This is a genomic window from Klebsiella sp. GG_Kp175, assembly GCF_040062325.1.
Lineage (GTDB): Bacteria > Pseudomonadota > Gammaproteobacteria > Enterobacterales > Enterobacteriaceae > Klebsiella > Klebsiella quasipneumoniae.
The window spans coordinates 1-114,871 of sequence record NZ_JBEAFX010000033.1 but is presented as its reverse complement, the minus strand read 5'-3'; the positions used below and the strand labels follow the sequence as shown (position 1 = coordinate 114,871).

Annotated in this window: 106 protein-coding genes (1 of these 106 cut by a window edge); 63 read left to right on the top strand and 43 right to left on the bottom strand. The window is 58.3% G+C overall.

Translation table 11 applies throughout. From position 1 onward, the window contains the following. Positions 1–433 carry the 5' portion of a molybdopterin guanine dinucleotide-containing S/N-oxide reductase gene (locus ABLU73_RS23385; RefSeq protein ID WP_048326017.1) on the bottom strand. The gene continues 1,898 nt to the left of window position 1, outside the view, so the window shows 433 of its 2,331 coding nt (coding positions 1–433); its start codon is at positions 431–433; the stop codon falls past the left edge of the window. 166 nt (positions 434–599) lie between these two features. Here ABLU73_RS23385 and ABLU73_RS23380 point away from each other — a divergent pair, with 166 nt between their 5' ends. The 6 genes from ABLU73_RS23380 (at position 600) to ghrB (ending at position 6,563) form a co-directional block, all read left to right on the top strand. Next, on the top strand, positions 600–1,262 hold the full coding sequence (locus ABLU73_RS23380) for an OmpA family lipoprotein (protein WP_002921917.1): 663 nt from the start codon (positions 600–602) through the stop codon (positions 1,260–1,262). Between the two features lie 103 nt (positions 1,263–1,365). Further along, entirely contained in the window at positions 1,366–2,382 is a 1,017-nt protein-coding gene (locus ABLU73_RS23375; RefSeq protein WP_004205002.1) for a LacI family DNA-binding transcriptional regulator, read from the top strand. Between the two features lie 111 nt (positions 2,383–2,493). Beyond that, positions 2,494–3,243 (top strand): sugar phosphate isomerase/epimerase, encoded by a 750-nt coding sequence (locus ABLU73_RS23370; protein WP_348850456.1) that lies wholly within the window; start codon positions 2,494–2,496, stop codon positions 3,241–3,243. 3 nt (positions 3,244–3,246) lie between these two features. Next, positions 3,247–4,182: a sugar kinase gene (locus ABLU73_RS23365; RefSeq protein WP_032456719.1), complete on the top strand. Its 936-nt coding sequence runs from the start codon at positions 3,247–3,249 to the stop codon at positions 4,180–4,182. A gap of 104 nt (positions 4,183–4,286) precedes the next feature. Next, positions 4,287–5,567: an MFS transporter gene (locus ABLU73_RS23360; RefSeq protein WP_004205006.1), complete on the top strand. Its 1,281-nt coding sequence runs from the start codon at positions 4,287–4,289 to the stop codon at positions 5,565–5,567. Between the two features lie 24 nt (positions 5,568–5,591). Next, positions 5,592–6,563: a glyoxylate/hydroxypyruvate reductase GhrB gene (gene ghrB, locus ABLU73_RS23355; protein WP_117130408.1), complete on the top strand. Its 972-nt coding sequence runs from the start codon at positions 5,592–5,594 to the stop codon at positions 6,561–6,563. 109 nt (positions 6,564–6,672) lie between these two features. Here ghrB and ABLU73_RS23350 read toward each other — a convergent pair whose 3' ends face one another. After that, positions 6,673–7,383, bottom strand: coding sequence for a DUF3053 domain-containing protein (locus ABLU73_RS23350; protein ID WP_002921929.1), 711 nt, complete (start codon positions 7,381–7,383; stop codon positions 6,673–6,675). A 440-nt stretch (positions 7,384–7,823) separates the two neighbouring features. Between ABLU73_RS23350 and ABLU73_RS23345 the strand changes: the two genes are divergently transcribed. The 3 genes from ABLU73_RS23345 to cspA all read left to right on the top strand — a co-directional run bounded on the left by ABLU73_RS23345 (position 7,824) and on the right by cspA (position 10,178). Beyond that, positions 7,824–9,179: an MFS transporter gene (locus tag ABLU73_RS23345; protein WP_017900021.1), complete on the top strand. Its 1,356-nt coding sequence runs from the start codon at positions 7,824–7,826 to the stop codon at positions 9,177–9,179. Between the two features lie 244 nt (positions 9,180–9,423). Further along, positions 9,424–9,714 (top strand): HTH-type transcriptional regulator, encoded by a 291-nt coding sequence (locus ABLU73_RS23340; protein ID WP_004205010.1) that lies wholly within the window; start codon positions 9,424–9,426, stop codon positions 9,712–9,714. A 251-nt stretch (positions 9,715–9,965) separates the two neighbouring features. Beyond that, positions 9,966–10,178 (top strand): RNA chaperone/antiterminator CspA, encoded by a 213-nt coding sequence (gene cspA, locus ABLU73_RS23335; RefSeq protein WP_000014594.1) that lies wholly within the window; start codon positions 9,966–9,968, stop codon positions 10,176–10,178. A gap of 98 nt (positions 10,179–10,276) precedes the next feature. Here cspA and ABLU73_RS23330 read toward each other — a convergent pair whose 3' ends face one another. The 5 genes from ABLU73_RS23330 to ABLU73_RS23310 form a co-directional block, all read right to left on the bottom strand. Further along, the gene (locus tag ABLU73_RS23330) at positions 10,277–11,896 is read right to left on the bottom strand and encodes an ATP-binding cassette domain-containing protein (RefSeq protein WP_264923673.1); all 1,620 of its coding nucleotides are present in this window, start codon (positions 11,894–11,896) and stop codon (positions 10,277–10,279) included. A 301-nt stretch (positions 11,897–12,197) separates the two neighbouring features. After that, entirely contained in the window at positions 12,198–12,350 is a 153-nt protein-coding gene (hokA, locus tag ABLU73_RS23325) for a type I toxin-antitoxin system toxin HokA (protein ID WP_004205012.1), read from the bottom strand. Positions 12,351–12,675: 325 nt separating this feature from the next. Continuing rightward, positions 12,676–14,745 (bottom strand): glycine--tRNA ligase subunit beta, encoded by a 2,070-nt coding sequence (gene glyS / locus ABLU73_RS23320; RefSeq protein ID WP_004205013.1) that lies wholly within the window; start codon positions 14,743–14,745, stop codon positions 12,676–12,678. Between the two features lie 9 nt (positions 14,746–14,754). Next, on the bottom strand, positions 14,755–15,666 hold the full coding sequence (gene glyQ, locus ABLU73_RS23315) for a glycine--tRNA ligase subunit alpha (RefSeq protein WP_180405303.1): 912 nt from the start codon (positions 15,664–15,666) through the stop codon (positions 14,755–14,757). A 127-nt stretch (positions 15,667–15,793) separates the two neighbouring features. Further along, positions 15,794–16,093 (bottom strand): YsaB family lipoprotein, encoded by a 300-nt coding sequence (locus tag ABLU73_RS23310; protein WP_025999219.1) that lies wholly within the window; start codon positions 16,091–16,093, stop codon positions 15,794–15,796. 179 nt (positions 16,094–16,272) lie between these two features. Here ABLU73_RS23310 and ABLU73_RS23305 point away from each other — a divergent pair, with 179 nt between their 5' ends. After that, positions 16,273–17,268 carry an acyltransferase gene (locus ABLU73_RS23305; RefSeq protein ID WP_106938595.1) on the top strand — a complete coding sequence of 332 codons (996 nt, stop codon included), beginning with the start codon at positions 16,273–16,275 and terminating at the stop codon, positions 17,266–17,268. A 28-nt stretch (positions 17,269–17,296) separates the two neighbouring features. Here the strand turns inward: ABLU73_RS23305 and yiaB are convergent, their stop codons facing one another. The 3 genes from yiaB to xylA all read right to left on the bottom strand — a co-directional run bounded on the left by yiaB (position 17,297) and on the right by xylA (position 20,704). After that, complete coding sequence (gene yiaB / locus ABLU73_RS23300) at positions 17,297–17,668, bottom strand: inner membrane protein YiaB (RefSeq protein WP_049115149.1); 372 nt, start codon at positions 17,666–17,668, stop codon at positions 17,297–17,299. A gap of 166 nt (positions 17,669–17,834) precedes the next feature. Further along, a complete protein-coding gene (xylB, locus tag ABLU73_RS23295) occupies positions 17,835–19,289 on the bottom strand; it encodes a xylulokinase (RefSeq protein WP_122542178.1) in 1,455 nt (484 codons plus the stop codon). Between the two features lie 92 nt (positions 19,290–19,381). Beyond that, positions 19,382–20,704, bottom strand: coding sequence for a xylose isomerase (gene xylA, locus ABLU73_RS23290; protein WP_004205019.1), 1,323 nt, complete (start codon positions 20,702–20,704; stop codon positions 19,382–19,384). Positions 20,705–21,199: 495 nt separating this feature from the next. Here xylA and xylF point away from each other — a divergent pair, with 495 nt between their 5' ends. The 4 genes from xylF to xylR all read left to right on the top strand — a co-directional run bounded on the left by xylF (position 21,200) and on the right by xylR (position 26,371). Continuing rightward, entirely contained in the window at positions 21,200–22,195 is a 996-nt protein-coding gene (gene xylF, locus ABLU73_RS23285; protein ID WP_017900027.1) for a D-xylose ABC transporter substrate-binding protein, read from the top strand. Positions 22,196–22,258: 63 nt separating this feature from the next. Next, positions 22,259–23,800 carry a xylose ABC transporter ATP-binding protein gene (locus ABLU73_RS23280; protein ID WP_017900028.1) on the top strand — a complete coding sequence of 514 codons (1,542 nt, stop codon included), beginning with the start codon at positions 22,259–22,261 and terminating at the stop codon, positions 23,798–23,800. Continuing rightward, positions 23,778–24,959, top strand: coding sequence for a xylose ABC transporter permease XylH (xylH, locus tag ABLU73_RS23275; protein WP_017900029.1), 1,182 nt, complete (start codon positions 23,778–23,780; stop codon positions 24,957–24,959). Before ABLU73_RS23280 ends, xylH begins: the two co-directional genes overlap by 23 nt. 233 nt (positions 24,960–25,192) lie before the next feature. After that, positions 25,193–26,371 (top strand): D-xylose utilization transcriptional activator XylR, encoded by a 1,179-nt coding sequence (gene xylR, locus ABLU73_RS23270; protein WP_004205023.1) that lies wholly within the window; start codon positions 25,193–25,195, stop codon positions 26,369–26,371. Positions 26,372–26,432: 61 nt separating this feature from the next. On the opposite strand, the gene ABLU73_RS23265 is transcribed toward xylR, so the two are convergent. Further along, positions 26,433–27,251: a protein bax gene (locus ABLU73_RS23265; protein ID WP_017900030.1), complete on the bottom strand. Its 819-nt coding sequence runs from the start codon at positions 27,249–27,251 to the stop codon at positions 26,433–26,435. 313 nt (positions 27,252–27,564) lie between these two features. Here ABLU73_RS23265 and ABLU73_RS23260 point away from each other — a divergent pair, with 313 nt between their 5' ends. Next, on the top strand, positions 27,565–29,598 hold the full coding sequence (locus tag ABLU73_RS23260) for an alpha-amylase (protein WP_004205025.1): 2,034 nt from the start codon (positions 27,565–27,567) through the stop codon (positions 29,596–29,598). A gap of 167 nt (positions 29,599–29,765) precedes the next feature. Beyond that, the gene (avtA, locus tag ABLU73_RS23255) at positions 29,766–31,022 is read left to right on the top strand and encodes a valine--pyruvate transaminase (RefSeq protein ID WP_004205026.1); all 1,257 of its coding nucleotides are present in this window, start codon (positions 29,766–29,768) and stop codon (positions 31,020–31,022) included. Between the two features lie 42 nt (positions 31,023–31,064). Here the strand turns inward: avtA and ABLU73_RS23250 are convergent, their stop codons facing one another. Beyond that, entirely contained in the window at positions 31,065–31,550 is a 486-nt protein-coding gene (locus ABLU73_RS23250) for a 4Fe-4S dicluster domain-containing protein (RefSeq protein WP_049093599.1), read from the bottom strand. Positions 31,551–31,660: 110 nt separating this feature from the next. Then, positions 31,661–32,476 carry an AraC family transcriptional regulator gene (locus ABLU73_RS23245; RefSeq protein ID WP_049093600.1) on the bottom strand — a complete coding sequence of 272 codons (816 nt, stop codon included), beginning with the start codon at positions 32,474–32,476 and terminating at the stop codon, positions 31,661–31,663. Between the two features lie 251 nt (positions 32,477–32,727). Here ABLU73_RS23245 and ABLU73_RS23240 point away from each other — a divergent pair, with 251 nt between their 5' ends. Together ABLU73_RS23240 and ABLU73_RS23235 are read left to right on the top strand one after the other, a co-directional pair. After that, a complete protein-coding gene (locus tag ABLU73_RS23240; RefSeq protein WP_004205029.1) occupies positions 32,728–34,128 on the top strand; it encodes an MFS transporter in 1,401 nt (466 codons plus the stop codon). A gap of 9 nt (positions 34,129–34,137) precedes the next feature. Continuing rightward, on the top strand, positions 34,138–36,087 hold the full coding sequence (locus ABLU73_RS23235) for a glycoside hydrolase family 127 protein (RefSeq protein WP_264923674.1): 1,950 nt from the start codon (positions 34,138–34,140) through the stop codon (positions 36,085–36,087). Positions 36,088–36,161: 74 nt separating this feature from the next. Here ABLU73_RS23235 and selB read toward each other — a convergent pair whose 3' ends face one another. The 5 genes from selB to ABLU73_RS23210 form a co-directional block, all read right to left on the bottom strand. After that, entirely contained in the window at positions 36,162–38,003 is a 1,842-nt protein-coding gene (gene selB, locus ABLU73_RS23230) for a selenocysteine-specific translation elongation factor (protein WP_264923675.1), read from the bottom strand. Continuing rightward, complete coding sequence (gene selA, locus ABLU73_RS23225; RefSeq protein WP_004205032.1) at positions 38,000–39,388, bottom strand: L-seryl-tRNA(Sec) selenium transferase; 1,389 nt, start codon at positions 39,386–39,388, stop codon at positions 38,000–38,002. Before selA ends, selB begins: the two co-directional genes overlap by 4 nt. Positions 39,389–39,493: 105 nt before the next feature. Further along, on the bottom strand, positions 39,494–40,102 hold the full coding sequence (locus ABLU73_RS23220; RefSeq protein WP_017900037.1) for a glutathione S-transferase: 609 nt from the start codon (positions 40,100–40,102) through the stop codon (positions 39,494–39,496). A gap of 92 nt (positions 40,103–40,194) precedes the next feature. Next, positions 40,195–41,331 (bottom strand): HlyD family secretion protein, encoded by a 1,137-nt coding sequence (locus ABLU73_RS23215; RefSeq protein WP_004205034.1) that lies wholly within the window; start codon positions 41,329–41,331, stop codon positions 40,195–40,197. Between the two features lie 3 nt (positions 41,332–41,334). Next, on the bottom strand, positions 41,335–41,703 hold the full coding sequence (locus ABLU73_RS23210) for a DUF3302 domain-containing protein (protein WP_064150997.1): 369 nt from the start codon (positions 41,701–41,703) through the stop codon (positions 41,335–41,337). A 538-nt stretch (positions 41,704–42,241) separates the two neighbouring features. Between ABLU73_RS23210 and mtlA the strand changes: the two genes are divergently transcribed. The 3 genes from mtlA to mtlR all read left to right on the top strand — a co-directional run bounded on the left by mtlA (position 42,242) and on the right by mtlR (position 45,996). Continuing rightward, on the top strand, positions 42,242–44,149 hold the full coding sequence (gene mtlA, locus ABLU73_RS23205) for a PTS mannitol transporter subunit IICBA (RefSeq protein ID WP_017900038.1): 1,908 nt from the start codon (positions 42,242–42,244) through the stop codon (positions 44,147–44,149). A 102-nt stretch (positions 44,150–44,251) separates the two neighbouring features. Beyond that, a complete protein-coding gene (gene mtlD / locus ABLU73_RS23200) occupies positions 44,252–45,400 on the top strand; it encodes a mannitol-1-phosphate 5-dehydrogenase (protein ID WP_004205038.1) in 1,149 nt (382 codons plus the stop codon). Continuing rightward, entirely contained in the window at positions 45,400–45,996 is a 597-nt protein-coding gene (gene mtlR, locus ABLU73_RS23195) for a mannitol operon repressor MtlR (protein ID WP_002922401.1), read from the top strand. The genes mtlD and mtlR overlap by 1 nt, the downstream gene beginning before the upstream one ends. On the opposite strand, the gene ABLU73_RS23190 is transcribed toward mtlR, so the two are convergent. Then, on the bottom strand, positions 45,985–46,209 hold the full coding sequence (locus ABLU73_RS23190) for a hypothetical protein (RefSeq protein WP_002922402.1): 225 nt from the start codon (positions 46,207–46,209) through the stop codon (positions 45,985–45,987). The genes mtlR and ABLU73_RS23190 overlap by 12 nt on opposite strands. Positions 46,210–46,481: 272 nt before the next feature. Here ABLU73_RS23190 and ABLU73_RS23185 point away from each other — a divergent pair, with 272 nt between their 5' ends. The 5 genes from ABLU73_RS23185 to trmL all read left to right on the top strand — a co-directional run bounded on the left by ABLU73_RS23185 (position 46,482) and on the right by trmL (position 51,453). Beyond that, positions 46,482–46,844: a YibL family ribosome-associated protein gene (locus tag ABLU73_RS23185; protein WP_002922410.1), complete on the top strand. Its 363-nt coding sequence runs from the start codon at positions 46,482–46,484 to the stop codon at positions 46,842–46,844. A 283-nt stretch (positions 46,845–47,127) separates the two neighbouring features. Next, positions 47,128–48,783, top strand: coding sequence for an L-lactate permease (gene lldP / locus ABLU73_RS23180; RefSeq protein WP_004205040.1), 1,656 nt, complete (start codon positions 47,128–47,130; stop codon positions 48,781–48,783). Further along, positions 48,780–49,553, top strand: a complete 774-nt coding sequence (gene lldR / locus ABLU73_RS23175) for a transcriptional regulator LldR (RefSeq protein ID WP_004205041.1) — start codon at positions 48,780–48,782, stop codon at positions 49,551–49,553. Before lldP ends, lldR begins: the two co-directional genes overlap by 4 nt. After that, a complete protein-coding gene (lldD, locus tag ABLU73_RS23170; RefSeq protein WP_219714033.1) occupies positions 49,553–50,737 on the top strand; it encodes an FMN-dependent L-lactate dehydrogenase LldD in 1,185 nt (394 codons plus the stop codon). The genes lldR and lldD overlap by 1 nt, the downstream gene beginning before the upstream one ends. A 242-nt stretch (positions 50,738–50,979) precedes the next feature. Further along, the gene (trmL, locus tag ABLU73_RS23165; protein WP_004205043.1) at positions 50,980–51,453 is read left to right on the top strand and encodes a tRNA (uridine(34)/cytosine(34)/5-carboxymethylaminomethyluridine(34)-2'-O)-methyltransferase TrmL; all 474 of its coding nucleotides are present in this window, start codon (positions 50,980–50,982) and stop codon (positions 51,451–51,453) included. A 102-nt stretch (positions 51,454–51,555) separates the two neighbouring features. On the opposite strand, the gene cysE is transcribed toward trmL, so the two are convergent. The 5 genes from cysE to ABLU73_RS23140 form a co-directional block, all read right to left on the bottom strand. Further along, entirely contained in the window at positions 51,556–52,377 is an 822-nt protein-coding gene (gene cysE / locus ABLU73_RS23160; RefSeq protein ID WP_002922426.1) for a serine O-acetyltransferase, read from the bottom strand. Positions 52,378–52,450: 73 nt separating this feature from the next. Next, positions 52,451–53,470 carry an NAD(P)H-dependent glycerol-3-phosphate dehydrogenase gene (gene gpsA, locus ABLU73_RS23155; RefSeq protein ID WP_004205045.1) on the bottom strand — a complete coding sequence of 340 codons (1,020 nt, stop codon included), beginning with the start codon at positions 53,468–53,470 and terminating at the stop codon, positions 52,451–52,453. Further along, positions 53,470–53,937, bottom strand: coding sequence for a protein-export chaperone SecB (secB, locus tag ABLU73_RS23150; RefSeq protein ID WP_002922428.1), 468 nt, complete (start codon positions 53,935–53,937; stop codon positions 53,470–53,472). The genes gpsA and secB overlap by 1 nt, the downstream gene beginning before the upstream one ends. Positions 53,938–53,997: 60 nt before the next feature. After that, a complete protein-coding gene (gene grxC / locus ABLU73_RS23145) occupies positions 53,998–54,249 on the bottom strand; it encodes a glutaredoxin 3 (protein WP_002922429.1) in 252 nt (83 codons plus the stop codon). A gap of 104 nt (positions 54,250–54,353) precedes the next feature. Continuing rightward, a complete protein-coding gene (locus ABLU73_RS23140) occupies positions 54,354–54,785 on the bottom strand; it encodes a rhodanese-like domain-containing protein (protein WP_004205046.1) in 432 nt (143 codons plus the stop codon). A gap of 245 nt (positions 54,786–55,030) precedes the next feature. On the opposite strand from ABLU73_RS23140, the gene gpmM reads away from it, so the two are divergent. Genes gpmM through ABLU73_RS23125 form a run of 3 tightly spaced genes read left to right on the top strand, consistent with a single transcriptional unit; the run spans position 55,031 to position 58,816 of the window. After that, entirely contained in the window at positions 55,031–56,575 is a 1,545-nt protein-coding gene (gene gpmM, locus ABLU73_RS23135; RefSeq protein ID WP_023319322.1) for a 2,3-bisphosphoglycerate-independent phosphoglycerate mutase, read from the top strand. Positions 56,576–56,584: 9 nt separating this feature from the next. Next, positions 56,585–57,856, top strand: a complete 1,272-nt coding sequence (envC, locus tag ABLU73_RS23130) for a murein hydrolase activator EnvC (RefSeq protein WP_004205048.1) — start codon at positions 56,585–56,587, stop codon at positions 57,854–57,856. Positions 57,857–57,859: 3 nt separating this feature from the next. Beyond that, a complete protein-coding gene (locus ABLU73_RS23125; RefSeq protein ID WP_017900042.1) occupies positions 57,860–58,816 on the top strand; it encodes a divergent polysaccharide deacetylase family protein in 957 nt (318 codons plus the stop codon). Positions 58,817–58,821: 5 nt separating this feature from the next. Here ABLU73_RS23125 and ABLU73_RS23120 read toward each other — a convergent pair whose 3' ends face one another. From ABLU73_RS23120 to kbl, 3 genes are all read right to left on the bottom strand, one after another. Beyond that, positions 58,822–59,610, bottom strand: coding sequence for a glycosyltransferase family 2 protein (locus ABLU73_RS23120; RefSeq protein ID WP_017900043.1), 789 nt, complete (start codon positions 59,608–59,610; stop codon positions 58,822–58,824). A 169-nt stretch (positions 59,611–59,779) separates the two neighbouring features. Then, positions 59,780–60,805: an L-threonine 3-dehydrogenase gene (gene tdh / locus ABLU73_RS23115; RefSeq protein WP_004205051.1), complete on the bottom strand. Its 1,026-nt coding sequence runs from the start codon at positions 60,803–60,805 to the stop codon at positions 59,780–59,782. 12 nt (positions 60,806–60,817) lie between these two features. After that, a complete protein-coding gene (gene kbl / locus ABLU73_RS23110; RefSeq protein WP_017900044.1) occupies positions 60,818–62,011 on the bottom strand; it encodes a glycine C-acetyltransferase in 1,194 nt (397 codons plus the stop codon). Positions 62,012–62,224: 213 nt separating this feature from the next. Between kbl and rfaD the strand changes: the two genes are divergently transcribed. From rfaD to ABLU73_RS23085, 5 genes are read left to right on the top strand one after another with little or no spacing between them, the layout of a single operon-like run. After that, positions 62,225–63,157 (top strand): ADP-glyceromanno-heptose 6-epimerase, encoded by a 933-nt coding sequence (gene rfaD, locus ABLU73_RS23105; protein ID WP_004205054.1) that lies wholly within the window; start codon positions 62,225–62,227, stop codon positions 63,155–63,157. Between the two features lie 8 nt (positions 63,158–63,165). Beyond that, positions 63,166–64,224 (top strand): ADP-heptose--LPS heptosyltransferase RfaF, encoded by a 1,059-nt coding sequence (rfaF, locus tag ABLU73_RS23100; RefSeq protein WP_004205055.1) that lies wholly within the window; start codon positions 63,166–63,168, stop codon positions 64,222–64,224. Between the two features lie 3 nt (positions 64,225–64,227). After that, a complete protein-coding gene (gene rfaC, locus ABLU73_RS23095) occupies positions 64,228–65,199 on the top strand; it encodes a lipopolysaccharide heptosyltransferase RfaC (RefSeq protein WP_004205056.1) in 972 nt (323 codons plus the stop codon). After that, entirely contained in the window at positions 65,199–66,107 is a 909-nt protein-coding gene (locus tag ABLU73_RS23090) for a sugar glycosyltransferase (protein ID WP_049003215.1), read from the top strand. The genes rfaC and ABLU73_RS23090 overlap by 1 nt, the downstream gene beginning before the upstream one ends. Further along, on the top strand, positions 66,085–67,254 hold the full coding sequence (locus tag ABLU73_RS23085; protein WP_017900046.1) for an O-antigen ligase family protein: 1,170 nt from the start codon (positions 66,085–66,087) through the stop codon (positions 67,252–67,254). Before ABLU73_RS23090 ends, ABLU73_RS23085 begins: the two co-directional genes overlap by 23 nt. A 44-nt stretch (positions 67,255–67,298) precedes the next feature. Here the strand turns inward: ABLU73_RS23085 and ABLU73_RS23080 are convergent, their stop codons facing one another. Next, positions 67,299–68,378: a glycosyltransferase family 9 protein gene (locus tag ABLU73_RS23080; RefSeq protein WP_049003211.1), complete on the bottom strand. Its 1,080-nt coding sequence runs from the start codon at positions 68,376–68,378 to the stop codon at positions 67,299–67,301. An 18-nt stretch (positions 68,379–68,396) separates the two neighbouring features. Beyond that, positions 68,397–69,359, bottom strand: a complete 963-nt coding sequence (locus ABLU73_RS23075; RefSeq protein WP_012540311.1) for a polysaccharide deacetylase family protein — start codon at positions 69,357–69,359, stop codon at positions 68,397–68,399. Positions 69,360–69,470: 111 nt separating this feature from the next. On the opposite strand from ABLU73_RS23075, the gene rfaQ reads away from it, so the two are divergent. The 7 genes from rfaQ (at position 69,471) to coaD (ending at position 76,405) form a co-directional block, all read left to right on the top strand. Continuing rightward, positions 69,471–70,547 (top strand): putative lipopolysaccharide heptosyltransferase III, encoded by a 1,077-nt coding sequence (gene rfaQ, locus ABLU73_RS23070; protein WP_264923676.1) that lies wholly within the window; start codon positions 69,471–69,473, stop codon positions 70,545–70,547. Next, entirely contained in the window at positions 70,544–71,671 is a 1,128-nt protein-coding gene (locus tag ABLU73_RS23065) for a glycosyltransferase family 4 protein (RefSeq protein WP_064183517.1), read from the top strand. The genes rfaQ and ABLU73_RS23065 overlap by 4 nt, the downstream gene beginning before the upstream one ends. Positions 71,672–71,673: 2 nt before the next feature. After that, positions 71,674–72,768: a glycosyltransferase gene (locus ABLU73_RS23060; RefSeq protein WP_200982068.1), complete on the top strand. Its 1,095-nt coding sequence runs from the start codon at positions 71,674–71,676 to the stop codon at positions 72,766–72,768. A 29-nt stretch (positions 72,769–72,797) separates the two neighbouring features. Next, positions 72,798–73,787: a glycosyltransferase gene (locus ABLU73_RS23055; protein ID WP_004205064.1), complete on the top strand. Its 990-nt coding sequence runs from the start codon at positions 72,798–72,800 to the stop codon at positions 73,785–73,787. Between the two features lie 91 nt (positions 73,788–73,878). Beyond that, positions 73,879–75,153: a lipid IV(A) 3-deoxy-D-manno-octulosonic acid transferase gene (gene waaA / locus ABLU73_RS23050; RefSeq protein WP_004205065.1), complete on the top strand. Its 1,275-nt coding sequence runs from the start codon at positions 73,879–73,881 to the stop codon at positions 75,151–75,153. After that, on the top strand, positions 75,153–75,929 hold the full coding sequence (locus ABLU73_RS23045) for a glycosyltransferase family 2 protein (protein ID WP_023319330.1): 777 nt from the start codon (positions 75,153–75,155) through the stop codon (positions 75,927–75,929). Before waaA ends, ABLU73_RS23045 begins: the two co-directional genes overlap by 1 nt. After that, a complete protein-coding gene (coaD, locus tag ABLU73_RS23040) occupies positions 75,926–76,405 on the top strand; it encodes a pantetheine-phosphate adenylyltransferase (RefSeq protein WP_004205067.1) in 480 nt (159 codons plus the stop codon). Before ABLU73_RS23045 ends, coaD begins: the two co-directional genes overlap by 4 nt. A gap of 150 nt (positions 76,406–76,555) precedes the next feature. On the opposite strand, the gene mutM is transcribed toward coaD, so the two are convergent. The 4 genes from mutM to radC all read right to left on the bottom strand — a co-directional run bounded on the left by mutM (position 76,556) and on the right by radC (position 78,807). Continuing rightward, on the bottom strand, positions 76,556–77,365 hold the full coding sequence (gene mutM / locus ABLU73_RS23035) for a bifunctional DNA-formamidopyrimidine glycosylase/DNA-(apurinic or apyrimidinic site) lyase (protein WP_048293898.1): 810 nt from the start codon (positions 77,363–77,365) through the stop codon (positions 76,556–76,558). 135 nt (positions 77,366–77,500) lie between these two features. After that, entirely contained in the window at positions 77,501–77,668 is a 168-nt protein-coding gene (gene rpmG / locus ABLU73_RS23030; RefSeq protein WP_002922510.1) for a 50S ribosomal protein L33, read from the bottom strand. Positions 77,669–77,688: 20 nt separating this feature from the next. Continuing rightward, positions 77,689–77,925, bottom strand: a complete 237-nt coding sequence (gene rpmB / locus ABLU73_RS23025; RefSeq protein ID WP_000091955.1) for a 50S ribosomal protein L28 — start codon at positions 77,923–77,925, stop codon at positions 77,689–77,691. 216 nt (positions 77,926–78,141) lie between these two features. After that, entirely contained in the window at positions 78,142–78,807 is a 666-nt protein-coding gene (radC, locus tag ABLU73_RS23020) for a DNA repair protein RadC (RefSeq protein ID WP_023319336.1), read from the bottom strand. Between the two features lie 172 nt (positions 78,808–78,979). Here radC and coaBC point away from each other — a divergent pair, with 172 nt between their 5' ends. The 3 genes from coaBC (at position 78,980) to slmA (ending at position 81,351) form a co-directional block, all read left to right on the top strand. Further along, complete coding sequence (coaBC, locus tag ABLU73_RS23015) at positions 78,980–80,194, top strand: bifunctional phosphopantothenoylcysteine decarboxylase/phosphopantothenate--cysteine ligase CoaBC (protein WP_032431274.1); 1,215 nt, start codon at positions 78,980–78,982, stop codon at positions 80,192–80,194. Continuing rightward, the gene (gene dut, locus ABLU73_RS23010; RefSeq protein ID WP_017900056.1) at positions 80,172–80,630 is read left to right on the top strand and encodes a dUTP diphosphatase; all 459 of its coding nucleotides are present in this window, start codon (positions 80,172–80,174) and stop codon (positions 80,628–80,630) included. The genes coaBC and dut overlap by 23 nt, the downstream gene beginning before the upstream one ends. A 124-nt stretch (positions 80,631–80,754) precedes the next feature. Further along, a complete protein-coding gene (gene slmA, locus ABLU73_RS23005; protein ID WP_004205072.1) occupies positions 80,755–81,351 on the top strand; it encodes a nucleoid occlusion factor SlmA in 597 nt (198 codons plus the stop codon). A gap of 46 nt (positions 81,352–81,397) precedes the next feature. On the opposite strand, the gene pyrE is transcribed toward slmA, so the two are convergent. Together pyrE and rph are read right to left on the bottom strand one after the other, a co-directional pair. Continuing rightward, positions 81,398–82,039 carry an orotate phosphoribosyltransferase gene (pyrE, locus tag ABLU73_RS23000; RefSeq protein ID WP_004205073.1) on the bottom strand — a complete coding sequence of 214 codons (642 nt, stop codon included), beginning with the start codon at positions 82,037–82,039 and terminating at the stop codon, positions 81,398–81,400. A 65-nt stretch (positions 82,040–82,104) separates the two neighbouring features. Next, entirely contained in the window at positions 82,105–82,821 is a 717-nt protein-coding gene (rph, locus tag ABLU73_RS22995) for a ribonuclease PH (protein WP_004205074.1), read from the bottom strand. 126 nt (positions 82,822–82,947) lie between these two features. Here rph and ABLU73_RS22990 point away from each other — a divergent pair, with 126 nt between their 5' ends. The 3 genes from ABLU73_RS22990 to ABLU73_RS22980 all read left to right on the top strand — a co-directional run bounded on the left by ABLU73_RS22990 (position 82,948) and on the right by ABLU73_RS22980 (position 85,798). Continuing rightward, positions 82,948–83,811 (top strand): YicC/YloC family endoribonuclease, encoded by an 864-nt coding sequence (locus tag ABLU73_RS22990; protein ID WP_004205076.1) that lies wholly within the window; start codon positions 82,948–82,950, stop codon positions 83,809–83,811. A 179-nt stretch (positions 83,812–83,990) separates the two neighbouring features. Next, on the top strand, positions 83,991–84,743 hold the full coding sequence (locus ABLU73_RS22985) for an isocitrate lyase/phosphoenolpyruvate mutase family protein (protein ID WP_264923678.1): 753 nt from the start codon (positions 83,991–83,993) through the stop codon (positions 84,741–84,743). Continuing rightward, positions 84,740–85,798 (top strand): methylated-DNA--[protein]-cysteine S-methyltransferase, encoded by a 1,059-nt coding sequence (locus tag ABLU73_RS22980; RefSeq protein ID WP_043522736.1) that lies wholly within the window; start codon positions 84,740–84,742, stop codon positions 85,796–85,798. Before ABLU73_RS22985 ends, ABLU73_RS22980 begins: the two co-directional genes overlap by 4 nt. Before the next feature lie 33 nt (positions 85,799–85,831). Here the strand turns inward: ABLU73_RS22980 and ABLU73_RS22975 are convergent, their stop codons facing one another. Beyond that, on the bottom strand, positions 85,832–87,106 hold the full coding sequence (locus tag ABLU73_RS22975) for a chloride channel protein (RefSeq protein ID WP_122542188.1): 1,275 nt from the start codon (positions 87,104–87,106) through the stop codon (positions 85,832–85,834). Positions 87,107–87,381: 275 nt separating this feature from the next. Between ABLU73_RS22975 and ABLU73_RS22970 the strand changes: the two genes are divergently transcribed. Continuing rightward, positions 87,382–87,999: a trimeric intracellular cation channel family protein gene (locus ABLU73_RS22970; RefSeq protein ID WP_122542190.1), complete on the top strand. Its 618-nt coding sequence runs from the start codon at positions 87,382–87,384 to the stop codon at positions 87,997–87,999. A gap of 5 nt (positions 88,000–88,004) precedes the next feature. Here the strand turns inward: ABLU73_RS22970 and ligB are convergent, their stop codons facing one another. Next, entirely contained in the window at positions 88,005–89,681 is a 1,677-nt protein-coding gene (gene ligB / locus ABLU73_RS22965; RefSeq protein WP_126065120.1) for an NAD-dependent DNA ligase LigB, read from the bottom strand. Positions 89,682–89,939: 258 nt separating this feature from the next. On the opposite strand from ligB, the gene gmk reads away from it, so the two are divergent. The 7 genes from gmk to fpr all read left to right on the top strand — a co-directional run bounded on the left by gmk (position 89,940) and on the right by fpr (position 97,871). Next, a complete protein-coding gene (gene gmk, locus ABLU73_RS22960) occupies positions 89,940–90,563 on the top strand; it encodes a guanylate kinase (RefSeq protein ID WP_002922664.1) in 624 nt (207 codons plus the stop codon). Between the two features lie 54 nt (positions 90,564–90,617). Then, positions 90,618–90,893, top strand: coding sequence for a DNA-directed RNA polymerase subunit omega (gene rpoZ / locus ABLU73_RS22955; RefSeq protein ID WP_000135058.1), 276 nt, complete (start codon positions 90,618–90,620; stop codon positions 90,891–90,893). 18 nt (positions 90,894–90,911) lie between these two features. Next, positions 90,912–93,032, top strand: coding sequence for a bifunctional GTP diphosphokinase/guanosine-3',5'-bis pyrophosphate 3'-pyrophosphohydrolase (gene spoT / locus ABLU73_RS22950; RefSeq protein WP_004205080.1), 2,121 nt, complete (start codon positions 90,912–90,914; stop codon positions 93,030–93,032). A gap of 161 nt (positions 93,033–93,193) precedes the next feature. Beyond that, positions 93,194–93,883 (top strand): tRNA (guanosine(18)-2'-O)-methyltransferase TrmH, encoded by a 690-nt coding sequence (gene trmH / locus ABLU73_RS22945; RefSeq protein WP_023319341.1) that lies wholly within the window; start codon positions 93,194–93,196, stop codon positions 93,881–93,883. Between the two features lie 5 nt (positions 93,884–93,888). After that, the gene (gene recG / locus ABLU73_RS22940; RefSeq protein ID WP_023319342.1) at positions 93,889–95,970 is read left to right on the top strand and encodes an ATP-dependent DNA helicase RecG; all 2,082 of its coding nucleotides are present in this window, start codon (positions 93,889–93,891) and stop codon (positions 95,968–95,970) included. 48 nt (positions 95,971–96,018) lie between these two features. Beyond that, positions 96,019–97,029, top strand: a complete 1,011-nt coding sequence (gene glpX / locus ABLU73_RS22935; RefSeq protein WP_015703815.1) for a class II fructose-bisphosphatase — start codon at positions 96,019–96,021, stop codon at positions 97,027–97,029. A gap of 95 nt (positions 97,030–97,124) precedes the next feature. Continuing rightward, the gene (fpr, locus tag ABLU73_RS22930) at positions 97,125–97,871 is read left to right on the top strand and encodes a ferredoxin--NADP(+) reductase (protein WP_154041486.1); all 747 of its coding nucleotides are present in this window, start codon (positions 97,125–97,127) and stop codon (positions 97,869–97,871) included. On the opposite strand, the gene ABLU73_RS22925 is transcribed toward fpr, so the two are convergent. Further along, on the bottom strand, positions 97,872–98,300 hold the full coding sequence (locus ABLU73_RS22925) for a DUF805 domain-containing protein (RefSeq protein ID WP_004173894.1): 429 nt from the start codon (positions 98,298–98,300) through the stop codon (positions 97,872–97,874). 112 nt (positions 98,301–98,412) lie between these two features. Here ABLU73_RS22925 and ABLU73_RS22920 point away from each other — a divergent pair, with 112 nt between their 5' ends. Continuing rightward, positions 98,413–99,012, top strand: coding sequence for a YiiQ family protein (locus ABLU73_RS22920; protein ID WP_043522751.1), 600 nt, complete (start codon positions 98,413–98,415; stop codon positions 99,010–99,012). Positions 99,013–99,121: 109 nt separating this feature from the next. Beyond that, positions 99,122–99,889, top strand: coding sequence for a triose-phosphate isomerase (gene tpiA / locus ABLU73_RS22915; RefSeq protein ID WP_002922909.1), 768 nt, complete (start codon positions 99,122–99,124; stop codon positions 99,887–99,889). Between the two features lie 92 nt (positions 99,890–99,981). Here tpiA and ABLU73_RS22910 read toward each other — a convergent pair whose 3' ends face one another. The 4 genes from ABLU73_RS22910 to zapB form a co-directional block, all read right to left on the bottom strand. Further along, positions 99,982–101,286: an SLC13 family permease gene (locus ABLU73_RS22910; protein WP_043522754.1), complete on the bottom strand. Its 1,305-nt coding sequence runs from the start codon at positions 101,284–101,286 to the stop codon at positions 99,982–99,984. A gap of 64 nt (positions 101,287–101,350) precedes the next feature. Beyond that, positions 101,351–102,121, bottom strand: coding sequence for a CDP-diacylglycerol diphosphatase (locus ABLU73_RS22905; RefSeq protein ID WP_074377634.1), 771 nt, complete (start codon positions 102,119–102,121; stop codon positions 101,351–101,353). 242 nt (positions 102,122–102,363) lie between these two features. After that, a complete protein-coding gene (locus tag ABLU73_RS22900) occupies positions 102,364–103,353 on the bottom strand; it encodes a sulfate ABC transporter substrate-binding protein (protein ID WP_004205090.1) in 990 nt (329 codons plus the stop codon). Positions 103,354–103,505: 152 nt separating this feature from the next. Further along, positions 103,506–103,751: a septal ring assembly protein ZapB gene (zapB, locus tag ABLU73_RS22895; RefSeq protein ID WP_004150222.1), complete on the bottom strand. Its 246-nt coding sequence runs from the start codon at positions 103,749–103,751 to the stop codon at positions 103,506–103,508. 442 nt (positions 103,752–104,193) lie between these two features. Here zapB and ABLU73_RS22890 point away from each other — a divergent pair, with 442 nt between their 5' ends. Together ABLU73_RS22890 and glpK are read left to right on the top strand one after the other, a co-directional pair. Continuing rightward, positions 104,194–105,045, top strand: a complete 852-nt coding sequence (locus ABLU73_RS22890) for an MIP/aquaporin family protein (RefSeq protein WP_004205091.1) — start codon at positions 104,194–104,196, stop codon at positions 105,043–105,045. Between the two features lie 21 nt (positions 105,046–105,066). Beyond that, positions 105,067–106,578, top strand: a complete 1,512-nt coding sequence (glpK, locus tag ABLU73_RS22885) for a glycerol kinase GlpK (RefSeq protein WP_004873089.1) — start codon at positions 105,067–105,069, stop codon at positions 106,576–106,578. A gap of 114 nt (positions 106,579–106,692) precedes the next feature. Here glpK and gltS read toward each other — a convergent pair whose 3' ends face one another. Continuing rightward, positions 106,693–107,895, bottom strand: a complete 1,203-nt coding sequence (gene gltS, locus ABLU73_RS22880; RefSeq protein ID WP_004901437.1) for a sodium/glutamate symporter — start codon at positions 107,893–107,895, stop codon at positions 106,693–106,695. A 284-nt stretch (positions 107,896–108,179) separates the two neighbouring features. On the opposite strand from gltS, the gene ABLU73_RS22875 reads away from it, so the two are divergent. The 4 genes from ABLU73_RS22875 (at position 108,180) to ABLU73_RS22860 (ending at position 114,640) form a co-directional block, all read left to right on the top strand. Further along, positions 108,180–109,571, top strand: coding sequence for a uracil-xanthine permease family protein (locus tag ABLU73_RS22875; RefSeq protein WP_004150226.1), 1,392 nt, complete (start codon positions 108,180–108,182; stop codon positions 109,569–109,571). 150 nt (positions 109,572–109,721) lie between these two features. Next, complete coding sequence (locus ABLU73_RS22870; RefSeq protein ID WP_064794966.1) at positions 109,722–111,437, top strand: AsmA family protein; 1,716 nt, start codon at positions 109,722–109,724, stop codon at positions 111,435–111,437. A 251-nt stretch (positions 111,438–111,688) separates the two neighbouring features. After that, complete coding sequence (locus ABLU73_RS22865; protein ID WP_032456737.1) at positions 111,689–113,248, top strand: PTS transporter subunit EIIC; 1,560 nt, start codon at positions 111,689–111,691, stop codon at positions 113,246–113,248. A gap of 12 nt (positions 113,249–113,260) precedes the next feature. Then, a complete protein-coding gene (locus ABLU73_RS22860) occupies positions 113,261–114,640 on the top strand; it encodes a 6-phospho-beta-glucosidase (protein WP_023319347.1) in 1,380 nt (459 codons plus the stop codon). Positions 114,641–114,871 lie beyond the last annotated feature (231 nt).

Here is a 114,871-nt window from a genome sequence, read left to right as displayed (position 1 = left end):
CGAGATGGCCGGTGTAGCCGCCCGCCAGGCTCATATAGCGCTGCAGCAGGGTGGCCGCCTTATGCAGGACGCCGTTAGAACGCCAGCCGTAGGAGCCGGCAAAAATAGAGGCCGGTCCGTAGCTTTCGCGGATCCGACGATGCTGGGCATCGATCAGATCCAGCGCCTGCTCCCAGCTCACCCGCACAAATTCATCCTGACCGCGGACCCCCTGGGGCTTGTCCGGAGAGGCAAGGAAACCTTTGCGCACCATCGGGTAGCGCACGCGGGTTTTACTGTGCACCTGGTCGCGCACCGCCGTTTGCAGCGAGTTGGCAAACGGTGTCGCCAGCGCGCCGCGGGAGGAGAGGACGTTTTCCCCGTCCGTTTCCACCAGCATCGGTCCCCAATGGGCGGCGGTTAAAATGGTTTTGGTTGCAGATGAGGTTGGCAAGGGCAGCTCCTGGTCAGCGAAAGCAGGTGTGGTGACGGTGCGATCGGCGCCGTTCAATGTTATTTACAAAATGAGATGGTGTTTGGGGAATTTTCTACGTATTCGCGCGTCATAATCAACCGTCACGTTCGCTGTGACAAAGAATAAAAAGGATTAAGGACATTAAATGAAAAAACGCGTACTTATGATTGCGGCGCTGGTCAGCGGCACCCTGGCGATTTCTGGCTGCACCACCAACCCCTATACCGGTGAGCGTGAAGCAGGTAAATCCGGTATTGGCGCAGGTATTGGCTCCTTAGTGGGCGCTGGCGTCGGCGCGCTCTCCTCTTCCAAACATGACCGCGGCAAAGGCGCGCTGATTGGCGCAGCGGCAGGCGCGGCGCTGGGCGGCGGCATAGGCTACTACATGGACGTGCAGGAAGCGAAGCTGCGCGACAAAATGCAGGGAACCGGGGTCAGCGTGACGCGAAATGGTGACAATATCGTGCTGAACATGCCGAATAATGTCACTTTCGACAGCAACAGCGCCAACCTGAAACCGGCCGGCGCCAACACCCTGACCGGCGTGGCCATGGTGCTGAAAGAGTATGAGAAAACCGCCGTTAACGTGGTCGGCTACACCGACAGCACCGGCAGTAAGGATCTGAATATGCGTCTGTCGCAGCAGCGTGCTGACAGCGTCGCCAGCGCGCTGATCACCCAGGGCGTGGCGGCCAACCGCATTCGCACCACCGGCATGGGGCCGGCGAACCCGATCGCCAGCAACAGCACGGCGGAAGGTAAGGCGCAGAACCGTCGCGTGGAAATCACCCTCAGCCCGCTGCAATAAGCGCATCCTCATGTTGCCCGGCCGCGCCTCTGCCGGGCAAAATGCTTGATATCGCTATTTTTCGCGCTAAGGTGTTGGCAGATTTTCAGCAAAGGAAGCCATCATGGCGAAAGCGGCGCGTGCAACCATTAGCGATGTGGCGAAAGCCGCAAAGACCGGCAAAACCAGCATTTCACGGTATCTTAACGGCGAGAAGCACCTGCTTTCCGACGATCTGTTATCACGTATTGAAAAAGCCATTGCCGAACTCGACTACCGCCCCAGCCTGATGGCCCGCGGCCTCAAGCACGGCCGCACCCGCCTCATCGGCCTGATCATCGCCGATATCACCAACCCCTATTCGGTCAATGTCATGAGCGGCATTGAAGCGGCCTGCCGGGAAAAGGGCTTTACCCTGCTGGTGTGTAACACCAATAACGAGCTTGACCAGGAGCTGCACTATCTCGACCTGCTGCGCAGCTATCAGGTGGAAGGCATCGTCGTCAACGCGGTCGGCATGCGGGAGGATGGCCTGAACCGCCTGCAGCAGTCGGCCCTGCCGATGGTGCTGATTGACCGTAAAATCCCCGATTTCGCCTGCGATGTGGTCGGACTTGATAACGCTCAGGCCGCCACCACCGCCACCGAACACCTGGTGGAGAAAGGCTTTGAGGCCATCCTGTTTCTCAGCGAACCGCTGGGCTCGGTCAATACCCGCCGCGAGCGCCTGAGCGCCTTTCGCGCCACGCTCGCCCGCCACCACGGCGTGGTGGCCGAAAACGCCGAAGTACAGCTCAACGACGGCGCGATGATGGACAACGTCCTGCGCCAGTTCCACGCCCGCCACCGCGGGATGCGCAAAGCGGTGATCTCCGCCAACGGCGCGCTGACGCTGCAGGTGGCCCGCGCCCTGAAGCGCGTCGGCCTGATCTGGGGCAGCGATATCGGCCTGCTGGGCTTCGACGAACTGGAGTGGGCGGAGCTGGCCGGCGTCGGCATCACCACCCTCAAACAACCGACGTGGCAGATCGGCTACGCGGCGGTGGAACAGGTGATTCGACGCATTGCCGGCACTAACGACCCCATCTGCGAGCGGGTCTTTTCCGGCGAGCTTATCGTCCGCGGATCAACCTCCCGTTAACGATCCTTCGTGATGCCGATCATAAATTAAACATCTCGCCCTTTCTTATGGAACCGATACCATCTAGCGTAATAAGGAGATTAAGCAACAAACGCCGGGAGTAAGAGCGCGATGGCCAGAAAAATTATTGTCGTTACCGCTGCCTATGGTAATGACCATGTTAAATCCTTAGGCGGCCAGGCCGCCGTCCTGCCGTTTATCGCCGACGCCGGCGCGGACGGCGTCGAAATCCGCCGCGAGCTGTTCAGCGCCGAAGAGCTCAACGCCCTGCTGGCGCTGGCAGCCGCCATCGAGCGCCACGGCCTGCTGGCTTGCTACTCCGCGCCCCAGGCGCTGTTCGCCGACAACGGCGAGCTTAACCCGCATCTCCCGACGCTGCTCGCGGAAGCGCAGACCCTTAACGCCCTGTGGCTGAAGCTCTCCCTTGGCCATTTCCGCCACAACCAGCAGCTCGACGAGCTGCGCCATATCCTCAGCGACAGCGGCATGGCGCTGGTGGTGGAGAATGATCAGACCGACTGCGGCCAGCTGGCGCCGATGCAGCGCTTCAAAGCCGCCTGCCGGGTCCATCAGCTGCCGATCACCTTAACGTTTGATATGGGCAACTGGCTGTGGGTCGGCGATTCGCCGGAAGAGGCAGCCCGCCATCTTGCGCCGGCGGTCAGCTATATTCATGTGAAAGCGGCGGAGCCACATCAGGAGAAATTCCGCGCTGTGCCGCCGGATCAGGCCGCCGACCGCTGGCTGGCCCTGCTCGATAATCTTCCCGCCGACGCGCCGCGTGGAATCGAGTTTCCGCTGACTGGCCATGACCTGACGGCCGTGACCCGCCGCTACGTCAACCTGTTACGCGAGGAATAAGCCGTGGAAAATTTAGATGTCATCACCATCGGCGAAGCTATGGCCATGTTTGTCGCCACCGAAACCGGCGATCTGGCTGAGGTGGAGCATTTTATGAAACGTGTCGCCGGCGCCGAGCTGAACGTCGCCACCGGTCTGGCGCGCCTGGGTCTGAAGGTCGGCTGGGTCAGCCGCGTCGGTAACGATAGCTTTGGCCGCTTCGTACTGCAATCGCTGGCGAAAGAGGGGATCGATAGTCATGCTGTCGCCATTGATAACCGCTTCGCTACCGGTTTCCAGATGAAATCGAAAGTCGAAAATGGAACCGATCCCATTGTGGAGTATTTCCGCAAAGGTTCTGCCGCCAGCCATCTGTCGCCTGACGATTTTCGCGCCGACTACTTCACCAGCGCCCGTCATTTGCACCTGAGCGGCGTGGCCGCCGCGCTCTCTGAAAGCTCATATGCGCTGCTGGAGCATGCGGCGAAGGTCATGAAAGCCGAGGGCAAAACCCTCTCTTTCGATCCCAATCTGCGTCCGGTGCTGTGGAAAAGCGAAGCCGAGATGGTGGAGAAACTCAACCGTCTCGCCTTCCAGGCTGACTGGGTTTTGCCAGGCTTAAAAGAGGGCGTCATCCTCACCGGCCAGCAGACTCCGGAGGGGATCGCCGATTTCTATCTCTCGCGCGGCGTCAAGGCGGTGGTCATTAAAACTGGCTGCGACGGCGCCTGGTTCAAGAGCGCCAACGGCGAACAGGGAACGGTTGATGCCATTAAAGTCGAAAACGTCGTCGATACCGTCGGCGCCGGCGACGGCTTTGCCGTCGGGGTGATTAGCGCCCTGCTGGAAGGCAAAACCCTGCGTCAGGCGGTGAACCGCGGCAATAAAATCGGTTCGCTGGCGATTCAGGTCCAGGGCGACAGCGAGGGGCTGCCCACCCGCGACGCGCTGGGCGAATAACATTTATACGCAACAATAACAACCGCCCTGTACCCTACCTGCAGCGCGGCACAGCAGCGCCCGTTTCGACGGACGTATGTCACCTCATTGACAGAGGCAAGCCTATGAATAGCTCAACAAATGCAACGAAACGCTGGTGGTACATCATGCCTATCGTGTTTATCACGTATAGCCTGGCGTACCTCGACCGCGCCAACTTCAGCTTCGCCTCCGCGGCAGGCATTACCGAAGACCTGGGCATCACCAAAGGGATCTCTTCCCTGCTGGGGGCGCTGTTCTTCCTTGGCTACTTCTTCTTTCAGATCCCCGGCGCTATTTATGCAGAGCGCCGCAGCGTTCGCAAACTGATCTTTATCTGCCTGATCCTGTGGGGCGGCTGCGCCTCCCTGACCGGGATTGTGCATAATATCCCGGCGCTGGCGGCCATTCGCTTTATTCTCGGCGTCGTCGAAGCGGCGGTGATGCCGGCGATGCTGATCTATATCAGCAACTGGTTCACCAAATCCGAGCGCTCGCGGGCCAATACCTTCCTGATCCTCGGCAACCCGGTGACGGTCCTGTGGATGTCGGTGGTCTCCGGCTACCTGATTCAGGCCTTCGGCTGGCGGGAAATGTTTATCATCGAAGGGGTGCCGGCGGTGATCTGGGCCTTCTGTTGGTGGGTGCTGGTGAAAGATAAACCATCGCAGGTATCCTGGCTGGCGGAGAGTGAAAAAGCCGCGCTGCAGGAACAATTGGATCGTGAGCAGCAGGGCATCAAAGCGGTGCGTAACTATGGCGAGGCCTTCCGCTCCCGCAACGTGATCCTGCTCTGCGCCCAGTACTTTGCCTGGAGCATCGGCGTGTACGGCTTTGTACTGTGGCTGCCGTCGATTATCCGCAGCGGCGGCGAAAATATGGGGATGGTGGAAGTGGGCTGGCTCTCCTCGGTCCCATACCTGGCGGCGACTATCGCCATGATCGTGGTCTCCTGGGCCTCCGATAAAATGCAGAACCGTAAGCTGTTCGTCTGGCCGCTGCTGCTGATTGGCGGACTGGCCTTCATCGGCTCCTGGGCGGTCGGCGCCAACCACTTCTGGGTCTCTTACACCTTGCTGGTGGTGGCTGGTGCGGCAATGTATGCGCCTTACGGCCCCTTCTTCGCCATTATTCCGGAAATGCTGCCACGCAACGTCGCCGGTGGCGCCATGGCGCTGATCAACAGCATGGGCGCCCTGGGCTCCTTCTGCGGCTCGTGGTTTGTCGGCTACCTGAACGGTGCCACCGGCAGCCCAGCAGCTTCCTATATTTTTATGGGGGTGGCGCTTTTCGCCTCAGTATGGCTGACTTTGATTGTTAAGCCTGCTAATAACCAAAACCTTCCACTTGGCGCTCATCACGCCTGAACGACTCACACTACGGAGATTCGCATGAAGCCGTCTGTCATTCTCTATAAAACGCTTCCCGACGACCTGCTAAAGCGTCTGGAGGAGCACTTTTCCGTCACTCAGGTGAAAAACCTGCGGCCGGAGACCGTTTCGCAGCACGCTGAGGCCTTTGCCCAGGCTGAAGGCCTGCTGGGCTCCAGCGAAAAGGTTGACGCCGCGCTGCTGGAGAAGATGCCGAAGCTGCGTGCGACCTCCACCGTGTCCGTTGGTTATGACAACTTCGACGTCGAGGCGCTGAACGCCCGCCGGGTGCTGCTGATGCATACCCCGACCGTGCTGACCGAAACCGTCGCCGACACGATCATGGCGCTGGTGCTGAGCACCGCCCGCCGGGTGGTGGAAGTGGCGGAGCGCGTTAAAGCGGGCGAATGGACGAAGAGCATTGGGCCAGACTGGTTCGGTACCGACGTACACCATAAAACCTTAGGTATCGTCGGCATGGGCCGCATCGGCATGGCGCTGGCGCAGCGCGCCCACTTCGGGTTCGGCATGCCGATCCTGTATAACGCGCGCCGCCAGCATCCGCAGGCGGAGGAACGTTTCAACGCACGCTATTGCGATCTTGATACCCTGCTGCAGGAAGCCGATTTTGTCTGCCTGATCCTGCCCCTGAGCGAAGAGACCCATCATCTGTTCGGCCAGGCGCAGTTCGCCAAAATGAAATCTTCCGCCATCTTTATTAACGCCGGGCGCGGCCCGGTGGTCGACGAGCAGGCGCTGATCGCCGCCCTGCAGGCGGGTGACATTCACGCTGCCGGCCTTGATGTCTTCGAGCACGAGCCGCTGGCTAAAGATTCGCCGCTGCTGAGCCTGCCGAACGTCGTCGCGCTGCCGCATATCGGCTCCGCCACCCATGAGACGCGCTACAACATGGCGGCCTGCGCGGTGGATAACCTGATCGACGCCCTGAACGGCAAGGTCGAAAAAAACTGCGTCAATCCGCAGGTAAAATAAGCCATAAAAAAACCCGGGTAGCGGCGGCAATCGCCCTCCCCGGGTTCTTTTTTGCATTCTGTCCGTTATCCAGCCCGTTCGCCGCAGCTCACGTCAGCCAGACAGGGCATTAGCGGGTCGCGTTCACCGCCGCCGTCCATGCCTGATTAAACGCCTGATGCTGCGCCGCCAGCGGCCCAATCAGCGCATTGTACTGACTAGCCTGCTGGGAAGTCGGGAATTGAATGCCGTTGGCCACAAAGCTCACCTGGGTTCCCTGCTGGGCGACAAAATCCCCCACCTGAACCAGCTGCTGGGTAAAGATCTGCGCGGCCGGGATCAGCGGCTGCAGCGCGTCGGCTGGCGCCGTCACCACCTTGGCGTAAACCTGATCGAAGACCGGCTTGAGATCGTCCGCCTGCTTCAGCGCGCCATGCGCGGCATCGGCCTGCATTTTGGCATTCTGCAGCTGCTGGCTGAGCACGCCCAGCGCGCCGTTCGCCTGACGCAGCGGCTCGCGCTGGGTCATATAATCCTGCGGAACGCGGATCGCATTGACGCTGTCCACTACCGGGCGCAGACCAGCGTCCATCGCCTGGCTCACCTGCTGCGAGTAGCCGTAGATCACCGCGTAGTCAGAGACAAACGGCCCAAACTGTTTTTTCTGATCGGCGGTCAGCGTCGGCAGTCGTTCACCGCTACGCATCGCCGTATTCTGCAGGAAGTCGATAAACGCTTTGCGCTGATCGCCTTCTTTATCAAAACACCCACTCAGGCTAACCACCATTAATAAGGCCGCCATAGCCGCAAACCAGCGAGAGCAGGACTTTCCTGTCGCCATTTTTTTACTCCTTTCAGCCAAAAAAAGCGCACAAAGACACACACGTGCCAGACGCTGACAAGGATAGTCCAGCTCGGCCTCGCAGGATACCCTTTACTGCTAATCTTACGCAGGAAAAACGCCATTTCGCACGCCGCTGCCGTCGCCCGGCGCGTCTGTTATGCGCATCACAAATATGCGCTTCAAATTAGACCGATGAATATCAATTAACTGATTGATATTTTTGAAATTTATAATCCACTGCCCAACGCCGCGCCCTGAAGCGGACGATAATCGCACGCTTTGGCGCCCACCCGGATTGCCTGGTCAGCGCTTCAATGATTTGATGAATGAGCGATTAACGGCGATGCGTTCGATTATCGCACAAATCAATCTCAACGACGCGAAGGCGACGATAATAACAAACCTCTGTCCCTCGCTCAGTCTGCCAGGAAAGCCGTATGACTAAGACAACCATCGACATTCAGGCCTTTATCAACGAGCACCCCTTCACCCGCTACCAGTGGATGATCCTCGCGCTCTGCTTCATCACCGTCGCGATGGACGGGTTCGACACCGCGATCATCGGATTCATCGCCTCCGACCTGGTCCAGGAATGGGGCGTGGAAAAATCAGCCCTCGGCCCGGTGATGAGCGCCGCGCTGGTTGGCCTGGCGGTCGGCGCGTTAACCGCGGGACCACTGGCTGACCGTATCGGCCGCAAGAAAGTGCTGATTATGTCGATCGTGGTGTTCGGAGGATTCAGCCTGCTCACCGCCTTTGCCACCAGCCTTAACCAGCTGACGCTGCTGCGCTTCCTGACCGGCCTGGGCCTCGGCGCGGCGATGCCCAATGCCGCGACGCTAATGAGCGAATATGCGCCGGAGCGCCGTCGGGCACTGCTGGTGAACCTGATGTTTGTCGGCTTTCCGATGGGCTCGTCGCTGGGCGGCTTTTTATCCGCCTGGATGATCCCGCACTATGGCTGGCAGAGCGTGCTGGTATTGGGCGGCGTGATGCCTCTCCTGCTGGCGGTAGCATTAATTTTCCTGCTGCCGGAGTCCGCCCGCTATCTGGTGGTGAAGCGTCAGCCGGCGCAGCGCATTGCCGCCATCCTGCGGCGTATCGCGCCGCTGCCGGAGACGGTGGAGTTTGAGCTGCACGAAGCAGGCCAGGTGAAAGAGAAGTCGGCCATAGGCGTCATTTTCTCCCCACGCTACGCGGTGGGCACCGTGATGCTGTGCCTGACCTACTTTATGGGCCTGCTGATTTTCTATCTCCTGACCAGCTGGCTGCCGCTGCTAATCCGCGAGACCGGCGCATCGATGAGTCAGGCCTCTATTATCACCGCCTTGTTCCCACTCGGCGGTGGAATTGGCGTGCTGATCCTCGGCGCTCTGATGGACAAGATCAATCCCAATAAGGTGGTGGCCGTCGGCTGGCTGCTGACCGGCGTTTTCGTCTGTCTGGTGGGCTTCTCTACCAGCAGCCTGGCGCTGATGGGGGTGATGGTGTTTATCGCCGGCAGTATTATGAACGGCGCGCAGTCGTCGATGCCGGCGCTGGCGGCAGGCTTCTACCCGACACAAGGGCGCGCCACCGGCGTGGCCTGGATGCTGGGCATTGGCCGCTTCGGCGGGATCCTTGGCGCGTTCAGCGGCGCCTTCCTGATGCAAGCCCAGCTCTCGTTTGAGACCATTTTCACCCTGCTGGCTATCCCGGCATTCCTGTCAGCCATCGCGCTGCTGATTAAATATCGGGTCAGTAAATCAGCGCCGGCGGCGACAGAGGACGCGAGAGGTCTGCAGAAAGCCTGATCGACAAGCCGGCGTCCCGCGCCGGCTTTGCCGCTTTTTTCTTATCCGTTTACAAAAATTTTCGAAGCCACTCCATCGTATTAGTAATCATGCTCTTAGGCACCGCTGCCGTTCGGCTATTGGGGCTGATTCGATAACCTGCTGGCAAATAATCACGGGCGTTACCATCCTTGATGCTTTTTTCTGACTATTCTTAAAGAGCTTTAGAAAAATCTCTTCCGCTGTGTGATAAAAGGAGTTCTCAATGGAATATAAAGATCCCGTGTTTGAACTGCTGAGCAGCCTGGAACACATCGTTTTTAAGGACGATAATCAGACACTTACCTCAAACCGTAAGTCCACTGTGTTTAGTGAATTTGAACAGCTGCGTAAAGGCACTGGACTTAAGATTGACGACTTCGCCAACGCCATGGGCGTGAGCGTCGCTATGGTAAGAGAGTGGGAATCGAGACGGGTAAGACCGTCCCCCACTGAGCTAAAATTAATGCGCCTGATTCAGGCCAACCCGCAGCTTTCAAGGCAGTTACTCGATTAATCCCGAGCGCAGCGGTAAGGGCCAGCAAGGGAGCTTTTACCGCTGCACCGTAAAAAAAGTTTGCTATCAGGTGCTGAACGTGCGTTAATGCTCGCAGGTTTGATGTACAGACCACAGAGCAGTCGAATAGAGCAGTCCTTCTAAGGTTATCCAAAGATACCCCCGTAGTGAACTTTCCCTTTATCGCTTTAAATCTGTAGTCCAGACCGCTACGCCGCAAGGCTCACTTATTTTTTTAAAGGTAATTCACTATGTCCGGTAAAATGACTGGTATCGTAAAATGGTTCAACGCTGACAAAGGCTTCGGCTTCATCACTCCTGACGATGGCTCTAAAGACGTGTTCGTACACTTCTCTGCTATCCAGAACGATGGCTACAAATCCCTGGATGAAGGTCAGAAAGTCTCCTTCACCATCGAAAGCGGCGCTAAAGGCCCGGCAGCTGGCAACGTAACTTCTCTGTAAGTTCAAGCCGCTAAGAATCAAGAATCCCTGCCTGATGGCGGGGATTTTTTTTATCTGTCGCCAACAGCCGCCAGCTTACGATGGCGGCTGTTGGGCATTCAGAGCCGGGTATAGCGCCAGCCCGTTTCCTCCCATGCCAGACTATGGGTCAGCCTCAGACCTTGTAAAAACGCCTCATCATGCGACACCACCAGCATCGCGCCGGGAAACGCCGCCAGCGCGCTTTCAATAGCCTGCGTCGATGCTAAATCGAGATGGTTGGTCGGCTCATCCAACAACAGCAGCTGGGCCGGATCGCGTCGCCAGAGCACGCACGCCAGGGCCGCTTTCAGGCGTTCGCCGCCGCTGAGCGCCGACAGCGGCAGAGTGACCTTATCCGCGCCCAGCTGCAGCTGCGCCAGGCGGGTGCGCAGGAGGCCCTCATCCAGCGGGGTATCGTCCAGGCTCAGGTGCGCCATGACCGATAACGACAGATCCAGCTGCGTCAGATGTTGATCGAGGTAAGCGGCGCTCACCGACAGCCGGACATCGCCTGAGGCGGCCTGCTCCAGCCCCAGCAGCGTTTTCAGCAAAGTGGTTTTGCCACAGCCGTTCGGCCCCTTTAGCGCGATGCGCATCGGACCATCCACGCGCCAGTCCAGCGGCGCAGCCGGTGCATGGTCGAGCTGCAATGCTTCCACCACCAGCACCTGCTTGCCGGCGGCCACTTCGCTGCCTGGCAGGGTGAACATCACCGGCGTATCCTCTTCCACCCGCTCTCGCGCCTGCTGCACGGCGCCATTCAGACTGCTGTTCTGTTCACGATGCTGACGGCGCAGCGTTCCCGGACGCTCTTTTGCCGCGCCTTTGTACTTCACACGTTCAAAAGAGGCGATATTCAGGGTATCAATAGTACGCAATGTCTGCGCCGAGCGCCGCTGGGCGGCGTCATGCTCCTTTTGCATTCGCGCGCGGGTGCGTCGCCGCTCGGTCGTCGCATGGTCCAGCGCCGCGCGTGCGGCCTGCTGCTCCGCCTCACGCTGCCGCTGATATTCAGCATAGTTGCCGCCGTAGCTGCGCAGCGCCGTCGGCGTCAGCTCAATAATCCTCGGCATCCGCGTCAGCAGCTCGCGGTCGTGGCTGGCGATCAGAGCCCCGCCCTGCCAGCTTTCCAGCTGGTGATAGAGCCACTCCCGCCCCTGGCGGTCCAGATGGTTGGTAGGCTCATCCAGCAGCAGATAATCGGCGCCGGAGACAAAGGCGCCGCACAGCAGAGCCTTCATCCGCTCGCCGCCGCTGAGTGAAAAAGCGGGGCGATCGGCAGAGAACGGCGGGAGATCGGCTTCACGGAAAGCTAAACTCAGGCGATCGGTGAGATCCCAGTGGCCATCCAATAGCTCGAAATCGTCGGCCAGTCCATTACCCTGTTCCAGGCGGAACAAGGCGTCAAATACTGGCACATAGCCGAGAAGCGCGGCGAGGGTGGTCTCCGGCGTGAGCGTCGGCTGCTGCGCCACCCAGGCCACGGCGGCGGCGCGCTCGATATGGCCGCCGGCAGGAGAATCAAGGCCCGCCAGCAGGCGCAGCAGGCGCGTCTTACCGACGCCGTTCCGGCCGACCAGACCGCAAAGGGTCGGTTCCAGCGATAAATTTAGCGGACCAAACAGGGTCTGTCCCGTCGCAAACTGACAGGTGACCTGATGTAAAACAAAAGCGGGGATGTGGGCGCAATGAGCCATAAGCACTCCTGAATGAAATCAATACTCCCCTACCCGCAACATCTGCGAGGTAAGGCGTGAAATTCATCAGTCGTGTTTGTTCATTTGTGGGGCGCGCTCCAGTGAGACGAGGGATTCGTCGGGGCATAGGATAGCCACACTCCGCTATGAATTTCAAGCCCGTTTAATTCAACGGCCGTGTAAAAATAAAAAGGCCTCCTGATATCAGGAGGCAAAGGATTTATTTGGTGAACAATGAAAGGGTGCATTGAGAATACCTGACACCGCAAGCATGGTGGGGATAGATCCCCACCAGATGCTCTTACTGTTTAATATCACAGGCTAAGAATGCCACCAGCTCAATATTTCCCTGCCTGATCTGTAATTCACATAGCGAATCACGAACCATCCAGGTCAATAATAAAATAGTGAAGCAAATCACTACTAAGCCAAACAACAGATACTTTTGCGGCATTCCTCGCCTCCCGTGTTGATTTTCAACAAGTAAGAGGCTACTCTTATGGTGTTCATGCATAGGGGAGCCTCACTTTGATTACTATCAGGTGGGGCTTTTCTCTGTCTGCCTCCCGCTGAATACCTGAGACACACAGTCTCAAGCACCCGCCGCCATTCTAGCGTAAATACCTCGCGGAATTATGTTTATATATTCCTAAACATTTCTTATCGATGAATGAAAATAATGAAGATATCAATGACAGAATTATTAGCGGTTCACCTATTTATATTTCACGTATAAAAAAACCTGCCCTGAGGCAGGTCTTTTATTATTTCCGATACGCTTACTGCAGCAGAGAAATATCCGCTACCTGCAGGAACAGCTCGCGCAGTTTGGACAGCAGCGTCAGACGGTTGATGCGAACATCTTTGTCTTCAGCGTTAACCATCACGTTCTCGAAGAACTCATCCACCGGCTCGCGCAGGGCGGCCAGCTCAATCAGCGCATCCTGATAGCGGCCTGCGGCGAAGTACGGCTGCAGCTTGTCGCGCAGCACCACCAGATTGCCCGCCAGCTTAATTTCCGCCGCTTCTTTCAGCACCGAAGCGTGAACGATGTCGTTCAGCGTTTCGTCGGATTTCGCCAGGATGTTGGAGACACGCTTGTTCGCCGCCGCCAGCGCGGAGGACTCTTCCAGAGTACGGAAGTGCGATACCGCCTTCATACGCGCATCGAAATCCGCCGGGCGGGTTGGACGACGCGCCAGTACCGCCTGGATAGTGTCGACACCGTAGCCTTCGTCCTGATACCAGGCGCGGAAACGGCCCAGCATAAAGTCGATCACGTCATCGACCACGTTGGCGTTGGTCAGCTTCTCACCGTACAGACGCACCGCCTCTTCAGTCAGCGTTTGCAGATCGAGATTCAGGTTCTTCTCGACGATAATACGCAGGACGCCCAGCGCGGCGCGGCGCAGCGCAAACGGGTCTTTATCGCCTTTCGGGTGCTGGCCGATACCGAAGATACCCGCCAGGGTATCCATCTTATCGGCAATCGCCACCGCGCAGGCCACCGGGTTAGACGGCAGCGCGTCGCCGGCAAAGCGCGGCTGATACTGTTCGTTCAGCGCCACGGCCACATCTTCCGCTTCGCCATCATGGCGCGCGTAGTGCATCCCCATCACGCCCTGGGTGTCGGTGAACTCGAAGACCATGTTGGTCATCAGGTCGCACTTGGACAGCAGGCCCGCGCGGGTCGCGTGGTTCACGTCAGCGCCAATCTGCTCGGCAATCCAGCCCGCCAGCGCCTGAATGCGATCGGTCTTGTCGCGCAACGTCCCCAGCTGCTGCTGGAACAGCACGGTTTCCAGACGCGGCAGGTTGTCTTCCAGACGTTTTTTACGGTCGGTGTTGAAGAAGAACTCGGCATCGGCCAGACGCGGACGGACTACCTTCTCGTTACCGGAGATGATCTGCTGCGGATCTTTCGACTCGATGTTAGCGACGAAGATAAAGTTCGGCAGCAGCTTACCGGCGTTGTCGTAGACAGGGAAGTACTTCTGGTCGCCCTTCATGGTGTAAACCAGCGCTTCAGACGGCACCGCGAGGAATTTTTCTTCGAACTTCGCCGTCAGTACCACCGGCCATTCCACCAGCGAGGTGACTTCTTCCAACAGGCTTTCGCTCAGATCGGCTTTACCGCCAATCTTACGCGCCGCCTCTTCCGCATCGGCTTTGATTTTGGCTTTACGCTGTTCGTAATCGGCGATGACTTTACCGCGCTCCAGCAGGATCTGCGGATACTGGTCGGCATGGTCGATGGTGAATTCCGGCTCGCCCATAAAGCGATGGCCGCGGATCACGCGATCGGACGGAATACCGAGGATAGTAGCCGGGATCACTTTGTCACCCAGCAGCAGCGTGACGGTGTGAACCGGGCGCACGAAGTGGACGTCAGACGCGCCCCAGCGCATCAGTTTCGGGATCGGCAGCTTCGCCAGCGAGCTGGCAATCATGTTCGGCAGCAGGGCTTCAGTGCTTTCGCCCTTCACATGGGCGCGATACAGCAGCCACTCGCCTTTGTCCGTGGTCAGACGTTCGGCCTGATCGACGGTGATACCGCAGCCGCGCGCCCAGCCTTCGGCCGCTTTGCTTGGCTTGCCTTCGGCATCGAACGCCTGGGCAACGGCCGGGCCGCGTTTTTCCACTTCGCGATCGGCCTGCGCCGCCGCCAGGTTGGCTACCTTCAGCGCCAGACGTCGCGGAGCGGCAAACCATTCCACTTTACCGTGCGCGAGGCCGGCGTTATCCAGCTCTGCGGTCACGTTCGCAGCAAAAGATTCCGCCAGGCTGCGCAGCGCTTTTGGTGGCAGCTCTTCAGTGCCGATTTCCACCAGAAAAGTATTCTCAGACATGGCCGCCTCTTATTTATTCTTGTTGCACATCGGGAAGCCGAGCGCTTCACGGGAAGCGTAGTACGCTTCCGCCACTGCTTTCGTCAGGGTGCGAATGCGCAGAATATAGCGCTGACGCTCGGTGACGGAGATGGCTTTACGCGCATCCAGCAGGTTGAAGCTGTGAGCCGCTTTCAGAATACGCTCGTAGGCCGGCAGCGGCAGCGGGGTCTCCAGCACCAGCAGCTGCTGGGCCTCTTTCTCATACTGCTCGAAGCAGGAGAAGAGGAAATCGACGTCGGCGTATTCGAAGTTATAGGTGGACTGCTCCACTTCGTTCTGGTGGAACACGTCGCCGTAGGTGGTTTTCCCCAGCGGGCCGTCGCTCCAGACCAGGTCGTAGACGCTGTCGACGCCCTGGATGTACATCGCCAGACGCTCCAGACCGTAGGTGATCTCGCCGGTAACCGGCTTACACTCCAGGCCGCCCACCTGCTGGAAGTAGGTGAACTGCGTCACTTCCATGCCGTTGAGCCACACTTCCCAACCCAGACCCCAGGCTCCCAGCGTCGGGTTTTCCCAGTTGTCTTCGACGAAGCGAATGTCGTGAATGGTCGGGTCCATACCCAGCTCTTTCAGCGACCCGAGGTACAGCTCCTGGATGTTGTCCGGAGAAGGCTTAATCACCACCTGGAACTGATAGTAATGCTGTAAACGGTTCGGGTTTTCGCCATAGCGGCCATCGGTTGGACGACGGGAAGGCTGTACGTAGGCGGTCGCCATCGGCTCCGGCCCTAACGCGCGCAGGCAGGTCATCGGGTGAGAGGTGCCGGCGCCGACTTCCATGTCCAGTGGTTGAACAATGGTGCAGCCCTGACGAGCCCAGTAATCCTGTAAGGTCAGGATCAGGCCCTGGAAGGTCCTGGTATCAAACTTTTGCATATGATTTCGTGCTGGATACGTGTGGATTTAAAGGAAGGAGTCAGTATACCCGCTGGCTGCGAGATATACAGTACGAAACGGCGTAGTTTCAGGAAAACGGACGAAATTTACGCCAGGCGGGGTCGATTCAGCGCATCGAAAGATGCATAAACTGGCCGTCCGGGTCAAAGGAACAGATGAAACGTTCATTCTTGCCGGTACGGCCCGAAAGCTCATAGCTTGCCTGGAATTGTTCAAAATGGTTCACGTCAACGAGCTGCGTTTGCGTGTTATAGCGGATAGCGGCCTGGTCCTTGCAAAGCTGCGCCATATTGAGCGTGGTTTGCGGGGTAATACGCGCGCGCTGCGCTTTTTGCGCCGGCGGGGAAACGGTCTCGCTGCAGCCCGCAAGGAGCAGCACCAGCATTATGGAAACGACACCTTTCACCACGTTCTCCTCCACCGCCTTGTTAGCAAGTTGTTATCGTAAATATTCAGTATTACAGGTATTTTGCGAATATCATGAAACATCGACAAGCCTGTGACCAAAAACTCAGACTAATCTCGTGCGACACCGGGGCATAAGGCGGGTCAGACCTTATTTCGCCAGTAGACTTTGAGGGACGGATGCAAGAAAAGATTCACTGGATCACCAACCTGCGCGGCATTGCCTGCATGATGGTGGTGATGATCCACAGTACCAGCTGGTATATCACTCATCCGCATGCGATTACACTGCTGCAATGGGATATCGCCAATCTGCTCAATTCCGCCTCCCGCGTCAGCGTGCCGCTGTTTTTTATGATCTCGGGCTACCTCTTTTTTGGGGAACGCAGCGCCCAGCCGCGCCACTTCTGGCGGATTGGCCTGTGCATTGCGTTCTATAGCGCGCTTTCTCTGCTGTATATCGCGCTGTTTACCCATATCAACGTCGAGCTGTCGTTAAAGAATGTGCTGCAGAAGCCTGTCTTCTACCACCTGTGGTTTTTCTTTGCTATCACCGTTATCTATCTGCTCTCGCCGCTTATTCAGGTTAAGTCCGTCAGCGGCAAAATGCTGCTGACGCTGATGGCGATCCTCGGCATTCTGGCCAACCCCAATATGGTCGGCGTCAAAGCCGCCGGGATTGAGTGGTTGCCGGTCAACCTCTATATCAATGGCGACACCTTTTATTACGTGCTCTACGGCGTGCTGGGCAGGGCCATTGGCACCCTGAACACGGATAAAAAATGGCTGACCCCGCTCTGCGCCGCGCTGTTCCTCGCCGCCGTGTGGGTCATCTCCCGCGGCACGCTGCATGAGCTGCGCTGGCGCGGGGACTTCGGCGACACCTGGTATCTCTACTGCGGACCGGCGGTGTTCGTTTGCGCGGTCACCCTGCTGACGCTCGCCAAAAACTGGCTTAACGCGCGTCCCCTGCCCGGTATCGAATGTATTGCGCGTCATTCTCTGGGGATTTACGGCTTCCATGCCCTGATTGTGCATGCGCTGCGCGCCAGCCATCTGGAACTGAGCCGCTGGCCGCTGCTGGATATTGTGTGGATTTTCAGCGCCGCCCTGCTCGGCAGTCTGCTGCTGTCCGGCCTGGTGCAGCGGATTGATCGCCGCCGGCTGGTCAGCTAACGGCCCGGCGCACCGGACAACCGGGCGCTTATTCCGTTTTTTGCACCGCGCGGGCGACGCGGGCCCGTTCGGGGGTCGCAGATGCGCCGTATAAGCAGACAAACCACGCCGCGATATAGACGGCTTTTTCATACCAGTCTGTCGGCACATGCCAGGCGCCCACCAGCAGCAGGCCCGCCGACAGCAGCAACACCAGCCGGCATAACGCGATAAATCCGTCGTCCTGCCCCTGCCACCGTCTGGCGCGCTGATGGGCGAGGACGGCGAACATCCCCATCACCAGTACGCCAAGAAAATAACCTTTACCGCTAAACAGCGGGCAGGTCCGCCAGATACCCAGCAGATAAACCAGCGACCCTGCTGCCATCATCCCTCTGGCAATACTGCGTTTTATATTCATCGCTCCTCCCTGTCGACACGCGCTGATTATGACCGAACCGCCCGGCGATGGCGCAGGCCAGGTGCAGCAAAGCTGACATTTCGGAATTAATAAATACGTGTTTTGGATGAATGCAGCCTAGACATTCAGGGGAGTAATCCGCCCGGCGCTGCCGGACGGACTGAGGCTATGACATCAGCGGTTTCAGCTGCTGATAAATCTGGCGGAAGGTTTCCCGCTGCGGCGCATAGTGGGCCACTCGGCGATCGTCCGGGCGATGCGCTTGCTCAAGCGGCAGCGGCGTCAACAGCCCGGCGCGGTCGGTTTCGCCGTGCACCGCCAGCTGCGCCAGCCTGGCCGCCCCCAGCGCCGGGCCGACGTCGCCCCCGGTACGGTAATCGAGCTGCTGGCCGCTGATATCCGCCAGCATTTGTCGCCAGTAAGCGCTACGCGCCCCGCCGCCGATAAGGGTGATGCTCTGCGGCTTGATGCCGCAGGCGTGTACCACGTCCATACCGTCCGCCAGCGCATAGCCCACCCCCTCCAGCACCGCCCGCGCCAGCTCTGCCGGCCCATGCTGATGCGTCAGGCCGAAGAAGACGCCCTTGGCCTGCGGGTTGTTGTGCGGCGTGCGTTCGCCCGACAGATAGGGCAGGAACCACACCGGACCGGCGCTCTCGTCGGCTGACTGCGCCGCCGCAATCAGCGCCGGCACGCTGGCGAGACCGGTTAATTTCGCCGCCCAGTCCAGACAGGAGGCCGCGCTGAGCATCACCGACATCAAATGCCAGCGGCCCGGCAGCGCATGGCAAAAGCTATGCACCGCGCTTTCAGGCTTGCTGAGGAATCCTTCGCTGACCGCGAAATACACACCTGAAGTGCCCAGCGACAGCATCGCCTGACCGGCATCGGCCATGCCAACCCCGACTGCGCCGGCGGCGTTGTCGCCGCCGCCCCCCACCACCAGCGCCTTTGGCATATTCCACGCCTGCGCCACCTCCGGGCGCAGCTGCCCGGTGACGTCGCTGCCTTCAAACAGGGCCGGCATCGCGTCCCGGCTGAGATCGCAGGCGGCGAGCATCTCATCGCTCCAGTCGCGTCGGGCGACGTCCATCCACAGGGTACCGGCGGCGTCAGACATATCGCTGGCAAGCTCGCCGGTCATCCGCAGACGCAGATAATCCTTCGGCAGCAGCACTTTATCGACCTGGCTGAACACCGCCGCCTCGTGGCGCTGCACCCACAAGAGCTTCGGCGCCGTAAAGCCCGGCATCATCAGGTTGCCGGTGATCTGCCGGGAAGCGCTGACTTTTTCCTCCAGCAGCTGGCACTCTTCGCCGCAGCGGCCGTCATTCCATAAAATGGCAGGACGCAGCACCTGTAACGATTTATCCAGCAGGGTGGCGCCGTGCATCTGCCCGGCGATCCCCAGCGCCTTCACGTCGCGCAGACTATGCTGCGCGCCCAGGGCTTTCATCGCCGTGTCCGTCGCCTGCCACCACTGCTCGGGATCTTGTTCCGACCACAGCGGATGCGGACGCGAGACGGTAAGCTTTTCGGTATGCGATGCCACCACATCACCCTGCTCATTGAGCAGAATGGCTTTGACGCCCGATGTCCCCAGATCGATGCCGATATACATACTCCCTCTCCTTAAACGCGCGCCACGGCTGAGCGTGGCGCGAACAGAGCATCCTGGTGGCGACCCCGGTCACGCCGGGCGCCGCCGCATGATTACTTGTCAAACAGATAATGGTTGACCAGGTTTTCCAGTTGTTCCTGCTGGCCGCTGCGATGCTGCGGCGCCAGCTGATGCTGAACGGCATACTGGGCAATGTCGCTGAGGGTCATCTGCCCGTTCAGGATCTGCTGCCCCAGCTCGCCGTTCCAGCCGGCGTAGCGTTTGGCCACGCGTTTATCCAGTTCACCGTCCTCGATCATCCGCGCCGCGACCTTCAGCGACAGCGCCATGGTATCCATCGCGCCGATATGGCCATAGAACAGATCGTATTTGTCGGTGCTCTGACGGCGCACTTTCGCATCAAAATTGAGGCCGCCGGTGGTGAAGCCGCCCGCTTTGAGAATTTCATACATCACCAGCGCGTTCTCTTCGACGCTGTTCGGGAACTGGTCGGTATCCCAGCCCAGCTGCGGATCGCCGCGGTTGGCGTCGACGGAACCGAACAGCCCCAGCGCGATGGCCGTCGCGATCTCATGATGGAACGAGTGGCCGGCGAGGGTCGCATGGTTGGCTTCAATGTTCAGTTTAATCTCTTTTTCCAGGCCAAACTGCTTGAGGAAGCCGTAAACGGTAGAGGCATCATAATCATACTGATGCTTGGTAGGCTCCTGCGGTTTGGGCTCGATCAGCAGCGTGCCTTTAAAGCCGATTTTGTGCTTATGCTCCACCACCAGCTGCATAAAGCGGCCAATCTGTTCACGCTCCTGGCGCAGGTCGGTATTCAGCAGGGTTTCATAGCCCTCGCGACCGCCCCACAGAACATAGTTTTCGCCGCCCAGCTGATGGGTGGCATTCATGGCGGTGACCACCTGGGTGGCCGCCCAGCTGAACACTTCCGGGTCCGGGTTGGTGGCCGCGCCAGCGCCGTAGCGCGGGTTGGTGAAGCAGTTTGCGGTCCCCCACAGAAGCTTGACGCCGCTCTGCTGCTGCTTCTCCGCCAGTACCTCGACCATCCGGGCGAAGTTATTGCTGTACTCCTTGAGCGAACTCCCTTCCGGCGAGACGTCAACGTCGTGGAAGCAGTAGTAAGGCACGTTGAGTTTATGGAAAAATTCGAACGCCACATCGGCTTTGCGTTTGGCCATCTCCAGGGCGTCGCCAGGCTGCTGCCATGGGCGATCGAAGGAGCCCACGCCAAACATATCGGCGCCATTCCAGCAGAAAGTGTGCCAGTAACAGGCCGCAAAACGCAGATGATCTTCCATCCGTTTGCCCAGCACCAGTTCATCCGGGTTGTAATGACGGAAAGCCAGCGGGTTAGTGGATTTCGGGCCTTCGTAACGAACGCGATCGAGTTGATCGAAATAGGTCTGCATAGAGAACTCCATATTCAGAGATGCGGCGAATAACCAATCAGGTACCCTAAATAATTCGAGTTGCAGGAAGGCGGCAGGAGCGCGAGTCCCCGATAACCAGGGGGCGAAGCAACGAATGTCACCAACACACCTACAACTTGAAGTATGACGGGTTTAAGCCAATATAGAATTTCGCTTTCATTTTCCTCAATTACGTTATTTCACACCGCCATTGAGAGAATCCACAAACGTGCGCTAGCTCGCAAAAAATAATATCTGCTCGTTCTTCTGCCGTCCTGTCAGAGAAGTCCAGTGCAATAATAAGAGTGTGCATGAATAAAATACGATCGCCGTCATAATTTACGCATTAAACGAAATTTCATAACCGCAAAATAAAAACCGGTAATTGCCAGCCCTGCTTTCCGCGTTAAGAATCTGTAACGTATCCGCAACCTCATGTATCAAACATTATTTTCCGTTCGTCTTACCTACCCTTACAAAAAAGGTATCGTTATTATGAAGATAAAGAACCTTTGCCTTACGCTTTGCGCCAGCTCCCTCCTGCTCGCCAGCATGGCGGGGATGGCGAAAGAAGTGAAGATTGGCATGGCCATCGACGATCTGCGTCTGGAGCGCTGGCAGAAAGACCGCGATATTTTCGTCAATAAAGCGGAATCCTTAGGCGCCAAAGTTTTTGTTCAGTCCGCCAATGGCAATGAAGAAACGCAAATGTCGCAAATTGAAAACATGATCAACCGCGGCGTCGATGTCTTAGTCATTATTCCTTATAACGGTCAGGTGCTCAGCAACGTTATTAAAGAGGCCAAACAGGAAGGTATTAAAGTCCTGGCCTATGATCGCATGATTAATAATGCTGATATTGATTTTTATATTTCTTTCGACAATGAAAAAGTCGGCGAAATGCAGGCGCAAAGCCTGGTCGACAAAGTGCCGCAGGGTAATTATTTCCTGATGGGCGGTTCGCCGGTGGATAATAATGCCAAACTGTTCCGCGCCGGGCAGATGAAGGTCCTCAAGCCGTATGTCGATGAGGGCAAAATTAAGATTGTCGGCGATCAGTGGGTTGACGGCTGGCTGCCGGAAAACGCGCTGAAAATAATGGAAAACGCGTTGACGGCGAATAATAACAAAATCGACGCCGTGGTTGCCTCCAATGACGCCACCGCCGGCGGCGCCATCCAGGCCTTAACCGCCCAGGGGCTGGCCGGCAAAGTGGCGATCTCCGGTCAGGATGCTGACCTGGCGGGCGTGAAGCGCATTATTTCCGGTACCCAGACGATGACCGTCTATAAACCGATTACCACCCTGGCCACCAACGCCGCCGAAATCGCCGTTGAGCTGGGCAACGATAAGCAGCCGAAGTCTGACACTACGCTGAATAACGGTTTAAAAGATGTCCCTTCGCGCCTGTTAACGCCAATTGAAGTGAATAAAGAGAATATCGACGCCACGGTGATTAAAGACGGTTTCCATAAAAAGAGTGAACTGTAATGGCTGACGCCCCGCTGCGGGGCGTCATTTTCATCCCGCCGGATATCACTTTTCGGAGTCTTTATGGCCTGGCTACTCGAAATGAAGAACATCACCAAAACCTTCGGCGCCGTTAAGGCCGTGGATAATGTCAGCCTGCGCCTGAACGCTGGCGAGGTGGTCTCGTTATGCGGTGAAAATGGTTCGGGAAAATCGACGCTGATGAAAGTGCTGTGCGGTATCTATCCGCACGGAAGCTATGAGGGGGAGATTATTTTTGCCGGCGAAACGCTGCAGGCAAACCATATTCGCGATACCGAACGCAAAGGCATCGCCATTATTCATCAGGAGCTGGCGCTGGTGAAACATCTCACCGTGCTGGAGAACATTTTCCTCGGCGCCGAGATCTCCCGCCACGGTCTGCTGGATTATGAAACCATGACGCTGCGCTGCCAGAAGCTGCTGGCGCAGGTCAATCTGCCCATTTCGCCCGACACCCGCGTCGGCGACCTCGGCCTCGGTCAGCAGCAGCTGGTGGAGATCGCCAAGGCGCTGAATAAACAGGTTCGCCTGCTGATCCTCGACGAACCGACCGCCTCCTTAACCGAACAAGAGACCGCGACGCTGCTGGCGATCGTTCGCGATCTGCAAAACCACGATATCGCCTGCATCTATATTTCGCACAAGCTCAATGAGGTCAAAGCGATCTCCGATACAATCTGCGTGATCCGCGACGGCCAGCACATCGGCACTCGCGACGCCAGCGGCATGAGCGAAGACGACATCATCACCATGATGGTTGGCCGGGAGCTCACCGCGCTCTATCCCAGCGAACCGCACGCCCACGGCGAGGAGATCCTGCGGGTCGAACACTTGACCGCCTGGCACCCGGTAAACCGTCATATTAAACGGGTCAACGACGTCTCGTTTTCCCTGCGTCGCGGGGAAATCCTCGGCATCGCCGGGCTGGTCGGCGCCGGACGGACCGAGGCGGTGCAGTGCCTGTTCGGCGTCTGGCCGGGGCGCTGGCAGGGGGAGATTTTCATTGATGGCCAGCCGGTTAGCATCACTAACTGTCAGCAGGCCATTGGCCACGGCATCGCCATGGTGCCGGAAGACCGCAAAAAAGACGGTATCGTGCCGGTAATGGCGGTAGGTAAGAACATTACCCTGGCAGCGCTCAGCCAGTTCACCGGCGCGATGAGCAGCCTGGACGACGCCGCCGAGCAGCACTGTATTGAGCAGTCCATTCAGCGATTGAAAATTAAAACCTCCTCGCCGGAGCTGGCGATTGGCCGCCTGAGCGGTGGCAACCAGCAAAAGGCGATTCTGGCCCGCTGTCTGCTGCTTAATCCGCGCATTCTGATCCTCGACGAACCCACCCGCGGCATCGATATCGGGGCGAAGTATGAAATTTATAAACTGATTAACCAGCTGGTGCAGCAGGGCATCGCGGTCATTGTCATTTCATCCGAACTGCCCGAGGTGCTTGGTCTTAGCGATCGGGTGCTGGTCATGCATGAAGGCAGGCTAAAAGCCAATTTGGTTAATCAACATCTGACCCAGGAACAGGTGATGGAAGCCGCGCTGAGGAGCGAACGCCATGTCGAAGAACACGTCGTCTGAAATCAAACTTACTCCAACCGCCCCCACCGCCCTGCCGGCGCTGAAGGGGCTTAACCTCCAGGTCTTCGTGATGATCGCCGCGATCGTCGTCATTATGCTGTTTTTCACCTGGGTTACCGATGGCGCCTACCTGAGCGCACGCAATATCTCCAACCTGCTGCGCCAGACGGCCATCACCGGCATCCTCGCCGTCGGCATGGTGTTTGTGATTATTTCGGCAGAAATCGACCTGTCCGTCGGCTCGATGATGGGTCTGTTGGGCGGCGCGGCGGCGATTTTTGACGTCTGGCTCGGCTGGCCGCTGCCGCTCACCATTCTGGTGACGCTGGTGATGGGCCTGCTGCTCGGCGCGTGGAACGGATGGTGGGTGGCCTATCGTAAGGTTCCCTCGTTTATCGTCACCCTCGCCGGGATGCTGGCGTTTCGCGGCATTCTGATCGGCATCACCAACGGGACCACCGTCTCGCCCACCAGCCCGGCGATGGCGCAGATCGGCCAAAGCTACCTGCCAGATGGCATTGGCTTTGGCATCGGCGTTGTCGGCATGGCGGCGTTCATTATCTGGCAGTGGCGCGGACGGATGCGCCGGCAGGCGTTAGGTCTCGCGACCGCGTCTTCCACCGCCGCCGTTGGCCGCCAGGCCATTACCGCGGTGATTGTGCTGGGCGCAATCTGGCTGCTCAATGACTATCGCGGTGTGCCGACGCCGGTACTGATCCTCGCCGCCCTGCTGCTGGCAGGGCTGTTCATGGCCACTCGTACCGCCTTTGGCCGCCGCATCTACGCCATCGGCGGCAACCTGGAGGCGGCACGCCTGTCCGGGATTAACGTCGAGCGCACCAAGCTGGCGGTGTTTGCCATTAACGGCCTGATGGTCGCCATTGCCGGACTGATCCTCAGCTCGCGCCTCGGCGCGGGGTCGCCCTCGGCGGGCAACATCGCCGAACTGGACGCCATCGCCGCCTGCGTTATCGGCGGCACCAGCCTGGCGGGCGGGATCGGCAGCGTCGCCGGGGCGGTAATGGGGGCGTTTATTATGTCGGCCCTGGATAACGGCATGAGCATGATGGACGTCGCCACCTTCTGGCAATATATCGTCAAAGGCGCCATTTTGCTGCTGGCGGTGTGGATGGACTCCGCCACCAAGCGGCGCGCGTAAGGAAGCGCTCTCTGAAGAATGTCTGAATTCTTTGCGCTACCGCCAAACTTCGCCATAAGGCGCTTGAAATATCTCGGGCATTAGCCGGTAGTGTATACCCAACAGCATTCGGGTTGCAGACGGCGCATCCCGGCCGCGTATCGCGTACGTGGCCGGGGTGAATGAGAAAGCCAGGCCATCGGCAACATCATGAATGAAGGGGTATGACCGGGGTTAGAGCAGGAACATCATCTATGTTTGAAAAGCGTCACCGTATTACGCTGTTATTCAACGCCAACAAAGCTTATGACCGTCAGGTGGTTGAGGGTGTCGGCGAGTATCTGCAGGCCTCCCAGCTGGAGTGGGATATCTTTATTGAAGAGGATTTTCGGGCGCGAATCGAAAACATCAAAGAGTGGTTAGGCGATGGCGTTATCGCCGACTATGACGATCCCGAAATCGAAAAGCTACTGGCCGATGTCAACGTCCCCATCGTCGGCGTCGGCGGCTCTTATCATCAGCCAGAGCAGTACCCGCCGGTCCACTATATCGCCACGGACAACGCCGCGCTGGTGGAAAGCGCCTTTCTTCATCTGAAGGAAAAAGGAGTACACCGCTTCGCGTTTTACGGACTCCCCACCTCCAGCGGTAAACGCTGGGCAGTAGAGCGCGAGTACGCCTTCTGCCAGTTGGTGGCGAAGGAGAAGTATCGCGGCGTGGTCTACCAGGGGCTGGAGACGGCGCCGGAAAACTGGCAGCACGCGCAAAACCGGCTCGCCGACTGGTTGCAAACGCTGCCGCCGCAAACCGGCATCATCGCCGTCACCGACGCCCGCGCCCGCCACGTCCTGCAGGCCTGCGAGCTGCTGCATATCCCGGTGCCAGAGAAACTGTGCGTTATTGGCATCGATAACGAAGAGCTGACCCGCTATCTCTCTCGCGTCGCCCTCTCCTCCGTCGCCCAGGGCACCCGCCAGATGGGTTATCAGGCGGCAAAATTACTCCACCGGCTGCTGAATAACGAGGCGCTCCCGCTGCAGCGCCAGCTGATCCCGCCGATGCGCGTCGTTGAGCGACGCTCCACCGACTACCGGTCGTTAAACGACCCCTCCGTGATTCAGGCGATGCATTACATTCGCAACAACGCCTGCAAAGGCATCAAGGTGGAGCAGGTGCTCGACGCCGTCGGCATTTCACGCTCCAACCTGGAGAAACGCTTTAAAGAGGAAGTGGGGGAGACCATCCACACGGTGATCCACAGCGAGAAACTGGAAAAGGCGCGCAGCCTGCTGGTGTCCACCAGCCTGTCGATCAATGAGATTTCGCAGATGTGCGGCTACCCGTCGCTGCAATATTTCTATTCGGTGTTTAAGAAGGAGTACGACGTGACGCCGAAAGAGTACCGTGACCGGCACAGTGAAGTCATGATGTAGAGAGCAAAGAAAAATGCCCGGGCTTGCGCGCCGGGCATTAATAATGACGTAGATAAGCACATTACATGTGCGCGGCAATTAACCGCTGGTTATCCTGATACATCGCGAAGAGATAGTTGTTGTAGCTCGACCCTTTGGTCGAATACCCCTTCAGCTTATGAATCATGGTGCTGGCCGTTACTTCCTGATCCGCCTTACGCAGCTGCAGGCGCGATTTGCGGAAAGAGGAATAGGCCGGGTGGGTGTTCAGGTTGGTGACGTAAGCCTGCACCGACTGCTCCACCGACTCAAACTGCGAGTAGCCTTTCATCGCGCCGCGGCAGCGACCAGCGCCGCACTTCATGCCGAACAGATTGTTGTTCTCACGCGCCAGCTTAGAGGTACCCCAGCCACTTTCCGCCGCCGCCATGGTCGCAACCATGCTGTTCGGAATAATGTCGACACGCTCAAGCAGCGCGTTCCATGGCACATGACGCGTATTGCCTGACCACTTCACCTTGTAACGCGTCGCGATATCTTTCAGGCGCGCCTTTTCGCTCGGCGACCAGCGAGCATCGTACTGCTTGGAAACAAGCCAGTTACGATCCGCAGTAATCGCCTGATTCTGCTTGGTAATATAAGGCATGACCGTCCGGAGAAACGCTTTTTTCCTTGGTGTTCCGGAAGGGTATTTTCGCAAGTCAGGAAGTGAACTGCTCTTTACACTATTGCGAGAATACTCTTGTTTACTGCTTACCTTAGTACTACTGATCTTCTTAACCGTTGGGGCTTTATGACTCTTTGTTGCTGTGTGCGTTGTTGCCAACACACTACCTGAAAAGACGCAGGTTAGTAACATAAGTATGGCGGCCCCATATCGTCGTATGGGATTCGATATCATCAGGTCTCCTGGTCGGATATATGCATTCCAACACCTTGTTTTTCACAAAAAAACGATAGCTGAATCGCTAATAGTATCAAAAATACGCACTGAGGGCATCAACAGAAATAGTCCAATTCCGAATTGCTGTCATCTGAAATCGGTTTCTGCGCCGCATCGCCAGCGCGAAAATGCTAGCTTCGTCTCATTTTTAGCCTATTTTTTGAGCGGTGTCACTCACCCCTTTTCATCCTCCTGGTAAAACGTCCGCCGGGAGGAGTTCACCCTTGCGGCAACAAGGCACACTAGATAAAAACCGCTCAAGGATCCCGCAATGAAACTCGCTGCGCTTGCCACGTTATTCGTGCCTGGGATGGCCTTTGCCGCCTGGACCACTGCCGACTTCCCTGCTTTCACCGAAGAAGGGACGGGCCGCTTCATCAGCCAGAAAGTGGTTGAGAAGGGTACACGTCCCCTGCAGCTAAATTTTGACCAACAGTGCTGGCAGCCTTCCGGCGGCATTAAGCTCAACCAGATGCTCTCCATGGAACCCTGTCGCGGCACGCCGCCGCAATGGCGCATCTTCCGCCAGGGCCTGTATACCCTGGAGGTGGATACCCGCTCCGGCACGCCGACGATGATGATTTCGCTGGAGGAAAAAGAGGCCAGCGCCGCGGCGCCGCAGATCCGCCAGTGTCCGAAGTGGGATGGAAAACCTCTGACCATCGACGTTAGCAAAACCTTCGCCGAGGGCAGTAAGGTTCGCGATTTTTACAGCGGCAATGTCGCGACCGTCAGCGGCGGCAAAATCACTCTGCAGCCCGCCTTCGGCAGCAATGGCCTGCTGCTGCTTGAACGCGCCGAGACGGCCGCGCCGGCGCCGTTCGACTGGCACAACGCCACCGTCTACTTCGTCCTGACCGACCGCTTCGTGAACGGTAACCCGGCCAACGACAATAGCTATGGCCGACATAAAGACGGCATGCAGGAGATAGGTACCTTCCACGGCGGCGACCTGCAGGGATTAACCAGCAAGCTGGATTATCTGCAGCAGATGGGGGTCAATGCCCTGTGGATCAGCTCCCCGCTCGAGCAGATCCACGGCTGGGTCGGCGGTGGGACGAAAGGCGATTTCCCGCACTACGCCTACCACGGCTATTACACTCAGGACTGGTCGAAACTGGACGCCAACATGGGGACCGAAGCAGATCTCCGCCGGCTGGTGGATGAAGCGCATAAGCGCGGAATACGTATTCTGTTCGACGTGGTGATGAACCATACCGGCTACGCCACCCTGGCCGACATGCAGGAGTTCCAGTTCGGCTCCCTGTATCTGCAAGGGGATGAGCTGAAAAAAACCCTCGGCGAGCGCTGGACGGACTGGAAGCCCGGCGCGGGCCAGACCTGGCACAGCTTTAACGACTATATCAACTTCAGCGACAAGGCCGGTTGGGAGAAGTGGTGGGGTAAGAAGTGGATCCGCACCGATATCGGCGATTACGACAACCCGGGCTATGACGACCTCACCATGTCGCTGGCCTTCCTGCCGGACCTGAAAACCGAATCGAAGGAGGCGTCGGGCCTGCCGAACTTCTATAGCCATAAACCGGACACTGCGGCGAAGGCGATCCCGGGCTATACGCCGCGCGACTACCTGACCCACTGGCTGAGCCAGTGGGTGCGCGACTACGGCATCGACGGCTTCCGCGTCGATACCGCTAAACATGTGGAGATGGATGCCTGGCAGCAGTTAAAAACCCAGGCCACCGCCGCGCTGGCGGAGTGGAAAAAAGCCAATCCGGATAAAGCGCTGGATGCGGCGCCGTTCTGGATGACCGGGGAAGCCTGGGGACACGGGGTGATGGAGAGCGATTACTATCGCCACGGTTTTGATGCGATGATCAATTTCGACTATCAGGACCAGGCGGCGAAAGCGGCGACCTGCATGGCCAACATTGACCTCACCTGGCAGCAAATGGCGGACAAGCTGCAGAGCTTTAACGTGCTGAGCTACCTCTCCTCACACGATACGCGCCTGTTCCGCGAAGGCGGCACCACGGCGGCAGAGCTGCTGCTGCTGGCCCCTGGCGCCGTGCAGATTTTCTATGGTGACGAGTCGTCGCGCCCGTTCGGCCCCACCGGCTCGGACCCGCTGCAGGGCACCCGTTCAGAGATGAACTGGCAGGATGTCAACGGTAAAGCGGCCCGCAGCGTTACCCACTGGCAGAAGATCGGCCAGTTCCGCGCGCGCCATCCGGCGATCGGCATGGGCAAACAGACAACGCTGTCGATGCAGCGGGGTTACGGATTCGTGCGCGAGAGCGGTGAAGACAAAGTGATGGTCATCTGGGCCGGACAACAGCAGTAATACAGGAGTGGCTCCCTGCCCGGCGGGGAGCCATTCAGAACAATACGCTGATAAAATATCGATTCACAGGATAAAAACAAAAATACCCCTCTTCCCTTCGATTTGCACCACGCTGGCGCTGGCGTTATGGTTAGCCACTTTCCAGAACCACCGACAGACGATTCGCGATGACATTTTCCCTTTTCGGCGACAAATTCACCCGTCATTCAGGCATTACCCGCCTGATGGAAGACCTTAATGACGGTCTGCGCACGCCGGGCGCTATTATGCTGGGCGGCGGCAACCCCGCTCAGATCCCGGAGATGAATGACTACTTCCAGCAGTTGCTCTCCGACATGCTGGATAATGGCAAAGCCCTTGATGCGCTTTGTAATTATGATGGTCCGCAGGGCAAGAGCGAGCTGCTGAGCCTGCTGGCGAAGATGCTGCGCGACGAACTGGGCTGGGAGATAGAACCACAGAATATTGCGCTAACAAACGGCAGTCAGAGCGCATTTTTCTACTTATTTAATCTGTTCGCAGGGCGTCGGGCAGATGGCACCACCCGCAAGGTGCTGTTCCCGCTGACGCCGGAATATATCGGCTATGCCGATGCCGGCCTGGAAGAGGATCTGTTCGTTGCCACCCGGCCGAATATCGAACTGCTGCCGGAAGGCCAGTTCAAGTACCACGTTGATTTTGAGCATCTGCAGGTGACGGAGGAGACCGGGATGATCTGCGTCTCGCGTCCCACCAACCCGACCGGCAACGTCATCACTGATGAAGAGCTGATCAAACTGGATGCGCTGGCGAATCAGCACGGGGTCCCGCTGGTGATTGATAACGCCTACGGCGTGCCGTTCCCGGGCATAATCTTCAGCAACGCCCGACCGCTGTGGAATCCGAACATCGTGCTGTGTATGAGCCTGTCCAAGCTGGGCCTGCCGGGCAGCCGCTGCGGGATTATCATCGCCAACGAGAAAATCATTACCGCCATCAGCAACATGAACGGCATTATCAGCCTCGCGCCCGGCGGTATCGGGCCGGCAATGATGTGTGAAATGATTAAACGTCAGGATCTGCTGCGCCTGTCAGAGACAGTGATCAAACCCTTCTATTACCAGCGGGTGCAGGAGACCATCGCCATTATTCGCCGCTATCTGCCGGAGGAGCGCTGCCTTATTCACAAACCGGAGGGGGCGATCTTCCTCTGGCTGTGGTTTAAGGATCTGCCGATCTCCACCGAGCTGCTGTATCAGCGGCTGAAAAAGCGCGGCGTGCTGATGGTGCCGGGGGATTACTTCTTCCCGGGACTCGATAAACCGTGGCCGCATACCCACCAGTGCATGCGCATGAACTATGTGCCGGATCCGCAAAAAATCGAGGCCGGGGTGAAAATTCTCGCCGAAGAGGTTGAATTCGCCTGGCGCGAACAGGAAGCGTAATTCCTGACGCTGCTGACGGGTAACGTCCGTCGGCGGACCCGCTCACGCCAGCGCCAGCCGCTGGCGTTTTTGCGCGCATAGCGCCTCCAGCTCCGCGGGAGCCATCACCCGCAGCGCCTGCGTCGGGCAGGCGGTTACGCAGGCCGGCCCCTCGGCGCGGTGGTGGCATAAATCGCATTTCAGCGCCTGCGCCTGCTGGTTCACCACCGTGACGGTCATCGCGCCGTACGGGCAGGCCACCATGCAGCTTTTACAGCCGATGCAGCGGCGCTGATCGACCCACCAGACGTCCTCCTCCAGACGAATCGCCCCCTGCGGGCAGACGCTGGCGCAGGGCGCATCCTCGCACTGCCGACAGGCCGTCGCCGTTGATATCTCGCCGCTTTTCACCACCCGGATCCGCGGCGCGAAATGGCTTGTCGACAGCATGGACACATCCTGCGCCTGCTGGTGCGCCACCGCGCAGGCCACTTCACAGGTACGACAGCCAATACACTGTTGGGCATTAGCGATAAGAAACCGGTTCATCCTCTGCTCCCTGGGGATAAAACCGCAGGGTGCCAGAATAGTCCCTGCCCGCGCTTTGATCCTGAATGGAATCAGCGCTGTTTTTAGTCACTAGCACAACTGATTTTTCATTACGCTGAATTAATGTGCTCCTTACAGTAGCGGCGCTTCCAGGCGGCAGGCGTGAGGCTGGTGTGCTTACGAAAGATCTTGCGAAAATAACCGACGTCATTAAAGCCACACTGACTCGCGACTTCGGTCAACGACAGTGAATCGCTGATCAACAGCTTTTCCGCCGCTCTGACCCGCTGACGATGGATCGCTTCGGTCAACGTCACGCGGAAAACGTGACGATACACGCGTCCTAAATAGTCCGCATTACAGTGCAGCTCTTTCGCCAGCGTCGAGGCTGAAACAGGCAAGTGGTAACGGGTATGGATGATCTGCTGCGCTTTCCAGGCCAGCGCAGCGCCGGGACTGTCGTCCGGTTTTTCGCTTGCCGCCGCAGCAATCTGCTGCAGTATCAGCAATAACAGGAGCTCCAGCGCCAGGCTGCGGTGAATATTCTCCTGTTCACGAAGAAACTGGCGAAACAGCGAAATAATGTATTGTGGATCGCTGACGCGGGTATGTTGCGGAACGTTAAGCAGCGCTGGCGGCAGAGACCGGACACTCTCCGTCAGTACTTCAAAATGCAGCCAATAAAATTTCAGGTCGGCGGGAAATTCCCCCACCCCAACATGAGAACGTTCTGGCCACAGCAATAAACTTTCCCCTGCATTAACGTTAAATATTTCATCCTCTTCGCAAATCGTTAACGTTCCCTTTTCGACAAAAATAATTTCCCAGGATTGCAGTTTACGCGCCGGATGGCTGCCGACACCACGGGAAATAAATAAGCCGCCATTTTGTACGCGAATCGGAAGAGACATGGATAATTCAAGCATATATATTTAATTTTCCGCTAACGAAACGATAAAACATCTCTTTCCAACTGATTATTAATCATAAATTAACGCCTTTCCGGATCGGAATCACATTTTTATGACAAAGTCGGAATCGTTCTCTTTTTATACTTTTCCCTTCCCTTGTTGCCTCGTTTATTCGGTGCAAAATAATTAATGTATTTGCAAAAGACAAAAAATGTCCGCCGACCAGACAGCGGAATAATTCTGAACATTATCTTCGGGAGTTATTTATGACTACGGCTCCGATTACGACAAGCGACCTCACGAAGCACGTGCAGGACGACAAATTATCTCTCCGTGAAAAAATAGGCTATGGTCTGGGCGATGCCGGTGGAACGGTCATCACCTGCCTGATCATGAACTTTCTCACTTTTTTCTATACTGACGTCTTTGGGCTCACCCCGGCGCTGGTCGGTACTCTGTTCCTTGCGCTGCGCGTGTTTGATGCTATTTCCGATCCGATCATGGGCGTCCTCGCCGATCGGACCCAAAGCCGATGGGGGCGTTTTCGCCCCTGGCAGCTATGGATTGCGGTTCCGATTGCAGCGATCGGCGTGCTGACCTTTACCGTGCCGGATGCCGGCATGGGGGTAAAAATCGCCTGGGCCTTCGGCACTTACCTGCTGCTTTCAGTCAGCTATACCGCGATTAACGTCCCTTACTGCGCGCTCATTAATACGATGACCACTCGCCATAGCGAGGTGATCTCCTGCCAGGCATGGCGCTTTGTACTATGCGGCGTGGCAGGATTCCTGGTCTCCGTGGGCCTGCCGTGGTTGGTAAAAGCGCTCGGTCAGGGGAATACCGCCCAGGGTTATCAGTATGGTGTCGGCGTACTGTGCGCCATCGCGGCGGTGATGTTTCTGTGCTGCTTTTTCTGGGTACGTGAGCGTGTTTCCCTGGAGATGCTCGGCAAATTCACCCTGCGCGAACATATCGCCGGTCTGCGTAAAAACGATCAGCTGTTACTCATGCTGGCGATGTCATTCCTGTTGATCAACGTGTTTAACATTCGCGGTGGCGGCTACATGTACTTCATTACCTATGTACTCGGCGGCTCTACTGGCTATACATCGCTGTTTTTCACCATGGTCACCTTTTCCTCGATTCTGGGCGCCGCGATCGTCAATTGGCTGTCGCGCCACGTTGATACCGTCAAGCTCTATTACTACACCAATGTGGTACTGGCCTTACTGGCGGTCGGAATGTGGTTCCTGCCCACCGGTCCGTCCTGGCAAACGCTGTGGCTGGCGGTCATTCTCGGCAATGGCATCATCCTGGGCTTTACCCTACCGCTGCATTTTTCGTTGATGGCCTTCTCTGATGATTATGGCGAATGGAAGACGGGTGTCCGTTCGTCGGGGATGAACTTTGCTTTCAACCTGTTCTTTATCAAGCTGGCATGGGCCTCCAGTGCGGGCATTATCAGCCTGGTATTTATCTACGTCGCTTATCAACCCGGCGCCAGCAACCAGACTCCATCCTCACTATCGGGGATCACGGCGATGGAAACCCTGCTGCCCGCGCTGTTCCATCTGTTGCTGGCCTTCGCTATCCGCGCCTGCAAGCTCAACAATCCCATGATGTCGCGTATTGCAGCCGATCTGCGCGCGCGTCACGTTCAGTCTTAAGGAGAAATCATGGAAGTCGATCTGCACAAACTGAAAGTTAACGATCCGTTTTTGGGTCAGTATCAGCAACTGGTGCGTGATGTCGTCATTCCCTACCAGTGGGAGGCCCTCAATGACCGGATCGCCGAGGCTGAGCCCAGCCATGCGATAGAAAACTTCCGTATCGCCGCAGGTCAGCAGGCAGGAGAATTCTACGGAATGGTGTTCCAGGATAGCGATGTGGCGAAATGGCTGGAGGCCGTCGCCTGGTCATTGTGCCAGAAGCCAGATGCGGAACTGGAAAAAACCGCCGACGAGGTGATTGAGCTGATTGCCGCCGCGCAATGTGAAGATGGTTATCTGAACACCTATTTTACGGTGAAAGCGCCCGGGGAACGCTGGACCAATCTCGCCGAATGCCATGAATTGTACTGTGCCGGTCACCTGATTGAAGCTGGGGTGGCATTCTTCCAGGCGACCAGTAAACGCCGCCTGCTGGAGGTGGCATGTCGCCTCGCCGATCATATCGACAGCGTGTTTGGTCCCGACGACAATCAGCTGCACGGCTACCCGGGACACCCTGAAATAGAGCTGGCGTTAATGCGTTTGTACGATGTGACTCAGGAACCACGCTATATGGCGCTGGCTAATTACTTCGTTGAACAGCGTGGGACACAGCCGCATTTCTATGACATCGAGTATGAAAAACGCGGCAAAACTTCCTTCTGGAATACCTATGGGCCGGCGTGGATGGTGATGGATAAACCCTACAGCCAGGCGCATTTGCCGCTTGCCGAACAGACCACCGCTGTGGGTCACGCGGTTCGCTTTGTTTATTTAATGGCCGGCGTAGCGCACCTTGCGCGCCTGAGCAAGAACGAAGGCAAACGCCAGGATTGCCTGCGGTTATGGAAAAACATGGTCCAGCGTCAGCTGTATATTACGGGCGGCATTGGCTCACAGAGCAGCGGGGAAGCCTTCAGCAGCGATTACGACCTGCCGAATGATACCGTTTATGCGGAAAGCTGCGCCTCTATCGGGCTGATGATGTTCGCGCGCCGCATGCTGGAACTGGAAGCCGACAGCCAATATGCTGATGTAATGGAGCGCGCGCTGTACAATACCGTTCTGGGCGGTATGGCGCTGGACGGTAAACATTTCTTTTACGTCAACCCCTTGGAAGTGCAGCCTAAGTCTTTAAAATTCAATCATATTTATGACCATGTTAAGCCTGTTCGTCAGCGTTGGTTCGGCTGTGCCTGCTGCCCACCGAATATCGCTCGTCTTCTGACCTCACTGGGGCATTATATCTACACGCCACGCGAGGAGGCGTTGTATATCAATCTCTATGTCGGCAATCAGGTCGAGATCCCGGTTGGGGAAAAGACGTTACGCCTGCGTATCAGCGGTGACTATCCCTGGCGGGAACAGGTCAAAATTGTCATCGAATCACCGTCAACAGTGAACCATACGCTGGCGCTGCGTCTACCTGACTGGTGCGAGGATCCGCACATCACCCTGAACGGCGCGCCGGTCACGCAGGATATTCGCCAGGGCTATCTGCATATCCATCATCTCTGGCAGGAAGGTGACACCCTGATGCTTACCTTGCCGATGCCGGTTCGCCGGGTATATGGCAATCCGCTTGTTCGTCACCAGGCAGGCCAGGTCGCGCTGCAGCGCGGTCCACTGGTCTATTGTCTCGAACAAGCTGATAACGGCGAAGCGCTGCATAACCTGCTGCTGCCACGCGATGCCAGGTTCACGGTGTTTGAAGGAAAGGGGCTGTTTGCTCGCAACATGTTGATTCAGGCTCCAGGCTACAGAAAACATGCAGAAAACGCCGACGCGCAGAATCTCTGGAGCTACGATCACCCGCTGGCCACCCCCCATTCACAGACGCTGACCTTTATTCCCTGGTTTAGCTGGGCAAACCGCGGAGAAGGCGAAATGCGTATCTGGGTACGGGAAGCCGAATAAGGCCCGGCACAGTGCGACCTCCTCTTCCCCGGCAACACAGCGTTCGCTGTCCGCCGGGGAGCAGGCGTTAATGATTACAGAAACAACGCCTTATCGCGCAGGATATGATCGTTGCCGCGACGGCGGGTGAAGCCAATCCGATCGAAATACTCCAGGATCTGGATCGCCAGCTTCCGCCCTACGTTTAAGGTATCGCGAAAATCCGCCGCGCAGGTTGACCCGCGCAGTTGATCCAGCTCGCGCACCCGCTGGGCGAACTGCACAATGCGATCGTTGCGGTAGTAACGATCCTTGACGATCGCGGTAATTATCCCCTGCTGCGCCGCCTGGCGCAGCACCGCGCGCATCAGGGACTCTTCAACATGGACTTCGCGCGCGAGATCGCGCACCCACCAGGGATCATCGCCGAACAGGGTCTCCACCTTCTGCCAGACCGCCTGCTGCTCGTCGGTAAACCCGGCTTTATGCTCGGGCAAATGCAGCCAGCCGTGATGGCTGCGGACGAAGCCGCTCTCGCGCATCTGCTCAATCAGCAGCAGTACCAGCGCTTCATCTTCCATCGGCAGCGCGATGCGGCGCAGGCGCTCCCGGCCAGGGCCCGGCTCGTCGCGATGCTGCTCATGGTAGCGCGCCAGGGCATCCAACAATTTTCGCTGCCAGCGGGCGGCAAGCGGCGCGCTAAGCAAGCGCTGTCCGGCCTGCAGATAGTCAGGCCGCTGGATCAAGGCCGCCATTCCGGTTTCACTCAGCTGCCGTGCCCAGGCGAAGCGCTCAAGCCGGACGGCGTCCCGCTGCAGATGCAGCTCCAGGGCCTGCGCATCGTCAGCGCCAACCGCCGCCAGGGCGTGCAACCACTGCAAATACTCCGGTTTACGCTTGCCGCGGCGCGGGGGATCCAGCGTCACCACTCGTGCGCCGGCCAACGTCAAGCGAGCGGAGATATCGCGTAGTACCAGCCGGTCGTTATCCGCCAGCCACAGCGGGGTATCCAGCACCAGCTCCGCCAGGTCGCCCTCAAGGAGCGACACCCGGCCGGTGATGTGGCTGGCAGCGTGGTGAATATGCAGCGGCTGCCACTGGCTGAGCGGCGTATGGCACTGCAGTTCGACAATCACCCGCTCTGCAGGCTCCGGCGGCGGTGAGGACAACAGCCAGTCGCCGCGGTGCAATGCCTCTTTCTGCGCATCGCCGACAATATTCAGCGCAATGCGCTGCCCGGCGTGCGCCTGCTCAACCGCTTGATTCTGGGCATGCAGACCGCGGACGCGCATCGGCTTGTTGACGCCGGTGAGCCACAGGGTATCCCCGACCCGTACTTCGCCGGAGAGCGCCGTCCCGGTGACCACCAGCCCCGCCCCTTTGACGGTGAAAGCGCGATCCAGCGCCAGGCGAAAACGCCGCTGCTGTGGATGGAGGCGCTCCGTAAGCTGCAGCAGATGGCTGCGCAGTTCGGCAATACCGAGGTTTTCCACCGCCGCGGTGGGGAAGAAAGCGGTGGCGTCAAAGCCAAGTTCGCGCAGGGCCTGCTCGACCTCCGCCTGAACCTCCGCCACCCGGGCGGCCGTCACGCGGTCCGTCTTGGTGAGCGCCACGGTCAGCGTCGGCTTTCCGGTCAGCTGCAGGATCGCCAGGTGTTCGCGGGTTTGCGCCATCACCCCGTCATCGCAGGCCACCACCAGCAGCGCATGGTCGATCCCACCCACCCCCGCCAGCATGTTGGACAAAAACTTTTCGTGCCCGGGCACGTCAATAAACCCCAGCACCCGCCCGTCCGGCTGCGGCCAGTAGGCATAGCCGAGATCGATCGTCATTCCCCGCGCTTTCTCTTCCGGCAGACGATCGGCATTCACGCCGGTTATCGCCTGCAGCAGCGTCGTTTTGCCGTGGTCAACATGTCCAGCGGTGGCAATAATCATCGTAACAACATCTCCATAAACCGGGTTTCATCTTCCAGACAGCGCAGATCCAGCCAGAGCCGGCCGTCATAAATGCGGCCAATCACCGGGCATGGCAGCCTGCGCCAGCGGGCCGCCAAAGCCTCCAGCCGGCTGCCGCGGCCGTCATGGGGGGTAAAGGTCAACGCCGCGCCAGGCAGACGGTCGACGGGTAACGAGCCGCTGCCAATCTGCGACTGGCAGGCTGCCACGTTGACGGCAAAATCAGCATAGTGTGCCGCCAGGGCAGGCTGCAGGCGTTCAGCCTGCCGGCGGATCTCGTCCGCCGGGCGGGTGAGCAGGCGCAGCGTCGGTAAGGTTTCCCGCAGCGCTTCCGGATGCTGATAGAGGCGCAGCGTGGCTTCCAGCGCCGCGAGAGTCATTTTATCCGCGCGCAGGGCCCGCTTCAGCGGATGGCTCTGCAGGCGGGCAATCAGCGCGCGTTTGCCGACGATAATTCCGGCCTGCGGGCCGCCGAGCAGCTTGTCGCCAGAGAAACTGACCAGGCTCACCCCGGCGGCGATCATCTCTTGCGGCATCGGCTCCTTCGGCAGGCCATACTGACTGAGATCCACCAGCGACCCGCTGCCCAGGTCGGCCACTACCGGGACGTCCAGCTCGCGGCCGATGACCGCCAGCTCCGCTTCGTCGACGGCTTTGGTAAAGCCTTCAATGCTGTAGTTGCTGGTGTGGACCTTCATCAGCAGGGCGGTATTGTCATTCACCGCCTGGCGATAGTCTTTGGCGTGGGTGCGGTTGGTGGTGCCCACTTCGTGCAGCTGACAACCTGCCTGACGCATCACGTCGGGAATGCGGAACGCCCCGCCGATCTCCACCAGCTCGCCGCGGGAGACCACCACCTCCCTGCCGCTGGCGGTGGCCGCCAGCATCAGCAGCACGGCCGCCGCGTTGTTGTTCACGATACAGGCATCTTCCGCGCCGGTGATCTGGCACAGCAGATCGGCAATAGCGCGATCGCGATGGCCGCGCCCGGCGTCGTCGAGATCATATTCGAGCGTCACCGGCGCGCGCATCGCGCTGACGACCGCCTCCACCGCCGCCTCAGCCTGGATGGCGCGCCCGAGATTGGTGTGCAGCACCGTACCGGTGAGATTAAACACCGGACGCAGGGCGCTCTGCCGGCTGGCGGTCAGCCGCTGCGCGCAGGCACTCAGCCAGTCATGGCTCCAGTCAGGCAGTGTCTGACACTGGCGGATCTGTTCCCGCGCCTCGTCCAGCATCTGGCGCAGCTGCGTCACCACCTGCGAATGGCCGTGCTGCGCCAGCAGGGAGGAAAAAGCGGGGTCGCGGAGTAAGCGGTCAATGGCCGGAAGCCGGGTATAAAGCGCACGAATTTCGGTAGTCATGAATGGGCCTGGCGGTAAGTTATTTTCCCCCCTCCCGACGGGAGAGGGAGTCAACAATCAGCGGCGATTGTAACGCCTCCTTGCGCAAACTGTTACCTGCCTGGGTCAAGTCCGCGGCGGTTCGGTGCGCGCAAAGCTGGCGCGCTGGAACAGCGCATCCACCAACTTCACCAACTGCGGCCGGGTGGCGCACCAGCCCGGCGCCACCCGGCGAAAGTTCAGGTAGGCAATGGCGCAGGCCGTAGAGATGGTCGCCAGATTGACCTCGTCGCCGCGTAGCGTTCCGTCCGCCGCGCAGGCTTCCAGCCTGTCGAGGCCGCGCGCCACTTTCTCCCGCTGGCGGAGCAGCTCTTGCTCTGACTGTTGGGCCGCAGGGCGAGCTTTTTCGCGCACCAGCGCCTGGGCGGCCTCCATCACCCCATCTGCCAGCGCCTCAAGCTGGCGCATCCTGAGAGCGGCTCTGGGATCGGCGGGGATCATCGGCGGCGCCACGCCCAGCAGCTCGAGATACTGCGCGATAACCGGAGAATCAAACCAGCATTCGCCGTCATCTGTCACCAGCGCCGGCACTTTGCCCAGCGGGTTATAGCGCGACACGCCGTTGCTTTCGCTGTAGGGGGATTCGTTGACAAATTCAAAAGGGATGCGCTTTTCCAGCAAGATCACCGATATTTTGCGCACAAAGGGACTGGTGTAGCTGCCGATCAGTTTCATAGCCTGCTCCTTATCGCCAACAAAGATATGAGTATGGCTCAGGGCGAGGTAAAAGGCAGGTGAGCATCCCGCTCAACCTGCCGCCGATCGCATTAATGGTCGAGATAGAGGTAGTGCATCCAACTGGTCATGCGCAGCAGCACTTTACGCATCACCGAAACGTGGGCGAAATGGTCGGAGTAGACCGCCACCTGCGCATAGATGCCATCGGGTAGTGCATCGATTTCGGCATTCGGATCGAGCTCAATGGTCGCCAGCACGCCATCGCTGCCCGGCGTCACGGTCAGCGACTGCAACGCCCCCTGCGCCTGATAGGTTCCCCCCGGCACCACCGGTAAAATGCTCACCAGTTTGCCGTGGAATACCTGTCCGGGCAGGGCATTAAACACCGCTTCCGCGTCGTCGCCCTTCTCCAGCCTTAACAGCGAATTTTGCCTGAACTGGGCGACGATCAGCCTTTTTTGCTCAGGGATAAACACCATCACCGGCCGCAGCGGCAGCGAGGCAGCGTAGGTCCCCGGACGGATCAACACTTGAGTGATATACCCATCGCTGGGCGCCCGCACGGTAGTCTGGTCGAGATTGTACTTCGCCTCCGCCAGCTGGGCGCGCAGGCTAACCACCTGCGACTGCTCGCCGTTGATCATGCTGTCCAGCTGGCTCTGGATCTGCGCCTGTTCCGCTACCGACGCCTTGACCAGCGCGTCCTGAGCAAGGTAATTCTGCCGGGCGTTATCGATGTCGCTTTCTGAGAACGGATTCACCCGGGCCTGGCTCCCTTTCAGGTAACGTTGATAGTCTTTATATAAGCGATCGCGTTCCGCCGATACGCGAGTGGTGTTGGCCTGGGCTTCAGAGAGCTGCGCCTTGAGGGTGTTAATACTGTGCAGCGCTGTCACCAGGTCGGCCTGCAGACGGTCGACCCGCGCCTGATAGCGCGCCGGGTCAATAGTAAAAAGCACCTCGCCCTTTTTGACGCGCTGATTCGCTTTGTCGGTGACGCTGTCAACTACTCCGGTAACCTGCGGCGTGATAGGAATAGATATCACCGCCTTTTGCGCCAGAAAGGTGTAAGGGTGGTTATAATTCATTAATAAAATAAGCGCGCTAACAATAAATACGCCCCCCAGCGCCGCGGTGGGAACTGTCCATTTATTTACCGGTATTTTGAAGATTTTAAATATCGACCAGGCGATAGCCACGTAGGTCAAAATTATCAACAGATCCATAGTTTATTTCTCCGCCGCAGAGGTGGACTGTGGCCGCTGGATGGCCGCCACCTGATGTTCAAGGACGCTCAGTCGTTGGCGAAGCTGTTGTATATCGCTTTCTTTTTCAGGTTCGTCGGGGTCCGTATTCGCCTTATGCTGCATGCCCCAGCCGCGCTCAGGTTGGTACAGCGTGGCCCATATCCATAAAAACGGCCAGATGACGTGGAGAGTAAAAAGACTGACCCATCCGGCGACATGAATAGCATCGGAATGGGGGTGGTTGCGTTTTTTGGCAATCAAATAAGGAATATCGTGAATAACGATAATCCCATAAAAAATGACCAGAAAAACGAAGATCAGAACACCCAGCGCAAAATAATTGAGAAACATAATTCCCTCGGCTTTACGCTAATAATTTATATAAATTTTATTCACGCCCCACTGACATCCGGGCCGCTGATTTGAGCATAATTCACCCCTTTCATTTTTGCCATCCGGTGGAAAAAAGTTATTTAACCAACATGGTTGCTTAGTTACACAGCCACCTCGCCCTGGCCGCAAAACCGGGCCGAGATCACAGCGGCGAAAATCCACTGTGAAATTCTTTGTGATCAAAATCACAAACAAACAACAAAAACACGAAACAAAATTGTGACAAATATCACACAAAATCGCAGATTAGCGGCAAAAACGACGGTCTGTTGTTTTTTTACACAGCAATTATGTGATCGCAATCACTACAAAACCCATCGCGCCCCCTATATTCATGTGATCTATGTCACATAAAAAGGCGTTGGCTGGACAGCTAAACGATTCAGTGCCAGATTTCGCACTATCAATCAGGGCCCGGCTACCTCTGCCGCCACATTAACAACAAACCTCGGGCTTTTAGCCTGCGCGATACGCAAAACAGAAGAAGGGGTGTTTTATGTCATCCGATATCAAGATCAAAGTGCAAAGCTTTGGTCGTTTTCTCAGCAATATGGTGATGCCGAATATCGGCGCGTTTATCGCGTGGGGTATCATCACCGCGCTTTTCATTCCGACAGGGTGGTTGCCAAACGAAACGCTGGCGAAGCTGGTCGGTCCGATGATCACCTACCTGCTGCCGCTGCTGATCGGTTACACCGGCGGTAAATTAGTCGGCGGCGAACGTGGCGGCGTGGTCGGGGCGATCACCACCATGGGCGTTATCGTCGGCGCGGATATGCCGATGTTCCTCGGCTCCATGATTGCCGGCCCGCTGGGCGGCTACTGCATTAAGAAGTTCGATAACTGGGTCGACGGTAAGATCAAATCCGGTTTTGAAATGCTGGTGAATAACTTCTCCGCCGGCATCATCGGGATGATCCTCGCTATTCTTGCCTTCCTCGGCATCGGCCCGGCGGTAGAAGTTCTGTCGAAAATTCTGGCGGCTGGCGTTAACTTCATGGTGGCGCACGACATGCTGCCGCTGGCGTCTATCTTCGTGGAACCGGCGAAAATCCTGTTCCTTAACAACGCCATCAACCACGGTATCTTCTCGCCGCTGGGTATTCAGCAGTCCCACGAGCTGGGTAAATCCATCTTCTTCCTGATTGAAGCGAACCCGGGTCCGGGGATGGGCGTTCTGCTGGCGTACATGTTCTTTGGCCGCGGCAGCGCTAAACAGTCTGCAGGCGGGGCGGCTATCATCCACTTCCTGGGTGGTATCCATGAAATCTACTTCCCGTACGTGCTGATGAACCCGCGTCTGATCCTGGCCGTTATCCTCGGCGGGATGACCGGTGTCTTCACCCTGACCATCCTCAACGGCGGTCTGGTCTCTCCGGCTTCCCCGGGCTCTATCCTGGCGGTGCTGGCGATGACGCCGAAAGGAGCCTACTTCGCGAACATCGCAGCCATTATCGCCGCGATGGCGGTCTCCTTCGTGGTCTCTGCGGTTCTGCTGAAGACTAGCAAAGTCAAAGAAGAAGACGATATCGAAGCGGCAACCCGTCGTATGCATGACATGAAGGCGCAATCCAAAGGCGCCAACCCGCTGGCGGCAGGCAATGTCACCAACGACCTCAGCCATGTGCGGAAAATCATCGTCGCTTGCGACGCCGGGATGGGTTCCAGCGCCATGGGCGCCGGGGTACTACGCAAGAAAGTGCAGGATGCCGGCCTGAGCAACATCTCGGTCACCAACAGCGCGATCAATAATCTGCCGCCGGATGTTGACCTGGTGATCACCCACCGCGACCTGACCGAGCGCGCCATGCGCCAGGTACCGCAGGCACAGCATATTTCGCTGACCAACTTCCTCGACAGCGGTCTCTACACCAGCCTGACCGAGCGTCTGGTGGCGGCCCAGCGCCACATCGACAACGAAGTCAAAGTCACCGATAGCCTGAAAGACAGCTTTGATGATACTGACAAAAACCTGTTCAAGCTGGGTGCGGATAACATCTTCCTCGGTCGCAAAGCGGCCACAAAAGAAGAAGCCATCCGCTTCGCCGGCGAGCAACTGGTGAAAGGCGGCTACGTCGAGCCGGAATATGTGCAGGCGATGCTGGACCGCGAAAAACTGACCTCGACCTATCTTGGCGAGTCCATCGCGGTGCCGCACGGCACCATCGAAGCGAAAGACCGCGTGCTGAAAACCGGCGTCGTCTTCTGCCAGTACCCGGAAGGGGTGCGCTTTGGGGAAGATGAAGACGATGTTGCCCGCCTGGTGATCGGCATCGCCGCCCGCAACAACGAGCACATTCAGGTGATTACCAGCCTGACCAACGCGCTGGATGACGAAACGGTGATTGAGCGACTGGCGAACACCACCAGCGTCGACGACGTACTGGCGCTGCTGAATAAATAAACAGACCGGTCCATTCCCTCTCCTTTTTGGAGAGGGTTTGGGTGAGGGGAAAAGCCTCACCCCAGCCCTCTCAGGTAAAAACATTAATTGAAGGTTACTACTATGAAAGCATTACATTTTGGCGCAGGTAATATCGGACGTGGCTTTATCGGTAAACTGCTGGCCGACGCGGGCATCGAACTGACGTTTGCCGATGTTAATCAGACCGTACTTGATGCCCTGAATGCCCGTCATAGCTACCAGGTTCACGTCGTTGGCGAAAATGAGCAGGTGGATACCGTCTCCGGCGTGAATGCCGTCAGCAGCATTGGCGACGAGGTCGTGGATCTGATCGCCAGCGTCGACCTGGTGACCACTGCCGTCGGTCCCGTGGTCCTTGAGCGCATCGCCCCGGCCATCGCCAAAGGGCTGGCGAAGCGCAAAGCGCAAGGCACCGAACGCCCGCTGAACATTATCGCCTGCGAAAATATGGTGCGCGGCACCACGCAGTTAAAAGGCCACGTATTTAACGCCCTGGCGGAGGAAGATAAGGCCTGGGTGGAAACCCATATCGGCTTCGTCGACTCCGCCGTTGACCGTATCGTGCCGCCATCGGCGTCCGCTACCCATGACCCGCTGGAAGTCACCGTGGAAACCTTCAGCGAATGGATCGTCGATAAAACCCAGTTCAAGGGCGAACTGCCGACCATCCCGGGAATGGAATTAACTGATAACCTGATGGCATTTGTCGAGCGCAAGCTCTTCACCTTGAACACCGGGCATGCTATAACCGCCTACCTCGGAAAACTGGCGGGCCACCAGACGATTCGCGATGCGATCCTCGACGAGAAAATTCGGGCCGTCGTGCAGGGCGCGATGGAGGAGAGCGGCGCGGTGCTGATCAAACGCTACGCCTTTGACCCGCAGAAGCACGCGGCTTATATCCAGAAAATTCTTGGCCGTTTCGAGAACCCGTACCTGAAAGACGATGTTGAGCGCGTTGGCCGTCAGCCGCTGCGCAAACTGAGCGCCGGCGACCGTTTAATTAAGCCGCTGCTGGGTACACTGGAATACGGCCTGCCGCACCGCAACCTGGTGAAAGGGATCGCGGCGGCGATGCATTTCCGTAGCGAAGACGATCCGCAGGCTCAGGAGCTGGCGGCGCTGATCGCCGACAAGGGGCCGCAGGCCGCGCTGGCCCAGATTTCCGGCCTTGACGCAGCAAGCGATGTCGTCGCGGAGGCCGTTAACGACTACAACGCGGTAAAATGATGCACAACCTGGCGCGACCGACGTCGCGCCCATTACGACTCCTGTCAGATATGCAGGCAATGATGGAAGAAACACAAGCATTTGAAAACCGTGTGCTTGAGCGTCTGAATGCTGGCAAAACCGTACGAAGCTTCCTGATCGCCACCGTCGAGCTGTTAACGGAAGCGGTCAATATTCTGGTGCTTCAGGTGTTCCGTAAAGACGACTACGCGGTGAAATACGCCGTCGAGCCCTTGCTGGAGGGCAGCGGGCCGCTCGGCGATCTCTCTGTACGCCTGAAGCTGATTTATGGCCTTGGGGTGATAAGTCGTGCCGAATATGAAGACGCCGAGCTGCTGATGGCCCTGCGCGAGGAGCTTAATCACGACGGCAATGAGTACAGCTTTACCGACGACGAAATTATCGGTCCGTTCGGCGAACTGCACTGCGTCGCCGCCCTGCCGCCAACGCCGCAGTTTGATGACAGCGACGCCGAACTGCTGGCAATGCAGAAACTGCGTTACCAGCAGATGGTGCGTTCAACGATGGTGTTGTCCCTGACTGAGCTGATTTCACGAATCAGCTTAAAAAAAGCCTTCCAGAAATCAACGCTCTGATTCCGGCTCCGTCTGGTCGCAGGTCGGCCGGTAAAGCTGACGATAATATTCCAGACGCTGCAGAAACAACGCTTCCTTATCCTGCGGGATATCTCGCGGTACATGCTGCAGCCGCGGAGACTTTTTCAAATACTCCATAAACGCCTGACTGGAAGCCATAAAATCAACCGCTTTGTCGATTAAACGTGGTACGCCGTCGCCGATCTTTGCCATCACGTCCTCCTTTTGGGAATAATCTGATTAAGCATTAGCCAATTCACCGGCGTGGGTTAAGGAAAACGTGCTTATCTGCCGACCGGCTTCACAGAAATGAAATTAGAGCGGGTATCAGAAAGAATATTAATAAAATTCAAATTATTAGCAGGTTCAGGTATCGTATTCTGACGGCGATTAACGGCGAATTTTTGATAAATAGCTATCAACAATAGCGGTCACGGCACATACTATAGGCGAATGAAGCCCCTTTATTAACAGATCAAATCACCATGAAAGAAGTCGAAAAGAATGAAATCAAACGTCTGAGCGATCGTCTCGACGCCATCCGCCACCAGCAGGCCGAGCTGTCGCTGGTGGAAGCCGCCGATAAATACGCTGAGCTGGAAAAAGAAAAAGCCACTCTGGAAACGGAGATTGAACGTCTGCGTTCCGTCCAGAGCCAGAAGCTGAGCAAAGAGGCGCAAAAGCTGATGAGCCTGCCGTTCCGTCGCGCGATTACCAAAAAAGAGCAGGCCGATATGGGCAAGCTGAAGAAAAGCGTCCGCGGCCTGGTGGTCGTCCATCCGATGACCGCCCTGGGCCGGGAAATGGGTCTGAAAGAGATGACCGGTTTCGCCCGCAGCGAATTCTAATCCCCAGCCCTCTCCGTCCGGAGAGGGTTATTCTGTCCTACCGCCACCCTTTTTCGTCCCCTGCCGGCAGATTGGTCCAACCAATAAATTCATCTACCCCCCAGCAGTTCACAAATCCATCAAAATGCATCACAAACCCGTTGCCTAAGAGTAACATCTGGTTAACCATTCGTTGTCATCAACCCTGCTATCCCTAATTGGCCGGGCCAATTTTACCTAAGACGGATTCGGCAATGAGCGCAGACTCAGCCCACCCGTCCTGGCGGCCCGATGGAGACCCTGCATGAATCTCTGGCAACAAAACTACGATCCCGCCGGTAATATCTGGTTATCCAGTCTTATCGCATCGCTACCGATTCTGTTTTTCTTTTTTGCGCTGATTAAGCTCAAACTGAAAGGCTATCTCGCCGCTACCTGGACCGTTGCGATCGCCCTGGCCGTCGCATTGCTGTTCTATAAAATGCCGGTGGACCGCGCCCTGGCCTCGGTAGTGTATGGCTTCTTCTACGGACTGTGGCCCATCGCGTGGATTATTATCGCCGCGGTCTTTGTCTATAAAATCTCGGTGAAGACCGGACAGTTCGACATTATCCGCTCGTCGATCCTGTCAATTACGCCTGACCAACGCCTGCAGATGCTGATCGTCGGATTCTCGTTCGGCGCCTTTCTCGAAGGGGCAGCGGGGTTTGGCGCGCCGGTGGCGATTACCGCGGCGCTGCTGGTCGGCCTCGGGTTTAACCCGCTGTATGCGGCTGGCCTGTGCCTGATCGTCAACACCGCGCCGGTGGCCTTCGGCGCGATGGGCATCCCAATCCTGGTGGCCGGCCAGGTAACCGGTATCGACAGCTTCGCCATCGGCCAGATGGTGGGCCGCCAGCTGCCGTTCCTGACCATTATCGTGCTGTTCTGGATCATGGCCATCATGGATGGCTGGCGGGGCATCAAAGAGACCTGGCCGGCGGTGATGGTCGCAGGCGGCTCGTTCGCTATCGCCCAGTACCTCAGCTCTAACTTCCTTGGCCCGGAGCTGCCGGACATCATCTCATCGCTGGTCTCCCTGGTCTGCCTGACCCTGTTCCTCAAACGCTGGCAACCGGTGCGCATCTTCCGCTTTGGCGACATCGGCGCCTCGCAGGTGGATATGACGCTGGCCCGCACGCGCTACACCGCAGGACAAGTGATCCGCGCCTGGTCGCCGTTCCTGTTCCTGACCGCCACCGTAACCCTGTGGAGCGTGCCGCCGTTCAAAGCGCTGTTCGCACCGGGCGGCGCGATGTATGACTTCGTCATCAATTTTTCGGTGCCGTTCCTCGACAAAATGGTCGCCCGCATGCCGCCGGTGGTCAGCGCCGCGACGCCTTACGCCGCCATCTATAAGTTTGACTGGCTGTCGGCAACCGGCACCGCCATTCTGTTCGCCGCCCTGCTGTCCATCGTCTGGCTGCGTATGAAGCCGAAAGACGCGCTGACCACCTTCGCCGGGACGCTGAAGGACCTGGCGCTGCCGATCTACTCTATCGGCATGGTGCTGGCGTTCGCTTTTATCTCCAACTACTCCGGGCTGTCGTCAACCCTGGCCCTGGCGCTGGCCCATACCGGCCACGCGTTTACCTTCTTCTCGCCGTTCCTGGGCTGGCTGGGGGTATTCCTGACCGGTTCGGACACCTCGTCTAACGCCCTGTTCGCCGCGCTGCAGGCAACGGCGGCGCAGCAGATTGGCGTCTCCGATATCCTGCTGGTCGCGGCCAATACCACCGGCGGCGTCACCGGCAAGATGATTTCCCCGCAGTCGATCGCCATCGCCTGCGCCGCGGTTGGCCTGGTGGGTAAAGAGTCAGATCTGTTCCGCTTTACCGTCAAACACAGCCTGATCTTCACCTGTATGGTGGGCCTGATCACCACGCTGCAGGCCTACGTTTTAACCTGGATGATCCCGTGATAGTGATGCCTAAACGCCTGGCCGACGATGTAGCCCGTCGCGTCCGGGCGCTGATTGAAGAACAACAGCTGGAGGCGGGCATGCGACTGCCCGCCGAGCGTCAGCTCGCCGCTCAGCTCGGCGTCTCGCGCAATTCCCTGCGCGAAGCGCTGGCGATGCTGGTCAATGAAGGGGTACTGCTGAGCCGTCGCGGCGGTGGCACTTTCGTCCGCTTTCAGCATGAGCCGTGGTCGGAGCAAAACATCGTCCAGCCGCTGAAGACGCTGCTGGCCGATGACCCTGACTACAGCTTCGACATCCTCGAGGCCCGCCACGCCATCGAAGCCAGCACCGCGTGGCACGCGGCGATGCGGGCCACCGACGCCGATAAAGAAAAAATTCGCCTGTGCTTTGAAGCGACCCAGAGCGAAGACCCGGATATCGCCTCGCAGGCGGACGTCCGCTTCCATCTGGCCATCGCCGAAGCCTCGCATAACGTGGTGCTCCTGCAAACCATGCGCGGCTTTTTCGACCTGCTGCACTCCTCCGTCAAGCAGAGCCGTCAGCGTATGTATCTGGTGCCGCCGGTATTTGCCCGCCTGACCGAACAGCACCAGGCCGTCATGGAGGCGATTGTCGCCGGCGACGCCGAGGCGGCGCGCCAGGCGATGATGGCCCACTTAGGCTTTGTCCACGCCACCATTAAACGTTTTGATGAAGACCAGGCCCGCCAGGCGCGAATTACCCGCCTGCCCGGCGATGCTATTGATAATTCCAGGGAGAATTCGTGATGATTATTTCCGCCGCCAGCGACTATCGCGCCGCCGCCCAGCGTATCCTGCCGCCTTTCCTGTTCCACTATATCGACGGCGGGGCTTACGCCGAACATACCCTGCGTCGCAACGTGGAAGATCTCTCCGACGTGGCGTTACGCCAGCGTATTCTGCGCAATATGTCGGACCTGAGCCTCGAGACCACCCTCTTCAACGAGAAGCTGGCGATGCCGACGGCGCTGGCGCCGGTGGGGCTGTGTGGGATGTACGCCCGCCGCGGCGAAGTGCAGGCCGCCGGCGCAGCGGATGACAAAGGTATTCCGTTTACCCTCTCCACCGTTTCCGTCTGCCCAATTGAAGAGGTCGCCCCGACCATCAAGCGGCCGATGTGGTTCCAGCTGTACGTTCTGCGCGACCGCGGCTTTATGCGCAATGCGCTGGAGCGCGCTAAGGCGGCGGGTTGTTCAACGCTGGTCTTTACCGTCGATATGCCGACCCCCGGCGCCCGCTACCGCGACGCCCATTCCGGCATGAGCGGCCCGAACGCCGCCCTGCGCCGCTACTGGCAGGCGGTCACCCATCCGCAGTGGGCATGGGACGTTGGCCTCAACGGCCGTCCGCACGATCTGGGGAATATCTCCGCCTATCTCGGCCAGCCGACCGGCCTGGAGGATTACATCGGCTGGCTGGCGAATAACTTCGATCCATCGATTTCATGGAAAGACCTCGAGTGGATCCGTGATTTCTGGGACGGTCCGATGGTGATCAAAGGGATCCTCGACCCGGAGGACGCCCGCGACGCGGTGCGCTTTGGCGCCGACGGCATTGTGGTCTCCAACCACGGCGGCCGCCAGCTTGACGGCGTGCTCTCCTCCGCTCGCGCCCTGCCGGCAATTGCCGACGCCGTGAAAGGCGACATTACCATTCTCGCCGACAGCGGCATCCGCAACGGTCTCGACGTCGTGCGGATGATCGCCCTGGGCGCCGACAGCGTACTGCTGGGCCGCGCTTACCTGTACGCCCTGGCGACCCATGGCAAGCAGGGGGTGGCGAATCTGCTGAATCTAATCGAGAAAGAGATGAAGGTGGCGATGACCCTGACCGGCGCGAAAACCATCGCGGACATTAGCCGTGATTCGCTGGTGCAGAACGCGGAGGCGCTGCAGAACTTCGATGCGCTGAAGCAGCATAACGCGGCATAAGCTGCGCCGTTGTGCTCTCTCTCCTCACCCTCTCCGTCAGGGAGAGGGAACCGTCCGGCAGCCAGGCTAGCAGTAGCGTTCCCCTCCGTCCAGGTGAAGTACCGAAGGTTGGGTGGGTCCTTTCACCCGCGTTCTCCGGCCCACCGACCGGCGCCGGTTTTCCCCCTCTCCCTCAGGGAGAGGGCCGGGGTGAGGGTTGACCAAATATCTGCTATTCTGCCCCCCGCAATTAAGGGGGCAGTATGCTGAACATCGTGTTATTCGAACCAGAGATCCCGCCGAACACCGGGAATATTATCCGCCTGTGCGCCAACACGGGCTTCAGTCTGCATATCATTGAGCCCATGGGCTTCACCTGGGACGATAAGCGCCTGAGACGCGCCGGACTGGACTATCACGAGTTCACCGCCGTGCAGCGCCACGCCGATTACGCGGCGTTTCTCGCCAGCGCACAGCCGCAGCGCCTGTTCGCCCTGACGACCAAAGGAACCCCGGCGCACAGCGCGGTCAGCTATCAGGATGGCGATTTCTTGATGTTTGGTCCGGAAACCCGCGGTCTGCCGGCGAGCATTCTGGATGCCCTGCCGCCGGAGCAGAAAATTCGGATTCCGATGATGCCGGACAGCCGCAGCATGAACCTGTCGAATGCGGTGTCGGTGGTGGTGTATGAAGCCTGGCGGCAGTTGGGGTATCCAGGCGCCGTGCTGCGCAGCTAGCCTGAGCGATTCCCGGATTGCAGCGCACGGCGCCTTATCCGGGCGACAGGCTGGCGGGATGAGATCGTAGGCCCGGTAAGCGCTGCGCCACCGGGCAAGACGTTAAATCCCGTCGCCGTACTCGAAAGTGTGGTGAATACCGTTGAAATGCTGATCCATATCCATCGCCGGCTTATCGCTCTCCGGCTTGCCGACGATGCGCGCAGGAACACCTGCGGCGGTGGTATGCGGCGGCACCGGCTGCAGCACCACTGAGCCTGCGCCGATTTTTGCCCCACGCCCGACTTCGATATTGCCGAGGATCTTCGCTCCGGCGCCAATCATCACGCCTTCGCGAATTTTCGGGTGACGGTCGCCGCTGGTTTTACCGGTACCGCCGAGGGTGACCGACTGCAGAATAGAGACGTCATCCTCAATCACCGCCGTTTCGCCAACCACAATACCGGTGGCGTGGTCGAGCATGATCCCGCGGCCGATTTTCGCCGCCGGGTGGATATCCACCTGGAAAGAGACGGAGACCTGGTTTTGCAGGAAAATCGCCAGCGCACGCCGGCCCTGCGTCCACAACCAGTGGCCGATACGATAGGCCTGCAGGGCATGGAAACCCTTCAGATAGAGCAGCGGCGTGGAGTATTTATCCACCGCCGGGTCACGCGTGCGCACCGCCTGAATATCGCAGGCGGCGGAGGCGATCATTTCCGGGTCGGCGGCGTAGGCTTCTTCCACCACTTCGCGAATGGCGATCGCCGGCATAATCGGGGAAGCCAGCTTGTTGGCCAACATATAGCTCAGTGCGCTGCCCAGATTTTCATGCTTGAGTAACGTTGCGTGGTAAAAACTGGCGAGCATTGGCTCACAGTCAGCCAGAGCCCGGGCTTCGGCTTTAATATTATTCCAGACGATATCCAGTTCTTCACACGGCATTGCATACTCCAGGCGATATGGTAATGACCTGCCAGTTCTGCGCTGGCAGGGTCATTCAGGTGACAAAGGAAAGCTAATTGCTGCTGCGCTCGTCCTTGCGGGCGCGACCCAATAAGGTCAATGCTGCCTCGCGCGCAATTTTTCCGCAATACAATACCTGATAAATTTCCTCGGTTATTGGCATTTCGACACCTAAACGCTGTGCCAGAACGCGAACTTCCTTGGTATTGCGGTAGCCTTCAACCACCTGGCCAATCTTTTCCTGGGCGCTTTGCACGTCCATCCCCTGGCCGAGCATCATGCCGAAGCGACGGTTACGGGACTGGTTGTCGGTGCAGGTGAGCACCAGGTCACCGAGGCCGGCCATCCCCATAAAGGTTTCCGGGTCGGCGCCCAGCGCCGCGCCAAGGCGAGACATTTCCACCAGGCCACGGGTAATCAGCGCCGTCCGCGCATTGGCGCCGAAGCCGATGCCGTCCGACATCCCCGCCCCGATGGCGATGACGTTTTTCACCGCGCCGCCGAGTTGTACGCCGATAAAATCCGGGTTGATGTAGACGCGGAAGCTCTTGCCGCAGTGCAGCAGGTGCTGCAGATCCTCGGCAAACTGCGGATCCGTCGCCGCCAGCGAAATCGCCGTCGGCAGGCCGGCGGCCAGCTCTTTGGCGAAGGTTGGCCCGGAGATCACCGCCAGCGGGATATCATCGCCCAGCGCTTCACGCGCCACGTCCTGCAGCAGACGACCGGTTTCGGCCTCAAGGCCTTTGGTCGCCCACACCAGACGCGCGTCAGGACGCATCAGCGGTTTAATCTGGCGTAACACCTGACCAAACACATGGCTTGGCACCACCACCAGAATATCGCGGCTGGCGGCCAGCGCGGTGGCCAGGTCGCTTTCAAGATGCAGCGTATCCGGGAAAGGCACATCGGGAAGGAACGCGGCGTTGCAGCGATCGTGTTGCAGCGTCGCGATATGTTTCGGGTCATGGCCCCAGAGCACAACGTGGTGGCCATTTCTTGCCAGGGTGATGGCAAGAGCGGTGCCGTAAGAGCCGGCACCGATCACAGTCATTGCAGCATTAAGTGCGTTCATCAGGCATCCTGATGTTGTTCAGCACCTTCGCCAGCCTGCTGCTGCAGATAGTTCATAAACAGCGCGTCGAAGTTCACTGGCGCAAGGTTAAGTTGCGGGAAGGTACCGCGGGAAACCAGGCTGGTGATGCACTCGCGCGCGTACGGGAACAGAATGTTCGGGCAGTATGCGCCAAGGCAGTGCGCCATCTGGGTGCCTTCGATGCCGTCGATGGAGAAAATACCGCCCTGCTGTACTTCGCAGAGGAACGCGGTCTCTTCGCCCAGAGCGGCGGTCACGGTTACACGCAGCACCACTTCATAAACGCCTTCAGCCAGCTGGGTGGAGGCGGTATCCAGATCAAGTTTAACTTCCGGCTGCCAGTCTTTCTGGAAAACTTGCGGCGCGTTCGGCGCTTCAAAAGAGATATCTTTGGTATAGATACGCTGGATCTGGAAGGTCATTTCGGTGCTGTTTTGTTCTGACATAGTAAAACCCTTTCGTGTTGTCCTTAAATACGCGCTTCCGGCAGGGAAAGCGCGCAAAAATTAGCGCAAGAGGGGATCAAGTCCACCACGTGAATCAAGCGCATACAAGTCGTCACAGCCGCCAATGTGCTGCGCATCAATAAAAATCTGCGGAACCGTCGTCCGTCCGCTGCGCTGGATCATCTCCTCACGCTTCGCGGCATCGCCATCGATCGGCAACTCATGGAACGTTACGCCTTTGCTGTTCAGCAGCGCTTTCGCGCGGATGCAGAACGGGCAGGTCGCTTTGGTGTAGATCTCAATATTGGCCATGACTTCACTCCTGTTATTACCCTGAGGGTTTTACGCCGCAGCCTGTGTTCCCCTCACGTCAGGCGCGACGGGGAAAACGCGGCGGCATCACCACGCGGGGTAAGTTATTTGCCGCGTACCAGAGGGAGGTTTTCGCCGCTCCAGCCAGCAATGCCCTCTTTCAGTACAAAGACTTTTTCAAACCCGGCTTTGTTCAGCGCGTTGGCTGGCTCTTGCGCCTGCATGCCGGAACCGTCTACCACAATAATGGGTTGCGATTTGTGTTTTTCCAACTCGCCGACGTTATTCGCTTTGATATCGCTGGGCAGCAGGTTGATGGCGCCGGCAATATGGCCTTTACGGAAATCGTCACGCTGACGCAGGTCGACCACTACCGCGTCTTCTTTATTGATAAGACGCGTCGCTTCACCACGGGTGATGACTTTAACTTTCGACATCAGGCCCTTGAAGGTGGTGAACAGCACCGCCCCCAGCAGCGCGATCCACGCGATGCTCAGAACAGGGTGACGGCCGATGAATTGCATAATTTCTTGCATGGGGGGTTACAACTCCCGACTAAGTGAGAAAAAAACCAGGAAAGGAGTATACCTGTGCCTTGCGGCAATTACAGCCAGTGAGCGCGATGTAATGTATTTTCTGCGGGCGGCGGCGAAAAAAAGCCGTTCTCGCTGACGCGCCGCGGACTGGCCGCTCCCTTTCTTTGATCTTTCACGGGGATTTAAACGATTCAGCTGTAGTAAAATTACGCAAAATTTCTGTCTTTGAGCATGAGGTTGTCGCAATGTCGGTTACTAAAAAACCTATGGTACTGGTGATTCTGGATGGCTACGGCTATCGCGAAGACCAACAGGATAACGCCATTTACAGCGCTAAAACGCCGGTAATGGACGCCCTGTGGGCCAAACGTCCGCATACCCTGATCGATGCATCCGGCCTGGAAGTTGGCCTGCCGGACCGTCAGATGGGGAACTCCGAAGTGGGTCACGTCAACCTGGGCGCCGGTCGTATCGTCTATCAGGACCTGACCCGTCTCGATGTGGAAATTAAAGAACGCACCTTCTTCGCCAACCCGGTACTGACCGCCGCGGTCGATAAAGCGGTTGCCGCCGGCAAAGCGGTACATATCATGGGTCTGATGTCGCCAGGCGGCGTCCACAGCCACGAAGATCACATCATGGCGATGGTGGAGCTGGCGGCAGAGCGCGGCGCTGAGAAGATCTACCTGCACGCCTTCCTCGACGGCCGTGATACGCCGCCGCGCAGCGCGGAAAAAACGCTGGCGACATTCGAAGCCAAATTTGCCGCGCTGGGCAAAGGCCGCATCGCGTCGCTCATCGGCCGCTACTACGCCATGGACCGCGACAACCGCTGGGATCGCGTTGAGCAGGCCTATGACCTGATGACCCTGGCGAAAGGCGAATTCCAGGCCGATACCGCCGTCGCCGGTCTGCAGGCTGCCTACGCCCGTGACGAAAACGACGAGTTCGTGAAAGCGACCGTGATCCGCGCCGCCGGTCAGGCCGATGCGGCGATGGAAGATGGCGATGCGCTGATCTTCATGAACTTCCGTGCTGACCGCGCGCGCGAAATCACCCGCGCCTTCGTCAACGCCGACTTCGACGGCTTTGCGCGTAAGAAAGTGGTTAACCTCGACTTCGTGATGCTCACCGAATATGCCGCCGACATCAAAGTGGCCTGCGCCTACCCGCCCGCCTCGCTGGCCAATACCTTCGGCGAGTGGATGGCCAAGCACGATAAAACCCAGCTGCGCATCTCCGAAACTGAGAAATACGCCCACGTCACCTTCTTCTTCAACGGCGGCGTAGAAGAGCCGTTCAAAGGCGAAGAGCGGATTCTGATTAATTCGCCGAAAGTAGCGACCTACGATCTGCAGCCGGAAATGAGCTCCGCCGAGCTGACCGAGAAACTGGTCGCGGCCATCAAAGGCGGCCAGTACGACACTATCATCTGTAACTACCCGAACGGCGATATGGTTGGCCATACCGGGGTGATGGAAGCCGCCGTAAAAGCCGTTGAAGCGCTGGATCACTGCATCGATCAGGTGGCGCAGGCGGTGGAATCCGTTGGCGGTCAGCTGCTGATCACCGCCGACCACGGTAACGCCGAGCAGATGCGCGACCCGGCCACCGGTCAGGCGCATACCGCCCACACCAACCTGCCGGTTCCGCTGATCTACGTCGGTAACAAAGCGGTTAAAGCGGTCAATGGCGGCAAACTTTCCGACATCGCCCCAACCATGCTGTCGCTGATGGGAATGGAAATCCCGCAAGAGATGACTGGCAAGCCGCTGTTCATCGTGGAATAATCCTTCCCCATGAGGGGAAAGGCGACGTATTCAACTACATGGATCGCAACGGCAGTTCGATCCGTCCTTTACGCCAGCGCGCTCAGCGCTGGCGTATTACTGTGCGCGTCATCTGCGCACGCCGACGATCGCGATCAGCTTAAGTCCATCCAGGCCGACATCGCCGCCAGGCAGCGGGCGATTAAGCAACAGCAGCAGCAGCGCGCAAGCCTGCTCGCCCAGCTCAAAGCGCAGGAAGAAGCGATCGCCGCCGCGGCCCGCAAACTGCGCGAAACCCAGGACAACCTGAACCAGCTCAATAAGCAGATTGACGAAATGAACGCCTCTCTCGCGAAGCTGGAGCGCCAGCGCGCGTCTCAGGAGCGTAACCTCGCCGCGCAGCTTGACGCCGCGTTCCGCCAGGGGCCGCATACCGGCATCCAGATGGTGCTGAGCGGTGAAGAGGGCCAGCGCAATCAGCGGATGCAGGTCTACTTCAGCTATTTCAACCAGGCCCGTCAGGAAACCATCGCGGAACTGAAGAAAACGCGCGAAGAGATGGCGGTGCAAAAGTCGATGCTCGAAGAGAAGCAGAGCCAGCAGCAGACGCTGGTCTACGAGCAAAAAGCTCAGCAGGCGAAGCTGGAGCAGGCGCGTAACGAACGGAAAAAGACCCTTTCCGGCCTGGAATCCTCCATTCAGCAAGGTCAGCAACAGTTAAGTGAATTGCGGGCTAACGAATCGCGCCTACGCGGTCGTATCGCCCAGGCGGAGGCTGCCGCCAAAGCCCGAGCCGATCGGGAAGCACGCGATGCGCAGGCGGTGCGCGACCGCCAGCAGGAAGCATCGCGCAAAGGCACCACCTATAAACCAACGGAAAGCGAGCGTTCGCTGATGTCACGCACCGGCGGACTGGGCTCGCCGCGCGGTCAGGCGTTCTGGCCGGTTCGCGGTCCGCTCCTTCATCGATATGGCGAACAGCTGCAAGGTGAACTACGTTGGAAAGGGATGGTTATCGCCGCGTCTGAAGGCACCGAAGTCAGAGCCATTGCCGATGGTCGGGTCATTCTGGCCGACTGGCTGCAGGGCTATGGTCTGGTGGTGGTGGTCGAGCATGGCAAAGGCGACATGAGCCTGTATGGCTATAACCAAAGCGCGCTGGTCAGCGTCGGTACGCAGGTGCGTGCCGGTCAGCCTATCGCGCTCGTAGGCAGCAGCGGCGGTCAGGGCCGTCCGTCGCTCTATTTCGAAATTCGCCGCCAGGGTCAGGCGGTCAATCCACAGCCGTGGTTGGGAAGATAAGTTTTGCTTCAATTTCGCGCAATTGCTCTTGCCGTAGCCGGTTCGCTGGCTCTGGCGGCGCCAGCGTTCGCTGGCAAACTCTCCATCGTTATTGACGATTTTGGCTACCGCCCGCAGACCGAAAATCAGGTGCTGGCGCTGCCTTCCACTATCTCCGTCGCCGTGCTGCCGAACGCGCCGCACGCCCGGGAAATGGCCACGAAAGCGCATAATCTGGGCCATGAAGTGCTCATCCACCTGCCGATGGCGCCGCTCAGCAAACAGCCGCTGGAAAAAGACACCCTGCGTCCCGAAATGAGCAGCGAGGAGATCGAGCGCATCATTCGCGAAGCTTACGGCAAAGTCCCCTACGCCGTCGGGCTGAATAACCATATGGGCAGCGCGATGACCTCCAACCTGTTTGGCATGCAGAAGGTGATGCAGGCCCTGGAGCGCTACAATCTCTATTTTCTCGACAGCGTGACCATCGGCAATACCCAGGCCATGCGCGCCGCGCAGGGCACCGGGGTGAAGGTGATTAAGCGCAAGGTGTTTCTTGACGATACGCAGAATGAAGCCGATATCCGCACCCAGTTCAACCGCGCCATCGCCCTGGCGCGTCGTAACGGTTCGGCGATAGCCATTGGCCATCCGCATCCGACGACGGTGCGGGTGCTGCAGCAGATGGTCTATAGCCTGCCGCCGGATATCACGCTGGTGCGCCCGAGCAGCCTGCTCAACGAGCCGCAGGTCGACAATTCGACGCCAAACTACACTCAGCCGCCCGCGCAACAAACGGCGCCGCAGCAGCAGAAGCCGCGTAATCCGTTCCACGGCGTGAAGTATTGCAAGCCGAAGCGCCCGCTGGAGCCCGTGAACGCCAGCCGCTTCTTCACTATCCTCAGCGACAGCATCAGCCAGAGCGCGCTGGTCCAGTACTATCGCCTCAAATGGCAGGGCTGGGACAATCCCGGCAACTAGACCACTCAGGGGTCCGTTCGCTTTTGCGCGACGGGCGCCTGGTTATCTTCGTGGGCGTACCACGCCTTAAAATATTTGAGAAAGCTATAAAACGTGGCGTACAGGCCGGTGACCACGCCGACTTTGCCATAGCGCCACGCCCCGCTGAACAGATACCATTTAAAGAAAGCGCCAATCGCGCTGACGATCCCCCGCGCCAGCGAAGGTTTGATCTGCTGGTGCTTCACCAGCCGGGTGGTATAGCTGTTCAGCTTATTAAACACTTCATGCAGCGAATAAAAGGTGTCATGGCGTACAAAGCCCGGCAGCCTGACGGATCGCGCGTGTCCAACCACCTGGTCATCCACCGGCCGGTCGTTAAATCGCGCCTGCTGGCGGTTAAAGAGGCGCACCGGGTAATCCGGCGAGGAAATGGGGTAGATCGTCCGCACCTGCTTGCCGAGGACAAACCAGTAGCGCGGCAAACGCCAGGCGCATGCCGGGTCAGGCTCCTCCCCCGCTTTTAACGCCTGAATGGCCGACACGACGTCGTTATCAAGAATTTCATCGCTGTCCATGCACAGCACCCAGTCATGGCTGGCCAGCCCAATGGCATAGTTCATCTGCGCGCCGTGGGCTTTATAGGCATGGTGATGGACGGTGAGACCAAACTGCTGACAAATAGAGACCGTTTCGTCGGTGCTACCGGAGTCGACGACAATACACTCATCGGCCACCCTCAGCAGCGGGGGCAGCACCTCCATGAGCAGACGTGCAGAGTTACAGGTCAGTAAGCATACGGAGAGTTTAAGCATGATAGTTACAAAGTTAAACCGCGACTAAACACACTGTATAAGCGAATAACCGTAAAATCGATGTAGAAATTGTGCGCTTGATATTAAGCAGGCTAAAAATGTTATCCAAATCTAAATTAAGGCGCCCGCAGGCGCCTTTTTTGCTGGTTTTTACAACAGACCGAAGGCGTTATTCCCAGCTCAGAACCACTTTACCGGACTGGCCGGAGCGCATGGCGTCAAAACCCTTCTGGAAGTCGTCAATGCCGAAGCGGTGGGTGATGATCGGTGAAAGATCCAGACCAGACTGGATCAGCGCCGCCATCTTGTACCAGGTTTCGAACATCTCGCGGCCGTAGATCCCTTTGATAAACAGCCCCTTAAAGATGACCTTGGTCCAGTCGATGGACATATCTGACGGTGGAATACCCAGCATCGCGATACGACCGCCGTGGTTCATGGTATCCAGCATGCTGCGGAACGCCGGCGGCGCGCCGGACATCTCCAGGCCCACGTCGAAACCTTCGGTCATCCCCAGCTCGGCCATCACGTCATTGAGGTTCTCTTTCGCCACGTTCACCGCGCGAGTGACGCCCATTTTGCGCGCCAGCTCAAGACGGTACTCGTTAACGTCAGTGATCACCACATTACGCGCGCCGACGTGTTTCGCCACCGCCGCCGCCATCACGCCGATCGGGCCGGCGCCGGAGACCAGCACGTCTTCCCCCACCAGATCGAAGGAGAGCGCAGTGTGCACAGCGTTGCCGAACGGGTCGAAGATAGACGCCAGGTCATCAGAGATATTGTCGGGGATTTTAAAGGCGTTAAAGGCCGGGATCACCAGATACTCGGCAAAGCAGCCCGGGCGGTTGACGCCCACGCCGATGGTGTTGCGGCACAGGTGGGTACGGCCCGCGCGGCAGTTACGGCAGTGGCCGCAGGTGATATGCCCTTCGCCGGAGACGCGGTCGCCAATCTTAAAGCCGCGCACTTCCTGGCCAATCCCCACCACTTCGCCGACATATTCGTGCCCGACCACCATCGGTACCGGAATAGTCTTCTGCGACCACTCATCCCAGTTGTAGATGTGCACGTCGGTCCCGCAAATGGCGGTCTTGCGGATTTTAATCAGCAGATCGTTATGGCCGACTTCCGGTTCCGGTACGTCGGTCATCCAGATGCCTTCTTCCGCTTTCAGTTTGGATAACGCTTTCATCTCACACCCTTATTAGGCGATGACGCCCAGTTGTTTACCGATGCGGGTAAAGGCTTCCACCGCACGCTCAATTTGTTCAGGGGTATGCGCCGCCGACATCTGGGTGCGAATACGCGCCTGGCCTTTCGGTACCACCGGATAGAAGAAGCCGGTGACATAGATCCCTTCTTTCTGCAGCTCGCGGGCAAAGTTCTGCGCCACCACCGCTTCGCCCAGCATCACCGGAATGATGGCGTGGTCGGCGCCCGCCAGAGTGAAGCCTGCCGCGGTCATTTTTTCACGGAACAGACGCGCGTTGGCCCACAGGCGATCGCGCAGGTCTGCACCCTCTTCGACCATCTCCAGCACTTTGATGGAGGCGGCCACGATGGCCGGCGCCAGAGAGTTGGAGAACAGATACGGACGGGAACGCTGGCGCAGCCACTCGACCACCTCTTTGCGTGCGGCGGTGTAGCCGCCGGAGGCGCCGCCCAGCGCTTTACCCAGCGTGCCGGTGATAATGTCGACGCGACCCATCACGTCGCAGTATTCGTGGGAGCCGCGGCCGTTTTCGCCGACGAAGCCGACGGCGTGGGAGTCATCGACCATCACCAGCGCATCGTATTTATCCGCCAGATCGCATACGCCTTTCAGGTTGGCGATCACGCCGTCCATCGAGAAGACGCCGTCGGTGGCGATTAACACGTGACGCGCCCCGGCGTCGCGGGCTTCTTTCAGGCGCGCTTCCAGCTCCTGCATGTCGTTGTTGGCATAGCGGAAGCGTTTCGCTTTACACAGGCGTACGCCGTCGATGATAGAGGCATGGTTCAGGGCGTCGGAGATAATGGCGTCTTCCGGGCCGAGCAGCGTTTCAAACAGGCCGCCGTTGGCGTCGAAGCAAGAGGAGTAGAGGATCGCGTCTTCCATACCTAGGAAATCCGCCAGCTTCTTCTCCAGCTGCTTGTGCGTATCCTGGGTGCCGCAGATGAAGCGTACCGAGGCCATCCCGAAGCCGTGGCTGTCCATACCGGATTTCGCCGCGTCGATCAGCGCCGGGTGGTTGGCCAGACCCAGATAGTTATTGGCGCAGAAGTTAATCACGTGGCTGTCGCCGACGGTAATGTCCGCCTGCTGCGCCGAGGTGATGATGCGCTCTTCTTTAAACAAGCCTTCGGCCCGAGCGGTCTCCAGATTGCTAGTTAACTGTTTGTAGAAATCACCACGCATTGCAACTCTCCAGATTCGGCAAAATTTGGCACATATTACCCAAAGCTATACGCTGATACGAGATGATGCATGCCTGAATGAATTATTTGCAGCATAAATCACGTCAGCCCAGCACCTTATTCTGCGAATGGCTGTAGGCTTGCTCATGTGGTGATATGATATGAGCATTCATGTCCGGATTGTCTCCGGGCTCTCAACTTCAAAGGTACAGTTATGATCATCGTAACCGGCGGCGCAGGCTTTATCGGCAGCAACATCGTTAAAGCGCTGAATGACAAAGGCATCACCGACATTCTGGTTGTCGACAATCTGAAAGACGGCACCAAGTTTGTGAACCTGGTTGACCTGAACATCGCTGACTACATGGATAAAGAAGACTTTCTGATCCAGATTATGGCAGGCGAAGAGTTCGGCGACATTGACGCTATCTTCCACGAAGGCGCGTGCTCTTCCACCACGGAGTGGGACGGCAAGTACATGATGGACAACAACTATCAGTACTCCAAAGAGCTTCTGCACTACTGCCTGGAGCGCGAAATTCCGTTCCTGTACGCCTCTTCGGCAGCCACCTACGGTGGACGCACCAGCGATTTCATCGAGTCCCGCGAGTATGAGCAGCCGCTGAACGTCTACGGCTACTCCAAATTCCTGTTCGATGAATACGTCCGTCAGATCCTGCCTGAAGCCAATTCGCAGATCGTCGGCTTCCGCTACTTCAACGTCTACGGGCCGCGCGAAGGCCACAAAGGCAGCATGGCGAGCGTCGCTTTCCACCTCAACACCCAGCTGAATAATGGCGAAAGTCCGAAACTGTTCGAAGGCAGCGACGGCTTCAAGCGCGACTTCGTCTACGTCGGCGACGTGGCTGACGTCAACCTGTGGTTCTGGGAAAACGGCGTTTCCGGCATCTTCAACCTCGGCACCGGCCGCGCGGAATCCTTCCAGGCCGTCGCCGATGCGACCCTGGCGTACCACAAAAAAGGCAGCATCGAGTACATCCCGTTCCCGGACAAACTGAAAGGCCGCTACCAGGCGTTCACCCAGGCGGATCTGACTAACCTGCGTAAAGCGGGCTATGACAAACCGTTCAAAACCGTTGCCGAAGGCGTAACGGAGTATATGGCCTGGCTGAATCGGGGCGCGTAAGAGATAACATGAAAATTCTGGTGGTAGGCCCGTCTTGGGTGGGCGACATGATGATGTCGCAAAGTCTTTATCGTACGCTCAGGGCGCGCTATCCCCAGGCGATTATCGACGTGATGGCGCCTGCCTGGTGCCGTCCGTTGTTATCGCGCATGCCGGAAGTGAACGAAGCGATCCCGATGCCGCTGGGCCACGGCGCGCTGGCTATCGGCGAACGCCGCAAGCTCGGGCACAGCCTGCGCGAGCGTCGCTACGATCGCGCTTACGTGCTGCCGAACTCGTTTAAATCGGCATTAGTCCCCTTCTTTGCCAACATCCCGCTGCGCACCGGCTGGCGCGGCGAGATGCGCTACGGCCTGCTCAACGACGCCCGGGTGCTGGACAAAGACGCCTGGCCGCTGATGGTGGAACGCTACGTGGCGCTGGCCTACGACAACGGCGTGATGCGCTGCGCCAAAGATCTGCCGCAGCCGCTGCTGTGGCCGCAGCTGCAGGTCAACGAAGGGGAAAAGTCGCAGGCCTGCAGCGCCTTTAACCTGTCCAACGATCGGCCGATCATCGGCTTCTGCCCCGGCGCGGAGTTCGGCCCGGCAAAACGCTGGCCGCACTATCACTATGCTGCGCTGGCGAAAAAGCTCATCGACGATGGTTATCAGATTGCGCTATTTGGCTCGGCAAAAGATAACGAGGCCGGCAAAGAGATCATCGCCGCCCTCAGCAGCGAGCAGCAGGCCTGGTGCCGGAATCTGGCGGGTGAAACCCAGCTGGAGCAGGCGGTGATCCTGATTGCCGCCTGTAAAGCGGTGGTGACTAACGATTCGGGGCTGATGCACGTCGCCGCGGCGCTGGACCGCCCGCTGGTGGCGCTGTATGGCCCGAGCAGTCCGGACTTTACCCCGCCGCTGTCGCATAAAGCGCGCGTGATCCGCCTGATTAGCGGCTACCACAAAGTGCGCAAAGGCGATGCCGCCGAAGGCTATCATCAGAGCCTGATCGACATTACGCCAGAGCGCGTCCTGCAAGAGCTGAATGAATTGTTGACGGATAAAACCGGGCACGAGGAAGCGTAGCGGATGCGGGTATTGATTGTAAAAACCTCATCGATGGGCGACGTGCTGCACACGCTGCCCGCGCTGACCGACGCCGCGCAGGCTATCCCCGGCATCCGCTTCGACTGGGTAGTGGAAGAAGGCTTCGCGCAGATCCCCTCCTGGCATGAAAGCGTCGAGCGGGTGATCCCGGTGGCGATCCGCCGCTGGCGTAAAGCCTGGTTCTCCGCGCCAATCAAAGCGGAGCGTAAAGCCTTTCGCGAGGCCGTCCAGGCGGTAAAGTATGACGCCATCATCGACGCCCAGGGGCTGGTGAAAAGCGCTGCGCTAGTCACCCGCCTGGCGCACGGCGTCAAGCATGGTATGGACTGGCAAACGGCCCGCGAGCCGCTGGCCAGCCTGTTTTACAACCGCCGCCACCACATTGCGAAACAGCAGCACGCCGTGGAGCGTACCCGCGAGCTGTTCGCCAAAAGTCTCGGCTACGCGAAACCCCAAACCCAGGGGGATTACGCCATTGCGCGCCATTTCCTGCAGCACGAGGCTAGCGCTGCCGCCCCCTATCTGGTGTTCCTGCATGCCACCACCCGCGACGATAAGCACTGGCCGGAAAACCGCTGGCAGGAGCTGCTCGATCTGCTGGCCGACAGTGGCGTCCGCATTAAGCTGCCGTGGGGCGCCCCGCACGAAGAGGCGCGGGCGAAGCGGCTGGCGGAAGGCCGGGAGTATGTTGAAGTGCTGCCGCGCATGAGCCTTGAGCAGGTAGCGCAGGTTCTGGCCAGCGCCCGGGCCGTCGTCTCGGTCGATACCGGCCTCAGTCATCTGACCGCCGCGCTGGATAAACCGAACTTCACGCTTTACGGCCCGACCGATCCGGGGCTGATTGGCGGATACGGTAAAAACCAGCACATCGTGCGGCCGGAAAACAGCGCCAGCACCGGCGATATTACCGCCAGCCGGGTTCATCTTCTTCTGCACAATCAGGGGCTGCTCTGATGGGATCTCTGTTTAAGCAGATCTATCGCTACACCCGCCCTCGCGCTTATCGTCACAATGAAAATCTGTGGCCTTTTACCCGCATCACTCGCGCGCCGAGCGGCGAAATCAGCGCGTTGCGCTATAGAGGGAAAACGGTGCCGCTGGTCAGCCTGAGCGCGCTGAAAAACAGCATGCAGGGTGAAGTCCTGCTGACCGCCACCGGCCCTTCGACCCGCAATATCGATTTTTCCCTGTTGTCGAAAACGATCCCAGTGATGGGCGTCAATGGCGCCTGGCATCTTGCCGACCGCCTGCACTTTTCGCTCTATACCATCGTCGACATGGAGTTTTTCGATAAGAAGCCGGACATTATCCGCGCTATCGTCAGCCAACCGGACATTCTGCTGTTCACCACCATGCATGGGATCGCCAAAATCGTCGATCGCTATGCGGACGCGCTGCGCTGCCGTTTGGCGTTGATTGAGGACGGTTGCTATAAGATTTACCAGCCGAAAGTCGCCAGCGAAGCGATAAAGCGCACTTACCAGCAGAATCCGGCGATGTGCTTTCATCCCCAGCGCCCGGATATCTGTTTTAGCACCGATATTCGCCAGGGCGTCTTTGATGCCGGTACGGTGGTCTACTGGGCGCTGCAAGTTCTCGCCTGGCTGGGCTTCAATACTATCCTGGTGAGCGGCCTGGATATGACCAATTTTAACCAGCCGCGATTCTACGAAACACAACAAGAAAAATTGCCTTCTTACCTGGCAACAAAAGTGGATACCCTCGTCATGCCCTCCTTTGCGCATGCCGCGCAGGTACTGCAGCAACGCCAGATCCGGGTGATTAATTTTTCCCCAGAAAGCGCTGTACCGGATACTATTTTCGAAAAGGTTGCGTTTAATGAGTACTTTAAAAGTGAGTAACTTCGCCCGACAGGGTTACTCGATTGTCTTTCCTTTGTTTTTATTTTTCAGCGCGATTTTTTGTATGTCCACCCGGACCAATAATCTGCTGCATTTATCGATCCTGCTGCTGTTGCTGTCGCTGGTACGCCAGGAAAATCGCCAGGCGCTGGCCGACGTGTTACGCGAGCAGTGGCAGACCTGGACGCTGCTGGCGGCCTTCTTTACCTATTACGCCCTCAGTAACCTGTGGGGCCATACGCCGCAGCATATTGATTCGCCGATCACCCACGGTGTGTATCTGACGGGCTATCTGTTGCTGATGGCGATGCTGCTTAGCGACGAACGAACCCGCCGCCTGGCCATGCTGGCGGTGGTTGGCGGGATCACCGTGCTCTCGCTGTGGACGCTGATGTTCGACCACACGCTGGTCCTCACCGAACGAGCGGTCTCCCCCGAGAACCCCGGGCCAACAAACGTTATCGACCTTGCCGGATACTGCGGCATCGGCATCTTAATCTGCGGCATGCTACTGAAAGAAAAAGCCAGCCACTGGCTCTATCTGCCGGTGGCCATCATGCTGGTGATGATGCTGCTGACCCAAAGCCGCGGGCCGATCATCGCCCTGGTGCTGGCGGTCGGCTGTACGCTGCACCTGCACGTCTTCACCCGCCGCAACCTGCTGATCGCCGCGGCGCTGGCCGTGCTGGTGGCTCTGCTTTTGGTCATGACGCCGGTGGGCGACATGCTGCTCGCCCGTTTCGAAGAGCTGGGCACCCAAAGCGGGCTGCGTCTGAGTATCTGGCACCATACGCTGTCGGAGATGGCCAGCCAGCCCTGGCTGGGACGCGGTTTCAGCTATGAACTGGATTTCATCAACTACAGCGGCGAACACATCACCACCACCCACAGCGTGTATATGGGCGCCCTGCTGAAAGGCGGCATCGTAGGTTTACTACTGCTGCTTGCGGTCATTGCCTGCGGACTCTGGCAGGCGTGGCGCAAGCGCCGCTCCGACAGCCGCTACAGTCTGGCGATCCTGTTTTACGCCCTGGTGTTTATGGCCTCGCAGGGGATGTTTATCATCAGCAACCCCCGGGAGACCTGGGTGCTGTTCTGGCTGCCGCTGGGCATAGCGCTCAGCAAAGGGCTAGCGGAAAAGCGTTAACAAAAAAGGGCCGCTGACGGCCCTTTTTTATAGTCACTTTTATATTAACTGCGGGCGGCGACCAGCCGGTCGGCCTGCTCTTTAATCACCGGCCACACCGACTCAATCGCCACATCGGCGACATTCGCTTCTTCACAGACGATCTGCCTCGCTTTGTCATAGCCCGGCGCCCAAATATGATAGCCGGGCAGCCCGGTATCCTTGAGTTTACGTTTGTTATAGACCGCCACCATCGGTTTATCGAAGGCGCGGGCGATATGCACGATCGAGGTGTCCGGCGTAATGACTAAATCACAGCTGCGGATCACCTCCACGGCGGAGTTGATGGTGCTGTCGGCGATGTACAGCGCCATATCCAGCCCCAGCTGCTGAATCTTCTCACTGCGCCCCACCATCACGATACAGACCCGGTAAGGCAGAGCATGTAGCCGCTCGACCAGGGTCGCCACCTGATGACGACAGAAGTCTTTATCTTCGGAGGCGGTAAAAGGGTTAATGGCGATGCGCAGTGCGACCTCTCCGGCCTGGGAAAGCAAGCGCGCCACCTTCTCCCGCTCATGGCGACAGCCAGGGAGATGATAGTCGTATGGCTGGTCGTCAACGACGCCAAAAAGCTTCACCACCTGTTTATAGCGCTGGGAAATATGGCTGTTGCTGTCAAAAAAAGCGATCGAATGATCGTAAAGTTTATAGGGCTCTTTATTAAACCCAATCACGCTGGTCGCCCGTAAATCGGCGAGTAATTTAAAACGTTCATAGCTGGTCACGTCATCAAAATCGATAACCGCATCAAAACCCGCCGCCCGTAACGTATTTAAGGACATGCGTGGTCGATATAAATATACTTGCTCGATGAATTCTGAGCCGGCTAATATTTCGCAGCATATTGGTCCGGTTAACACCGAAACCTGATATCCCCGTTCGGCCAGTATTCTGGCGCAGCCGGTGGTCACCACCATATCGCCGACTTTATCGTCCAGACGCAATAGCAGCACGCGGCGCACGGGGACCGGGTCGAAGGGTTTGCGCGCCGGCTTATTTCTGTATCGATAGTTAATTAAATTAAATTTAATGCCGCGGAAAAAAGCGTTCTTTTTCCGCGTCAATTGTTTAAGGATACGCATACGGTACCTTGAGCTGTGTTAGCGCTGTGTGATTTTCCGCTGGTAATATTCTGCCAACGTCATGCCCTTCACCTGCGGCGCCAGCCAGCTAAAAAAGGCTTCAAGGTCAGCGTATAAACGCTCAATATCCCGTTCATTCTGGAACGTAGGGCTGCCGCCGGGCATATACTCTGAAGAGTGGAGCATATATTCCACGTAGTCATTGCCCTGCGTCAACGTTTGTTCGACGACTTTTTTCATCGTCTCCACATTGCCGCCCATCGGTCGCAGCCAGTGTACGGAGGGGGAACGCACTTTGCCGCGCAGGCGGTCGTAGCCCTGCTTCACGCTGTTCATCCACGCGGAGTGCTTGTACTGAATGCTCATCGGCACTTCCAGCAGCGGCGAGTGGCCTTCGCGGCTGATGTCATTTTCATCGAGAAAATAGGCATGCTGCGGGAAGCGGCGATAATCGGTCCCGCCATCGCCCTGCGGCGCCCCCTTGGCGGTCTTCCAGTTCACCCGCGGGGTCACCGAGCAATCCACCTGATAACCGTGCTCCACCAGCAGACGCGCATAGCGCTCGTCAAAGGCCCAGCGCCCGGCGCGATGGCTAACCATTTTGGTCTGGAAGGTGTCCTCCAGCAGATGCGTCATATAGTCGACCTTTTCACGCATCATGGCATCGCTGTATTCAATGAGATAAGGCTTATGCCGCCAGTCGTCGGCGGTTAGCGGCTCGGTCGGCGGGCTGTTCCAGGCATGCAAATGCATACCGACTTCCGCGGTGCCGCGGGCAATCACGTCTCTGGCGAATTCGATATAAAAGGGGTCGATGGCCATTTCATAGTTGGTCAAATAGACCGGTTTAAAGCCATACTTTTCGCAAAGTTGCTGAAAACGCGGGAGATAACGCGCATTCTCGGTGGTGATGCTGTCATGTTTTTGCCAGAGGTTATCGCCCTCTGTATCAATCGTGATGAGAAATGCGGGATTGTGCACGAAAACGTCCTCAGGCCATACGTATCGGGTCATGGTAGAGCAATACAACGCTTCTCTCAATCTGTCTGATCCCCTAGAATCGGAACCCTTATCCTGGATGAAGAACAGAGTATGACGCCTGAAACCCTCTCCCGCAGCCCCTTGAACCCGGCGCGGATCCTGGTCATTAAGCTGCGCCATCATGGCGACATGCTGCTGATCACCCCGCTTATTCACGCGCTGAAACAGCAGTACCCCGCCGCCTGCGTGGATGTCCTGCTGTATGAAGAGACCCGGGATATGCTCGCCGCCAACCCCGATATTCACCAAATTTATGGTCTCGACCGCCGCTGGAAAAAGCAGGGGAAAAAGCATCAGTTGAAGATGCAATGGCAGCTCATTCAGACGCTGCGCCAGCAGCGATACGATATGGTGCTTAACCTTGCCGACCAGTGGCCGAGCGCGATTATCAGCAAACTGACCGGCGCCGCGACGCGGATCGGCTTTGATTTTCCGAAGCGTCGCCACCCGTTCTGGCGCTATTGCCACACCGCGCTGGCCGCCACCCAACAGCATAATCAGCTGCATACGGTACAGCAGAATCTCTCTATCCTCGCTCCGCTCGGTATCCAGTTGAACGACGCGCCGGCGCGGATGGGCTACAGCGAAGCAGACTGGGCCACCAGCCGCGCCCTGCTGCCGGAGGACTTCCGGGCTAACTACATCGTCATCCAGCCAACGTCGCGTTGGTTCTTTAAATGCTGGCGCGAAGATCGGATGAGCGCGCTGATCAACGCGCTGTCCGCCGAAGGGTACGCGGTGGTGCTCACCTCCGGCCCCGACGACAGAGAGAAGCAGATGGTGGAGACCATCATCGCCGGCTGCCCGCAGGCGCGGCTGCACTCTTTAGCCGGTCAGTTAACGCTGCGCCAGCTGGCGGCGGTGATCGATCACGCCCGGCTGTTTATCGGCGTCGACTCGGTGCCGATGCATATGGCAGCGGCTCTCGGCACCCCGCTGGTCGCCCTGTTCGGCCCCTCGAAGCTGACCTTCTGGCGTCCGTGGCAGGCGAAAGGCGAGGTGATCTGGGCCGGCGACTTCGGACCGCTGCCCGACCCGGACGCCATCAACACCAACACCGACGAACGTTATCTCGATTTAATTCCTACCGACGCCGTGATCGCGGCGGCGAAAAAGGTACTGGCATGAGTAAATTCAGGCTGGCTCTGGTGCGGCAGAAGTACCGCCCGGACGGCGGCGCAGAACGGTTTGTCTCCCGCGCGCTGGAAGCCCTCGACAGCAGTCATCTGCAGCTGAACGTCATCACCCGCGAATGGCAGGGGCCGGTCAAGCCCGACTGGCAGATCCATATCTGTAACCCACGCAAATGGGGGCGCATCAGCCGCGAGCGTGGGTTTGCCAACGCCGCGCGAGCGCTCTGGCAGCGCGAGTCCTTCGACCTGGTGCAGAGCCATGAGCGTATTCCCGGCTGCGATATCTACCGCGCCGGCGATGGCGTTCATCGCCGCTGGCTGCAACAGCGCTCGCGCATCTTACCGGCCTGGAAAAGCCGCCTGCTGTTCGCCGACCGCTACCACCGTTATGTGATGAAAGCGGAACGGGAGATGTACGAAGACCCGCATCTGCGCGGGGTGATCTGCAACGCCGAGATGATCAAGCGCGAGATCATTGAAGACTTTGGCCTGCCGGCGGACAAGATCCACGTTATCTATAACGCCATTGATAACCAGTGCTTCCTGCCGCCGGGCGAAGACACCTTTGCCGCCTTACGCGCCAAATGGCAGTTGCCGCTGCAGGCAACCTGCCTGATTTACGTCGGCTCCGGCTTTGAGCGTAAAGGGCTGGCGGCGGCGATCCGCGCCATCGCCCCGACCGATCGCTATCTGCTGGTGGTTGGCAAAGATAAGGATCAGCCGCGCTACCAGGCGCTGGCGAAAAGCCTGAACTGCGAAGCGCGGGTGCGCTTCTTCGGCATGCAGTCGGAGACGCTGCCGTTCTATCAGATGGCCGATGGCCTGCTGCTGCCCACCCTCTACGATCCGTTCCCCAACGTCATCCTCGAGGCAATGGCCTGCGGTCTGCCGGTGATCACCACCACCGGCTGCGGCGGGGCGGAGTTTATCGTCAACGGCCACAACGGTTACGTCTGCGACGCCCTGGATATCCCGGCGCTGCAGCAGGCGGTGATGGCCCTGCCCGCCCGCGCGCTGGGCTCCGCGGAAGGCGACCGCGCCCGCGAGCGCATCATGGCCTGCACCAGCGAGCGCCTCTCCACCCAGCTGCTTTCCCTTTATCAGGATCTGGTGAAATAACGATGCGCATCTTATTTGTGATTGACGGATTGCCCGGCGGCGGCGCGGAAAAAGTGGTCCTGACCCTGGCAGCACAGTTCCTGCGCGACGGCGATCGGGTATCACTCATTTCGCTACGCGACGTCTGCGAGTACCCCTTGCCCGAGGGGCTCGACTACCAGGTGGTGGCCGATCGCTGCCGCAAACCCTGGCGCAAGCTGACCGAGCTGTCCCGCCGCGCCCGCCAGCTGGACGCCGCGATCATCCGGGCCGAGCAGCAGGGACAATTTGACCTTGTACTCTCCAACCTGCATAAAACCGACCGCATCGTCGCCCGCAGCCGGGCGCTGCGCGAGCGCAACGTCTGGTTCTGCCTGCACGGCGTCTTCTCGGCCTCTTATCTCGGTCACCGTACCGGCTTTGACCGCTGGATGAAGCAGCAGAAAATTAAGCGGATTTACCAGGGGCGCAACGTGGTGGCGGTTTCCGACGCCGTGGGGCGCGATCTGGTGGAAGCCTTCGCCCTGCACCCGGCGCAGCTGAAAACCATCTATAACCCCTTCGATATCGCCGCCCTGCGCGCAGAAGCGGAAGCCGACAGCGAGCGCCCGGACGGCGACTACCTGATTCACGTCGGCCGCTTCCATCCCGGTAAACGTCACGACCGCCTGCTCGAAGCCTACGCGCAAAGCGGCATTGACGCGCCGCTGGTGCTGTTAGGACAGGGGAAACCGGAGCAAGAGCAACGCCTGCGCCAGCTGGCCAAAACGCTTGAGATTGAAGACCGGGTGTGGTTCAAGGGTTTTCAGAAAAACCCCTTACCGTGGATCAAAGGCGCGCGGATGCTGGTTTTGAGCTCGGATAGCGAAGGATTCGGCAATGTGGTAGTGGAGGCGCTGCTGTTACATACCCCGGTCGCCAGCACCCGCTGTCCCGGCGGCGTCACCGAGATCCTGACCGGCGAACTTGCCCGCGGTCTGGCGGATCTCACCAGTCCGGCGCTGGCTCAGACGATGCAAAGCATTTACCATAACCCGCCGGCCATCGACGATGCCGCGCTGGAAAAATTCAGCGTCGTGTCCATTTGTCAGCAGTACCGTCAGCTGCAGCGCACCTGACGCCGTTAGTTAACCAGGATCGAAGATTTATGAGTCAAACGCCTTTACTGAGCATCGTGGCTGCCGTCTACAACGGTGAGAAATTTCTTGCGCAATTCTTTGAGTGCATTGAACAGCAGCAGCTGGACAGCTATGAACTGATCCTGGTGAACGATGGGTCGACGGACAACAGCCTGGCGGTGATCGCCGAATGGCGGGATCGGCTGCAGAACGTCCAGGTGCTGGAGCAGGAAAACCAGGGCGTCTCGGTCGCGCGTAATACCGGCCTCGCCGCCGCCAGCGGCAAGTACCTCGCGTTTCCGGACATCGACGATAAACTCTATCCGGGCATGTATCGCACGCTGCTGGAAATGGCCGAGAAAGCACATCTCGATGTCGCCACCTGCAACGGCACCTACGTGTACGAAAAGCGCCGCGAGAGCCACCCGATCTTCCCGCTGGATCGCTTGCCCTCGACCGGCGTGTTGCCGGGCCATGTCTGGCTCAAGCAGGCCCTGGACTCGCGGAAATTTCTGCACGTCACCTGGCTCAATATCTATCGCCACGATTTTATCCGCCAGCATCACTTCCATTTCGAGCCCGGCCTGCGCCATCAGGATATCCCGTGGACCACCGAGGCGCTGCTGGCCGCGGAGCGCGTGCAGTACACCAGTCAGCAATTCTATGATTACTACATCCATTCTGAGTCGGTATCGCATAAGCCGGACAACGACGACACGCTGATGCGTTCGGCGCGCCATTACATGAAAATTCTGGAGATGCTGGAGGCGATCAACCAGCGTTACCCGGATAAAGTGCGCCATATCGCCGCCTGTCGCTGGCAGATCGCCAAAGAAGGCCTGGGGATCATCCACACCTTCGACAGCATGAAAGATGAGTCGAAAAAGCATGTTATTATTAAAGAATTCTTCGACCGCGGTATCTGGCGGTTAATCTGGAAAAACGCCTGTACTTTCCGTTTACGCTGGCGCCTGGGACGCCGTTATCTGCGTATTAAGCGTTATCGCCACGCGGGATAGACCAAAAACCCGCTGTTTCCGCCAAAGAGATAGCTTTACGCGGGCTAAATGCTTAGAATTTGCCCGCCAAAACAGAGAACGGATAAATAGTTTGGAATTGCTTTATACCACCCTACTTTACCTTATTCAGCCGCTGGTGTGGCTGCGGCTGCTGCTGCGCAGTCGTAAGGCTCCTGCCTACCGTAAACGCTGGGCGGAACGCTATGGCTTCTGTCAGAACAAGGTAGAGCCGGATGGCATTCTGCTGCACTCCGTTTCCGTCGGCGAGACCTTAGCCGCCATTCCGCTGGTTCGCGCCCTGCGCCACCGCTACCCTTCTCTGCCGATCACCGTCACCACCATGACGCCGACCGGCTCCGAGCGCGCCATGTCGGCCTTCGGCAAAGATGTCCATCACGTCTATCTGCCCTACGATCTGCCCGGCGCCATGAACCGCTTCCTGGACACCGTTCAGCCGAAGCTGGTGATCGTCATGGAGACCGAGCTGTGGCCGAACATGGTGGCCGCGCTGCATAAGCGTAAGATCCCGCTGGTGATTGCCAACGCCCGCCTGTCCGAACGTTCCGCCAAAGGCTATGCCAAACTGGGCGGCTTTATGCGCCGCCTGTTGAGCCGTATTACGCTTATCGCCGCGCAGAATGAAGAAGATGGCAACCGCTTCCTCGCGCTGGGACTGAAGCGCAATCAGCTGGCGGTCACCGGCAGCCTGAAATTCGATATCTCCGTTACGCCAGAGCTGGCGGCGCGCGCGGTGACGCTGCGTCGGCAATGGGCGCCGCACCGCAAAGTCTGGATTGCCACCAGCACCCACGATGGCGAAGAGCAAATTATCCTCCAGGCGCATAAAAAGCTGCTGGAGACCTTTCCGAACCTGCTGCTGATCCTTGTTCCCCGCCATCCGGAGCGCTTCCCTGACGCCCGCGACATGGTGCAAAAAGCCGGAATGAGCTTCACTCTGCGCAGCACCGGCGAGATCCCCTCCTCCAGTACCCAGGTGGTCATTGGCGATACCATGGGCGAACTGATGCTGCTCTACGGCATTGCCGACCTCGCTTTTGTCGGCGGCAGCCTGGTGGAGCGCGGCGGCCATAACCCGCTCGAGCCGGCGGCGCACGCCATTCCGGTGCTGATGGGGCCGCATACCTTCAATTTCAAAGATATCTGCGCCAAGCTGCAGCAGGACGATGGCCTGATCACCGTCACCGACGCGAACTCGCTGGTCAAAGAGGTTTCCACGCTCCTGACCGATGAAGACTACCGCCTGTGGTATGGCCGTCACGCGGTGGAAGTGCTGCACCAGAACCAGGGCGCGCTGTCGCGTCTGCTACAGTTACTGCAACCTTACCTGCCGCAGCGGAGTCATTAATGTCTAACCGGCTTTCCGTGGTGATGATCGCCAAAAACGCAGCGGACCTGCTGCCGGATTGTCTGGACTCCGTTAGCTGGGCGGATGAAATTATCGTCCTCGACTCCGGCAGTACTGACAGCACCGTCGAGCTGGCTCGCCGCCTCGGGGCGCAGGTCTATACCCATACCGACTGGCGAGGCTATGGCATTCAGCGCCAGCGCGCGCAGGACTACGCCACCGGCGACTGGGTGTTGATGATCGATACCGATGAGCGCGTCACGCCAGAACTCAGGCAGGCTATTCTTAAGGTACTGGAAGCCCCGCAGCGCGGCGCCATCTACAGCATCGCCCGCCGTAACTATTTTCTCGGACGCTTTATGCGCCACAGCGGTTGGTACCCCGATCGCGTCCTGCGCCTGTACGAACGCGCCCGTTACCGCTATAACGATAATCTGGTCCATGAATCGCTGGATAGCCTGGGCGCCGAGGTCATTCCGTTGACCGGCGATCTCCTGCATCTGACGTGCCGCGACTTCGCTGGCTTCCAGCAAAAACAGCTGGCGTATGCCGCCGCGTGGGCGCTGGAACGCCATCAGAAGGGCAAGAAGACCTCGATGGCGGGGATATTCAGCCATACGCTGGGGGCGTTCCTGAAAACGCTGCTGCTGCGCGGTGGGGTGCTGGACGGTAAGCAGGGCTGGTTACTGGCGATGGTCAACGCGCAGTATACGTTTACAAAATATACCGAGCTGTGGGCGCTGAGCCACGGCTACTCGGAGAAAGAGTCATCATGAGCACAAAAGCGATCTATCCGGGTACCTTCGATCCCATCACCAATGGCCATATCGATATTGTCACCCGCGCGGCGAGTATGTTCGATAAAGTGGTGCTGGCTATCGCCGCCAGCCCAAGCAAAAAGCCGATGTTCAGCCTTGATGAACGCATTGCGCTGGCGGAGCAGGCGACGGCCCACCTGGTGAACGTGCAGGTGGTCGGCTTTAGCGACCTGATGGCCAGCTTCGCGCGCGCGCAGCAGGCCAACATCCTGATCCGCGGCCTGCGGGCGGTGGCGGATTTCGAGTATGAGATGCAGCTGGCCCATATGAATCGCCATCTGATGCCCACCCTTGAGAGCGTGTTCCTGATGCCGTGCAAAGAGTGGTCGTTTATCTCCTCTTCGCTGGTGAAGGAAGTCGCGCGCCACCAGGGCGATGTCTCTCATTTCCTGCCAGCCAACGTCCACCAGGCGCTGTTGAATAAGCTGAAGTAACGCATCTGCTGGGGCGTGAGCCACGCGGGCTCTGTCTCTGTCTTGATGCCAGGTGGCGCTGCGCTTACCTGGCCTACAAACGCCCCCGGTCCGCCAGATGCGCACCCGCAGTTTCGCTGACCTGGCCGACAATCATTCCTGTTCCGGTGACTATTTCTGACACTGGCGGCAATAAAAGGTCGCCCGCTGGGCATGTTTGGTCCCGACGACCGGCGTGCCGCAGATCCGGCAGGGTTCGCCCTTGCGGCCATAGACCTGTAGCTCCTGGGCAAAATAACCGGGCTTGCCATCGCTTTGCAGGAAGTCCTTCAGCGTGGTGCCGCCCTGCTCTATCGAGCGCAGCAGGACCAGCTTAATCACCTTCACCAACTGCTCGCACTCGTCCCTCGACAGCGAGGACGCCAGCCTGTCAGGGTGGATCCCGGCGGAGAACAGCGATTCACTGGCGTAGATATTGCCGACGCCCACCACCAGCTTGTTATCCATCAGCCAGGGTTTGATCGCGGTTTTCTTCTTCGCGCATTTCTGCTGGAGATAGTCGGCGTTGAAGGCATCGCTTAGCGGTTCCGGCCCCAGATGCGCCAGCACCGGGTGGCCTTCCAGCTCTTTGGTCCATAGCCAGGCGCCAAAGCGGCGCGGATCGGTATAGCGCAGAACTTTACCGTTACTCATAACCAGATCAACGTGATCGTGTTTTTCCGCAGGCAGCTCTTCGCTCAGGATGCGCAGGCTCCCCGACATCCCAAGATGGACGATGATCCAGCCGTCCGGGAGTTCCAGAAGCAAATATTTGGCGCGACGTCGCACGCTGAGCACCTGAACGTCGCTCAGGCGATAAATCTCTTCGGAAACCGGCCAGCGCAACCGTCCGTTGCGCACGACGGCGTGCAGAATGGTGGCGCCAACCAGGTGCGGCTCAATGCCGCGACGGCTGGTTTCCACCTCTGGTAATTCAGGCATGATTTTCCTCCATTAACCCGGCGTATTGTGCTTCACGGACAGGTGGCTGAAAAGGGAGTGTGTGAAAGCAATATGGGGGAGTTTTAAAAACAAAAAACCCCGCCGGAGCGGGGTTTTTATACAAGGAGGCTAAAATTATTTGATTTTAGCTTCTTTGTAGATAACGTGCTGACGTACAACCGGATCGTACTTTTTCAGTTCCATTTTTTCCGGTTTGGTACGTTTGTTCTTCGTGGTGGTGTAGAAGTGACCAGTACCAGCGGAAGAAACCAGCTTGATTTTCTCACGAATACCTTTAGCCATGATTTATTTCCTCTAAGTACTTAGTACTTTTCGCCACGGGCACGCAGTTCAGCCAGAACTGTATCGATGCCTTTCTTATCGATTACACGCATACCTTTAGCAGATACGCGCAGGGTGACAAAACGCTTCTCGCTCTCAACCCAGAAACGGTGAGAGTGCAGGTTCGGCAGGAAACGGCGTTTAGTCGCGTTCAGTGCGTGGGAACGGTTGTTACCGGTCACCGGACGCTTGCCAGTAACTTGGCAGACTCGGGACATGTCTATTCTCCAAAAATCAAATTAGCTCGAGCTTCGTATGGGGTATTGGCGCCTCGTCAGGCTTTACAGCCTGGTCATCGCAGTTCAATGTGAACTCTCGACTGCCAGGCCCAAATGCCAAACCCGAGATTCTCAAAGGTGGCGTAGTATACGCTGACTCGGCGATGTGCTCAAGTCCCGAACAGACAAAGATCCCGAAGGATCGCCAGTTCGGGGCTAAATCCAGCCACGTTCGGCAAAAGATACATACGCACCGCGGCCGATAACCAGATGGTCAAGCACACGTATCTCCATGAATCGACAACACTTTACCACCCTTTCGGTAATCAGCCTGTCAGCCTGACTCGGCTCCGGACTACCGGAGGGATGATTATGCGCAAGGATCACGGCGGCGGCGTTCACTTTGATGGCTTCGCGTACAATTTCTCGCGGATGCACCTCAACGTGGCTAAGAGTACCAGAAAAAAGGCGGCTATGTTTCAACACGCGGTTCTGATTATCTAAAAAGATCACCATAAAGATCTCGCGCTCCTCTTCCGTCAGCTGGCTTTGCAAAAATTCCCGCGTCATCGAGGGGGTGATCAGCGCGGCCTCCTCAACCAGCTGCGAGCTAAAATAGCGCCGCGCCAGCTCGGCAATCCCCTTCAGTTGCGCATATTTCGCCAGCCCCAGTCCGTCAACGGCAACCAGTTGCGCTTTATCAGCGGAAAGTAGAGCGTAGAGCGAACCAAAACGCTGCAGTAACGCCTGGGCGTAGCTCAGCACATCCTGACGGCGTGTGCCAATGCGCAGAAACAGCGCCAGTAGCTCAACATCCGTCAGTGCCTCGATGCCGTATTGCAGCATCTTCTCCCGTGGCATCAGATTTTCCGTTCCGTCCATGCGCCCTCCTGCGTGAATCAGCCTATCCTGGCACAACCTGACGGCTCTGCCGACGCGCCGCTTTTCACCCTGCGTAGCCGCTCGCAAAGTGAATGCCCGTCAGAGGCACGACCACGTCAGGATTGTGATAAGATGCGCGGATTCTGGTCTACGGCAACAGGAATACATCATGATGACTCTGGCGGGTAAAAAAATCGTCCTGGGCGTCAGCGGCGGTATCGCGGCGTATAAAACCCCGGAACTGGTGCGGCGACTGCGTGAACGCGGCGCGGAAGTGCGTGTCGCAATGACGGAGGCGGCAAAAGCGTTCATCACCCCACTCAGCCTGCAGGCGGTATCCGGCTATCCGGTTTCCGATAGTCTGCTCGATCCGGCGGCGGAAGCGGCCATGGGCCATATTGAGCTCGGAAAATGGGCCGACCTGGTGATCCTCGCCCCGGCGACCGCCGATTTGATTGCCCGCGTGGCGGCCGGCATGGCTAACGATTTGGTGTCGACGATCTGTCTTGCCACCCCTTCTCCGGTTGCCGTCTTGCCCGCCATGAACCAGCAGATGTATCGCGCGCAGGCCACCCAGCATAATCTGCAGACGCTCGCTTCCCGCGGCCTGCTGCTGTGGGGACCGGACAGCGGTAGCCAGGCCTGCGGCGACATCGGCCCGGGGCGAATGCTCGATCCGTTAACCATCGTGGAGATGGCCGCACAGCATTTCGCCTCCCCTGTCAAAGATTTGCAACATCTCAACCTCATGATTACCGCGGGCCCGACCCGTGAACCGTTGGATCCGGTGCGTTACATCTCTAACCACAGCTCCGGTAAGATGGGCTTCGCGATTGCCGCCGCCGCCGCACAGCGCGGCGCGAACGTGACCCTGGTCAGCGGACCGGTATCACTTCCGACACCGCCCTTTGTGCAGCGTATTGATGTCACTACCGCGCTGGAAATGGAAGCGGCCGTCCAGGCCGGCGCTCAGCAGCAGCACATTTTTATTGGCTGCGCCGCGGTGGCGGATTACCGCGCCGCCGCCATCGCCGAAGATAAAATAAAAAAACAAGGTGATGAATTAACAATAAAAATGGTTAAAAACCCGGATATCGTGGCCGGGGTTGCAGCGCTAAAATCGCATCGCCCCTACGTCGTTGGGTTTGCCGCCGAAACGAATAATGTGGAAGAATATGCGCGGCAAAAACGTGCCCGCAAAAACCTCGACCTGATTTGCGCCAACGATGTTTCCCAGCCTAATCAGGGCTTTAACAGCGATAGCAACGCATTACACCTTTTCTGGCAGGATGGGGAAAAGCGCTTACCACTTGAGCGCAAGGAACTCCTGGGCCAATTATTACTCGACGAGATCGTGACCCGTTATGATGAAAAAAATCGACGTTAAGATTCTGGACCCGCGTGTCGGCCAGCAATTTCCGCTGCCGACCTATGCCACCTCCGGCTCCGCCGGACTTGACCTGCGAGCCTGTCTCGACGACGCCGTAGAGCTTGCGCCGGGCGCAACCACGCTGTTGCCGACCGGCCTTGCGATTCATATCGCCGATCCCTCTCTGGCGGCGGTGATCCTGCCGCGCTCGGGCCTGGGTCATAAGCACGGCGTGGTGCTGGGCAACCTGGTGGGCCTTATCGACTCCGATTACCAGGGGCAGCTGATGGTGTCCGTCTGGAACCGCGGTCAGCAGAGCTTTGTTATCGAGCCGGGCGAACGTATCGCGCAGATGGTCTTTGTGCCGGTCGTGCAGGCGGAATTTAACCTGGTGGAATCTTTCGATGCCACCGACCGCGGCGAAGGCGGCTTCGGTCACTCAGGGCGCAAATAGGCCCAGCAACACGGAATCTGCATCCCAACGCGCATAATGCAATAACACCACCGCAAACTCTGGTTTGCGGTCGCGTTGTGGATGTCTGCCTGACAAGTGCTTATTTTCAGGGGTATTTTAAAACATGGCAGAAAAGCAAACTGCGAAACGGAATCGTCGCGAAGAAATACTTCAATCTCTGGCGCTAATGCTGGAATCCAGCGATGGTAGTCAACGTATTACCACCGCGAAACTGGCAGCTTCCGTCGGCGTCTCTGAGGCCGCGCTGTATCGCCATTTTCCCAGCAAAACCCGCATGTTTGACAGCCTGATCGAGTTCATTGAAGACAGTCTGATTACGCGCATCAATTTGATTCTGAAAGATGAGAAGGACACGTCCGCGCGCCTGCGCCTGATTGTTCTGTTGATTCTTGGGTTTGGCGAGCGTAATCCTGGGCTGACGCGCATCCTCACCGGACACGCGCTGATGTTCGAACAGGACCGGCTGCAGGGCCGTATCAACCAGCTTTTTGAACGCATCGAAGTGCAGCTGCGTCAGGTGATGCGCGAGAAAAAAATGCGCGAAGGCGAAGGCTACACGCTCGACGAAACGCTGCTGGCCAGCCAGCTGCTCGCCTTCTGCGAGGGCATGCTGTCGCGCTTTGTGCGCAGCGAGTTCAAATACCGTCCGACGGATGATTTCGACGCCCGCTGGCCGCTGGTCGCCGCACAGCTGCAGTAGTTTTCTTTGCATTGCCCGGTAGCGCTCTGCTTACCGGGCTTTTTCGTTACACGCCGTAGGCTTCGCGATAAGCGCGAACGGCGGCCAGGTGTTCCGCCATCTCCGGTTTCTCTTCCAGATAAGCGATCAGCTCTTTCAGGGTTACGATCGAGATAACCTGGCAGCCGTAATCCCGCTCCACTTCCTGAATGGCGGAGATTTCACCGCGGCCGCGCTCCTGACGATCCAGGGAGATCAGCACGCCCGCCAGCTGCGCGCCGTTGGCCTGGATGATCTCCATGGATTCGCGAATCGCCGTACCGGCGGTGATCACGTCATCCACCAGCATGACCCGCCCTTGCAGTGGACTACCGACCAGATTGCCGCCTTCGCCGTGAGTCTTTGCCTCTTTACGGTTAAAGCAGTAAGGCAGGTCGCGGTCATGGTGTTCGGCTAACGCCACCGCGGTGGTGGTGGCGATCGGGATCCCTTTGTAGGCCGGGCCAAACAGCAGGTCGAACTCAATCCCGGAATCCACCAGCGCCTCGGCATAAAAACGGCCCAGCAGAGCCAGATCGCGCCCGGTGTTAAACAGGCCGGCGTTAAAGAAATAGGGGCTCTTACGCCCGGATTTCAGCGTAAACTCGCCAAACTTAAGAACCTGCTTGCTAAGCGCAAACTCAATAAACTGGCGCTGATACGGCTTCATGGATTCGCTCCTCATCTTACTTTTTTACGGTCAAAAAAAAGGCGACTTCTCAGTCGCCTTAAAAACTAATCTACTAACGCCGCCTTCTGCGTCGTAATAATGGATTCGATCCCCCCTCGGGCTAACGCCAGGAGAGTGAGGAGCTCTTCATGGGTGAACGGCTCGCCTTCTGCCGTACCCTGCACCTCAATGATGCGACCATCTTCGGTCATCACCACGTTCATGTCGGTTTCCGCGGCAGAGTCTTCGATGTACTCCAGATCGCAGATGGCTTCGCCATTAACGATCCCAACAGAGACCGCCGCCACCATCCCTTTCATCGGGTTAGTTTTCAGCTTGCCGGCCGCCACCAGCTTATTCAGCGCGTCGGCCAGCGCCACGCAGGCACCGGTAATAGACGCGGTGCGGGTGCCGCCGTCGGCTTGCAGCACATCGCAGTCGAGGGTGATAGTAAATTCGCCCAGCGCTTTCAGATCAACCGCCGCGCGCAGCGCACGGGCGATCAGGCGCTGAATTTCCATCGTCCGGCCGCCCTGCTTGCCTTTTGCCGCTTCACGCGCGTTACGCGTGTGCGTTGAACGCGGCAGCATGCCATATTCAGCGGTGATCCACCCCTGTCCCTGTCCTTTCAGGAAACGCGGAACGCCTTCGTCAATGGAGGCGGTGCACAGCACTTTGGTATCACCGAATTCAACCAGCACAGAGCCTTCAGCGTGTTTTGTGTAATTACGGGTCAGGGTGACGGGGCGCACCTGGTTGGCGCTACGACCTGCTGGACGCATGATAGAAATCTCCGGCTTGAAACGAATGTGGCTGCGCATTATACGGATTAAAGGCGCTTATTCCTATCCTGATAAGGCCTCGAAAGCTATAATCCTCCCCACTCTCCTTTAAAAACAGGAACGACTATGATCCGCAGTATGACCGCCTATGCCCGCCGTGAAATCAAGGGTGACTGGGGTAGCGCCGCATGGGAGCTGCGCTCGGTAAACCAGCGCTATCTGGAAACGTACTTCCGCCTGCCGGAGCAGTTCCGTAGCCTGGAGCCCGTGGTACGCGAGCGCATTCGCGCCCGCCTGACTCGCGGTAAAGTCGAATGCACCCTGCGTTTTGAACAAGACCCCAGCGCTCAGGGCGAACTCATTCTCAACGAAAAGCTGGCTAAACAGCTGGTTAACGCTGCCAACTGGGTGAAAATGCAGAGCGATGAAGGGGAAATCAATCCGGTTGATATCCTGCGCTGGCCGGGCGTGATGGCCGCCAAAGAGCAGGATCTTGACGCCATCGCCGCCGACATTCTGGCAGCCCTTGACGGCGCGCTGGATGACTTCATCGTCGCTCGCGAAACGGAAGGCCAGGCGCTGAAAACGCTTATCGAGCAGCGTCTTGAAGGCGTGAGCGGCGAAGTGGCGAAAGTTCGCGCTCATATGCCGGAAATTCTCCAGTGGCAGCGCGAGCGTCTGGTCGCCAAGCTGGAGGATGCGGAAGTGCAGCTGGAGAATAACCGTCTCGAGCAAGAGCTGGTGCTGATGGCGCAGCGTATCGACGTTGCCGAAGAGCTGGACCGCCTCGAAGCCCACGTGAAAGAGACCTACAACATTCTGAAAAAGAAAGAGGCCGTGGGTCGCCGTCTCGACTTTATGATGCAGGAGTTCAACCGTGAGTCGAACACCCTGGCGTCAAAATCGATCAATGCCGAGGTCACCAACTCTGCGATTGAGCTGAAAGTGCTGATCGAGCAAATGCGCGAGCAGATCCAGAATATCGAGTAACGCGCTCTCGTCTGTTAAAGTCTTTCCGTTCACAAGGCCATGATCAATCATGGCCTTTTTATTTATCTCTACCGCAGGCTGACGATAAGCTGCCGTAAAAAATAGTCGTCCAGTTTTCGGTTGTGGCCAATGAGCACAACGCGGCACAGTCAGGGGAAACACCACTGCGGGAGAAAAGAATGGACTTCAACGCGCTTCACCAGCAAAACCAACCTTTGTTGCTTGCCAACGTCTGGGACGCCAGCAGCGCTCAGGCCGCTCAGCAGGCCGATTACCAGGCGCTGGGAACCTCCAGCGCCGCTATCGCCGCGATGTTAGGCTATAAAGATGGCGAAGAGATGAGTTTTGACGAGCTGTTCTATATCGTCTCACGCATCAAAGCCGTTAGCGAACTGCCGTTAAGCGTCGATTTAGAGGCCGGCTACGGCGCCACAACCAGCCACATTATTGAGAATATTCAGCGTCTGGCGCATCTCGGCGTGAGCGGAATAAACCTCGAGGATAGTCAGGTGGTAAATAACAGGCGTCTTCTTGATGATCCGAAGCGCTTTGCCGTCAAACTGCAGGCAATCACCCGCGCCTGTCCCGGCATGTTTGTTAATGTCCGCACCGATACCTTTCTTCTCGACGTTCAAGATGCGCTGGATCAGACGCTCTATCGCGGTCAACTCTACGCGAACCACGGCGCAGACGGTTTTTTTGTGCCTTGCGTCACCCATGCAGAGGATATTACCCCCATCGTTCGCCGCGTGCCTTTACCATTAAACGTAATGTGTATGCCTGAGCTGGCAGACTTCAGCGCCTTATCTGCGCTGGGCGTAAGACGTATTTCAATGGGCAATTTTTTGCACGCTGCCACACAGACCAAACTGAAAGACTTATTCTGTCAGGTACAAGCTCATCACTCTTTCTCGGACGTTTTTTTACCATGAAAATTACCGACAGTGTCCAGTGCGATATCTGGTATCAGGCGCTGCTTGAACGCGCAGTGGAATTCACCGGCGTCTTTTTCGTTGGCGTCAAAACCACCGGTGTATTTTGTATCTCGGTCTGCCGGGCGCGAAAACCCAGACGCGAAAACGTCGAATTTTATAATGACGTTAAATCCGCGCTGGATGCTGGATTCCGGCCATGCAAAGTCTGTCGCCCGACGGAGAATGCCCGGACGGCTCCCGCCTTTGTTGAGCAAGCGCTTCGCCTGCTGCGAGAAAATCCGAAGGTTCGCCTCAGCGATAACGAACTACGTCAGCATGATATTAGCCCGGAACGCGTTCGCCGCTGGTTCCTGCAAAATCACGGGATCACTTTTCAGGCTTTTCAACGGATGCAGCGCGTGAATATGGCGCTTCAGGAGCTGAAAGCAGGCCGCTCAACTACCGATGTCGCTTTCGATAGCGGCTACGAATCCTTAAGCGGCTTCGGCTATACCTGCAAAAAATTGACCGGTTCCGCTCCCAGCGCGCAACGCCAGATTGTTTTAATTCATCGCTTTACCACTCCGCTAGGACCAATGTTCGTGTGCGCAACGCAAGGGGGAATTTGTCTGCTGGAATTTGTCGACAGACGAGCGCTGGAGACAGAATTCAGCGACCTGCAGCGACGGTTCGACGCCAGCATCATCGCAGGAGAAAACGCCCACACCCGGCAGGCGCAACAAGAAATAACAGAGTATTTTGCCGGGCAGCGCCAATCATTCGAGGTGGCGCTTGATACGCCAGGCAGTGAGTTCCAGCGAGCGGTCTGGCACAGTTTACAGCGCGTTAGCTTCGGCGAGACGACGAATTATCAATCCATTGCCATGGATATAGGTAAGCCGACGGCCACGCGGGCGGTCGCTTCCGCAAATGGTGCCAATCGTGTCGCCATCATCATCCCCTGTCATCGAATTATCGGCAAAGATGGTTCGATGACGGGTTATGGCGGCGGCATTGCGCGTAAAAAATGGCTTATCAACCATGAGGCAACCATCAGGCAAAATTGCGGCTGATTTTACTTCCAGGATGAATGGCCCTCTCCCGGTTCACTTTCGCTGCAGCTCATTAACCGCTTTCTTATCCAGTACCCGGCAGGTCAAAAACGCCCCTGCCGCGCACAGCAGCGTCGGGGCCAGATAGCTGTGATCCATGTGGGTGAATTCCATCACCAGCACCACCGCCGTCAGCGGCATCTGCATGGAGGCGGCGAGAAAAGCGGCTGCTCCCACCAGGGCGAAACTACTTTCATCTCCGCCGGGGAACCCTGATTGCCAGAGCGCGCAGAGCAGCAGGCTGGCCAGCCCGCCCACCGCCAGCCCCGGGGTTAGCAACCCGCCCTCCGCGCCGCCGCGCAGCACCGCCAGGATCACCACCATCTTCAGCCCTAACAGGATCGCGACCATGGAGAGAGGCAGCCCGTCGCTGAGCGCCAGCTGCATCGGCCCCTTGCCATTGCCCGGTAGCGCAGGGAACCAGAGGCTCAGGACGGCAAGAAGTGAAAACGCCAGCAGACAGAACACCGGCATCTGCCAGTTACTTCGCACGCGTGAACGCGCTGCGCTGGTCGCTTTGCGAAAGAGCCAGGCGCCGGTGCCCAAAATCGGGCCCACCAGAATCGCCCACCAGAGAAAGGTGTGCGGAAGCGCGCTGGAAACAAAATGGTATTGCGATTCATCCCCTAACCCGAGGGTGGCCGTCCAGGCGGCAATCGCCGAGGTCATTATCGCCGCCAGCGTTTTTTCCCAGCTAAACGACAGCAGCATGACCTCGAGGGTGAACAACGCCCCTGCCAGCGGGACGTTATACACCGCCGCCAGGCCCGCGCCCGCCCCACAGGCAATCAGCGTGCGGGTGTCATCCTCCAGCAGGCTCAGCTTACGCGCCACCATCCCCCCTCCCAGCGCGCCCATTTCCCGCGGCGCCACTTCGCGGCCAAGCGGGGAACCCAGCGCTACGGTGACGATCTGCAACAGGGCGTGGATCGTCGTGGTGCCCGCGGGCATGGGGACGGAAGGGTTAGCCGCCGCCGCGGCAATGGAAACCCGCTTCTGCCCATAGCGACCAAGCAGCCACCAGCCAAATCCGGCGACGATGCCGCCGGCCACGATTGCCGCGATGCGACGTGGCCAGGGCGACGCCGTGACGCCCTGTAAAAATGACACCGAACCGACGATCTGCCCGGAACTGTAGCCAAAAGCCAGGTGCTGAATGGCGTGTAAAATCAGTGCCAAAACCATGCCGGACAGACCGGCCAAAATCCCGGTTAATACCACGGCCAACAGGCGAGTCAGAGAATGTTTGCTCCCGGCGGCGACACGCATTTTCTCATCTCCTCGAGAAAGAAAATAAAAGGATAAAGGTCGGGACTTAAACATTAGGTATTCGTAGCGTTTTCAATATAGAAAATCGATCGGGAACAAGTCATTACTTTTTCTAATCTTTAAAAATTCATAAAATAGAAATCAACCGCCAATTAAAGCCAATTTAATCTATATTGGCATTAGTTTTTCCTGGCCTAACGATTTCACTTTAGAAAATCTCAATCGTGATCCTGCGCACAAATCGTTAACCTGCCGGCCACTGTCTGGGGGGATCTATGCTGCTTCATGTTCTGTATTTAATCGGTATCACCGCGGAAGCCATGACCGGAGCGCTGGCTGCCGGGCGTCGGCGGATGGATACGTTCGGCGTCATTATTATCGCCACCGCGACCGCGCTGGGCGGGGGTTCCGTTCGCGATATCCTGCTGGGACACTATCCTCTCGGCTGGGTGAAGCATCCGGAATACGTCATTATTGTCGCCGTCGCCGCCGTCCTTACCACAATTGCCGCCCCGGTAATGCCGCACCTGCGCCGGCTTTTCCTGGTGCTGGATGCGCTGGGGCTGATCGTATTTTCCGTCATCGGTGCGCAAATCGCCCTGGATATGGGAGAAGGGCCGGTTATCGCCTCTATTGCTGCGGTCATCACCGGCGTTTTTGGCGGTGTACTGCGCGATATGTTCTGCAAACGCATTCCGCTGGTCTTCCAGAAAGAGCTGTACGCCGGGATCTCGTTTGCCGCAGCGGTACTCTATATAGCGCTGCAACATTACGTTAGCAGCCACGATGTGGTGGTCCTGGCCACGCTGCTGTTCGGCTTTACCGCCCGCATGCTGGCGCTGCGCTGGAAGCTCGGGCTACCGGTCTTCCACTACACCCACGACGCCCACTAACCGCCTCAAAACCCGGGGATGCGTTGCCCGCTAAGCCATTGCGCCAGCGCCGCCACGTCAGGGTGATGCAGGAAAGCCACCAGCTGTCGGGCTCTGATCGCCCCCACGCCCGGCAGCGTGCGCCATTGCGCTTCACTCTTTGCCGTGAGGAGGCGCCAGTTTTCATTTCCAGGCTGCGCCAGCGCCTCCTGGGGCACCGGGATCCCCATCGCCAGCACCCAGCGTATAAAAGGCCGTTTACGAATAAGATCAAACTGATGCCAGAGGTGCTGCCCACGGGCGGCCGAGATCCCAGGCATCGCCTGCAGCTGCTCCGCCGTGAGCGCCAGCCAGGAAAAAAGATGCTCCATCGGGTGCTGCCGCTGAATGACGCGCCATACGTTTTCCCCTACGCCATCGATATCCAGCACCGACTTTGATGACAACCAGACCAGCCGGGAAAGAAACTGTTCGCTGCACTCAGGGGTGGCGAAATAGCAGGTTAGCGCATTGAATTTGGCCGCCGGCGGCGTCGGTTTAAGGCGCTCGGCCATCCGCCAGACGACCGCGTCGATCCGTGGAATACCCTGACCTGCCAGACTGATCTGCAGCTGATCGCCAACCCCAATATCCAGCGCCTGCCAGCGGGCCACAGAGCCAACGTTAACCCGCTGCACGCGTTTGTCATCCAGTCGCTGGGGCTCAAGCTCAGCCACTACGTTGACTCTACCGCTGCGGCCGGTACTGAAATGGATCGCCCGCACCTCCATCACCCGCGATGCCGGAGGATATTTCCAGGCTGCCAGCCATTCGCCCTTTCCCGGTGACCAGACGCGCCCCGCCGGTTCGCGCCCTTCACGCACAATCACGCCATCGCTGACGAAGGGCAGCGGCGAGCGATACCACCGCTGGCGCCACTCCGCCACCTGCTCAACACGCGTCACCGGATGGGTGTATTGTCCGCTGTAGATAAACCCCGCCTGCGCCAGCAGCTTCTGACGACGGCGCATATCCGACGGACCGTCTGGCCAGGCCCAGATAAAAACGTCCAGCTGGCTGAGGGGCGCCGCCGCGTCAGCCCGCATCATCAACCCGGCGACTTTCGCCCGCGCGTTCATTCCGCCAGCCTGCTGCTGAACATGCCCCTCCCGACGCAGAAACAGCTCCCCCTGCAGCACGCTGTTGGCCAGTTTGCCGGTCGTCAGCTTCGCCAGCGCCGGGATCTGCCGCGCTCGGGCGGTCCACAACTCACCGCGCAGGCCATCCCCGCGGCTGATAGCCTGAACCAGATGCCCCTGGCGATAGACCAGGGTTACCGCCACGCCGTCCACCTTAGGCTGTATCCACAGGTCGGTTTTATTTTTCATCCAGCGGGCCAGGCTGGCTTCATCCGCCAGCTTGCGTACGCCGGTATGGGCGACCGGATGACGCGTATCGCCGGTCGGTGGAGACAGACCGTCCTCCTCAGGCGTCGCGCCCGGAAAGCATTGCCGCCACTGCGTCAGGCGCTGGGTGAGCTGGTCGTAAACGTCATCACTCACCTCGCTGGCGCCCTGTCGCCAGTAAGCCTCGTTCCAGGCGTCAATCTGTTGATGAAGACGTGCCATCTCCTGTCTGCCTTTAGCCGGCGGCCAGTCCGGGCACGTCGCCAGCGCGCTGGCAGAGAACATCCCTATCGCCAGCCACCCCCCTCCTTTACGCATTGCAGTTCCCTCCTTCAGCACCTGACGGAGAGTCTGCGGCAGAATACCGGAAACCGCGACGGGGGCTTTTTCACCCTGCGAAGCGCCTTCCAGGATTTGCACCTCGTTGCAGCAACGGCTGGCGAATTCAGGAAAACGGCAGGCAAAATGAAAGAAACAGCGGCAAAAAGTGTGACAAGGACTGCGTCACGCCGCGGCGACGTGTATAATAGGCTCGTATGTAGGACCTCTTTCGATAACCACATACAAAAGACACTCATGGCTCAAGGCACGCTTTATATTGTTTCCGCCCCTAGCGGCGCGGGTAAATCCAGCCTGATTCAGGCTTTATTAAAAACCCAACCGTTGTATGACACCCAGGTATCGGTTTCCCATACCACGCGGGCGCCGCGTCCGGGTGAAGTGCACGGCGAACACTATTTCTTCGTGAATCACGACGAATTCCGCTCGATGATTGGCGAAAACGCGTTTCTGGAACATGCAGAGGTCTTTGGCAACTATTACGGCACGTCGCGTAAAGCGATCGAGCAGGTGCTGGCGACCGGTGTTGATGTCTTCCTCGATATCGACTGGCAGGGCGCGCAGCAGATCCGTAAAAGCATGCCGGGCGCACGCAGCATTTTTATTCTGCCGCCGTCAAAAGATGAACTGGACCGTCGCCTGCGCGGCCGCGGCCAGGACAGCGAAGAGGTGATCGCGAAACGAATGGCCCAGGCCGTTGCGGAAATGAGCCATTACGCCGAATATGATTACCTGATTGTGAACGATGATTTTGACACCGCCCTGAGCGACCTGAAAAATATCATCCGCGCTGAACGTCTGCGCATGAGCCGCCAAAAGCAGCGACATGGCGCTTTAATCACCAAACTATTGGCAGACTGAATCCACATTCAGTATCATGCCCAGTCATTTCTTCACCTGTGGAGCATTTTAAGTATGGCACGCGTAACTGTTCAGGACGCTGTAGAGAAAATTGGTAACCGTTTTGACCTGGTACTGGTCGCCGCGCGTCGCGCTCGTCAGATGCAGGTAGGCGGAAAGGATCCGCTGGTACCGGAAGAAAACGATAAAACCACCGTAATCGCACTGCGCGAAATCGAAGAAGGTCTGATCAACAACCAGATCCTCGACGTACGTGAGCGCCAGGAACAGCAAGAGCAGGAAGCCGCTGAATTACAAGCCGTTACCGCGATTGCTGAAGGTCGTCGTTAATCACACAGCGGGTCGCCCTTGTATCTGTTTGAAAGCCTGAATCAGCTGATTCAAAACTACCTGCCGGAAGACCAGATCAAACGTCTGCGGCAGGCGTATCTCGTTGCACGTGACGCTCACGAGGGTCAGACACGTTCAAGCGGTGAACCTTATATTACGCACCCGGTCGCGGTTGCCTGTATTCTGGCCGAGATGAAGCTCGACTACGAAACGCTGATGGCCGCGCTGCTGCATGATGTGATTGAAGATACTCCCGCCACCTACCAGGACATGGAACAGCTTTTTGGTAAAAGCGTCGCCGAACTGGTAGAGGGGGTATCGAAACTTGATAAGCTCAAGTTCCGCGATAAGAAAGAGGCGCAGGCCGAAAACTTTCGTAAAATGATCATGGCGATGGTGCAGGACATCCGCGTCATCCTCATCAAGCTTGCCGACCGCACCCACAACATGCGTACCCTGGGCTCGCTACGCCCGGATAAACGCCGCCGCATCGCCCGCGAAACGCTGGAAATCTACAGCCCGCTGGCGCACCGTTTAGGTATCCATCACATCAAAACTGAGCTCGAAGAGCTGGGCTTTGAGGCGCTGTACCCGAACCGCTACCGCGTCATTAAAGAGGTGGTCAAAGCGGCGCGCGGCAACCGTAAAGAGATGATCCAAAAGATCCTCTCGGAAATCGAAGGGCGTTTGCAGGAAGCGGGGATCCCCTGCCGCGTCAGCGGTCGCGAAAAGCATCTGTACTCGATCTACTGCAAAATGGTGCTCAAAGAGCAGCGTTTTCACTCGATCATGGATATCTACGCCTTCCGCGTTATCGTCCATGATGCCGATGTCTGCTACCGCGTGCTTGGCCAGATGCACAGCCTCTATAAACCGCGTCCAGGTCGTTTCAAAGATTATATCGCCATTCCGAAAGCGAACGGCTATCAGTCTTTGCACACCTCGATGATCGGCCCCCACGGCGTCCCGGTCGAGGTACAAATTCGTACCGAAGACATGGACCAGATGGCGGAGATGGGGGTCGCGGCGCACTGGGCTTATAAAGAGCACGGCGGCGAAAGCAGCACCACCGCGCAAATCCGCGCCCAGCGCTGGATGCAGAGCCTGCTGGAGCTGCAGCAGAGCGCCGGCAGCTCGTTTGAATTTATTGAGAGCGTTAAATCCGATCTGTTCCCCGATGAGATTTACGTTTTCACCCCGGAAGGGCGCATTGTCGAACTGCCCGCTGGCGCCACGCCGGTGGACTTCGCCTATGCGGTGCATACCGATATCGGCCATGCCTGCGTCGGCGCGCGCGTCGACCGCCAGCCCTATCCACTGTCGCAGCCGCTCTCCAGCGGTCAGACAGTCGAAATTATTACCGCGCCGGGCGCACGTCCGAATGCCGCCTGGCTGAACTTTGTCGTCAGCTCGAAGGCGCGCGCCAAGATCCGTCAGCTGCTGAAAAACCTCAAGCGCGATGACTCGGTCAGCCTTGGCCGTCGTCTGCTCAACCACGCGCTGGGCGGTAGCCGCAAACTCGCCGAGATCCCGCCGGAGAATATCCAGCGCGAGCTCGACCGGATGAAGCTGGCCTCGCTCGACGATCTGCTGGCGGAGATCGGTCTGGGCAACGCCATGAGCGTGGTGGTGGCGAAAAACCTGCAGCAGGGCGAAGCCGCTGCGGCTCCGGTGCCGGCCAATGCCTCGAACCACGGCCATCTACCGATCAAAGGCGCCGATGGCGTGCTGATCACTTTTGCCAAATGCTGTCGTCCGATCCCCGGTGACCCGATTATCGCCCACGTCAGTCCCGGCAAAGGGCTGGTTATCCATCATGAATCCTGTCGTAACATCCGCGGCTACCAGAAAGAGCCGGAGAAATTTATGGCGGTTGAGTGGGATAAAGAGACCGCTCAGGAGTTCATTACGGAGATCAAGGTGGATATGTTTAACCACCAGGGCGCACTGGCTAACCTGACGGCGGCGATCAACACCGCCTCTTCCAATATCCAGAGTCTGAATACGGAAGAGAAAGATGGCCGCGTATACAGCGCCTTTATCCGCCTGACCGCCCGCGACCGCGTGCATCTGGCGAATATCATGCGCAAAATCCGCGTCATGCCGGACGTGATTAAAGTCACCCGTAACCGAAATTAGCTTTTAGACAAAACATTCGAATTGCATCAAGGCAGCAAGCGAATGACAAATCTGCCGGGAGCAGATTTGAACGCTGCTTGCAGGCCCCGTCAGGGGAGAGGCTCAGGGATGGGCCGCGTGATCCGCAGCGACTAAAGAGGTAATTCGAAGGATGAAGTGTAATGAATTCACAGCGTTATGCGCGTATCTGCGAGATGCTCGCCAGGCGTCAGCCTGACCTGACGGTCTGCATGGAGCAGGTCCATAAGCCCCATAACGTCTCTGCGGTCATCCGGACCGCAGACGCCGTTGGCGTACACGAGGTGCACGCGGTCTGGCCGAGCAGCCGGATGCGCACCATGGCCTCCGCCGCCGCGGGCAGCAACAGCTGGGTGCAGGTGAAAACCCACCGTACCATCGCAGATGCCGTCGGCCACCTCAAAGGCCAGGGTATGCAAATCCTCGCCACCCATCTTTCCGGCAAAGCCATCGATTTCCGTGAAATCGACTATACGCGCCCAACCTGCATCCTGATGGGTCAGGAGAAAACCGGCATCACTCAGGAAGCGCTGGCCCTGGCCGATCAGGACATTATTATCCCGATGATCGGCATGGTGCAGTCGCTGAACGTCTCCGTCGCCTCGGCGCTGATCCTGTATGAAGCCCAGCGGCAGCGACAGAACGCCGGGATGTACCAACGCGCCAACAGCATGCTGCCGCCGGAAGAGCAGCAGCGCCTGCTGTTTGAAGGCGGCTATCCGGTGCTGGCCCGCGTCGCGAGACAGAAAGGGCTGCCTTACCCCCACGTTAACGAGCAGGGCGAAGTGGAAGCCGATGCCGCGTGGTGGGCCACCATGCAGGCTGCGAGGTAAACCCCATGTCAGGCCGCCTGTTAGATGCCGTTCCGCTCAGTTCACTCACCGGCGTTGGGGCTGCGCAGAGCAGCAAGCTGGCGAAGATCGGCCTGCATACGGTACAGGATCTGCTGCTGCACCTGCCTTTGCGCTACGAAGATCGCACCCATCTTTACCCGATAGCCGATCTGCTGCCCGGGGTTTATGCCACCGTGGAAGGCGAAGTGCTCAACAGCAATATCACCTTCGGCGGCCGTCGAATGATGACCTGCCAGATCAGCGATGGCACCGGCATCCTCACCATGCGCTTTTTCAACTTCAACGCGGCGATGAAAAACAGCCTCGCGACCGGTCGACGAGTGCTGGCCTACGGTGAAGCCAAACGCGGGAAGTATGGCGCCGAGATGATCCACCCGGAATACCGCGTCCAGGGCGATATGAGCACCCCGGAGCTGCAGGAGACCCTGACGCCGGTCTACCCGACTACCGAAGGCATTAAGCAGGCGACCCTGCGCAAGCTCACCGATCAGGCGCTCGAGCTGCTCGAGACCTGCGCAATTAGCGAACTCCTGCCGCCGGAGCTGGCGCAGGGGATGATGAGCCTGCCGGAGGCGCTGCGTACGCTGCACCGTCCGCCTCCCTCATTGCAACTTAGCGAGCTGGAAAGCGGCAAGCACCCGGCGCAGCAGCGCCTGATTCTGGAAGAGCTGCTGGCGCACAACCTCAGCATGCTGGCGCTACGGGCAGGCGCCCAGCGCTATCACGCCCTGCCGCTCGGCGCCAACGATACCCTGAAAAATCAGCTGCTGGCCTCCCTGCCCTTTAAGCCCACCGGCGCGCAGGCGCGGGTCACCGCCGAGATCGAGCGCGATATGGCGCTGGACGTGCCGATGATGCGCCTGGTGCAGGGCGACGTCGGCTCCGGTAAAACGCTGGTCGCCGCCCTGGCCGCTCTGCGCGCTATCGCCCACGGCAAACAGGTGGCGCTGATGGCGCCCACCGAACTGCTCGCCGAGCAGCACGCCAACAACTTCCGCAGCTGGTTTGCACCGCTGGGCATTGAGGTCGGCTGGCTGGCGGGCAAACAGAAAGGCAAAGCCCGCCAGGCGCAGCAGGACGCTATCGCCAGCGGCGAGGTGCAGATGATTGTCGGCACCCACGCCATCTTCCAGGAACAGGTGCAGTTTAACGGCCTGGCGCTGGTGATCATCGACGAACAGCACCGCTTCGGCGTACACCAGCGGCTGGCGCTGTGGGAGAAAGGTCAGCAGCAGGGTTTCCACCCGCATCAGCTGATCATGACCGCCACGCCGATCCCGCGCACCCTGGCGATGACCGCCTACGCCGACCTCGATACCTCGGTTATCGACGAGCTGCCGCCGGGCCGAACCCCGGTGACTACCGTCGCTATCCCGGACACCCGGCGCAGCGATATTATTGACCGCGTGCGCAACGCCTGCACCCACGAAGGCCGCCAGGCGTATTGGGTCTGTACGCTGATTGAGGAGTCCGATCTGCTGGAGGCCCAGGCGGCGGAAGCGACCTGGGAGGAGCTCAAGCTGGCGCTGCCGGAGCTGAATATCGGTCTGGTGCACGGGCGGATGAAACCGGCGGAGAAGCAGGCGGTGATGCAGGCTTTCAAGCAGGGCGAAATGCATCTGCTGGTGGCCACGACGGTCATTGAAGTCGGTGTCGACGTACCGAACTCGAGCCTGATGATTATCGAAAACCCGGAACGTCTGGGTCTGGCGCAGCTGCACCAGCTCAGAGGGCGCGTCGGGCGCGGCGCGGTCGCTTCCCACTGCGTGCTACTCTATAAATCGCCGCTCTCTAAAACGGCGCAGAAACGCCTGCAGGTGCTGCGTGACAGTAACGACGGTTTCGTCATCGCCCAGAAAGACCTTGAAATTCGCGGTCCCGGTGAGCTGCTCGGCACCCGCCAGACCGGCAACGCTGAGTTTAAAGTGGCGGATTTGCTGCGCGATCAGGCGATGATCCCCGACGTTCAGCGCATAGCGCGCCACATTCATGAACGCTATCCGCTGCAGGCCCAGGCGCTGATCGAGCGCTGGATGCCGGAAACCGAACGCTATTCCAACGCGTAGCGCGCTTTTGCCGCGCTGCGGGCAATCTTTCTACACAATGAGTGGATTATGAAACGAGAACTGGCCATCGAATTTTCGCGTGTCACCGAAGCCGCCGCGCTGGCGGGCTATAAATGGCTGGGCCGCGGCGATAAAAATACCGCCGACGGCGCAGCGGTTAACGCCATGCGCATTATGCTTAACCTCGTCAATATCGACGGCACCATCGTCATCGGCGAGGGCGAAATCGATGAAGCGCCGATGCTCTATATCGGCGAAAAAGTGGGTACCGGCAAAGGCGACGCGGTAGATATCGCCGTCGACCCAATTGAAGGCACCCGCATGACGGCCATGGGCCAGGCCAACGCGCTGGCAGTGATGGCGGTCGGCGATAAAGGCTGCTTCCTCAACGCGCCGGATATGTATATGGAAAAGCTGATTGTCGGCCCCGGCGCTAAAGGCGCTATCGATCTCAATCTGCCGCTGGAAGAGAATTTGCGCAACATCGCCCGCGCGTTGAATAAACCGCTCGCTGAACTGACCGTCACCGTGCTGGCGAAACCCCGCCACGACGCGGTCATTGCGCAACTGCAGCAGTTGGGCGTGCGCGTGTTCGCGATCCCCGATGGCGACGTGGCGGCCTCTATCCTTACCTGCATGCCGGATAGCGAAGTCGACGTGCTGTACGGCATCGGCGGCGCGCCGGAAGGCGTGGTTTCGGCGGCGGTGATCCGCGCGCTGGACGGCGATATGCAGGGCCGCCTGCTGGCTCGTCACCACGTGAAGGGCGACAGCGAAGAGAACCGCCGTATCGGTGAAAACGAACTGGCGCGCTGCAAAACCATGGGCATCGAAGCGGGCAAAGTGCTGCGTCTTGATGAAATGGCGCGCAGCGATAACGTCATCTTCTCCGCCACCGGGATTACCAAAGGCGATCTGCTGGACGGCATTACCCGCAAGGGCAATATGGCGACCACTGAAACGCTGCTGATCCGCGGTAAATCGCGGACTATCCGCCGTATTCAGTCGATTCATTACCTCGACCGAAAAGACCCGGACGTCCAGCAACACATCCTGTAAAACATTTGATCAATCGAGCTTTCCAGCCTTTTCGGGCTGGAAATCTTCTCCCGTCGCGGTGAAGATAGACTGACGAGATTGAAAGGAGAGACGCAATGGCAAACTGGGTTACAGGTAAAGTCGTAAAAGTGCAAAACTGGACCGATGCACTGTTTAGCCTCACCATTCACGCGCCCGTTGAGCCGTTCACCGCAGGGCAGTTTGCTAAACTGGGCCTGGATGTTGACGGCGAGCGCGTGCAGCGCGCCTACTCCTACGTCAACGCCCCCAGCAATCCCGATCTTGAGTTCTACCTGGTCACCGTTCCGGAGGGTAAACTCAGCCCGCGACTGGCCGCGCTGAAACCCGGCGACGACGTTCAGATTGTCAGCGAAGCCGCCGGTTTCTTCGTGCTGGAAGAGGTGCCGGACTGCGACACGTTGTGGATGCTCGCCACCGGTACGGCGATCGGCCCCTATCTGTCGATTCTGGAAGAAGGGAAAGACCTGGATCGCTTCAAGAACCTGGTGCTGGTGCATGCGGCGCGCTATGCCGCCGACCTCAGCTATTTACCGCAAATGCGCGAGCTGGAGCAGCGCTACGCCGGCAAATTACGCATCCAGACGGTGGTCAGCCGCGAAACCGTGGCAGGCTCGCTGACCGGCCGGGTGCCGTTCCTGATTGAAACCGGGGCGCTGGAGGAGGCGGTCGGCCTGCCGATGACCCGCGACACCAGCCATGTGATGCTGTGCGGCAACCCGCAGATGGTACGCGATACCCAACAGCTGTTAAAAGAGACCCGGCAGATGACCAAACATCTGCGTCGCCGGCCGGGCCACATGACGGCGGAGCACTACTGGTAATCAGGCGTCCGCTTTCCAGCGCACGTCCTGGGTCTCCTTGCCGAACTTATTCTCGCCCTGGGTGCCGACAAACGCCCCCAGGTCGATCAGCATCATGACGATAATCAGCGTCGGCACAAAGCGCCCGACGCCCCACTGCCAGACCTGCGGCAGCATCGCCCAGTTCCCCGCCAGCAGCATCCACGCCAGAATCATCAGCAGCGCCCACAGTCCGGATTTGCCGCGATCGTGCAGCCGCTTCACCACCACCGCCGCCGTCGGCCACAGCAGGCAGACAATAATAAACGCCGCCGTCTGCAGATTAAGCAGATTGCTGCCTGCCAGGGTGAACAGCGCGCTCATGGTCACCAGCCAAATGGCAATCCAGATCCAGAAATCGCGGCGGCCAATGCGCCCTTTAATTGAGAATAACCACTGCTGTAGGGTCATGCGTTTTTCCTTATCATCATCGTCTGCGTAGTTTACCCTGGCGTCGTGACTTTTTGACAAGCGCCGCGCTTCCCGATTTAATCGTCAGCAGGCAAAAAAAGGAACGACGGGCATGAAGAAGTGGACAATCTTGTGTTTCAGTGGGCTGATGGGCCTTGCCGTCGGCCCGCACGCGTTGTCCGCAGAAAGCGAATCGACGACCGCTGCCCCCTACCTGCTCGCCGGCGCGCCGAGCTTTGACCTGTCGATCAGCCAGTTCCGGGAAAAATTTAACGTCGATAACCCGAAGCTGCCTCTGAATGAATTCCGTTCCATATCAACCAGCCGCGATCGGGCTAACCTGACCCGCGCCGCCAGCAAGATTAACGAAAATCTCTATGCCTCCACCGCGCTGGAGCGCGGCACGCTGAAGATCAAATCCATGCAGATCACCTGGCTGCCGATCCAGGGGCCGGAGCAAAAGGCGGCGAAGGCCAAAGCGCTGGAGTATATGAGCGCCATGATCCGCGCCTTCGTGCCCACCCTTAGTCCGGCGCAGAGCCAGCAAAAACTGCAGAAACTGCTGACTGCCGGCAAAGGCAAACGCTACTTCTCCGACACCGAGGGCGCCGTGCGCTATGTGGTGGCAGATCATGGTGAAAAGGGTCTGACCTTCGCTGTTGAACCGATTAAGCTGGCGCTATCTGAAACGCTGGAAGGTAACAATAAATGACAAAAAGCAAAGCCTTTCCAGTGACGAGTCTCTATACTGTTTCACAGACCATGCTGCCCTCTGGGGCGGCTATATTCCTTAATTCGCTTAAGTAGCGTGGAGAATTAAAATGCGACATCCTTTAGTGATGGGTAACTGGAAACTGAACGGCAGCCGCCACATGGTAAACGAACTGGTTGCGAACCTGCGTACCGAGCTGGCTGGCGTAAGCGGCTGCGCAGTTGCCATCGCCCCGCCGGAAATGTATCTGGACCTGGCTAAGCGTGCGGCAGAAGGCAGCCACATCCACCTGGGCGCGCAGAACGTTGACGTAAACCTGTCCGGCGCTTTCACCGGTGAAACCTCCGCCGAAATGCTGAAAGATATCGGCGCACAGTACATCATCATCGGCCACTCCGAGCGTCGTACCTACCACAAAGAATCCGACGAGCTGATTGCGAAGAAATTCGCCGTGCTGAAAGAGCAGGGTCTGACTCCAGTACTGTGCATCGGTGAAACCGAAGCCGAAAACGAAGCGGGCAAAACGGAAGAAGTTTGCGCACGTCAGATCGACGCGGTACTGAAAACGCAGGGCGCTGCCGCTTTCGAAGGCGTGGTTATCGCTTACGAACCGGTATGGGCTATCGGTACCGGCAAATCCGCGACCCCGGCTCAGGCTCAGGCGGTGCACAAATTCATCCGTGACCACATTGCTAAAGCTGACGCGAAAATCGCTGAGCAAGTGATCATCCAGTACGGCGGTTCCGTTAACGCTGGCAACGCCGCAGAGCTGTTCACCCAGCCGGACATCGACGGCGCGCTGGTTGGCGGCGCCTCCCTGAAAGCTGACGCTTTCGCGGTGATCGTTAAAGCAGCAGAAGCAGCGAAAAAAGCGTAATTCGCTTTTCCCGGTGGCGACACGCGACCGGGTTGACTGACAAAACGTGGGAGCCCGGCTTAGCACAGCGCAAGCCGGGCTTTCTTTTGCCGTTACAGTTTCCCCAACAGCTGATACCACGCGTAGTCCAGCGGCAGTAAAATCAAATAGCTCACCGCCGCCAGCGCCAGACAAAGCAACATTCCCGCCCTCGCCGGGACTTTGCCTAACCCCATCGCGACCACGATTGGCGACGCCTGATACGGCAGCAGCGGCGTGGAATAGCCCAGCACCTGAATCATAATCACGCTCAGCAGCGGGAAGCCAGTGGCGTCGGCAAAGCTCTGGGCAAAGGTGGTATACAGCGCCGGCACGCCGTTGGCGGTCATAATAAAGTTCAGCGCGCTGGTAATTCCGGTCAGCGCCAGGAAGCTGGTGAAAGGATTGTCTTTATCCAGGGGCATCACCTGCAGCAGCGCATTGCCCACCACGCCGCCAATCCCGGTTTGGGTGACGGTGATCGCTAGCCCCAAAATCCCGGCAACATAAATACAGGTGCGCATATTCACCCCGCTGGCAAACTCTTCGCCACTGATAAAGCCCACCCGCGGCAGCAGCGTGACCACCGCCGCCGCCAGGCCGGTCCACGCCGGGCCGATGCCATGCCAGCTCTCGGTCACCCACAGCGTGAGGACCACCGCCAGCAGCCACGCCAGACGCTTCTCGTCGCGGCTCATCGCCGGCAGCGGCGCCAGGTCGCGCGGCGGATGCGGCTTACCGGGAAACAGCCAGCAGATCAGCGCCACCAGCGCCGCCCCTTTCAGCCAGCCAAGCACCGGCGTATGCAGCAGTAAATAGGGAACATAATTCAGATGGATACCGTACGAGCCCTCCGCCGCGCCGCTCATCACCAGATTCGGCACGTTGGCGGGCAAAATCGTCGCCGAAAGCTGAAAGGTGCCGAACCCCACCGCCAGCGCCAGGCCGAACCAGCCGCGGCTGCCGTCGGCAATGCCCGCCCGGCGGGCCATCGCCGCCACGATCGGCATCAGCAGCGCGATGCGCCCCATGTTGGAAGGCATCACGAACGCCAGGGCATAGCTCAGGAGTACCACGCTGGCGACCATCCGCGGCCAGGAGTCGGTTAGCCGCGCCGACAGCGCCTGCGCCGCCCGGTCCGCCAGCCCGGTTTTACGGATCGCGATGCCGAGCACAAAGCCGCTGAACACCAGCCAGAAGGCCGAGGAGGCAAAGCCGCCGAAGATCACCTCCGGCGGGGCGATTTTCGCCATCATCGCCGCAGCGAAAAACAGCAGCGCGGTGATAAATTCCGGCAGCAGCGACGTCGCCCAGAGCACAATGGTAACGCCGACAATCAGTGAAGGGAGGAACAGCGGGTGGGTAAGCCAGAGCGACATGCCTGTCTCCTGTCGTTTTTTTCAGCAAGAATACGACGACAGGTAAGACAGGTAAACGCCAGAACTAGTGGTTTGCGTTAAGGATGGCGCAGCGATGATCCTGGATCTCTTCCGCCGAGGCCCGGTTCAGGGACAGCAGGTTACGCTCCGTCGCCAGCAGCACCAGAGAGCCGTCGCTCTGCTGCGCCATCGCCAGCGCATAGCGTCCCATATGCTGACGCGCCTCCGGCACCTCTTCCGCCAGCATCAGGAACGGGCTGCGCTGGGCGAGCTCCGCCTCCGTCACCCGGCGCGCCAGATATTCATGGCCCTGAAGCCCACCCGACAACGGCAGCCAGCGGCTGCTGATCGCCGCCGCATCCTTGTCTAACTGCGCGCGCACATCGGGGCGCAGGCAGGAGATATGAATATGGAAATGGTTTTGCGTGCGTCCGCTGCGCGAGTTGATCGCCAGCGATACCGCGTTATCGGGAACCGGCGCGCCGTGGCGCTGGCTCATGATCTCACGCCCCTGCCAGGCCTGCCAGAAGAAGTTCGGCGTCAGTGGATCCAACAGCAGCGGGCTTTCGGTGCCGTTAATGCGGTAGGTCGGCATCAGCAAATACTGCAGCGGGCCGTTACGATCTTTAAACAGCACATAGCCGCCCTTGAGGTTCACTTCAGCACACGGCGACGGGTTTTGCTGCTGTTGCTGATGGGGAACGCACTGCTGCAGAACAATCTTGCGCAACGCGTCCGGGTTGCCAGAGTGCAGCCAGTAGTAGCCGCCCGCCAGCGCCGCGAGGATCGCCACCAGCAGCGCCAGCAAAAAGTATCTTACTCTTCTCATTTTCATTCCCTGTTAAGCCTGAAGCGGAAGAGTAACGTAATTTGATGACTAAATGAAAACAGATGACGGGCGGAGCGTTTTCCGGGTCGCGGCTGGCGCCTTACCCGGGCTACGCACAGCGCAGAACTGTAGCCCTGCTAAGCCTAGTGCAAGCAGGGATTCCCGGGTGGCGTCTGGCGCCTTACCCGGGTTACGCACAGCGCAGAACTGTAGCCCTGCTAAGCGTAGCGCAAGCAGGGACAAGAGAATTAACGCTGGCTAATCTGGTCGAAGGTGCCGCCGTTGGAGAAGTGCTCTTTCTGCGCTTTCGTCCAGCCGCCGAACTCCTGATCGATAGTGAACAGTTTCAGTTTCGGGAATTCATTAGCATATTTCTTCGCCACGTTCGGATCGCGCGGACGGTAGAAGTTCTTCGCCGCAATCTCCTGGCCTTCCGGCGAGTAGAGATACTTCAGGTACGCTTCCGCCACCTGGCGGGTGCCTTTCTTATCCACGACTTTATCGACCACCGAAACGGTCGGCTCAGCCAGAATCGACTCACTCGGGGTCACGATTTCAAACTTGTCTTTGCCCAGTTCGTTGGTCGCCAGCAGCGCTTCGTTTTCCCAGGCGATCAGCACATCGCCGATCCCGCGTTCTACGAAGGTATTGGTCGAACCGCGCGCGCCGGAGTCCAGCACTTCCACGTTTTTATACAGCGCCTTGACGAAATCCTGGGCTTTCGCCTGGTCGCCATGGTTCTGATGTAGGGCATAGCCCCAGGCCGCCAGGTAGTTCCAGCGAGCGCCGCCGGAGCTTTTCGGGTTCGGGGTGATGACCGACACGCCCGGTTTGATCAGGTCGTTCCAGTCATGGATCTGTTTCGGGTTGCCCTTACGGACAAGGAACACGATGGTGGAAGTATAAGGCGCGGAGTTATCCGGCAGGCGCTTCAGCCAGTTTTTATCGATACGGCCGCGCTCGGCGATCGCGTCGACGTCGTAGGCCAGCGCCAGCGTAACCACATCCGCTTCAATACCGTTAATCACCGAGGTCGCCTGCTTGCCGGAGCCGCCGTGCGACTGGCGGATCACCACGTTGTCGCCGGTCTCCTGCTTCCAGTGCGCGCTGAACGCTTTGTTGTACTGTTCGTACAGCTCGCGCGTTGGATCATAAGATACGTTTAATAGCTGAAAATCTTTTGCCAGAACGCTGGCGGATGCCAGCAACAGAGTTAACCCTACGCCCCACTTATTCATCGCACCGCTCTCTTTATGTCGTGTTGTGATGGGCTAAGCGTGCCAGAAAGCGATTCAATGATTAAAGAATAAAAAAAGATTGGCTATAACTTGTGAGTATAAAGGAAGGGATAAGGATCACCCCCTCCCTGGCGGGAGAGGGCGTGAAGCGATTAGACTTCTTCCATGCGGCCCAGCAGCGCCTGCAGACGCTCCTGCCAGCCCTGCTGCTGCTCTTTCAGCTGGCTGTTTTCGCGCTCCAGCTCTTCACGACCATGCTGCGCGCTCTGAACTTCCTGCACCAGGGTGTTGTTCTTTTCTTTCAGCTCTTCGATTTCCATCTGCAACAGAGTGATGGTATCAATCGCCTGCTGAACCTTAGATTCTAATTTCTCAAACACTTCTAATGACATCGTCATACCTCTCCTGAACTTGCAAGGCGTTGATAGAAACTGGTGTTTCGTATACGCGGTCCCGCCTTAACGAAAATTAGCGCACATAGCGGTGTTATCGTCGATTGTATGAATCCCCGCCGCCCCTGTCCAGCGGCAAGCCGCGCAGATTGCGGTTTGCAACACTTTTCAGTCTTTACCTGGTACTTTCAGCGCAGTTCGCTCGTACTTCATGAGCCATTGTTAATATTATGGTTAACAAAATGCGAGGTGAAACGCTCCGGCAGCGCGCTTAATGCGCGCGAATGGCGCGAAAACGCTCATTTTCTTGACGTGGTACACACATTTGAAGTTCGATATTTCTCGTTTTTGCTCGTTAACGATAAATTAACACTATGCCTACATGGCAATATGGTCGTCTGTGACCACCCTACATACAATAATCATCACCACGCTTCAGGATTCGATTATGAGCCAAACATCAACCTTAAAAGGCCAGTGCATCGCAGAGTTCCTCGGTACCGGGTTGTTGATCTTTTTCGGCGTTGGGTGCGTGGCTGCGCTCAAGGTCGCGGGAGCCAGCTTCGGACAATGGGAAATCAGCATCATCTGGGGTCTGGGCGTCGCCATGGCGATCTACCTGACCGCAGGGGTATCCGGTGCGCACCTTAACCCTGCGGTGACTATCGCGCTCTGGCTGTTCGCCTGCTTCGATGGCCGCAAAGTGGTTCCTTTTATTATTTCGCAATTCGCTGGCGCCTTTTGCGCTGCGGCATTAGTTTACGGGCTTTATTACAATCTTTTCCTCGATTATGAAACCACCCACCATATGGTACGCGGCAGCGTGGAAAGCCTTGATCTGGCTGGCATCTTCTCCACTTACCCGAACCCGCATATCAATTTTGTGCAGGCCTTCGCGGTAGAGATGGTGATTACCGCTATCCTGATGGGCGTCATCCTGGCACTGACCGACGATGGCAACGGTGTGCCGCGCGGCCCGCTGGCGCCGCTGCTGATCGGCCTGCTGATCGCGGTGATTGGCGCCTCCATGGGACCGCTGACCGGCTTCGCCATGAACCCGGCGCGTGATATCGGCCCGAAAGCCTTCGCCTGGCTGGCCGGCTGGGGCGACGTCGCCTTCACCGGCGGTAAAGATATTCCTTATTTCCTGGTGCCGCTGTGCGCACCGGTGGTCGGCGCGGCGCTGGGCGCGTTCAGCTATCGTAAGCTGATTGGCCGCCACCTGCCTTGCGACACCTGCGTGGACGAAGAGCAAGAGAGCCCCTCCTCTTCCTCCACTCAACATAAAGCTTCGCTGTAATCTGACTACGGGACACCGACTATGACCGACAAAAAATATATCGTTGCGCTTGACCAGGGCACTACCAGCTCCCGGGCCGTTGTGATGGATCATGATGCCAATATCGTCAGCGTCTCCCAGCGAGAATTCGAACAAATTTATCCTAAGCCAGGCTGGGTTGAACACGACCCGATGGAAATCTGGGCGTCCCAAAGCTCGACGCTGGTCGAAGCGCTGGCCAAAGCGGATATCAACTCCGATCAGATCGCGGCCATCGGTATCACCAACCAGCGTGAGACCGTGGTGGTGTGGGAGCGCGAGACCGGCAAACCGATCTATAACGCCATCGTCTGGCAGTGCCGCCGCACCGCCGAGATCTGCGAGCAGCTCAAGCGTGACGGGATGGAGGAGTATATCCGCAAGGCCACTGGCCTGGTGGTGGACCCCTACTTCTCCGGCACCAAGGTGAAATGGATCCTCGACCATGTCGAAGGTTCCCGTGAGCGTGCGAAGCGCGGTGAGCTGCTGTTCGGCACCGTGGACACCTGGCTTATCTGGAAGATGACCCAGGGTCGCGTGCATGTCACCGACTACACCAACGCCTCGCGTACCATGCTGTTCAACATCCACGACCTGGACTGGGACGACAAGATGCTCGACGCGCTGGATATTCCGCGCGCCATGCTGCCGGAAGTACGCAAGTCGTCCGAAGTGTACGGCCAGACCAACATCGGTGGTAAAGGCGGGACCCGCATTCCTATCGCCGGGATCGCCGGTGACCAGCAGGCGGCCCTGTTCGGCCAGCTGTGCGTCAAGGAAGGGATGGCGAAAAACACCTACGGCACCGGCTGCTTTATGCTGATGAACACCGGCGAAAAAGCGGTGACCTCCACTCACGGTCTGCTGACCACCATCGCCTGCGGTCCGCGCGGCGAGGTGAACTACGCACTGGAAGGGGCGGTGTTTATGGCTGGCGCCTCCATTCAGTGGCTGCGCGACGAGATGAAGCTCATCAGCGATGCGTTCGATTCCGAGTACTTCGCCACCAAAGTGAAGGACACCAACGGCGTGTACGTCGTGCCTGCGTTCACCGGTCTTGGCGCGCCGTACTGGGACCCCTATGCCCGCGGCGCGATTTTCGGCCTCACCCGTGGCGTGAACTCGAACCACATTATCCGTGCGACGCTGGAGTCCATCGCCTATCAGACCCGCGACGTGCTGGAAGCGATGCAGGCTGACTCCGGTATCCGTCTGCATGCGCTGCGCGTGGATGGCGGCGCGGTGGCCAACAACTTCCTCATGCAGTTCCAGTCCGATATCCTCGGCACCCGCGTGGAGCGTCCGGAAGTGCGCGAAGTTACAGCCCTGGGTGCCGCCTATCTGGCCGGTCTGGCGGTCGGCTTCTGGCAGAACCTCGATGAGCTGCAGGAAAAAGCGGTGATTGAGCGTGAATTCCGCCCGGGGATTGAAACCACTGAGCGTAACTATCGTTACAGCGGCTGGAAGAAAGCGGTGAAACGCGCGTTAGCGTGGGAAGAGCACGACGAAGCGTAAGATTGTGGAGGTATTCCCGGCTTGCGGCGTAAACGCCTTAGCCGGGCTACAAAACCCCAAACAGCACGATCTTGTAGCCCGGACAGGTGCGCAGCACCGCCTCCGGGTTTTTTATCAACCAAATATCGGCAGCAACAGGTACAGCTTAATCACCAGCGCGTTGACGATATCGATAAAGAACGCCCCCACCATCGGCACCACCAGGAAGGCCATATGTGACGGGCCGAAACGGTCGGTAATTGCCTGCATATTGGCGATCGCCGTCGGCGTTGCCCCCAGACCAAACCCGCAATGCCCGGCTGCCAGCACCGCGGCATCGTAGTTTTTACCCATCATCCGATAGGTGACGAACACCGCATACAGCGCCATCGCTACCGCCTGCACCGCCAGGATAATAATCATCGGCAGCGCCAGAGAAGCCAGTTCCCAGAGCTTGAGGCTCATCAGCGCCATGGCGAGGAACAGCGACAGGCTGACGTTGCCCAGCACCGACACCGCGCGATCGAACACCCGATACAGCCCCGCCAGCGCCAGGCTGTTGCTGAGGATCACGCCGATAAACAGCACGCAGACAAAGGTCGGCAATTCAAAGACACTGCCCGCCAGCAGTTGCGCAACCACCTTGCCCACCGTCAGACAGATGGCGATCAGGGCGATACTCTCGATCAGCACCAGCGAGGTGATCACCCGCCCCACGTCCGGCTTTTCGAAGGCGGTCGGCGCCACCTGATCGTCCGGCGTCCCGTCCGGCGAGGAAGAGTGTTTCACCAGGTAACGCGCCACCGGGCCGCCGATCAGGCCGCCGAGCACCAGGCCGAAAGTCGCGCAGGCCATCGCCACCTCGGTGGCGTTGGCAAAACCATAGCGCTCAACGAACAGCTTGCTCCATGCCGCCCCGGTGCCGTGGCCGCCGGAAAGGGTAATAGAACCGGCCAGCAGACCCATCAGCGGATCCAGGCCCAACAGCTTCGCCATGCCGATACCGAGGGCGTTCTGCAGCAGCAACAGACCAACCACCACAATCAGAAAGGTACCCAGTACCTTGCCGCCAGCCCGCAGGCTGGCCAGGTTGGCGTTCAGACCGATGGTGGCGAAGAACGCCAGCATCAGCGGATCTTTGAGGCTCATATCGAAATCAATATCGATATCCATACTTTTTTTCAGCACCAGCAGCGCCAGCGCCACCAGCAGACCGCCGGCAACAGGTTCAGGAATGGTGTATTTCTTGAGGAGGGGTACGGTTTGGACGAGTTTTCTGCCGAGTAATAGCACAAGCGTTGCGGCAACGAGCGTCGATAAGGTATCGAGATGAAACATAAAAAGCTCCTTATGGGCGCATGATCCATTCACACGCGACGATATTCCTGGTGTCTTTAGCTTCTCTTCATGAGGAGGCAGAGGGGGATTTTACGCAGAACGGCGGAAAAAATGACAGAAAAAGATATTTTGTATCCTGAATGATGCGATTTAGCATACAAAATGTTAATAATCTCGTTGCGCATATTCACAGCATAAATTTTTATGGGCAAACGCTGGCAAACGTTTGCTTTTGGTCTACAGTCCGATAAAATTCCCGCTTTGCCACCTTGGGATTGCTTGTGATGTCCGTTAACACCGCAGAGTCAGAAAATGCGCAACCGGTTGCGCATAAACCAGCCAGCGAATTAATTTACCGCCTCGAAGATCGCCCGCCCCTACCGCAAACCCTGTTCGCCGCCTTCCAGCACCTGCTGGCGATGTTTGTCGCGGTGATCACCCCGGCGCTATTAATCTGCCAGGCTCTCGGTCTCCCGGCGCAAGATACCCAACATATCATCAGCATGTCGCTGTTCGCCTCCGGCGTGGCCTCCATTATTCAGATCAAAGCCTGGGGCCCGGTCGGTTCCGGACTGCTCTCCATCCAGGGCACCAGCTTCAACTTTGTCGCCCCGCTGATCATGGGCGGCACCGCGCTGAAAACCGGCGGCGCCGACGTCCCGACGATGATGGCCGCCCTGTTCGGCACCCTGATGCTGGCCAGCTGCACGGAAATGGTCCTCTCCCGCGTCCTGCACCTCGCGCGCCGCATCATTACCCCGCTGGTCTCCGGCGTGGTGGTGATGATCATCGGCCTGTCGCTGATTCAGGTTGGGTTGACCTCCATCGGCGGCGGCTACGCGGCGATGGCCGACCATACCTTCGGCGCGCCGAAGAACCTGCTGCTGGCGGGCATCGTGCTGGCGCTGATCATCATTCTCAACCGCCAGCGTAATCCCTATTTGCGCATCGCTTCGCTGGTGATTGCCATGGCGGCGGGCTATCTGGCGGCGTGGTTCCTCGATATGCTGCCAGCCAACACCGCCCCGACCAACAGCAGCCTCATCACCGTCCCGACGCCGCTCTACTATGGCCTCGGCATTGACTGGAGCCTGCTGCTGCCGCTGATGCTGGTGTTTATGATCACCTCCCTGGAAACCATCGGCGATATCACCGCCACCTCCGACGTCTCCGAACAGCCGGTCTCGGGTCCGCTGTATATGAAGCGCCTGAAAGGCGGCGTGCTGGCTAACGGCCTCAACTCCTTTGTGTCCGCGGTCTTCAACACCTTCCCGAACTCCTGCTTCGGCCAGAACAACGGCGTGATCCAGCTGACCGGCGTCGCCAGCCGCTACGTCGGCTTTGTGGTGGCGCTGATGCTGATCGTCCTCGGGCTGTTCCCGGCGGTGAGCGGCTTCGTACAGCATATCCCTGAGCCAGTGCTCGGCGGCGCCACGCTGGTGATGTTCGGCACCATCGCCGCGTCCGGCGTGCGCATCGTCTCCCGCGAGCCGCTGAATCGCCGGGCGATCCTGATTATCGCCCTGTCGCTGGCGGTGGGCCTCGGCGTGTCGCAGCAGCCGTTGATCCTGCAGTTCGCGCCGGACTGGCTGAAGAATCTGCTCTCCTCCGGTATCGCCGCCGGCGGTATCACGGCGATTGTTCTGAATTTAATTTTCCCGCCAGAAAAAGCCTGATTTAACGCGTCCCGGTCGTGCCATCGGCCGGGGCACCCTGGCGCTGCCCTCCACCGCCTGCCCCGTCACGGAAATAAACCACGCCTGCCTTGAGAAGTGCGCATAAATCGGGCATAACACGGTTATGTGCATCTCACAGAATGGAAGACCATGAAATTTCTTGGAAAGCTGATTCTCTGGCTGCTAGTCGCTCTGCTGCTCGTCATCGTTGGCGCGTGGTTCCTGCTGCAAACCTACTGGGGCGCCCGCCAGGCCAGCGCCTGGCTCAGCAATGGCACCGGCTGGCAGGTCTCCTTCGATGCGATGGACCACGATTTCTCCTCCCCTCTTCATGTGCAGTTGCAAAACGTCACCTTTGGCCGGAAAGGCAAGCCGGCAACCCTGGTGGCGAAAACGGTCGATATTGGCTTCAGCACCCGCCAGTTTAGCGACCCGCTGCATGCGGATGAGATTGTCCTTAACGACGGCACCCTGAATCTGTCACCCCACTCTGCCGACCTGCCGTTCGCTGCAGACCGGCTAATGTTGCGCAATATGGCCTTCAATAGTCCGGAAACCGGCTGGGCGCTCAGCGCGCAGCGCGTCACTGGCGGCGTCAGCCCATGGGCGCCGGAGGCAGGCAATGTGCTGGGGAAAACGGCGCAGATCCAGATGAGCGCGGGCTCGATGACGCTCAATGGCGTCGAAGCCAGCAATGTTCTGATTCAGGGCAAGATTGATCAGGGCGAGGTCACCCTCTCCACCCTCGGCGCCGATGTCGCCCGCGGCACCTTAACCGGCAATGCGAAACGCAGCGCCGACGGCAGCTGGCTGGTGGATAACCTGCAGCTCAATGAGATCCGACTGCAGAGCGCCGCCTCGCTGGCCGACTTTTTCGCGCCGTTAACCACGGTCCCCTCTCTGCAGATTGGCCGCCTGGATATCACCGACGCCCGCCTGCAGGGGCCGGACTGGGCGGTAACCGACCTTGACCTGAGCCTGCGCAACCTGACGCTCAGCCACGGCGGCTGGCAGAGCCAGGACGGCGCGCTGTCGATGAATGCCAGCGAATTTATCTACGGCTCGCTGCACTTTTTCGACCCGATCCTGAATGCCGAATTTTCACCCCAGGGTATTGCCCTGCGCCAGTTCTCCTCGCGCTGGGAGGGCGGCATGGTGCGAACCTCCGGCAACTGGCTGCGCGCCGGTAACGCGCTGGTGCTTGATGACACCGCCTTCGCCGGGCTGGAGTACACGCTGCCGGCGAACTGGAAGCCACTGTGGATGGCCCCGCTGCCGGCCTGGCTGCAAAGCCTGACGCTGAAAAAATTCAGCGCCAGCCGCAACCTGATCATCGATGTGGACCCAGCCTTCCCATGGCAAATTACCGCTCTCGATGGCTATGGCGGCGAGCTTCAGCTGGTGAAAAACGGCAGCTGGGGGGTGTGGAACGGTAGCGCGACGCTGAACGCCGCGGCGGCGACCTTTAACCGAATTGACGTGCGTCGCCCTTCACTCAAGCTGAGCGCCACGGCGTCGACGGTCAATATCACTGAGCTCAGCGCCTTCACCGAGCGCGGCATTCTGCAGGCCACCGCCGCCGTATCCCAGCTGCCGCAGCGCCAGGTCAATTTGAGCCTGAACGGCCGCGGCGTGCCGCTGAATATTCTGCAGGCCTGGGGCTGGCCTTCGCTCCCCATTAGCGGGGATGGCAATCTCCAGCTGACCGCCAGCGGCAGCGTGCAGGCCGATGCCCCGCTCAAGCCGACGGTCAACGCACAGCTTAGCGCCGTGAATATGGAGAAACAGCAGGTGGCGCAAACGATGCGCAACGGCGAGGTCAATACCGCCCCCGCCGCGCCAACGCCCACTCCCGTCACGCCCTAGCGATGCCCCATCACCCTCTCCCCCACGGGGAGAGGGAACGCTTCTCTGCAAACACTCCGCTCTGGCTACGCCCTTTCCCTTTCAGGGAGGGAGTCTGCAAGCATTCTGAAACCTGTGTGCAATAAGCGGCTATCTGTGCCTATTTACCGCTACTGGTTCCTTTCAAATATCAGAGTTGCTATAACCAAAATACTGGAAGTCGATAAAAACAAACCGCTCCCTGTACCTACAAAAATATAAAAGGATCAATCATGCCTGAAATACGTCAGCGTATTCTGGAGAATATGCAAAAATTCTCCCGGGCCATGATCGGCGCCGTATTGTTCTTGCCGGTCATTGGCTTAATTCTGGCCCTCAGTTCAGTATTAACTAATCCGACATTAATTGCTGAAACCAGTTTCCTGCACCAGCTGGGGCAGATGCTCGGCGACACCTTTTGGCCTCTATTTGGCAACCTCGGCTTATTATTTTGCGTCGGTATTAGCTATGGCCTGGCAAAAGATAAAAAAACCGAAGTCGCGCTGGTTGCGGTGATGTGCTTCATTATGTTTCTTGGCGCCAACCACTCCTGGCTGGAACACACCCACGGACTCGCCGAAAAAATTAACGGTGAATATTATGGCACCGGGCAAACCCAACTGCTGGGCTTTGTAGTGGTGGATATGGGCGTTTTCCTTGGCATTATTCTCGGCTGCACTATCGCGTGGGTGCACAATAAAGTCTCTACCATTGAGCTGCCCGGCGCGCTGTCGATGTACGGCGGCGCCAAGCTGACGCTGGTGGCGATGACGCCGGTGGTTATCTTCTACGCCATCGCCTTTACCTGGATTTGGCCGTTTATGACCCACGGCATCTCCGCCCTCACCGGCTTTATGAAAAATGCTGGGGTCGCCGGGGTCTTCGTCTATGGTTTCTTTGAAAAATTTCTTATCCCGACCGGCCTGCACCATTTTGTCTGGTCACCCTTCCAGCTCACCCAGATTGGCGGCACCCTGAACGTGGACGGTCAGGTGGTCTCCGGTACCCAGGCCATTTTTCTCGCCTATATGCGCCATCCGGATCTGACCCCGGTGATGAATGAGGCCCTACGCTTCTCGCAGCAAGGGATGACCACCATCTTCGGCCTGGCCGGCGCCTCGCTGGCGTTCTACCACACCGCGAAGCCGGAGAAAAAAGTGATGGCCAAGGCGATTCTGCTGCCGGCAATTATCACCTCAATGCTGACTGGCATCACCGAGCCGATTGAGTTCACCTTCTTGTTTGTCTCGCCGCTGCTGTGGGTGATCCATGCGACGTTAACCGCCGCCTCGCAGGCCATTTGCGACCTCTTCACCGTACGCCCCTGGGGAGCCTCGGGCCTGATCGAATTTCTGATCTATAACCTGCCGCTACCGGTCTCCTTAACGCGCTGGCCGGGATATGTCCTTATCGGTATCGGCCAGTTCGCCGTCTACTACGTGATTTTCCGCACTCTGGTGGTGAAGCTGAATCTGAAAACGCCGGGCCGGGAAGATGACGAGAACGTGAAGCTCTACAGCAAAGCGGAGTATCGCCAGAAAGTCGTGCAGCCGCAGTCGGTCACCGATGACATTATCCGCGGTCTCGGGGGCAAGGAGAATATTCTCTCCGTCGATAATTGTTTTACCCGCCTGCGCGTGGCCGTGCGCGATATGGCGCGGGTTGATGACGCGCAATTAAAAAATACTGGCGCCAACGGCGTAGTGCGCAATCGCAATGAGGTTCAGGTTATTTATGGCGTAAAAGTGGGACAGGTACGTTCCCGGGTTGATAACTGGTTAGCAGAAAATTAATGAGGAGTTTGTATGAAATTAACCGTATTAGGCGGGGGCGGCGTTCGCTCTGCATTTTTAGCGAAATCTCTGGCATATAATGCTCACCGCATTGGTTTAACGGAGGTGGTTTTTCTCGATAACTCTGCAGATAATCTGGCGATATTCGGCGAAATTGCCCGCTATGTATTTACGACCATTCGCCCGGATATTCATTTCACGACCACCACCGACCCGGTCGCGGCGCTACAAAACGCCAATTATATTATTACCACCCTGCGGGTCGGTGGTGATGAAAGCCGTATTCGCGACGAGCGCATTGCGCTGCAACATAACACCCTCGGCCAGGAGACCACCGGCGCCGGCGGCTTTGCGATGGCCATGCGTTCGATCCCGGCGATCCTCGACTATTGCCGGCTGATCGAAGCGCATGCCGCCGAAGACGCCATTCTGTTTAACTTTACCAACCCCTCAGGCCTGGTGACGGAAGCGATCGTCAAGTCCGGCTTTAAGCGTCGGGTCTACGGGATCTGCGATGCCCCCTCCGAGCTGATTCGTGAGCTGCCGGCGATCCTCGGCTGTGAGGAGCGCGATCTGAGCGTGGAATGCTATGGGCTGAACCATTTCTCCTGGTTTACCCACTTCACCGTGCGCGGGGAAGCGGTGACCGAGCGGCTGATCGCCAGCCCGGCGCTGTACCAGAAGACCGCGATGCAGTATTTCTCACCCGAACTGGTGCGGCTGTGCGATAACCAGTTACTCAACGAATATCTCTATTATTATTACTATCGCGACGAGGCGCTGAAGGCGATTCAGGGGGCAGGCGAAACGCGCGGGGAGCAGATCGCCCGTATCAATCAGGAGATGCGCCAGGCGCTGCGCACCGTGGATGCCAGAACGCAGCCGGAAGCCGCCTTCAATATCTGGATGCAACACTACCTTCGCCGGGAAAACAGCTATATGCAGAACGAATCCCGTCAGGAGAAATTTCATACCCGCGAGCCGCTGACGCTGCGGCAGTTTATCGAAGAGCCGGACACCGGCGGCTATGCCGGGGTGGCGCTGGATATTCTGGAAGCGGTGAACAGCACCACCACCAAGCGGATCGTGGTGTCGATCCAGAATAATGGCACGCTCGACTTTTTGCGCCCTGACGACGTGATTGAGATCAGCTGCGACCTGAGCCGGGAGGGTCTCAAGCCGGTAACGCCGGTGAAGGTGCCGACGGCGCAGAAAAATATGATTTCCTGCGTGAAAGAGTATGAGCGGCTGGCGGTTGCGGCGATCCTGCAGCAGGATAAGTCGCTGGCGGTGCGGGCGCTGATGGCGCACCCGCTGATCGGTTCCTATTCGCTGGCGAAAACCCTGGTCGAGGCCTACCTCGACGATGAGCAGTTCGCCGCCTGGCGGTAACCTGCTGCCGATGGGATTCCCCCGCTTGCGCTATGCTTAGCGGGGCTACGAACGGAGCGGTTATGATTTTATGTAGGTCGGGTCAAGCGTAAGCCGCCACCCGACAAATAGCTGCATCACCCGGTAGCCCGGATAAGGCGCCAGCCGCCATCCGGGAACTCCCCCGCTCGCACCGCGCTTAGCGGGGCTACGAACGGAGCGGTTATGATTTTATGTAGGTCGGGTCAAGCG

Bases quoted from the DNA above. Each gene is read 5' to 3' on its own strand.
- ABLU73_RS22860 (WP_023319347.1), top strand. From the start codon at position 113,261: ATGAAATTAACCGTATTAGGCGGGGGCGGCGTTCGCTCTGCATTTTTA.
- ABLU73_RS22905 (WP_074377634.1), bottom strand. From the start codon at position 102,121: ATGAAAATGAGAAGAGTAAGATACTTTTTGCTGGCGCTGCTGGTGGCG.
- ABLU73_RS23370 (WP_348850456.1), top strand. From the start codon at position 2,494: ATGGCCAGAAAAATTATTGTCGTTACCGCTGCCTATGGTAATGACCAT.
- ABLU73_RS23055 (WP_004205064.1), top strand. From the start codon at position 72,798: ATGAGTCAAACGCCTTTACTGAGCATCGTGGCTGCCGTCTACAACGGT.
- ABLU73_RS23380 (WP_002921917.1), top strand. From the start codon at position 600: ATGAAAAAACGCGTACTTATGATTGCGGCGCTGGTCAGCGGCACCCTG.
- ABLU73_RS23215 (WP_004205034.1), bottom strand. From the start codon at position 41,331: ATGGATCTGTTGATAATTTTGACCTACGTGGCTATCGCCTGGTCGATA.
- selA (WP_004205032.1), bottom strand. From the start codon at position 39,388: ATGACTACCGAAATTCGTGCGCTTTATACCCGGCTTCCGGCCATTGAC.
- hokA (WP_004205012.1), bottom strand. From the start codon at position 12,350: ATGCCGCAAAAGTATCTGTTGTTTGGCTTAGTAGTGATTTGCTTCACT.
- ABLU73_RS23060 (WP_200982068.1), top strand. From the start codon at position 71,674: ATGCGCATCTTATTTGTGATTGACGGATTGCCCGGCGGCGGCGCGGAA.
- gpmM (WP_023319322.1), top strand. From the start codon at position 55,031: ATGTCGGTTACTAAAAAACCTATGGTACTGGTGATTCTGGATGGCTAC.
- xylA (WP_004205019.1), bottom strand. From the start codon at position 20,704: ATGCAGACCTATTTCGATCAACTCGATCGCGTTCGTTACGAAGGCCCG.
- xylF (WP_017900027.1), top strand. From the start codon at position 21,200: ATGAAGATAAAGAACCTTTGCCTTACGCTTTGCGCCAGCTCCCTCCTG.
- ligB (WP_126065120.1), bottom strand. From the start codon at position 89,681: ATGCGTAAAGGAGGGGGGTGGCTGGCGATAGGGATGTTCTCTGCCAGC.
- trmH (WP_023319341.1), top strand. From the start codon at position 93,194: ATGAATTCACAGCGTTATGCGCGTATCTGCGAGATGCTCGCCAGGCGT.
- ABLU73_RS22980 (WP_043522736.1), top strand. From the start codon at position 84,740: ATGAAAATTACCGACAGTGTCCAGTGCGATATCTGGTATCAGGCGCTG.
- rpoZ (WP_000135058.1), top strand. From the start codon at position 90,618: ATGGCACGCGTAACTGTTCAGGACGCTGTAGAGAAAATTGGTAACCGT.
- zapB (WP_004150222.1), bottom strand. From the start codon at position 103,751: ATGACGATGTCATTAGAAGTGTTTGAGAAATTAGAATCTAAGGTTCAG.
- ABLU73_RS22990 (WP_004205076.1), top strand. From the start codon at position 82,948: ATGATCCGCAGTATGACCGCCTATGCCCGCCGTGAAATCAAGGGTGAC.
- recG (WP_023319342.1), top strand. From the start codon at position 93,889: ATGTCAGGCCGCCTGTTAGATGCCGTTCCGCTCAGTTCACTCACCGGC.
- ABLU73_RS22870 (WP_064794966.1), top strand. From the start codon at position 109,722: ATGAAATTTCTTGGAAAGCTGATTCTCTGGCTGCTAGTCGCTCTGCTG.
- ABLU73_RS22970 (WP_122542190.1), top strand. From the start codon at position 87,382: ATGCTGCTTCATGTTCTGTATTTAATCGGTATCACCGCGGAAGCCATG.
- ABLU73_RS23235 (WP_264923674.1), top strand. From the start codon at position 34,138: ATGGAAGTCGATCTGCACAAACTGAAAGTTAACGATCCGTTTTTGGGT.
- ABLU73_RS22875 (WP_004150226.1), top strand. From the start codon at position 108,180: ATGTCCGTTAACACCGCAGAGTCAGAAAATGCGCAACCGGTTGCGCAT.
- selB (WP_264923675.1), bottom strand. From the start codon at position 38,003: ATGATTATTGCCACCGCTGGACATGTTGACCACGGCAAAACGACGCTG.
- ABLU73_RS22975 (WP_122542188.1), bottom strand. From the start codon at position 87,106: ATGCGTGTCGCCGCCGGGAGCAAACATTCTCTGACTCGCCTGTTGGCC.
- ABLU73_RS23375 (WP_004205002.1), top strand. From the start codon at position 1,366: ATGGCGAAAGCGGCGCGTGCAACCATTAGCGATGTGGCGAAAGCCGCA.
- ABLU73_RS22985 (WP_264923678.1), top strand. From the start codon at position 83,991: ATGGACTTCAACGCGCTTCACCAGCAAAACCAACCTTTGTTGCTTGCC.
- ABLU73_RS23220 (WP_017900037.1), bottom strand. From the start codon at position 40,102: ATGAAACTGATCGGCAGCTACACCAGTCCCTTTGTGCGCAAAATATCG.
- avtA (WP_004205026.1), top strand. From the start codon at position 29,766: ATGACATTTTCCCTTTTCGGCGACAAATTCACCCGTCATTCAGGCATT.
- rph (WP_004205074.1), bottom strand. From the start codon at position 82,821: ATGCGTCCAGCAGGTCGTAGCGCCAACCAGGTGCGCCCCGTCACCCTG.
- ABLU73_RS23240 (WP_004205029.1), top strand. From the start codon at position 32,728: ATGACTACGGCTCCGATTACGACAAGCGACCTCACGAAGCACGTGCAG.
- ABLU73_RS23140 (WP_004205046.1), bottom strand. From the start codon at position 54,785: ATGCAAGAAATTATGCAATTCATCGGCCGTCACCCTGTTCTGAGCATC.
- ABLU73_RS23330 (WP_264923673.1), bottom strand. From the start codon at position 11,896: ATGGCTCATTGCGCCCACATCCCCGCTTTTGTTTTACATCAGGTCACC.
- gmk (WP_002922664.1), top strand. From the start codon at position 89,940: ATGGCTCAAGGCACGCTTTATATTGTTTCCGCCCCTAGCGGCGCGGGT.
- ABLU73_RS23250 (WP_049093599.1), bottom strand. From the start codon at position 31,550: ATGAACCGGTTTCTTATCGCTAATGCCCAACAGTGTATTGGCTGTCGT.
- glyQ (WP_180405303.1), bottom strand. From the start codon at position 15,666: ATGCAAAAGTTTGATACCAGGACCTTCCAGGGCCTGATCCTGACCTTA.
- ABLU73_RS23210 (WP_064150997.1), bottom strand. From the start codon at position 41,703: ATGTTTCTCAATTATTTTGCGCTGGGTGTTCTGATCTTCGTTTTTCTG.
- yiaB (WP_049115149.1), bottom strand. From the start codon at position 17,668: ATGAATATAAAACGCAGTATTGCCAGAGGGATGATGGCAGCAGGGTCG.
- coaBC (WP_032431274.1), top strand. From the start codon at position 78,980: ATGACTCTGGCGGGTAAAAAAATCGTCCTGGGCGTCAGCGGCGGTATC.
- xylR (WP_004205023.1), top strand. From the start codon at position 25,193: ATGTTTGAAAAGCGTCACCGTATTACGCTGTTATTCAACGCCAACAAA.
- ABLU73_RS23080 (WP_049003211.1), bottom strand. From the start codon at position 68,378: ATGCGTATCCTTAAACAATTGACGCGGAAAAAGAACGCTTTTTTCCGC.
- coaD (WP_004205067.1), top strand. From the start codon at position 75,926: ATGAGCACAAAAGCGATCTATCCGGGTACCTTCGATCCCATCACCAAT.
- dut (WP_017900056.1), top strand. From the start codon at position 80,172: ATGATGAAAAAAATCGACGTTAAGATTCTGGACCCGCGTGTCGGCCAG.
- ABLU73_RS23350 (WP_002921929.1), bottom strand. From the start codon at position 7,383: ATGGCGACAGGAAAGTCCTGCTCTCGCTGGTTTGCGGCTATGGCGGCC.
- gltS (WP_004901437.1), bottom strand. From the start codon at position 107,895: ATGTTTCATCTCGATACCTTATCGACGCTCGTTGCCGCAACGCTTGTG.
- cysE (WP_002922426.1), bottom strand. From the start codon at position 52,377: ATGCCGTGTGAAGAACTGGATATCGTCTGGAATAATATTAAAGCCGAA.
- ABLU73_RS22920 (WP_043522751.1), top strand. From the start codon at position 98,413: ATGAAGAAGTGGACAATCTTGTGTTTCAGTGGGCTGATGGGCCTTGCC.
- slmA (WP_004205072.1), top strand. From the start codon at position 80,755: ATGGCAGAAAAGCAAACTGCGAAACGGAATCGTCGCGAAGAAATACTT.
- glyS (WP_004205013.1), bottom strand. From the start codon at position 14,745: ATGTCTGAGAATACTTTTCTGGTGGAAATCGGCACTGAAGAGCTGCCA.
- mtlA (WP_017900038.1), top strand. From the start codon at position 42,242: ATGTCATCCGATATCAAGATCAAAGTGCAAAGCTTTGGTCGTTTTCTC.
- tpiA (WP_002922909.1), top strand. From the start codon at position 99,122: ATGCGACATCCTTTAGTGATGGGTAACTGGAAACTGAACGGCAGCCGC.
- xylH (WP_017900029.1), top strand. From the start codon at position 23,778: ATGTCGAAGAACACGTCGTCTGAAATCAAACTTACTCCAACCGCCCCC.
- rpmB (WP_000091955.1), bottom strand. From the start codon at position 77,925: ATGTCCCGAGTCTGCCAAGTTACTGGCAAGCGTCCGGTGACCGGTAAC.
- rfaQ (WP_264923676.1), top strand. From the start codon at position 69,471: ATGACGCCTGAAACCCTCTCCCGCAGCCCCTTGAACCCGGCGCGGATC.
- ABLU73_RS23045 (WP_023319330.1), top strand. From the start codon at position 75,153: ATGTCTAACCGGCTTTCCGTGGTGATGATCGCCAAAAACGCAGCGGAC.
- lldP (WP_004205040.1), top strand. From the start codon at position 47,128: ATGAATCTCTGGCAACAAAACTACGATCCCGCCGGTAATATCTGGTTA.
- grxC (WP_002922429.1), bottom strand. From the start codon at position 54,249: ATGGCCAATATTGAGATCTACACCAAAGCGACCTGCCCGTTCTGCATC.
- ABLU73_RS23065 (WP_064183517.1), top strand. From the start codon at position 70,544: ATGAGTAAATTCAGGCTGGCTCTGGTGCGGCAGAAGTACCGCCCGGAC.
- ghrB (WP_117130408.1), top strand. From the start codon at position 5,592: ATGAAGCCGTCTGTCATTCTCTATAAAACGCTTCCCGACGACCTGCTA.
- cspA (WP_000014594.1), top strand. From the start codon at position 9,966: ATGTCCGGTAAAATGACTGGTATCGTAAAATGGTTCAACGCTGACAAA.
- trmL (WP_004205043.1), top strand. From the start codon at position 50,980: ATGCTGAACATCGTGTTATTCGAACCAGAGATCCCGCCGAACACCGGG.
- ABLU73_RS22865 (WP_032456737.1), top strand. From the start codon at position 111,689: ATGCCTGAAATACGTCAGCGTATTCTGGAGAATATGCAAAAATTCTCC.
- ABLU73_RS23305 (WP_106938595.1), top strand. From the start codon at position 16,273: ATGCAAGAAAAGATTCACTGGATCACCAACCTGCGCGGCATTGCCTGC.
- gpsA (WP_004205045.1), bottom strand. From the start codon at position 53,470: ATGAACGCACTTAATGCTGCAATGACTGTGATCGGTGCCGGCTCTTAC.
- rfaC (WP_004205056.1), top strand. From the start codon at position 64,228: ATGCGGGTATTGATTGTAAAAACCTCATCGATGGGCGACGTGCTGCAC.
- ABLU73_RS23360 (WP_004205006.1), top strand. From the start codon at position 4,287: ATGAATAGCTCAACAAATGCAACGAAACGCTGGTGGTACATCATGCCT.
- rpmG (WP_002922510.1), bottom strand. From the start codon at position 77,668: ATGGCTAAAGGTATTCGTGAGAAAATCAAGCTGGTTTCTTCCGCTGGT.
- fpr (WP_154041486.1), top strand. From the start codon at position 97,125: ATGGCAAACTGGGTTACAGGTAAAGTCGTAAAAGTGCAAAACTGGACC.
- xylB (WP_122542178.1), bottom strand. From the start codon at position 19,289: ATGTATATCGGCATCGATCTGGGGACATCGGGCGTCAAAGCCATTCTG.
- ABLU73_RS23340 (WP_004205010.1), top strand. From the start codon at position 9,424: ATGGAATATAAAGATCCCGTGTTTGAACTGCTGAGCAGCCTGGAACAC.
- lldD (WP_219714033.1), top strand. From the start codon at position 49,553: ATGATTATTTCCGCCGCCAGCGACTATCGCGCCGCCGCCCAGCGTATC.
- ABLU73_RS22900 (WP_004205090.1), bottom strand. From the start codon at position 103,353: ATGAATAAGTGGGGCGTAGGGTTAACTCTGTTGCTGGCATCCGCCAGC.
- ABLU73_RS23280 (WP_017900028.1), top strand. From the start codon at position 22,259: ATGGCCTGGCTACTCGAAATGAAGAACATCACCAAAACCTTCGGCGCC.
- glpX (WP_015703815.1), top strand. From the start codon at position 96,019: ATGAAACGAGAACTGGCCATCGAATTTTCGCGTGTCACCGAAGCCGCC.
- rfaF (WP_004205055.1), top strand. From the start codon at position 63,166: ATGAAAATTCTGGTGGTAGGCCCGTCTTGGGTGGGCGACATGATGATG.
- ABLU73_RS23260 (WP_004205025.1), top strand. From the start codon at position 27,565: ATGAAACTCGCTGCGCTTGCCACGTTATTCGTGCCTGGGATGGCCTTT.
- mtlD (WP_004205038.1), top strand. From the start codon at position 44,252: ATGAAAGCATTACATTTTGGCGCAGGTAATATCGGACGTGGCTTTATC.
- glpK (WP_004873089.1), top strand. From the start codon at position 105,067: ATGACCGACAAAAAATATATCGTTGCGCTTGACCAGGGCACTACCAGC.
- ABLU73_RS23345 (WP_017900021.1), top strand. From the start codon at position 7,824: ATGACTAAGACAACCATCGACATTCAGGCCTTTATCAACGAGCACCCC.
- pyrE (WP_004205073.1), bottom strand. From the start codon at position 82,039: ATGAAGCCGTATCAGCGCCAGTTTATTGAGTTTGCGCTTAGCAAGCAG.
- ABLU73_RS23090 (WP_049003215.1), top strand. From the start codon at position 65,199: ATGGGATCTCTGTTTAAGCAGATCTATCGCTACACCCGCCCTCGCGCT.
- ABLU73_RS23265 (WP_017900030.1), bottom strand. From the start codon at position 27,251: ATGATATCGAATCCCATACGACGATATGGGGCCGCCATACTTATGTTA.
- envC (WP_004205048.1), top strand. From the start codon at position 56,585: ATGAGGGGAAAGGCGACGTATTCAACTACATGGATCGCAACGGCAGTT.
- ABLU73_RS22890 (WP_004205091.1), top strand. From the start codon at position 104,194: ATGAGCCAAACATCAACCTTAAAAGGCCAGTGCATCGCAGAGTTCCTC.
- radC (WP_023319336.1), bottom strand. From the start codon at position 78,807: ATGGACGGAACGGAAAATCTGATGCCACGGGAGAAGATGCTGCAATAC.
- mutM (WP_048293898.1), bottom strand. From the start codon at position 77,365: ATGCCTGAATTACCAGAGGTGGAAACCAGCCGTCGCGGCATTGAGCCG.
- kbl (WP_017900044.1), bottom strand. From the start codon at position 62,011: ATGCGTGGTGATTTCTACAAACAGTTAACTAGCAATCTGGAGACCGCT.
- secB (WP_002922428.1), bottom strand. From the start codon at position 53,937: ATGTCAGAACAAAACAGCACCGAAATGACCTTCCAGATCCAGCGTATC.
- ABLU73_RS22925 (WP_004173894.1), bottom strand. From the start codon at position 98,300: ATGACCCTACAGCAGTGGTTATTCTCAATTAAAGGGCGCATTGGCCGC.
- ABLU73_RS23190 (WP_002922402.1), bottom strand. From the start codon at position 46,209: ATGGCAAAGATCGGCGACGGCGTACCACGTTTAATCGACAAAGCGGTT.
- tdh (WP_004205051.1), bottom strand. From the start codon at position 60,805: ATGAAAGCGTTATCCAAACTGAAAGCGGAAGAAGGCATCTGGATGACC.
- ABLU73_RS22910 (WP_043522754.1), bottom strand. From the start codon at position 101,286: ATGTCGCTCTGGCTTACCCACCCGCTGTTCCTCCCTTCACTGATTGTC.
- ABLU73_RS23085 (WP_017900046.1), top strand. From the start codon at position 66,085: ATGAGTACTTTAAAAGTGAGTAACTTCGCCCGACAGGGTTACTCGATT.
- mtlR (WP_002922401.1), top strand. From the start codon at position 45,400: ATGCACAACCTGGCGCGACCGACGTCGCGCCCATTACGACTCCTGTCA.
- ABLU73_RS23120 (WP_017900043.1), bottom strand. From the start codon at position 59,610: ATGCTTAAACTCTCCGTATGCTTACTGACCTGTAACTCTGCACGTCTG.
- rfaD (WP_004205054.1), top strand. From the start codon at position 62,225: ATGATCATCGTAACCGGCGGCGCAGGCTTTATCGGCAGCAACATCGTT.
- ABLU73_RS23245 (WP_049093600.1), bottom strand. From the start codon at position 32,476: ATGCTTGAATTATCCATGTCTCTTCCGATTCGCGTACAAAATGGCGGC.
- ABLU73_RS23185 (WP_002922410.1), top strand. From the start codon at position 46,482: ATGAAAGAAGTCGAAAAGAATGAAATCAAACGTCTGAGCGATCGTCTC.